At 61.4% G+C, this 114,665-nt stretch carries 98 protein-coding genes and 1 tRNA gene (2 of these 99 cut by a window edge); 48 read left to right on the forward strand and 51 right to left on the reverse strand.

All coding sequences use genetic code 11. From position 1 onward, the window contains the following. Positions 1-33, reverse strand: partial view of a LysR family transcriptional regulator gene (locus tag AB7933_RS02585; RefSeq protein WP_024072756.1) — the 5' portion only. The gene continues 912 nt to the left of window position 1, outside the view; the window shows 33 of its 945 coding nt (coding positions 1-33); its start codon is at positions 31-33; its stop codon lies beyond the left edge, outside the window. Between the two features lie 155 nt (positions 34-188). Between AB7933_RS02585 and AB7933_RS02590 the strand changes: the two genes are divergently transcribed. Continuing rightward, complete coding sequence (locus AB7933_RS02590) at positions 189-2,537, forward strand: TonB-dependent receptor (protein WP_024072757.1); 2,349 nt, start codon at positions 189-191, stop codon at positions 2,535-2,537. On the opposite strand, the gene AB7933_RS02595 is transcribed toward AB7933_RS02590, so the two are convergent. Then, positions 2,534-3,718 (reverse strand): CynX/NimT family MFS transporter, encoded by a 1,185-nt coding sequence (locus AB7933_RS02595; RefSeq protein WP_024072758.1) that lies wholly within the window; start codon positions 3,716-3,718, stop codon positions 2,534-2,536. The two genes, AB7933_RS02590 and AB7933_RS02595, sit on opposite strands and share 4 nt — an antisense overlap. Before the next feature lie 110 nt (positions 3,719-3,828). Between AB7933_RS02595 and AB7933_RS02600 the strand changes: the two genes are divergently transcribed. From AB7933_RS02600 to AB7933_RS02615, 4 genes are all read left to right on the forward strand, one after another. Continuing rightward, entirely contained in the window at positions 3,829-4,680 is an 852-nt protein-coding gene (locus AB7933_RS02600) for a LysR family transcriptional regulator (protein ID WP_024072759.1), read from the forward strand. A gap of 240 nt (positions 4,681-4,920) precedes the next feature. Continuing rightward, a complete protein-coding gene (locus AB7933_RS02605) occupies positions 4,921-5,736 on the forward strand; it encodes an energy transducer TonB (protein ID WP_024072761.1) in 816 nt (271 codons plus the stop codon). 52 nt (positions 5,737-5,788) lie between these two features. Continuing rightward, a complete protein-coding gene (locus AB7933_RS02610) occupies positions 5,789-6,511 on the forward strand; it encodes a MotA/TolQ/ExbB proton channel family protein (RefSeq protein ID WP_093235410.1) in 723 nt (240 codons plus the stop codon). A 1-nt stretch (position 6,512) separates the two neighbouring features. After that, on the forward strand, positions 6,513-6,914 hold the full coding sequence (locus tag AB7933_RS02615; RefSeq protein ID WP_010565408.1) for an ExbD/TolR family protein: 402 nt from the start codon (positions 6,513-6,515) through the stop codon (positions 6,912-6,914). Here the strand turns inward: AB7933_RS02615 and AB7933_RS02620 are convergent. Together AB7933_RS02620 and AB7933_RS02625 are read right to left on the reverse strand one after the other, a co-directional pair. After that, positions 6,901-7,938, reverse strand: a complete 1,038-nt coding sequence (locus AB7933_RS02620) for a LysR substrate-binding domain-containing protein (protein ID WP_024072763.1) — start codon at positions 7,936-7,938, stop codon at positions 6,901-6,903. The genes AB7933_RS02615 and AB7933_RS02620 overlap by 14 nt on opposite strands. After that, on the reverse strand, positions 7,938-8,786 hold the full coding sequence (locus tag AB7933_RS02625; RefSeq protein WP_024072764.1) for an EamA family transporter: 849 nt from the start codon (positions 8,784-8,786) through the stop codon (positions 7,938-7,940). The genes AB7933_RS02620 and AB7933_RS02625 overlap by 1 nt, the downstream gene beginning before the upstream one ends. A 404-nt stretch (positions 8,787-9,190) precedes the next feature. Between AB7933_RS02625 and AB7933_RS02630 the strand changes: the two genes are divergently transcribed. The 12 genes from AB7933_RS02630 to AB7933_RS02685 all read left to right on the forward strand — a co-directional run bounded on the left by AB7933_RS02630 (position 9,191) and on the right by AB7933_RS02685 (position 23,733). Then, positions 9,191-9,439, forward strand: a complete 249-nt coding sequence (locus AB7933_RS02630; RefSeq protein ID WP_024072765.1) for a hypothetical protein — start codon at positions 9,191-9,193, stop codon at positions 9,437-9,439. A 241-nt stretch (positions 9,440-9,680) separates the two neighbouring features. Next, on the forward strand, positions 9,681-10,262 hold the full coding sequence (locus AB7933_RS02635) for an alpha/beta hydrolase (RefSeq protein ID WP_024072766.1): 582 nt from the start codon (positions 9,681-9,683) through the stop codon (positions 10,260-10,262). A gap of 49 nt (positions 10,263-10,311) precedes the next feature. Further along, positions 10,312-11,238: a sigma 54-interacting transcriptional regulator gene (locus AB7933_RS02640; RefSeq protein ID WP_024072767.1), complete on the forward strand. Its 927-nt coding sequence runs from the start codon at positions 10,312-10,314 to the stop codon at positions 11,236-11,238. Between the two features lie 126 nt (positions 11,239-11,364). After that, positions 11,365-12,147, forward strand: coding sequence for a MetQ/NlpA family ABC transporter substrate-binding protein (locus AB7933_RS02645; protein WP_024072768.1), 783 nt, complete (start codon positions 11,365-11,367; stop codon positions 12,145-12,147). A 492-nt stretch (positions 12,148-12,639) separates the two neighbouring features. Beyond that, positions 12,640-13,305: an amino acid ABC transporter permease gene (locus AB7933_RS02650; RefSeq protein WP_024072769.1), complete on the forward strand. Its 666-nt coding sequence runs from the start codon at positions 12,640-12,642 to the stop codon at positions 13,303-13,305. Then, positions 13,286-13,945 (forward strand): amino acid ABC transporter permease, encoded by a 660-nt coding sequence (locus tag AB7933_RS02655; protein ID WP_024072770.1) that lies wholly within the window; start codon positions 13,286-13,288, stop codon positions 13,943-13,945. Before AB7933_RS02650 ends, AB7933_RS02655 begins: the two co-directional genes overlap by 20 nt. Beyond that, on the forward strand, positions 13,942-14,718 hold the full coding sequence (locus tag AB7933_RS02660; RefSeq protein WP_024072771.1) for an amino acid ABC transporter ATP-binding protein: 777 nt from the start codon (positions 13,942-13,944) through the stop codon (positions 14,716-14,718). Before AB7933_RS02655 ends, AB7933_RS02660 begins: the two co-directional genes overlap by 4 nt. Then, positions 14,715-15,566 carry a transporter substrate-binding domain-containing protein gene (locus AB7933_RS02665; RefSeq protein WP_024072772.1) on the forward strand — a complete coding sequence of 284 codons (852 nt, stop codon included), beginning with the start codon at positions 14,715-14,717 and terminating at the stop codon, positions 15,564-15,566. The genes AB7933_RS02660 and AB7933_RS02665 overlap by 4 nt, the downstream gene beginning before the upstream one ends. Positions 15,567-15,916: 350 nt before the next feature. Beyond that, a complete protein-coding gene (locus tag AB7933_RS02670) occupies positions 15,917-17,020 on the forward strand; it encodes an efflux RND transporter periplasmic adaptor subunit (RefSeq protein WP_024072773.1) in 1,104 nt (367 codons plus the stop codon). Beyond that, on the forward strand, positions 17,017-18,087 hold the full coding sequence (locus AB7933_RS02675; RefSeq protein WP_024072774.1) for an efflux RND transporter periplasmic adaptor subunit: 1,071 nt from the start codon (positions 17,017-17,019) through the stop codon (positions 18,085-18,087). The genes AB7933_RS02670 and AB7933_RS02675 overlap by 4 nt, the downstream gene beginning before the upstream one ends. Then, on the forward strand, positions 18,084-21,128 hold the full coding sequence (locus tag AB7933_RS02680; protein ID WP_024072775.1) for an efflux RND transporter permease subunit: 3,045 nt from the start codon (positions 18,084-18,086) through the stop codon (positions 21,126-21,128). Before AB7933_RS02675 ends, AB7933_RS02680 begins: the two co-directional genes overlap by 4 nt. A 430-nt stretch (positions 21,129-21,558) precedes the next feature. Continuing rightward, positions 21,559-23,733 (forward strand): glycoside hydrolase, encoded by a 2,175-nt coding sequence (locus tag AB7933_RS02685; protein ID WP_024072776.1) that lies wholly within the window; start codon positions 21,559-21,561, stop codon positions 23,731-23,733. A gap of 106 nt (positions 23,734-23,839) precedes the next feature. On the opposite strand, the gene AB7933_RS02690 is transcribed toward AB7933_RS02685, so the two are convergent. From AB7933_RS02690 to AB7933_RS02745, 12 genes are all read right to left on the reverse strand, one after another. Then, positions 23,840-24,466 carry a class I SAM-dependent methyltransferase gene (locus AB7933_RS02690; RefSeq protein WP_024072777.1) on the reverse strand — a complete coding sequence of 209 codons (627 nt, stop codon included), beginning with the start codon at positions 24,464-24,466 and terminating at the stop codon, positions 23,840-23,842. 276 nt (positions 24,467-24,742) lie between these two features. Beyond that, on the reverse strand, positions 24,743-25,387 hold the full coding sequence (locus tag AB7933_RS02695; protein WP_024072778.1) for a methionine ABC transporter permease: 645 nt from the start codon (positions 25,385-25,387) through the stop codon (positions 24,743-24,745). Next, the gene (locus AB7933_RS02700) at positions 25,377-26,492 is read right to left on the reverse strand and encodes a methionine ABC transporter ATP-binding protein (protein WP_024072779.1); all 1,116 of its coding nucleotides are present in this window, start codon (positions 26,490-26,492) and stop codon (positions 25,377-25,379) included. Before AB7933_RS02700 ends, AB7933_RS02695 begins: the two co-directional genes overlap by 11 nt. After that, the gene (locus AB7933_RS02705; RefSeq protein WP_024072780.1) at positions 26,489-27,304 is read right to left on the reverse strand and encodes a MetQ/NlpA family ABC transporter substrate-binding protein; all 816 of its coding nucleotides are present in this window, start codon (positions 27,302-27,304) and stop codon (positions 26,489-26,491) included. The genes AB7933_RS02700 and AB7933_RS02705 overlap by 4 nt, the downstream gene beginning before the upstream one ends. 109 nt (positions 27,305-27,413) lie before the next feature. Next, entirely contained in the window at positions 27,414-28,775 is a 1,362-nt protein-coding gene (locus tag AB7933_RS02710) for an LLM class flavin-dependent oxidoreductase (RefSeq protein WP_024072781.1), read from the reverse strand. Further along, positions 28,775-29,968 carry an SfnB family sulfur acquisition oxidoreductase gene (locus tag AB7933_RS02715; protein ID WP_024072782.1) on the reverse strand — a complete coding sequence of 398 codons (1,194 nt, stop codon included), beginning with the start codon at positions 29,966-29,968 and terminating at the stop codon, positions 28,775-28,777. The genes AB7933_RS02710 and AB7933_RS02715 overlap by 1 nt, the downstream gene beginning before the upstream one ends. Before the next feature lie 24 nt (positions 29,969-29,992). Further along, positions 29,993-31,234 (reverse strand): SfnB family sulfur acquisition oxidoreductase, encoded by a 1,242-nt coding sequence (locus AB7933_RS02720; protein WP_024072783.1) that lies wholly within the window; start codon positions 31,232-31,234, stop codon positions 29,993-29,995. Positions 31,235-31,421: 187 nt separating this feature from the next. Further along, positions 31,422-32,207, reverse strand: a complete 786-nt coding sequence (locus AB7933_RS02725) for a hypothetical protein (protein ID WP_024072784.1) — start codon at positions 32,205-32,207, stop codon at positions 31,422-31,424. A 369-nt stretch (positions 32,208-32,576) separates the two neighbouring features. Then, positions 32,577-33,323, reverse strand: coding sequence for an L-cystine ABC transporter ATP-binding protein TcyN (gene tcyN, locus AB7933_RS02730; RefSeq protein WP_024072785.1), 747 nt, complete (start codon positions 33,321-33,323; stop codon positions 32,577-32,579). A 3-nt stretch (positions 33,324-33,326) separates the two neighbouring features. After that, positions 33,327-33,992 carry a cystine ABC transporter permease gene (tcyL, locus tag AB7933_RS02735; RefSeq protein WP_024072786.1) on the reverse strand — a complete coding sequence of 222 codons (666 nt, stop codon included), beginning with the start codon at positions 33,990-33,992 and terminating at the stop codon, positions 33,327-33,329. Next, positions 33,992-34,786: a cystine ABC transporter substrate-binding protein gene (gene tcyJ / locus AB7933_RS02740; RefSeq protein WP_024072787.1), complete on the reverse strand. Its 795-nt coding sequence runs from the start codon at positions 34,784-34,786 to the stop codon at positions 33,992-33,994. The genes tcyL and tcyJ overlap by 1 nt, the downstream gene beginning before the upstream one ends. Positions 34,787-35,232: 446 nt before the next feature. Beyond that, positions 35,233-36,228: a D-cysteine desulfhydrase gene (locus AB7933_RS02745; protein ID WP_024072788.1), complete on the reverse strand. Its 996-nt coding sequence runs from the start codon at positions 36,226-36,228 to the stop codon at positions 35,233-35,235. A gap of 166 nt (positions 36,229-36,394) precedes the next feature. On the opposite strand from AB7933_RS02745, the gene epsC reads away from it, so the two are divergent. The 4 genes from epsC to mgrA all read left to right on the forward strand — a co-directional run bounded on the left by epsC (position 36,395) and on the right by mgrA (position 42,390). Continuing rightward, a complete protein-coding gene (gene epsC / locus AB7933_RS02750) occupies positions 36,395-37,321 on the forward strand; it encodes a serine O-acetyltransferase EpsC (protein ID WP_041160815.1) in 927 nt (308 codons plus the stop codon). 424 nt (positions 37,322-37,745) lie between these two features. After that, positions 37,746-39,707, forward strand: a complete 1,962-nt coding sequence (gene betT / locus AB7933_RS02755) for a choline transporter BetT (protein WP_172831369.1) — start codon at positions 37,746-37,748, stop codon at positions 39,705-39,707. A gap of 187 nt (positions 39,708-39,894) precedes the next feature. Then, complete coding sequence (locus AB7933_RS02760; RefSeq protein WP_024072791.1) at positions 39,895-41,244, forward strand: OprD family outer membrane porin; 1,350 nt, start codon at positions 39,895-39,897, stop codon at positions 41,242-41,244. A gap of 108 nt (positions 41,245-41,352) precedes the next feature. Beyond that, entirely contained in the window at positions 41,353-42,390 is a 1,038-nt protein-coding gene (gene mgrA, locus AB7933_RS02765; protein ID WP_024072792.1) for an L-glyceraldehyde 3-phosphate reductase, read from the forward strand. Between the two features lie 67 nt (positions 42,391-42,457). On the opposite strand, the gene tauD is transcribed toward mgrA, so the two are convergent. From tauD to AB7933_RS02800, 7 genes are all read right to left on the reverse strand, one after another. Further along, positions 42,458-43,294, reverse strand: a complete 837-nt coding sequence (gene tauD, locus AB7933_RS02770; RefSeq protein WP_024072793.1) for a taurine dioxygenase — start codon at positions 43,292-43,294, stop codon at positions 42,458-42,460. A gap of 11 nt (positions 43,295-43,305) precedes the next feature. After that, the gene (gene tauC / locus AB7933_RS02775; RefSeq protein WP_024072794.1) at positions 43,306-44,142 is read right to left on the reverse strand and encodes a taurine ABC transporter permease TauC; all 837 of its coding nucleotides are present in this window, start codon (positions 44,140-44,142) and stop codon (positions 43,306-43,308) included. Next, positions 44,139-44,918, reverse strand: coding sequence for a taurine ABC transporter ATP-binding subunit (tauB, locus tag AB7933_RS02780; protein ID WP_024072795.1), 780 nt, complete (start codon positions 44,916-44,918; stop codon positions 44,139-44,141). Before tauB ends, tauC begins: the two co-directional genes overlap by 4 nt. Positions 44,919-44,936: 18 nt before the next feature. Continuing rightward, positions 44,937-45,914, reverse strand: coding sequence for a taurine ABC transporter substrate-binding protein (gene tauA, locus AB7933_RS02785; protein WP_024072796.1), 978 nt, complete (start codon positions 45,912-45,914; stop codon positions 44,937-44,939). A gap of 245 nt (positions 45,915-46,159) precedes the next feature. Beyond that, positions 46,160-47,743: a glutamate--cysteine ligase gene (gshA, locus tag AB7933_RS02790; RefSeq protein WP_024072797.1), complete on the reverse strand. Its 1,584-nt coding sequence runs from the start codon at positions 47,741-47,743 to the stop codon at positions 46,160-46,162. A gap of 214 nt (positions 47,744-47,957) precedes the next feature. Beyond that, the gene (locus AB7933_RS02795; protein ID WP_024072798.1) at positions 47,958-48,341 is read right to left on the reverse strand and encodes a PaaI family thioesterase; all 384 of its coding nucleotides are present in this window, start codon (positions 48,339-48,341) and stop codon (positions 47,958-47,960) included. Then, a complete protein-coding gene (locus AB7933_RS02800; protein ID WP_024072799.1) occupies positions 48,341-50,665 on the reverse strand; it encodes a Tex family protein in 2,325 nt (774 codons plus the stop codon). The genes AB7933_RS02795 and AB7933_RS02800 overlap by 1 nt, the downstream gene beginning before the upstream one ends. Positions 50,666-51,023: 358 nt before the next feature. Between AB7933_RS02800 and ompR the strand changes: the two genes are divergently transcribed. Both ompR and AB7933_RS02810 read left to right on the forward strand, forming a co-directional pair. After that, positions 51,024-51,764 carry a two-component system response regulator OmpR gene (gene ompR, locus AB7933_RS02805; protein ID WP_024072800.1) on the forward strand — a complete coding sequence of 247 codons (741 nt, stop codon included), beginning with the start codon at positions 51,024-51,026 and terminating at the stop codon, positions 51,762-51,764. Positions 51,765-51,881: 117 nt separating this feature from the next. Beyond that, the gene (locus tag AB7933_RS02810) at positions 51,882-53,195 is read left to right on the forward strand and encodes an ATP-binding protein (RefSeq protein ID WP_024072801.1); all 1,314 of its coding nucleotides are present in this window, start codon (positions 51,882-51,884) and stop codon (positions 53,193-53,195) included. Positions 53,196-53,271: 76 nt separating this feature from the next. Here the strand turns inward: AB7933_RS02810 and rimK are convergent, their stop codons facing one another. Genes rimK through AB7933_RS02825 form a run of 3 tightly spaced genes read right to left on the reverse strand, consistent with a single transcriptional unit; the run spans position 53,272 to position 55,449 of the window. Beyond that, complete coding sequence (gene rimK / locus AB7933_RS02815; protein WP_024072802.1) at positions 53,272-54,177, reverse strand: 30S ribosomal protein S6--L-glutamate ligase; 906 nt, start codon at positions 54,175-54,177, stop codon at positions 53,272-53,274. Further along, positions 54,174-54,638: an ATP-dependent zinc protease gene (locus tag AB7933_RS02820; protein WP_172831368.1), complete on the reverse strand. Its 465-nt coding sequence runs from the start codon at positions 54,636-54,638 to the stop codon at positions 54,174-54,176. The genes rimK and AB7933_RS02820 overlap by 4 nt, the downstream gene beginning before the upstream one ends. Before the next feature lie 31 nt (positions 54,639-54,669). Then, positions 54,670-55,449, reverse strand: a complete 780-nt coding sequence (locus tag AB7933_RS02825; protein WP_024072804.1) for an EAL domain-containing protein — start codon at positions 55,447-55,449, stop codon at positions 54,670-54,672. Between the two features lie 116 nt (positions 55,450-55,565). On the opposite strand from AB7933_RS02825, the gene AB7933_RS02830 reads away from it, so the two are divergent. Continuing rightward, positions 55,566-55,973, forward strand: a complete 408-nt coding sequence (locus tag AB7933_RS02830; protein ID WP_024072805.1) for an RNA-binding S4 domain-containing protein — start codon at positions 55,566-55,568, stop codon at positions 55,971-55,973. Between the two features lie 49 nt (positions 55,974-56,022). Here the strand turns inward: AB7933_RS02830 and AB7933_RS02835 are convergent, their stop codons facing one another. After that, the gene (locus AB7933_RS02835; protein WP_024072806.1) at positions 56,023-56,826 is read right to left on the reverse strand and encodes a phosphatase PAP2 family protein; all 804 of its coding nucleotides are present in this window, start codon (positions 56,824-56,826) and stop codon (positions 56,023-56,025) included. 126 nt (positions 56,827-56,952) lie between these two features. Between AB7933_RS02835 and hslO the strand changes: the two genes are divergently transcribed. Both hslO and AB7933_RS02845 read left to right on the forward strand, forming a co-directional pair. Next, positions 56,953-57,855, forward strand: a complete 903-nt coding sequence (hslO, locus tag AB7933_RS02840; protein ID WP_024072807.1) for an Hsp33 family molecular chaperone HslO — start codon at positions 56,953-56,955, stop codon at positions 57,853-57,855. 179 nt (positions 57,856-58,034) lie between these two features. Further along, positions 58,035-59,576, forward strand: a complete 1,542-nt coding sequence (locus AB7933_RS02845; RefSeq protein ID WP_024072808.1) for a phosphoenolpyruvate carboxykinase — start codon at positions 58,035-58,037, stop codon at positions 59,574-59,576. A 56-nt stretch (positions 59,577-59,632) separates the two neighbouring features. On the opposite strand, the gene AB7933_RS02850 is transcribed toward AB7933_RS02845, so the two are convergent. From AB7933_RS02850 to AB7933_RS02865, 4 genes are all read right to left on the reverse strand, one after another. Then, positions 59,633-60,484 (reverse strand): DMT family transporter, encoded by an 852-nt coding sequence (locus AB7933_RS02850; protein ID WP_024072809.1) that lies wholly within the window; start codon positions 60,482-60,484, stop codon positions 59,633-59,635. Between the two features lie 88 nt (positions 60,485-60,572). Next, the gene (locus AB7933_RS02855) at positions 60,573-60,929 is read right to left on the reverse strand and encodes a DUF1493 family protein (RefSeq protein WP_017848567.1); all 357 of its coding nucleotides are present in this window, start codon (positions 60,927-60,929) and stop codon (positions 60,573-60,575) included. 806 nt (positions 60,930-61,735) lie between these two features. Then, positions 61,736-62,335: a putative adenosine monophosphate-protein transferase Fic gene (locus tag AB7933_RS02860; protein ID WP_024072811.1), complete on the reverse strand. Its 600-nt coding sequence runs from the start codon at positions 62,333-62,335 to the stop codon at positions 61,736-61,738. Beyond that, positions 62,335-62,505: a YhfG family protein gene (locus AB7933_RS02865; RefSeq protein ID WP_003236014.1), complete on the reverse strand. Its 171-nt coding sequence runs from the start codon at positions 62,503-62,505 to the stop codon at positions 62,335-62,337. Before AB7933_RS02865 ends, AB7933_RS02860 begins: the two co-directional genes overlap by 1 nt. A 175-nt stretch (positions 62,506-62,680) precedes the next feature. Between AB7933_RS02865 and AB7933_RS02870 the strand changes: the two genes are divergently transcribed. The 3 genes from AB7933_RS02870 (at position 62,681) to AB7933_RS02880 (ending at position 66,534) form a co-directional block, all read left to right on the forward strand. Continuing rightward, complete coding sequence (locus tag AB7933_RS02870) at positions 62,681-63,856, forward strand: tetratricopeptide repeat protein (protein ID WP_024072812.1); 1,176 nt, start codon at positions 62,681-62,683, stop codon at positions 63,854-63,856. Between the two features lie 285 nt (positions 63,857-64,141). Continuing rightward, a complete protein-coding gene (locus AB7933_RS02875) occupies positions 64,142-66,079 on the forward strand; it encodes a RecQ family ATP-dependent DNA helicase (protein ID WP_024072813.1) in 1,938 nt (645 codons plus the stop codon). 23 nt (positions 66,080-66,102) lie between these two features. After that, positions 66,103-66,534 (forward strand): acyl-CoA thioesterase, encoded by a 432-nt coding sequence (locus tag AB7933_RS02880; RefSeq protein WP_024072814.1) that lies wholly within the window; start codon positions 66,103-66,105, stop codon positions 66,532-66,534. A gap of 73 nt (positions 66,535-66,607) precedes the next feature. Here the strand turns inward: AB7933_RS02880 and AB7933_RS02885 are convergent, their stop codons facing one another. The 4 genes from AB7933_RS02885 to AB7933_RS02900 all read right to left on the reverse strand — a co-directional run bounded on the left by AB7933_RS02885 (position 66,608) and on the right by AB7933_RS02900 (position 71,457). Beyond that, entirely contained in the window at positions 66,608-67,084 is a 477-nt protein-coding gene (locus AB7933_RS02885; protein WP_017848563.1) for a glycine zipper domain-containing protein, read from the reverse strand. 203 nt (positions 67,085-67,287) lie between these two features. Then, positions 67,288-69,636 (reverse strand): FdhF/YdeP family oxidoreductase, encoded by a 2,349-nt coding sequence (locus AB7933_RS02890; protein WP_024072815.1) that lies wholly within the window; start codon positions 69,634-69,636, stop codon positions 67,288-67,290. After that, the gene (fdhD, locus tag AB7933_RS02895; protein ID WP_024072816.1) at positions 69,633-70,472 is read right to left on the reverse strand and encodes a formate dehydrogenase accessory sulfurtransferase FdhD; all 840 of its coding nucleotides are present in this window, start codon (positions 70,470-70,472) and stop codon (positions 69,633-69,635) included. Before fdhD ends, AB7933_RS02890 begins: the two co-directional genes overlap by 4 nt. A 97-nt stretch (positions 70,473-70,569) precedes the next feature. Next, on the reverse strand, positions 70,570-71,457 hold the full coding sequence (locus AB7933_RS02900; RefSeq protein WP_024072817.1) for a LysR family transcriptional regulator: 888 nt from the start codon (positions 71,455-71,457) through the stop codon (positions 70,570-70,572). 132 nt (positions 71,458-71,589) lie between these two features. Here AB7933_RS02900 and lysM point away from each other — a divergent pair, with 132 nt between their 5' ends. Continuing rightward, entirely contained in the window at positions 71,590-72,030 is a 441-nt protein-coding gene (gene lysM, locus AB7933_RS02905) for a peptidoglycan-binding protein LysM (RefSeq protein WP_024072818.1), read from the forward strand. Between the two features lie 48 nt (positions 72,031-72,078). Here the strand turns inward: lysM and yrfG are convergent, their stop codons facing one another. Then, positions 72,079-72,741 (reverse strand): GMP/IMP nucleotidase, encoded by a 663-nt coding sequence (gene yrfG / locus AB7933_RS02910; protein ID WP_024072819.1) that lies wholly within the window; start codon positions 72,739-72,741, stop codon positions 72,079-72,081. An 87-nt stretch (positions 72,742-72,828) separates the two neighbouring features. Between yrfG and nudE the strand changes: the two genes are divergently transcribed. Next, positions 72,829-73,395 carry an ADP compounds hydrolase NudE gene (nudE, locus tag AB7933_RS02915; RefSeq protein ID WP_024072820.1) on the forward strand — a complete coding sequence of 189 codons (567 nt, stop codon included), beginning with the start codon at positions 72,829-72,831 and terminating at the stop codon, positions 73,393-73,395. After that, the gene (cysQ, locus tag AB7933_RS02920; protein ID WP_024072821.1) at positions 73,392-74,228 is read left to right on the forward strand and encodes a 3'(2'),5'-bisphosphate nucleotidase CysQ; all 837 of its coding nucleotides are present in this window, start codon (positions 73,392-73,394) and stop codon (positions 74,226-74,228) included. Before nudE ends, cysQ begins: the two co-directional genes overlap by 4 nt. An 81-nt stretch (positions 74,229-74,309) precedes the next feature. On the opposite strand, the gene AB7933_RS02925 is transcribed toward cysQ, so the two are convergent. The 7 genes from AB7933_RS02925 to rfbB are packed head-to-tail and all read right to left on the reverse strand — an operon-like array spanning position 74,310 to position 81,396. Then, the gene (locus tag AB7933_RS02925) at positions 74,310-74,765 is read right to left on the reverse strand and encodes a YiiD C-terminal domain-containing protein (RefSeq protein WP_041161075.1); all 456 of its coding nucleotides are present in this window, start codon (positions 74,763-74,765) and stop codon (positions 74,310-74,312) included. Positions 74,766-74,791: 26 nt separating this feature from the next. Then, positions 74,792-76,177: a sigma-54-dependent transcriptional regulator gene (locus tag AB7933_RS02930; RefSeq protein ID WP_024072823.1), complete on the reverse strand. Its 1,386-nt coding sequence runs from the start codon at positions 76,175-76,177 to the stop codon at positions 74,792-74,794. Continuing rightward, positions 76,174-77,982, reverse strand: a complete 1,809-nt coding sequence (locus AB7933_RS02935) for a sensor histidine kinase (RefSeq protein ID WP_024072824.1) — start codon at positions 77,980-77,982, stop codon at positions 76,174-76,176. The genes AB7933_RS02930 and AB7933_RS02935 overlap by 4 nt, the downstream gene beginning before the upstream one ends. A 36-nt stretch (positions 77,983-78,018) precedes the next feature. Beyond that, entirely contained in the window at positions 78,019-78,900 is an 882-nt protein-coding gene (rfbD, locus tag AB7933_RS02940; protein WP_024072825.1) for a dTDP-4-dehydrorhamnose reductase, read from the reverse strand. Then, entirely contained in the window at positions 78,897-79,445 is a 549-nt protein-coding gene (rfbC, locus tag AB7933_RS02945; protein WP_024072826.1) for a dTDP-4-dehydrorhamnose 3,5-epimerase, read from the reverse strand. The genes rfbD and rfbC overlap by 4 nt, the downstream gene beginning before the upstream one ends. Next, positions 79,442-80,317, reverse strand: a complete 876-nt coding sequence (rfbA, locus tag AB7933_RS02950; protein ID WP_024072827.1) for a glucose-1-phosphate thymidylyltransferase RfbA — start codon at positions 80,315-80,317, stop codon at positions 79,442-79,444. The genes rfbC and rfbA overlap by 4 nt, the downstream gene beginning before the upstream one ends. Further along, positions 80,314-81,396 (reverse strand): dTDP-glucose 4,6-dehydratase, encoded by a 1,083-nt coding sequence (gene rfbB / locus AB7933_RS02955; RefSeq protein WP_024072828.1) that lies wholly within the window; start codon positions 81,394-81,396, stop codon positions 80,314-80,316. The genes rfbA and rfbB overlap by 4 nt, the downstream gene beginning before the upstream one ends. A 151-nt stretch (positions 81,397-81,547) precedes the next feature. On the opposite strand from rfbB, the gene AB7933_RS02960 reads away from it, so the two are divergent. The 4 genes from AB7933_RS02960 to AB7933_RS02975 all read left to right on the forward strand — a co-directional run bounded on the left by AB7933_RS02960 (position 81,548) and on the right by AB7933_RS02975 (position 88,324). Further along, positions 81,548-84,457 carry an aminotransferase gene (locus AB7933_RS02960; protein WP_024072829.1) on the forward strand — a complete coding sequence of 970 codons (2,910 nt, stop codon included), beginning with the start codon at positions 81,548-81,550 and terminating at the stop codon, positions 84,455-84,457. A 122-nt stretch (positions 84,458-84,579) separates the two neighbouring features. Continuing rightward, positions 84,580-85,686 (forward strand): agmatine deiminase, encoded by a 1,107-nt coding sequence (aguA, locus tag AB7933_RS02965; protein ID WP_024072830.1) that lies wholly within the window; start codon positions 84,580-84,582, stop codon positions 85,684-85,686. A 234-nt stretch (positions 85,687-85,920) separates the two neighbouring features. Continuing rightward, entirely contained in the window at positions 85,921-86,136 is a 216-nt protein-coding gene (locus AB7933_RS02970) for a hypothetical protein (RefSeq protein WP_024072831.1), read from the forward strand. Between the two features lie 901 nt (positions 86,137-87,037). Next, the gene (locus tag AB7933_RS02975) at positions 87,038-88,324 is read left to right on the forward strand and encodes an OprD family porin (RefSeq protein ID WP_024072832.1); all 1,287 of its coding nucleotides are present in this window, start codon (positions 87,038-87,040) and stop codon (positions 88,322-88,324) included. 73 nt (positions 88,325-88,397) lie between these two features. Here AB7933_RS02975 and AB7933_RS02980 read toward each other — a convergent pair whose 3' ends face one another. Both AB7933_RS02980 and AB7933_RS02985 read right to left on the reverse strand, forming a co-directional pair. Next, positions 88,398-90,527, reverse strand: coding sequence for a M48 family metalloprotease (locus tag AB7933_RS02980; RefSeq protein WP_024072833.1), 2,130 nt, complete (start codon positions 90,525-90,527; stop codon positions 88,398-88,400). 451 nt (positions 90,528-90,978) lie between these two features. Further along, positions 90,979-91,054, reverse strand: a tRNA-Thr gene (locus AB7933_RS02985). A 165-nt stretch (positions 91,055-91,219) separates the two neighbouring features. Between AB7933_RS02985 and AB7933_RS02990 the strand changes: the two genes are divergently transcribed. The 11 genes from AB7933_RS02990 (at position 91,220) to bcsQ (AB7933_RS03040) (ending at position 107,802) form a co-directional block, all read left to right on the forward strand. Continuing rightward, the gene (locus tag AB7933_RS02990; protein WP_024072834.1) at positions 91,220-91,621 is read left to right on the forward strand and encodes a hypothetical protein; all 402 of its coding nucleotides are present in this window, start codon (positions 91,220-91,222) and stop codon (positions 91,619-91,621) included. 636 nt (positions 91,622-92,257) lie between these two features. After that, positions 92,258-93,280 carry a cellulose biosynthesis protein BcsQ gene (gene bcsQ / locus AB7933_RS02995; protein WP_024072835.1) on the forward strand — a complete coding sequence of 341 codons (1,023 nt, stop codon included), beginning with the start codon at positions 92,258-92,260 and terminating at the stop codon, positions 93,278-93,280. Continuing rightward, on the forward strand, positions 93,277-95,496 hold the full coding sequence (gene bcsA / locus AB7933_RS03000; protein ID WP_024072836.1) for a UDP-forming cellulose synthase catalytic subunit: 2,220 nt from the start codon (positions 93,277-93,279) through the stop codon (positions 95,494-95,496). The genes bcsQ (AB7933_RS02995) and bcsA overlap by 4 nt, the downstream gene beginning before the upstream one ends. Beyond that, positions 95,493-97,760 carry a cellulose biosynthesis cyclic di-GMP-binding regulatory protein BcsB gene (bcsB, locus tag AB7933_RS03005; RefSeq protein WP_024072837.1) on the forward strand — a complete coding sequence of 756 codons (2,268 nt, stop codon included), beginning with the start codon at positions 95,493-95,495 and terminating at the stop codon, positions 97,758-97,760. The genes bcsA and bcsB overlap by 4 nt, the downstream gene beginning before the upstream one ends. After that, positions 97,757-98,953 (forward strand): cellulose synthase complex periplasmic endoglucanase BcsZ, encoded by a 1,197-nt coding sequence (gene bcsZ, locus AB7933_RS03010; RefSeq protein ID WP_024072838.1) that lies wholly within the window; start codon positions 97,757-97,759, stop codon positions 98,951-98,953. Before bcsB ends, bcsZ begins: the two co-directional genes overlap by 4 nt. Further along, positions 98,935-102,774: a cellulose biosynthesis protein BcsC gene (locus AB7933_RS03015; RefSeq protein ID WP_024072839.1), complete on the forward strand. Its 3,840-nt coding sequence runs from the start codon at positions 98,935-98,937 to the stop codon at positions 102,772-102,774. The genes bcsZ and AB7933_RS03015 overlap by 19 nt, the downstream gene beginning before the upstream one ends. A 17-nt stretch (positions 102,775-102,791) precedes the next feature. Continuing rightward, entirely contained in the window at positions 102,792-103,457 is a 666-nt protein-coding gene (locus AB7933_RS03020) for an SGNH/GDSL hydrolase family protein (RefSeq protein WP_024072840.1), read from the forward strand. Then, entirely contained in the window at positions 103,457-104,122 is a 666-nt protein-coding gene (locus AB7933_RS03025) for a cell division protein FtsQ (protein ID WP_024072841.1), read from the forward strand. Before AB7933_RS03020 ends, AB7933_RS03025 begins: the two co-directional genes overlap by 1 nt. 17 nt (positions 104,123-104,139) lie before the next feature. After that, complete coding sequence (locus AB7933_RS03030) at positions 104,140-105,555, forward strand: MBOAT family O-acyltransferase (protein WP_024072842.1); 1,416 nt, start codon at positions 104,140-104,142, stop codon at positions 105,553-105,555. A gap of 12 nt (positions 105,556-105,567) precedes the next feature. Continuing rightward, a complete protein-coding gene (locus AB7933_RS03035; protein WP_024072843.1) occupies positions 105,568-106,692 on the forward strand; it encodes an alginate O-acetyltransferase AlgX-related protein in 1,125 nt (374 codons plus the stop codon). Positions 106,693-106,869: 177 nt separating this feature from the next. After that, entirely contained in the window at positions 106,870-107,802 is a 933-nt protein-coding gene (bcsQ, locus tag AB7933_RS03040) for a cellulose biosynthesis protein BcsQ (RefSeq protein WP_024072844.1), read from the forward strand. A 241-nt stretch (positions 107,803-108,043) separates the two neighbouring features. Here bcsQ (AB7933_RS03040) and AB7933_RS03045 read toward each other — a convergent pair whose 3' ends face one another. The 5 genes from AB7933_RS03045 to AB7933_RS03065 all read right to left on the reverse strand — a co-directional run bounded on the left by AB7933_RS03045 (position 108,044) and on the right by AB7933_RS03065 (position 112,249). Then, positions 108,044-109,231, reverse strand: coding sequence for a methyltransferase (locus AB7933_RS03045; protein ID WP_024072845.1), 1,188 nt, complete (start codon positions 109,229-109,231; stop codon positions 108,044-108,046). Then, a complete protein-coding gene (locus AB7933_RS03050; protein ID WP_041161076.1) occupies positions 109,212-109,901 on the reverse strand; it encodes an ABC transporter permease in 690 nt (229 codons plus the stop codon). Before AB7933_RS03050 ends, AB7933_RS03045 begins: the two co-directional genes overlap by 20 nt. Before the next feature lie 38 nt (positions 109,902-109,939). After that, positions 109,940-110,635: an ABC transporter permease gene (locus AB7933_RS03055; RefSeq protein WP_024072847.1), complete on the reverse strand. Its 696-nt coding sequence runs from the start codon at positions 110,633-110,635 to the stop codon at positions 109,940-109,942. 74 nt (positions 110,636-110,709) lie between these two features. Further along, entirely contained in the window at positions 110,710-111,462 is a 753-nt protein-coding gene (locus tag AB7933_RS03060; RefSeq protein WP_024072848.1) for an ABC transporter substrate-binding protein, read from the reverse strand. A 13-nt stretch (positions 111,463-111,475) separates the two neighbouring features. Next, positions 111,476-112,249: an ABC transporter ATP-binding protein gene (locus tag AB7933_RS03065; protein WP_024072849.1), complete on the reverse strand. Its 774-nt coding sequence runs from the start codon at positions 112,247-112,249 to the stop codon at positions 111,476-111,478. A 554-nt stretch (positions 112,250-112,803) separates the two neighbouring features. On the opposite strand from AB7933_RS03065, the gene gabP reads away from it, so the two are divergent. Beyond that, positions 112,804-114,195, forward strand: a complete 1,392-nt coding sequence (gene gabP / locus AB7933_RS03070; RefSeq protein ID WP_024072850.1) for a GABA permease — start codon at positions 112,804-112,806, stop codon at positions 114,193-114,195. A gap of 220 nt (positions 114,196-114,415) precedes the next feature. On the opposite strand, the gene AB7933_RS03075 is transcribed toward gabP, so the two are convergent. Continuing rightward, positions 114,416-114,665, reverse strand: partial view of a hypothetical protein gene (locus AB7933_RS03075; protein WP_024072851.1) — the 3' portion only. Its footprint extends 164 nt past the window's final position; the window shows 250 of its 414 coding nt (coding positions 165-414); the start codon falls outside the window, past its right edge; the stop codon is at positions 114,416-114,418.

Below are 114,665 nucleotides of genomic sequence, written 5' to 3' on the forward strand. Positions count from 1 at the left end.
GAAGTGACGAAGCTGGCGCAAATCGATATGCATTTTTCACATCAAAAATATCCGGGAAATGCATTGGCTATGCATTAGGTCGACTCTTTATAAAGGCTATCTCTTATGCAGTAAATGTTAGTTAAAACATAAATAAATAACCTAAAGGAATATCTCTCGATGGATATTTCCGGGTTCCGGAGCCGCTTATGAGTCTGTTGAAGTCCGCTGTCCCTTCCTCTCCCTGGCGGCTCAAGCGTTTGCCGCTGGCGCTGTTGCTGGCCGGCAGTGCCAGCTGGACGCCCAGCCACGCGGCCGACGCAAACAAGCCTGCGCCCGAAGGCGAGAACGCCACTGGCCAACTGGAAACCGTCACGGTCACCGCTCGGCGCCGCACCGAAAGTGCCCAGGATGTGCCGACGCCCATGAGCGTGATCGGTGGCCAGGCCCTGGAGAGCCAGCGGGTGTATCGGATTCAGGATTTGCAGCAACTGGTGCCCAGCGTCAACGTCGCCTACATGCATGCGCGCCAGTCCAGCGTGTCGATTCGCGGCCTGGGCAACAACCCGGCGAGTGACGGCCTTGAGGGCAGCGTGGGGCTGTATATCGACAACGTTTACCTCGGGCGGCCGGGCATGGCGGTGTTCGACCTGATGGACATCGAGCAGCTTGAAGTCTTGCGCGGCCCGCAAGGGACGTTGTTCGGCAAAAACACCACGGCCGGGGTGATAAACATCAGCACGCGCGCGCCGAGTTTCACCCCGGAGCGCAGCATTGAAACCTCGTTGGGCGAGGACGGCTACTTCCAGACCAAGGGCACGATTTCCGGCCCGCTCACCGATGAGCTGGCGGGGCGTTTCTCGGCGTATCGCACCCGCAGCGACGGCGACATCAAGAACGAATACAACGGCCATGACCTCAACGGTGGCTCGCGCCAAGGCTTTCGCGGGCAACTGCTGTACAAGCCCAGCGAGGCGTTCAACCTGCGCTGGATCGGCGATTACAACGAAGAGGATTCCAGCGCCGGCACCCGTGTGCTGTACAGCACCGGGCCGACCATCAACGGCACCAACCTCTACCAGTCGCGGGCCAACGCGGCAGGCGCGACCCTGGTCGATGGCACCCATCGCAAGGTCAACCTGGACAGCGACCAGCAGGTCACGGTGTTCCAGGGCGGCACGTCGCTGGAAGCCAACTGGACGTTGCCAAGTGACTTCACCCTGACCTCGGTCAGTTCCTATCGCTTCTGGAACTTCACCCCACGCAACGACGACGGCCTTAACGTGCCGGCGTCGTATAACGCCGGGGTGTCGGTGGAAGATAAGCAGTGGTCCCAGGAATTCCGGCTGGCTTCGCCCACCGGCGGTTTCTTCGATTACGTGCTCGGTGCCTACTACTTCGGCAATTCGCTGGACAACAAATCCTTCGCCTATTACGGGCCCCAGGCCGACATTTGGAACGGCACGCCAGCCGGCGCACTGGCCAACGTCAGCAGCGTCGGCAACGGGCACATTCGCACCGACAGTTTTGCACTGTTTGCCCAAGGCACCTGGCACCTCACCGAACGCCTGGATTTCACCGCCGGCCTGCGCGGCACCTATGAAGAAAAAAGTGCCTGGGTCACGCGTAACAATCCCCTCGGCGGTGCGGCGGTCAGCGGTGCTGCCGCTACGGCTCGACGTGGCCGCGCGGGGGCGTACGATTCCGGTGACCTCACGCAATACAGCACCAGCCCCTCGGGTTTGCTCAACCTGAGCTACCGCTTCAACGAAAACCTGTTGGGCTACGCGACGCTGTCCCATGGCGAAAAGTCCGGCGGGGTCAACCTGGCGGTAGGCTCGGCACCGACGGCCGGTGCCGACTCACTGCTGATCGGCACCGAGCGCGCCAACAACGCCGAACTGGGTTTCAAAAGCACGCTGTGGGACCGGCGGCTGCAGTTCAATGCCAACCTGTTCTGGACCCAGGTCAACGGTTACCAGACCAATGCCTATGACCAGGACAACCGTGTGCAGTACCTGACCAACGCCGGTTCGGTGCGCTCGCGGGGCGTCGAGGTGGAAAGCACCCTGGTGCCGATCAAGGGCCTGACGTTGAACGTCAACGGCTCGTTCAACGATGTGAGCTACCTGTCTTACAAGGATGCACCGTGCCCGCCGGAAGTCAGTCTGCGCCCCGGTGCGCCGGCCTCCTGCGACCTGAGCGGGCATCAAGTGGTGGGGGCGTCGAAATGGATCGCCAACGCCAACGGCGAATACAAGTGGAACCTGGATAACGGCTTCGAACCCTACGTCACCGCCAGCTATGCCTTCCGCTCCAAGGCCGTGGGCACGGTGGAGGACTCTGACTATGGACAGATTCCCGCCTACGCCGTGGTCAACCTGTCCACCGGCCTGCGCGGCAACTATGAGCAGGGGCAGTGGGACGTGTCGTTATGGCTGAAGAACGCCTTCGACAAGACCTACTACACCACCCTGTGGACCGGCGGTAACGGCGGTTATGAAGGGCTGCTGGGCACGCCGCGTACGCTGGGGCTGACCGGGCGCTACGACTTCTAGCCGGCTACGGCGGCGGTGCGGTAGGTGGCTGGGCTGAACACTCGCGTCACCATGAGCATCGCCACTGCCGTGACCGTCAACACCCACCAGGCGCTGGTGAAATGGCCGGTAAGTTCGCGCAGCCAGCCGGTCATCCATGGCGAGACCGCGTTGATCAAAAAGCCGATGCCTTGCACAAAGGCCGCCAGTTGCCCGGCTTGCCGAGGGTCGCGGTGGTGGTCGAGGGTCAGCAGCAGACTCAGGGCGAAACACGCGCCCAGGCCGAAGCCGCACAGGGCGACCCACAGGTGGGTCAATTCCAGCGGCGCCAGCAACAGGCCAAGATAACCCACGGTCTGGGCGAGCAAGGCAATGCCCAGCAGCGGCCGCCGATCGATACCGCGTTGCGCAAGCACGGGCATCAGCAGCGCGGCGATCACCTGGAAGATGGTCATGAACGCCAGCAACGAACCGCTGGGCAGCACGCCCCAGCCCAATTGCTGATAGTAGGCCGGCAACCACGCCACCAGGCTCATGTAGCCGCAATTGACCAGGCCGAAGTACAGCGCCAGCAACCAGGCGCGACGATTGCGCAGGCCCTTGAACGTGGGCATCACCTTGGAGCTTCTGGCCGCCCCCAGCGGTAAGAACACCCACAGCAGCCACGCGGCCAGCGCCGGTAGCAACCAGATTCCCAGCCCCGCCTGCCATTGCTGGAAATGGCTGGCCACCAGCGGGCTGAGCAGCGCTGCCAGTCCGCCGCCGGCCATCAGCGAAGCCGAATACACTCCCATCGCCACCGGCACGCGCTGCTGGAATTCGCGCTTGATCATCGCCGGCACCAACGCCTGGATCAGCGCGACACCGGCACCACCGAGCAGGGCAGTGGCCAGCAATGCCGAGCCCTGGCCCATCAGCCAGCGCGCCAGGCATGCCAGCAGGATCATCATCAAGCCCAGGGCAATGCCGCGCCGTTCACCCAAGCGCGCTTCCACCCGCACACCCACCAGCGCCACCAGGCCCATGCACACCACCGGCAGGCTGGTCAGCAGGGCGCTGCTCTGGAAACTCAGGCCGGTGGCCTGGCGAATCTCGCCGAGCAACGGGCTGATCGAGCTGAGGATCGGCCGCAGGTTGAGGCCCAGTACCACCAGCAGGCCCCAGCCCGCGAGTTTGCTCACGAATGAAGAGTTAAACGTCATGCGGGGCCTGTTCGAGGTGCCAAAAGAGGCAGGTAGTATCGCCAGCTGGCGAGGTATTCTGAAATTAAATATAACCATGCCAATCAGTGGCAAATGGAATGGTGACGAGCATGTTCGATCCTGTGTTGTTGCGCAGTTTTGTCGCGGTGGTGGATTGCGGCAATTTCACCCGCGCCGCCGAGCGCCTGCACTTGACCCAGTCCACCGTGAGCCAGCAGATCCGGCGGCTGGAAGAAGCGGTGGCGTGCCAGTTGCTGGACCGCGACCAGCGCCGTGTGGTCGCCACTGCCGAAGGCGAGCGGCTGCTGGCCTATGCACGGCGCATCCTGGCACTGCATGAAGAAGCCGCCGATGTGTTGATCAACCAGCAAAGTGATGGCGTGCTGCGCCTTGGCGTACCGGAAGACTTTGCTGCCGAGCGCCTGATGCCGTTGCTGTCGGCGTTCGTGCTGGCGTATCCACGGGTGCGCCTGGAGGTCACCAGCGGTCTCGGCCCCGAGTTGCAGCGACAGTACCGCGGCGGCGAGTTCGATGTGTTGCTGGTCAAGCAGATGGGCGACAGCGCCGACTGCCTGGCCTCATGGCCCGAGCCGTTGTGCTGGGTCGACAGCCGCAGCACACCCTCCCTGGGGCGCGATCCATTGCCGTTGGTGGCGTTTCCGGTGGGCGGCCTGTACCGCAATGAAATGCTCCAGCACCTGGAGGTGGCGGGTTGGCGCTGGCGCATCGGCTATTCCAGCGCGAGTTTGGCCAGTGTGTGCTCGGCGGTGGCGGCGGGGCTGGGGATCAGCCTGTTGCCGCGCCGGGTGGTGCAGGCCGGGCATGCGGTGCTGGGGGCCGAGAGTGGCTTGCCGGCCGTGCAGGGCGTGCGACTGGCGTTGTATGGCCGCAGTGGCCTGGGAGCGGCAGGGCAGAGTTTGCAGCGCCAATTGCTCGATTTGTGCGCAAACAGCCCTGCCTGATCCATGCCTTTGCTGAATATTTTGTATGCCTGAGAAGCATCAAAAAACCGCGCTGGGGCGCCAGGCCACGGATTACGAGGCTTTGGCGCCTGCGGGTATTTTTCTTATTCAGATTAGATCTATCTATAACTTTAAAGATTACTTTAAGAGATAAGCGTCTGGCCCCGATGATTCAGCCCTCGACGGCCGCTTTGGCAGGCCTGTCGGTTTTTTTGTTGCGAAACCGTAGGGAGTGAATCAATGGGCAATGTCCAGACCGCCGCCAGTGCACCCGAGGCGCTATGGCGCCAGGCACCGAGTGGTGAGTTGGTCGACCTTGGCCGGCCGCATCGCGCGCCGTTAGGGCAGTTGCGTTTGCAGAAAACCCCCAAGCGCTTTTCGAGCCGTCGCGAGGGGATTCTGCTCGGGTTGCTGGTGTTGGCCCTGCACGGTGCGGTGATCTATTGGGTGAGCCAGAAGCCCACCCCGGTGCTGCCGATTGTGCCGCCGGAAATCCCGCCAATGACCATCGAATTTTCCCAGCCGGCACCGCCCGTGGTGGAACCGCCACCGCCTGTGCCGCCACCACCGCCGCCGCCCGTGGTCGAGCCACCGCCGCCGGTGGTGGATGAGTTGGCCGCCAAGCCGGCACCGCCCAAGCCGATTCCAAAACCTAAGCCCAAGCCGGTGCCAAAGCCTGAGCCCAAGCCCGCCCCGAAACCGGTCGAGCAGGCGCCCACGCCACCGCAACCGGCGCCACCGGCCCCCGCGCCCGCTCCGCCCGCGCCAGCCCCGGTGACCCCTGCTTCGGCCAACGCCGCGTACCTCAAGAACCCGGCGCCGGAGTACCCGTCACTGGCGCAGCGTCGCGGTTGGGAAGGCACGGTGTTGTTGCGAGTGCATGTGCTGGCCAGCGGTAAGCCGGGCGAAATCCAGGTCCAGAAAAGCAGCGGTCGCCAGCAACTCGACGACGCCGCACTGACCGCCGTGAAGCGTTGGAGCTTCGTGCCGGCCAAGCAAGGCGATGTGGCCCAGGACGGCTGGGTCAGCGTACCGATCGATTTCAAGATTCACTAACTATTCGGCTGCGGTGTGTTGCACACGCCGCGACCCGCACAAGAGGGAAAACATCATGGCATTAGCATCTCCACTTGAATCCATCGAAAGCGCGGTGATCTGGCTGCTGGTGGTCTTTTCGGTCGCCACCTGGGGCCTGGCCCTGCTCAAGGGCGTGCAGTTCGGTCGCCTTAAAGCGCAGGATCGCAAGTTCCACAAACAGTTCTGGGCGGCATCGAGTCTCGACTCGGCCGCCGAGTTGGCCGAGACCCAGCCCGGCGCCGCGGCCCGTGTGGCCCAGGCCGGTTACGCCGCGATCCAGGTAGGGGAAGCGCCGCACGCGGCCGACCTGAGCCAGGCGATCAACCACCAGGACCGCCTCGAGCGTGCCCTGCGCCAGCAGATCGTACGTGAGCGCCGCTCCCTGGAAACCGGCCTGGCCGTGGTCGCCAGTATCGGCAGTACCTCGCCGTTTATCGGTCTGTTCGGCACCGTGTGGGGGATCATGGAAGCGCTGAAGGGGATCAGCGCGGCCGGCTCCGCCAGCCTGGAAACCGTGGCTGGCCCGATCGGTGCGGCGCTGGTCGCTACCGGCGTGGGTATTGCCGTCGCCGTCCCGGCGGTGCTGGTCTACAACTACTTCCTGCGCCGCCTGAAGCTCACGGCGGCCGACCTGGATGACTTTGCCCACGACTTCTACAGCCTGGCGCAGAAGCATTCGTTCCGCGTGCTGCTGCACCCTGCGCTGACCAAAGGCGCGGCCGGCAACCCGCAAAAAGTGAAGGAGGCGTCCTGAGATGGCCTTCTCCACCCAAGACAGCGATGAGGTGCTGAGCGAGATCAACGTCACGCCGTTGGTCGACGTGATGCTGGTACTGCTGGTGGTGTTTATCGTCACCGCCCCGCTTTTGACCAACGCGATCCCGATCAACCTGCCCAAGACCGAGGCGGTCGCCCCGGTGGAGCAGAAGGACCCGCTGGTGGTGAGCATCGACGGTGCCGGCAAACTGTTTATCAACAAGGACGAAATCCAGCCGGACCTGCTGGAATTCAACCTGCAGGCGGCCAAAGCCAAGGACCCCGATGTGCGGGTGCAACTGCAGGCCGATGATGGTGTGAACTACGGCGAAGTGGCGCGAGCCATGGCGTCTATCGAGCGCGCGGGGATTACCAAGCTGTCGGTGATCACGGCACGTTAGTTTCAAAGCCTCGACAATTTTTTGGCCGTTTCCTTGGCAGGGTGCGGCCTTTTTTTTGCCTCAGTTTCAGTAACATCACACGATCAAAGTGCGCTGGGGTTGGCGGATACCGGATTTCAACTTCTTGCTGAAACTTTCTAGCGCTTTCTTTAAGCCAGTCAATCAACCGAGCGATATCAGGTTCCGACTGCCGCCCATTCCTACAAATAACGTAGTACGCCGCCGGCGACATCATCAGCGGGCCGCCTAGTGTGACTAATGCACCTTCTTCCAACTGGTCATACACCAACGCTGTCCTGGCCAGCGCAATCCCGCCACCCTTCACCGCCAGACTGATTGCCAGGCTTGAGTCCGGAAAGCGCGGCCCATGGTGATAAGGCGCAGCTGCCAGGCCCTGGAACGCAAACCAGCTTTCCCACCCTGGACACACTTGATCGTCCACACGGTGAATGAGTGGATACTGCGCGATATCCGTCAGCGAAATATCGCCATTCATGCGTTGAAACTCCGGTGAGCAAACCGGGAACACGGCATCGCGCATCAGAAGCTCGGCATGATGATCCGGGTAGTCGCCGTACCCCATCACAATCGCAACATCGAATTGATGGGCACCGAGATTGGCGCTATTCATATCCGCACTGGTCAATACCAGGTCGAGATTGAATGAAGCGTCTGTGTGGGAACCATGCATTCTGGGGATTAGCCAGGTCGAACACAGGGACGAAGTGCACGAAAGATAAAGGGGCTGAGATTTGCTCGGATTCAGCGAGTGCAACACCGTCTCAAGGGTTTTGAAAAAATCATCGGTCACCGGCAACAAAGCCTGCCCGGCAGTTGTGAGGTTGACGCCCCGCGAATGGCGCTCGAACAACTGAACGCCCCACCACTCTTCCAGACCTGCGATCTGATGACTGATGGCACTGGCGGTGAGGCTCAACTCTGATGCTGCGCGGGCGAAACTGCCTGTTCGTGCAGCACTGACAAAGGCTTGCAGCATGGGTGTAGGTGGCGGACGTTGGCCCATCAGGTGCTCACTTTGATCAGGATGATCCCGCAAACAATGACGAACGCCGAAAGCATCCGCCGCCAGCCGAACCGCTCGTGAAAAAACAGCGCGGCAATAATGGCGCCGATAATAACACTGGTTTCCCGCAACGCTGAGACCTTGGCCACCGCATCCAGCGACAGCGCGAACAGCACCAGGCCGTAGGAAGTGAGGTAAAAAACGCCGCCCATTACGCCGACTTTCCAATGGTTGCGAATGGCCTCTGCGAATTCCAGACGTTTCTTGAAAAACGCCAGCGCCGGAATCGGAATGCTCTGGAATACCGTCAGATAGATGATGTATTGCAGCACCGTCTCACTGGCTCTGACACCTTTGGCATCCACCACTGTGTAGGACGCGATGAAAGCACCTGCGCACACCGCCATCAGGATTGGTTTGAACATACGCGCGGACATCCTGCGCACGAATGTCAGGCTGATAATGCCTACGCAAATCAGCAACACCCCCGTCATGGCATGAAACGATAGCTGCTCGTGCAGCAGGAAATAGGAAAACAGCGCGACTAAAACCGGTGGCACCCCGCGCATGACCGGGTAGACCTGCCCAAAGTCGCCGGTTTCATACGCTTTGATCAGAAACAATCGATAGGCCGTGTTGAGCACCACGGAAACCAGCACGTAGCCCCACACCTGCAGGCTTGGCGTATTCACCAGCGGCAGTGCCGCCAGGCAGATCAGCAACGCCGTACCATCGACCATGGCCAAGGTCATGAAGCGACTGCTCCCCGCCCGGACGACCGCGTTCCAGATGGCGTGCATGAAGGCGGAGATCAAAACAAGGGTGATCGCGATGTTGGAGTTGTCCATGGGGTTCGAGCGGGGGAGGAAATGAAGGCGGCTATTTAACGCAGTCATGTGCCATGGTCAGAAGCGAAAGCTCGTCAGTGCTGCCATTAAAAACCGTCATGGTTTGTAAAGGGCCAGCAAGCCGTGTCCCTTTAAATTGCAGGACGTTTCCGAGACAATCCCCGCCGCCTTGTGACTGTTGGAATGGATGGCTAGTCTTCGGCCCGTCGCTGGTTTTCAGCGATCGGGTTTAGCAGCCTGAGTTCAATAGGCACACGGTTCACATCCGCGTTTATGGTGGCTGTGCGTGGGGCACCCTCGGGTGCGCTGGTGTTCCTATTGGCCAGTCTGCTAACCCGCGTACAGCTGCCACCTATCGTTTAGCAGCGTTAGTGGTCGCTCCCGTGTTCAATAGGAGTTACACCATGACCAAAGCACTTCCCGACCCACCCGTTGACTGCCTTGTCGCCAACGAAAACCTCAGTTTCGAAGACGCCCAACTTTATATCGCTCACCTGATCCGCAGCGCCTCGGCCACCGTATGGGACTGTTGTGAGCACCTGCAGCCGCACGACCGCGCGAAAGTCCATGCGGTGTGGCATTTGCTGGAAATGGCCAAGACCGTGGTGGATCGCACCATCGACTGCATGCCTCGTACCAATCACGTCATCTAAAACCACTGCAAGTTGAATGTGAAATCGAGTCAATGTGGGAGGGGGCTTGCCCCCGATAGCGGTCCGTCAGCTAAAAATAGGTGGCTGACCCACTGCCATCGGGGGCAAGCCCCCTCCCACATTTTGATCTCATGCAGGATTGGTTTTTTGGTTATTAATAAATAGCTTCTTATTCCTTAACGAATATAACCCTCGTCCCTATACTGTCCTACAACGTTAAACGCTGCAGGAGGGCACACCCATGCACAGCGAGTTGATTCGTTATCTGATCGTGCCGGGCTGGCAAGGATCGCCAGAAGATCATTGGCAAAGTCACTGGCAGAACAGCCTGCCCAACAGCGCACGCGTGGAGCAGGCCGATTGGCTCACGCCGCGCCGTGAAGACTGGGTCGCCGCGCTGGCCGAGGCGATTGCCGCCGACAGCACGCCGGTGATTCTGATCGCCCATAGCCTGGGCTGCATCACCGTGGCCCATTGGGCGGCCACTGCCCCGGTGCAGTTCCTGCGGCAGGTGCGCGGTGCCTTGCTGGTAGCTCCGGCGGACGTCGAACGTCCGGCGTGCTCGCCTGCCCTGCGCAACTTTGCGCCGATCCCGACCGACCTGTTGCCGTTTCCCAGCCAGGTGGTCAGTTCCGATAACGACAGCGCCGTCAGCGCCCCCCGGGCCCTGGAATTGGCCCGCAACTGGGGGGCCGAAGCCGGCATTCTCTCGGGGGCCGGGCATATCAATGTGAAGTCCGGTCACCAACGCTGGGAGCAAGGCTTCGCCTACCTGTATCGCTTGCAAAGCCGCCTCGAACATCACGCCCGGCGCACTGCCTGATATTTTTTAAACGCCCCGTCCCTGAGCGGATTTGGGGCGGGAGCCTGCCATGAGCCTGCATGAAACCTTCGGTCAGCCCCTGCTGACCTTCCCCGACGCCGAAAAAAGCCCGCTGAGCATCCGCGCCAAGGCGCTGGTGTTTGTCGACCCGCGTTCGCGGCAACTGCGCGAAGAGCTGGAAAACCTCGCCCCCCGTGCCTTGCCCGTATTGATTCGCGGCGAGACCGGTAGCGGTAAAGAGCTGCTGGCGCGGCATATCCATCGTGGCAGCGATCGCGCCGGGCTGTTTGTCTCGGTCAATTGCGGCGCCATCAGCCCGACCTACGCCGATGCCGAGTTGTTCGGCTACGCTGCCGGCGCCCACAGCGGCGCGGCGAGCAGCCGTGCCGGCTGGTTCGGGTCGGCCAATGGCGGCACCTTGTACCTGGATGAAATCGGCGATTTGCCGCTGCCGATCCAGGTCAAGTTGCTTGCCGCCCTGGAAAACCACGAAGTCACTCGCGTCGGTGCGCATCAGCCAAGCCCGGTGGATGTGCGCCTGGTAGCAGCCACCAGCATCGACCTGGCCCAAGCCGTGGCTGCCGGCAAGTTTCATGAGCGGCTGTTCCATTACCTGAGCGAAGGCCAGCTGGAATTGCCGGCATTGCGCGAGCGGGTCGGCGATATCCTGTCCCTGGCCGAGTACTTCCTCGGTATCTACAGCCAGCGCCTGGACCTGCCGGTGCCGTTGATCAGTGACGCCGCCCAGCGCGTATTGGAACACCACAGCTGGCCGGGCAATACCCGCGAGTTGGAGAACGTCATTCACTTTGCGCTGCTGGTCAGCAGCGGCGATGAGATTCTGCCGGAGCATCTGAATCTGCCCGTGGCCGGTTCGCCCCTTGAACAGGTGCAGCGAATATTCGATAACGCCAGCCCCGCCGAGCAGGAAACCTTGCGCCGCTTTCTACATGAACAAAATGGAATATCAACGTGAATAAAAGATATTGTTCGGGAATAAAAAATCTAGGTATTGTCGCTTGCATGCCGCGATAGCACTTCGCTGGCACTTCTCATCAAAACGGTCGTCAGAGACGCCCCGCAATTCCAATAAGGACACTGCATGAAAAAGGTTCTGTTGTTTACCGCACTGGCGGCTGCCCTGACTGCAAGCTTCGCCCAGGCCAACGAAAAACTGGTGGTGGCTGCCACTCCGATCCCGCACGCGGAGATCCTTGAGCTGGTCAAGCCGACCCTGGCCAAAGAAGGCGTGGACCTGGAAATCAAAGTCTTCACCGACTACGTTCAACCCAACACTCAAGTGGCCGAGAAGCGTCTGGACGCCAACTACTTCCAGACCCTGCCGTACCTGGAAAACTTCAACAAGGGCAAGGGCACCAACCTGGTCACCGTGATCGGTGTGCATGTTGAACCCATCGGTGGCTACTCGAAAAAGATCAAGAATATTTCCGAGCTCAAGGACGGCGCCACCGTTGCCATCCCGAACGAAGGCTCCAACAGCGGTCGTGCCCTGTTGCTGTTGCAAAAGAATGGTCTGATTACGCTCAAAGACCCGACCAACGCGCTGTCCACGCCGAAAGACATCAAGGACAACCCCAAGCACCTGAAATTCAAGGAGCTGGAATCGGCCCTGCTGCCACGTGTGCTGGACCAGGTCGACCTCGATGTGATCAACACCAACTACGCCCTGGAAGCTGGCCTCAACCCAGCGAAAGACGCGCTGATCATCGAAGACGCCAAGTCGCCTTACGTGAACTTCCTGGTGGCTCGCCCGGACAACAAGGACAGCGCCGCTATCCAGAAATTGGCCAAGGCGCTGACCAGCCCGGAAGTCAAAGCTTTCATCGAGAAGAAGTACAACGGCGCAGTCGTGCCAGCGTTCTGATGTAAGCCCAAACCCCTTCAAGGTTTCAACGCCGACGGCTACTACAGCGTCGGCGTTTTTTATGCCTGGAATTTGGAATGCAATAAAAACTGTGGGAGGGGGCTTGCCCCCGATGGCGGTATGTCAGTCACAGATGCATTGACTGAGCCACTGCTATCGGGGGCAAGCCCCCTCCCACATGGGATCTACGGTGTTTTAGAGATCCCGGCTATTGATCGCCCTGCGCAACGCCACCAACCATTTCACCAGCTCCTGCGGATCAATCGGCTTCGCTTTGTTCATTGTTCATTCCTTCGAAACACAGACCCCCCAACCATAGCCGTCACTTGGAAAACCCGCGAATCCGGCGGTTATCTTTTTGGGTGATATCAATATGCTATTTCGGTATTTAAATTTTATTTTTTATACCTTTAGAGTTCGCGCTACCCGGCGTTACCCACGCCGGCCTGGACGGCACTCGCTGCATTACCCCTGCGGCGTCATGGACTCAAGATGACCTTCGATTTCGCTTTTATCCTCAGCACCCTGCCGGCGTTTTTCAAAGCCGTGGGGGTGACGCTGCAAGTGGGCCTGATCGCCATTGCCACCTCGCTGTTGGTGGCGCTGATCAACGCCGCCTTGCTGGTGTTTCGCACGCCTTACCTGTCGCGCCTGGTTGGGCTCTATGTGGAGTTGGCGCGTAACACCCCGCTGCTGATCCAGCTGTTTTTTGTGTACTTCGCCCTGCCGGCCCTGGGCTTCAATATTTCCGGGTTTTGGGCGGCGATCATCACCATGACCTTCCTCGGCGGCGCCTACCTCACCGAAGTGCTGCGCGCGGGCGTGGAAGCGGTGCCGCTGGCGCAGGTCGAATCGGGCAAATCCATCGGTCTGTCCGACTGGCAGTTGCTGCGCCATGTGATCCTGCCCCAGGCCGGCATCCTCAGCCTGCCGGCGCTGTTCGCCAATTTCATCTTCCTGCTCAAGGAGACCACCGTGGTCTCTGCCGTGGCGGTGCCGGAGATTCTCTACACCACCAAGAGCTACATCGCTCTCTACTACAAGACTTACGAAATGCTCGCCGTGCTGACGCTGATTTGCGTGCTGCTGTTCCTGCCGTTGTCGCTGCTGCTCAGCCGCCTGGAAAGGAGGCTCCAGCATGGCCAGTTCGGGTCTTGAATTGTTGTGGGTGTCGCTGCCGCAACTGGGTAAGGGCGCTGCGCAAACCCTGTCGATTTCCTTTCTGAGCATCGCTTTCAGTACGGTCGGCGGGGTGCTGTACGGCGTGTTGCGCACGTTGAATCAAACGGTGATCAATGGGCTGCTGCGCATTTACCTGGAGCTGTTCCGTGCGATCCCGGTGCTGGTGTGGCTGTACCTGCTGTTTTTCGGCCTGCCGATTTTCTTCGGCCTGAGCATTCCGAGTTTCTGGTGTGCGGTGTTGGTGCTGTCGCTGTGGGGCGCCAGCGAGGTGGGCGAAGTGGTGCGCGGCGCTTTGCATTCGCTGCCCCGTGGCCAGCGCGAGGCGGGCTTGTCGATTGGCCTGTCCGCCCCGCAGCTGTACGGCTACGTGCTGCTGCCCCAGGCCCTCAAGCGCATGACGCCGCCGACCATCAACGTCTACACGCGCATCATCAAGACCAGCTCCCTGGCGGTGCTGATCGGTGTGGTGGACGTGATCAAGGTGGGCCAGCAAATCATCGAGCGCACCTATGAGTCGGTGTTGATCTACGGCGCGCTGTTCCTGTTTTTCTTCTTCATCTGCTACCCGTTGTCAGCCGCCTCCAAGCTGCTGGAACGGCGCTGGGGCCAAGCATGAGCGCACTGATCGAGTTCCGGGGTTTCAATAAGTTCTTCGGCGACCAGCAGGTGCTCAAGGGCATCGACCTGAGTGTGCAAAGCGGCGAAGTGGTGGTGATCCTCGGCCCCAGCGGCTGTGGCAAAAGCACGTTGCTGCGCTGCCTCAACGGCTTGGAAGCAGCCCATAGCGGCAGCCTGCGATTTGCCGGCAAGGAGCTGCTGGCTAAACACACGGATTGGCGCCAGGTACGCCAGGATGTGGGCATGGTGTTCCAGAGCTACCACCTGTTCCCCCATATGAGTGTGCTCGACAACCTGCTGCTTGGCCCGCTGAAAGTGCAAAAGCGCGAGCCCCGCGAAGCGCGCGCCCAGGCAGAAAAACTGTTGGACCGCGTCGGCCTGGCCGACAAGCGCGACGCCTACCCGCGCCAGCTTTCCGGCGGCCAGCAGCAACGCATCGCTATCGTCCGTTCGTTGTGCATGAACCCCCAGGTCATGCTGTTTGACGAAGTCACCGCCGCCCTCGACCCGGAGATGGTCAAGGAAGTGCTGGAAGTGATCCAGGGCCTGGCCCGCGACGGCATGACCCTGCTGATCGTCACCCACGAAATGGCCTTCGCCCGCGCCGTGGCCGACCGCGTGGTGTTCATGGAGGCCGGTCGCATCCTCGAACACAACACCCCCGAAGAATTCTTTACGAACCCGCAAACCGCACGCGCGCAGCAGTTCCTGGAGAAGTTCTCCTTTGTTTCAACACTGCCCAAGAAAACCCAGGAACTGGAGCTGATATGAAAAAGTTACTGCTGCCACTGTTTGCCGTTGCCTTACTGGCCGGCTGCGATAAAAAGGCCGAAGAGCCCGCTAAACCTGCCGCCGCCGTGAGTTACATCGACAAGATCAAGGCGCGCGACAAACTCATCGTTGGCGTGTTCACCGACAAACCACCGTTCGGCTTTGTTAACGAAGCCGGGCGCTACGTCGGCTTCGATACCGACATCGGCCGCCGATTCGCCAAGGACTTGCTGGGCGATGAGAACAAAGTCGAATTCGTCGCCGTCGAGCCGGCCAGCCGTATTCCCTTCCTGCAAAGCGACAAGGTCGACCTGATCCTCGCCAACATGACCGTGACCCCGGAGCGTAGGGAAGCGGTGGACTTCACCAACCCCAACCTGAAAGTCGCGGTACAGGCCCTGGTGCCCAACGACAGCCCGGTCAAGAGCCTGGATGACCTGGCTACCCGCACCACCATCGTCACCACCGGCACCACGGCCGATATCTGGCTGACCAAGAACCACCCGGACTGGAAACTGCTCAAGTTCGAGAAAAACTCCGAGTCGTTGCAGGCGCTGTCGGCCGGGCGTGGGGATGCGTACGCGCAAGACAACCTAGTGCTGTTCAGCTGGGCCAAGCAGAACCCGGGCTACCGCGTGTTGGAACAGAAACTCGGCGACGAGGCCCCGATCGCGCCAGCGGTGAAGAAGGGCAATATCGAATTGCGTGACTGGGTGAATGCCGAGTTGGCGAAGCTGGGTGAGGAGAAGTTCTTGCTCAAGTTATATGACCAATATGTGCGCAAAGAACTGAGCGACGACACCCAGCCTGAGAGTGTGATTGTCGAAGGCGGGAAGTGGCAGGGGTGATGCTGCGCTGACTGTTTTACTGCTATCGCAGGCAAGCCCTAATGCCGTTCAGTTAAGGAGGAACACTGTAACTGTAACTGTGGCAAGCGGGCTTGTTGTGGTGATGGGGCTTGTTGTGGCGAGCGGGCTTGCCCCGCGTTGGGCTGCGAAGCGGCCCCAATAAGGCCACTGCGTTTATCCAGGCATATTGAATCTCCAGGTTTTGGGGCTGCTTCGCAGCCCAACGCGGGGCAAGCCCGCTCGCCACAGCAAACCCCCTCAATACGCCTTCCCCATGCAGAAAAGGAACCCTGATCTAAGCTCACAGTCGCATACACACTGGCACATCGCATCGCGCACAAGGAGTCCGCATGGGCGGTCGTATTTCCATCTGTATGGTCGGCATGGGTTTGGCGGTGTTGCTGAGTGGTTGTGGTCAGGAAAAAACCGAACCCAAGCAGCATTCCCGGGTGTTTGTGCAAACCGTGCAACCCGCGGATTTCGCTGCGGCCGTCACGCTGACCGGTGATATCCAGGCCCGTGTGCAAACCGATTTGTCCTTCCGCGTGGGCGGCAAGATCATTCAGCGCATGGTGGACGTGGGCGACCGGGTCAGCGCCAAGCAAGTGCTGGCCAAGCTCGATCCCAAGGACTTGCAGACCAACGTCGATTCCGCCCAGGCCCAGGTCGTGGCCGAGCAGGCGCGGGTCAAGCAAGCCGCCGCGGCCTTCGTGCGCCAGGAAAAGCTCTTGCCCAAGGGCTACACCAGCCGCAGCGAATATGACAGCGCCCAGGCCGCGTTGCGCAGCAGCCAAAGCGCCTTGGCCGCTGCCCAGGCGCAGCTGGCCAACGCTCGCGAGCAATTGGGCTACACCGCCCTGGTCGCCGAAGCGCCTGGGGTGATTACCGCACGCCAGGCGGAAGTGGGCCAGGTGGTGCAGGCCACCGTACCGATCTTCAGCCTGGCCCGCGACGGCGAGCGTGACGCGGTGTTCGACGTGTATGAATCGTTGCTGGTGGAACCGGCCAATGATGACGTGATGACGGTCAAGTTGCTGGATAAGCCGCACGTGCAGGCCACCGGTAGAATCCGCGAGACCACCCCGGCGGTGAACGCTGCCAGCGGTACCTTGCAGGTGAAGATTGCATTGAACACGTTGCCCCAGGGCATGGACCTGGGCGCCGTGGTCAGCACCACTCTCCATGCCCCGGCCAAGGCCAGTATCGAACTGCCATGGGCGGCGCTGACCAAAGACCTCAGCGAACCCGCCGTATGGCTGGTAGACGGCGACGGCAAGGCGCAGTTGCACAAAGTCAGCGTGGCGCGTTACCTCACCGGCAAGGTGATCATCAGCGACGGCCTCAAGGGTGGCGAAAAAATCGTGGTGGCGGGCGGGCAATTGCTGCACCCCGGCATGCAGGTCGAGATCGCCCAGGCGCCGGACACGGCGCAGGCCCAGGGCGTGCAACCATGAAGTACCTGACAGTTGTCCTCATCGCCGGCCTGCTGCTCGCGGGCTGCTCCAAGCAGGAACCGCCGCCCGAGCCGGTGCGCCCGGTGCTGTCCATGGAAGTGAAATCCGAAGACCAGGAAACCTTCGGCCGTTTCGCTGGCACCATCCAGGCGCGCTATGAAAGCAACCTCGGCTTTCGTGTTCCCGGTCGCATCGCCCGGCGCGCCGTGGATGTGGGCGCCGAAGTGGAGAAAGGTGCGGTGCTCGCCGTGCTCGACCCCACCGACCAACAAAACCAACTGCGCGCGGCCCAGGGCGACCTCGCGCGCGTCCAGGCGCAATTTATCAACGCCCAGGCCAATGCCCGGCGCCAGCAAGCGTTGTTCAACCGTGGCGTCGGCGCCCAAGCCCAATTGGATGCGGCCCAGACTGACCTGAAAACTACCCAGGCCAGCCTCGACCAGGCCCAGGCCACGGTCAACCAGGCCAAGGACCAGCTCAACTATGCCGAACTGCGCACCGACCATGGCGGCATTGTCACCGCCTGGAGCGCCGAAGCCGGCCAGGTGGTCAGCGCCGGCCAGCAAGTGGTGACCCTGGCCCGCCCGGATGTCAAGGAAGCGGTGATCGACCTGCCCGCCGGCCTTGCCGAGCGCCTGCCGCCGGACGTGGTGTTCCTCGTCGCCGGGCAGCTCGACCCCAGCATCAACACCACCGCCACCGTGCGCGAGATCGAGCCCCAGGCCCAGAGCGCCACGCGTACCCGTCGGGCGCGGCTGACCCTGGCCGAAACACCGCCCGCGTTCCGCCTTGGCACGGCGATCAGTGTGACCTTGAGTTCGACCATCGCCCCACGTATCGAGTTGCCCCTGAGCGCCTTGCAGGAAGTCGATGGCAAGACCCGCATTTGGCTGCTCGATACCCACAGCCAGACCGTGCAACCGCGCGACATCACCGTGCTTAGCCGTGACGCTGACAGCGCCTTGCTCAACGGCGGCGTCAACCCCGGCGAGCGTATCGTCACCGCCGGCGTGAACAGCCTGAAACCCGGGCAGAAAGTCAAAATCGACGAGGACAGCCCGCGATGAAAGGGAGCTTCAACTTATCCGACTGGGCCCTCAAGCATCAGTCCTTCGTCTGGTACCTGATGTTCGTCGCGCTGCTGATGGGCGTGTTCTCCTACCTGAACCTGGGCCGCGAGGAAGACCCTTCGTTCACCATCAAGACCATGGTGATCCAGACCCGCTGGCCGGGTGCGACCCAGGAAGAAACCCTCAAGCAGGTGACCGACCGCATCGAGAAAAAACTCGAAGAGATCGACTCTCTCGACTACGTGAAAAGCTACACCCGGCCTGGAGAGTCCACGGTGTTCGTGTTCCTCAAGGACACCACCAGCGCCAAGGCGATCCCCGAGATCTGGTACCAGGTGCGCAAGAAGCTCGACGATATTCGCGGCACCTTCCCCCAGGGCCTGCAAGGGCCGTCGTTCAACGATGAATTTGGTGATGTGTTCGGCTCGGTGTATGCGTTTACCGGCGATGGCCTGTCGATGCGCCAACTGCGCGATTACGTGGAGCAGGTGCGCGCCGAGATCCGCTCGGTGCCGGGGTTGGGCAAGGTCGAGATGATCGGCCAGCAGGATGAAGTGATTTACCTGAATTTCTCCACGCGCAAACTGGCGGCCCTGGGCATTGACCAGCGCCAGGTGGTGCAGAGCCTGCAATCGCAGAACGCCGTAACGCCCGCTGGGGTGATCGAGGCTGGGCCGGAGCGGATTTCCGTGCGCACCTCCGGGCAGTTTGCTTCGGAAAAAGACCTGGCCGACGTGAACCTGCGGCTCAATGATCGCTTCTATCGCCTGGCGGATATCGCCGAGATCACCCGCGGTTACGTCGACCCGGCGCGGCCGATGTTTCGCTTCAACGGCAAGCCGGCCATCGGCCTGGCTATCGCCATGCAGAAGGGCGGCAATATCCAATCGTTCGGTGAGGCCCTGCACACGCGCATGGACGAGCTGACCGCCGACTTGCCCGTGGGCGTCGGCGTGCACAAGGTCTCCGACCAGGCCGAAGTGGTGGAAGAGGCCGTCGGCGGCTTTACCAGTGCGCTGTTCGAAGCGGTGATCATTGTCTTGGTGGTGAGCTTTATCAGCCTCGGCCTGCGTGCCGGGCTGGTGGTGGCGTGTTCGATCCCGCTGGTGCTGGCGCTGGTGTTCGTGTTCATGGAATACAGCGGCATCACCATGCAGCGTGTGTCGCTGGGCGCGTTGATCATCGCCCTTGGCTTGTTGGTGGACGACGCGATGATCACCGTGGAAATGATGATCACACGCCTGGAAAAAGGCGAAACCAAGGAACAGGCGGCGACCTACGCGTACACGTCCACGGCATTCCCCATGCTCACCGGCACGCTGGTGACCGTGGCCGGCTTTGTCCCGATTGGCCTCAACGCCAGCTCGGCGGGGGAGTACACCTTCACCCTGTTCGCGGTCATTGCGGTGGCGATGCTGGTGTCGTGGGTGGTGGCGGTGCTGTTTGCGCCGGTGATTGGCGTGCATATCCTCAGTGCCAATGTGAAGCCCCATGGCAACGAACCGGGGCGCATCGGCCGCGCGTTCAATGGCGGTATGCTCTGGGCCATGCGCAACCGTTGGTGGGCGATCGGCATCACCGTGGCCCTGTTTGCCGCGTCGGTGTTTTCCATGCAGTTCGTGCAGAACCAGTTCTTCCCGTCGTCGGACCGCCCGGAAATCCTCGTCGACCTCAACCTGCCGCAAAACGCCTCGATCAATGAAACCCGCAAGGCGGTCGATCGCCTCGAAGCCATCATCAAGGACGACCCGGACATCGCGCGCTGGAGCACCTACATTGGCCAGGGCGCGATCCGTTTCTACCTGCCCCTCGACCAGCAACTGGAGAACCCGTATTACGCGCAGTTGGTGATTGTCAGTAAGGGCCTGGAAGAGCGCGGTGCGTTGATCACGCGTCTGCAAAAACGCCTGCGTGACGATTTTGTCGGTGTCGGCAGCTTTGTGCAGCCGCTGGAAATGGGCCCGCCGGTGGGGCGGCCGATCCAGTACCGCGTTTCCGGTAAAGACACCGACCAGGTGCGCAAGCACGCCATCGAATTGGCGACCTTGCTCGACAAGAACAGCCACCTGGGCGAGATCATTTACGACTGGAACGAGCCGGGCAAAGTGCTGAGGGTCGACATCGCCCAGGACAAGGCGCGGCAGTTGGGTTTGTCATCCGAAGACGTGGCGCAGTTGATGAACAGCGTGGTCAGCGGGGTCTCGGTGACCCAGGTGCATGACGATATCTACCTGATCAACGTGGTCGGCCGCGCCGTAGACGCCGAACGTGGCACGCCGGAAACCTTGCAGAACCTGCAGATCGTGACACCCAACGGCACCTCGATCCCGCTGCTGGCCTTCGCCACCGTGCGCTATGAGTTGGAGCAGCCGCTGGTGTGGCGCCGCGACCGCAAGCCGACCATCACCATCAAGGCGGCGGTGCGCGACGAGATGCAGCCTACTGACCTGGTCAAGCAGCTCAAGCCCGAGATCGACGCGTTCAGCGCCGGCCTGCCGGTGGGCTACACGGTCGCCACGGGCGGCACCGTGGAAGAAAGCGGCAAGGCCCAGGGCCCGATTGCCAGCGTGGTGCCGTTGATGCTGTTTTTGATGGCGACCTTCCTGATGATCCAACTGCACAGTGTGCAGAAGATGTTCCTGGTGGCCAGTGTCGCGCCGCTGGGACTGATCGGCGTGGTGCTGGCGCTGATCCCCACAGGCACGCCCATGGGCTTTGTGGCGATCCTCGGTATTCTCGCGCTGATCGGCATCATCATCCGCAACTCGGTGATCCTGGTGACGCAGATTCACGAATATGAAGTGGCCGGCCATTCGCCGTGGGATGCGGTGGTGCAAGCCACCGAGCACCGGCGCCGGCCGATCCTGCTCACGGCCGCGGCGGCCAGCCTGGGCATGATCCCGATTGCACGGGAAGTGTTCTGGGGGCCGATGGCCTACGCGATGATTGGCGGCATCATCATCGCCACCTTGCTGACGCTGTTATTCCTGCCGGCGCTGTATGTGGCCTGGTACAAGATCCGCGAACCCCAACAGTAACCTGTGGCGAGCGGGCTTGTTGTGATGAACGGGTTTGTTGTGGCGAGCGGGCTTGTTGTGACGAGCGGGCTTGTTGTGGCGAGCGGGCTTGCCCCGCGTTGGGGCGCGTAGCGGCCCTAAAACCAGTCTCCCGGTTCTACCAGAAGAAATGCGGCGGCCTTATTGGGGCTGCTTCGCAGCCCAACGCGGGGCAAGCCCGCTCGCCACAACAAGCCTGCTAGCCACAACAAACCCGCTCATCACAACAAGCCCGCTCGCCACAGTTACAGTGTTGCTCCTTAACTGACTGGCATCCGGGCTTGCCCCCTCCCACAAGTTGATCTCGGCTGGGCATTTGAGCCGTGGGAAATTTCTGGAAGTGACGCTTGTTACCCTGGCCGACCGTTGAGTGATTTAACCTCCGGCCTCCACCTCTCAACGGTCGCCTGCCATGAATCGTATGCGTCATACCATGCTGATGTGTTGCTGCTTGCTGTCGCCCGTGGCCTTTGCCAGCACCGTATTGGAAAACCCGTTGTGGCGAGTCGAACTCGACCCGGCCACCCTCGCCATCCGCGTGACACCCAGCGGCCAGCCAGAGGTCCAGGCCTCCAACGGCGTAGCGGCCCGTGCCGTCAGTCAATTTGCACAACACGATCAACAGGCCAGTTGGCAATGGGATGACGGTGCCTATCGGGTAACTGCCAGCCTGGAGCAGCGCGACCTGGTGCTGTCGATCACGGCGCGGGAAGCCGGTGAGCTGCCGATACTTTTGCAGCCGGCGAGCGCCATGGGCCGAGGGTTGATGTGGCCTCTGGCCGAAGGGCATTACGTGCCGGTCGGCAATACCACGTGGAACACTTTCCTGGTGGCCCAGGGCGATATCAACACCACCCAGGACCTCAGCCTGCCGCTGTGGGGTGTCGATCACGGCGCCTTCACCCTTAACTGGTTGCTGACCAATCCCTATAACAACCGCCTGCGCTGGCGGGGCCAGGCGTTGTCGTTGACCCATGAGTTCACCTCGCTCGCACCTGCCGCCCCCATGACCCTGTTGTTGCACCTGGGCGAAAGCGATCCGCTGGCCGGCGCCAGGCGCTATCGCCAATGGCTGGTTGAGCAGGGCCGCTATGAACCCCTGGCAGACAAGCTGCGACAAACCCCTGGGGCTGAAAAGCTGCTGGGCGCCAGCCATGTTTACCTGTGGGGCAATGACCTGCTGGCGCCGGAGGATGTGCGTGATTGGCCGCTGTTGCTCAAGCGCTTGCGCGCTCATGAGCTCAAAGGCCTGTTGGACAAGGACTCCGCCAAGATCCTGGCGCAGCCCGGCGGGTTGAATCGCTACGAACAAAGCGTGCTGTTGCGCGGCCTCAACGCCGCGATCAACAGGAAGGCCCGGCAGAGTTGGCAGGTGGACGAGCCTGATATGAGCCGTCTTGCCGCCCGCTACGGTGAATTGCGTCGCGAACTGGCCGTGGACTTTGCCGGTGCCCTCGGCGATAGCCCCGACACCTGGGGCAGCCAGGCGGTACAAACCTTGCGCGACGCCGGCTTGCCACGCTTGATGCTGACCCTGGGCGAAGGCTGGGAAGGCGGCCTTTGGCACCCCGAAACCATCCGCGCCGGCGTCGACGCCGGCTACCTGATGGCGCCCTACGATTCCTATCAAACCGCGTTGTCCGCCACCGAAAACCCCGACTGGACCACCGCCCACCTGGGCAACCGGGCCTACCGCGACTGCGCCATCGTGTTGAAGGACGGCAAACTCAAGACCGGCTTCCAGCAGTCCGGCCACTACACTGACCCGCGCTGTGTGCGGCCTCTGCTGGAAGCGCGGGTGAAAGCCGTGCAGGCCAGGGCCGGCTTCAATGCCTGGTTTCTCGATGCGTATGCCACCAGCATGGTGCTCGACAGTTACCGCGACAGCGCTCCGATGACCCAGGCGCAGAACGCTGAAGGCAATATCGATGCGTCCCGTTGGCTGAATACCACGCTGCAAATGCCGACAGGCTCCGAAGACGGCAACGCCATCACCGCCCAGGGCATTCTGTTCGCCCATGGCATGCAAACCCCGGTGCTGGGCTGGGGTGATCGCGACATGACCCAGGACAAGCAGTCGCCCTACTACGTGGGTAACTGGTACCCGCCGGAGCAACCGGCGGTGTTCTTCAAGTCGGTGCCGCTGAACGAGCCGTTTCGTACGCTCTACTTCGACCCGACGCTGCGCCTGCCGCTGTATCAGGCGGTGTTCCACGGCTCGGTGATCACCACCCATCACTGGCTGTTCGACAGCCTCAAACTGAGCAATGTGCGCGCCGAGAACGAGCTGGCCCAACTGCTCTACAACGTGCCGCCGCTGTATCACCTGAGTGCCGCGACGCTCAAGGCGCGGCTGCCGCTGATCCAGCGCCAGGACCGATTTTTTCGACCGTTGCATGAGCGCCTGGCCACCCAGGCGATGACCGGGTTTCGCTGGCTGACGGCGGATCGACAGGTGCAGGAAACCACGTTTGCCGATGGCACGCGGTTGGTGGCGAATTTTTCCACGGCGTCGAGAGAGGGGGTTGCGGCAAGGAGCGTGACAGCGGTGGTGGATGAGAAATCGGTGGTGTATCAGGTGCAGTAGTGGCGTCCATCAGTCCGTCATCGGGGGCAAGCCCCCTCCCACAGGGGCATGCATTTCAAATGTGGGAGGGGGCTACACCCCGATGGCAACCCAGGCAACCCCAGACTCAAGCCTTGCGCCAAACGCTGGCCAGCCAAGGCTGCTGCTCCCGGGGTAATCCCGCCGGGCGGTAGTAATGTTCCAGTTCCACAAACCCGGCGGTGGTGAGCAGTGTTTGCCACGCATCGAGGTCGTGATAAGACCCATACCGCGGCCCATTCCAGCCTTCCTGGTTTTCCCCCCGTGGATTGGAGCTGAACAACACTCCACCTGGTTTCAGCGCCCCATGCAGTTGCCTGAGCACACGCGGCAGTTCCTGCTTGGGGATATGAAACAGCACCGCATTGGCAAAGATGCCGTCAAAGCGTTCAGCGGGCAGTTCCAGCTTGAGGAAATCCTGCTGCAACACCTCACAGCCACTGTCTTCCCGCGCCATCTGCGCAAAGCGTTCCGAACCATCGAGCCCGACGGCGATATGCCCCATGCGCGTAAAGGTCTGCAAATCCCGCCCCGGCCCGCAGCCGAAGTCCAGCACGGTAAAGGGCGCCGTGCCCTGGATATGCCGCAGCAGCGCGTTGATGTTCTGGCTCACATCGTGGTCGCGGGTGCCTTCACGGAAGTCCTCGGCCACCTTGTTGTAGTGGCCGAGGGTGGTGGACGTGATCTGGTCGAGGTCGTCGGGCTTGAGAGGCATGGTGATGAATACCGGGCGCTGAGATGGCCCGACTATACCCCATGTGTCGAGCGGGCTTGCCGTCACACCAGTCAGTTAAGGAGGAGCACTGTAACTGTGGCGAGCGGGCTTGCCCTAATGCCGTTCAGTTAAGCGTACATCGCCTTCTGTAGGAGCGAGGGGGACGCCTAGTTCTTGCTCGCGAAAAACGTCAACGATAACGCGTGTTTCCTGAATGAACGCGGCGCCTGTGAGTTTTTCGCGAGCAAGCTCGCTCCTACAAAAAAGCCCCAGCTTTCAGCGCTTATTCAGCCCCCGCGCCAACCGATCGCCACCCAACTGGATCACCGCCACCAGGATCACCAGCAGCACAATCACCGTGAGCATGATCTGCGTATCGAAACGCTGGTAGCCGTAGCGGTAGGCAATGTCGCCCAAGCCACCGGCGCCGATTGCCCCGGCCATGGCCGACGAGTTGATCATGGTCACCAGGGTGATGGTGAACCCGCCGACAATTCCCGGCAGGGCTTCAGGCAACAGCACGTGCCAGATGATGTGCCAGCGCCGGCAGCCCATGGCCTGTGCGGCTTCGATCAGGCCGTGGTCGACCTCGCGCAGACTCACTTCGGCGATCCGCGCAAAGAACGGTGTAGCGGCGATAGTCAGCGGTACCACCGCCGCCCATACGCCATAGGTGGTGCCGACGATCAACCGCGTGAACGGGATCAGCGCCACCATCAGGATCAGGAACGGAATGGAGCGGAACAGGTTGACGAACGCCCCCAGCACCCGGTTCAACGCAGGCGCCTGGTAGATGCCGCCCTTGTCGCTGGTGACCAGGAACACCGCCAGCGGAATGCCCACCAGCAACGCGATCAGCGATGACACGCCGACCATCAACAAGGTGTCGAGGGCACCCTGTACTAAACGATCAAACCACATAGCCCACCACCTCCACCTGTTGTGCCCAACGCCCGGCGCGATTGCGCAGTGCTTCGGCGTTATGGGGCGAGCCGTTCACTGCCAGCAGCAGTTGCCCCAGGGCATGCCCCTGGATGCGTTCCACGCCGCCCTGCAGCAAGCGCACGCGCCCGCCAAGTGCGCCGAACAGCGCGGCCAGGTCCGGTTCATCGGTAGCGCTGCCGGTGAACTGCAAGCGCAGCACCACGGCCGCGTCTGACGACGCGGGCGTGGCCTGCAAACGGCTTTGCAGTTCGTCCGGCAAACCGTGCTGCAACGGTGCCAGCAGGGTCTTGCTGACCTCATGTTGCGGGTTGCCGAACACTTTCCACACCGGGCCTTGCTCGACGATGCGCCCGTGTTCCAGCACGACCACGCGGTCGCAGATTTCGCGGATCACCGCCATCTCGTGGGTGATCAACACGATGGTCAAACCCAGGCGCCGGTTGATCTCGCGCAACAGGCCGAGGATCGATTGGGTGGTCTCCGGGTCGAGGGCCGAGGTGGCCTCGTCGCATAACAGGATTTGTGGGTCGTGCACCAGCGAGCGGGCAATGCCCACACGCTGTTTCTGCCCGCCTGAGAGCTGCGCCGGGTAGGCCTTGTGCTTGTCCTGCAAACCCACCAGTTCCAGCAGCTCACGGACCTTTTGCTCGCGTTGCGGCTTGGGCACGCCGGCGACTTTGAGCGGCAATTCGACGTTCTGCCACACGGTCTTGGCCGACATCAGGTTGAAGTGCTGGAAGATCATGCCGATACGCCGACGCAGCGCCACCAGGCGGTCTTCGTCGTAGTCGCCGATGTCCACCTGATCGATCAGCACGCGCCCGCTGCTGGGTTGCTCCAGGCGGTTGATGGTGCGGATCAGCGATGACTTGCCGGCGCCGCTGCGGCCGATAATGCCCAACACTTCACCGCGCTGGATCGCCAGGTCGATGCCTTGCAAGGCATGCACGCTGCCGTCGTAGGTCTTGCCCAGGTTGATAAAGCGCACGTGCGCGCGGTTCAGGTCCGGGTGCAGTTCGGTCTGCTCGGCGTCCCTGGGCGGTAAACCCAGGTCGCGCAGTTGAGAGTGGGCGGCGGTCATTTTTTGTCTTCCCAACCGACTTGGTACAACTTGCCAAGGGATTTATCCAACGCCGCGCGCACCACTGGCGAGTGCTGGTAGATGTCGACGAACTTGATCACGCGTGGGTCGGTTTTGCTTTTGGGCTGGATCACGAACTGGATCACGTATTCCGGGTGGTCGAGGCCGTCGAACAGCAGCGCCGACTCGGCATCGAAGGTCTTCGACAGGCGGATATACGCCGGGTAGCCCTGCACCAGGTCCGCATCGTCATACGCGCGCACCAGTTGCACGGCTTCGACTTGCAGGATCTTGATCTTCTTCGGGTTGGTCACGATGTCTTCTTCGGTCGCCTTGTAGCCCACGCCCGGCTTGAGGGTGATCAAACCGGCCTTGGCCAGCAGTTGCAGGCCGCGACCGCTGTTGATCGGGTCGTTGGCAATCGCCACGCTGGCGCCTTGGGGCAGGTCGTTGATGCTTTTGTATTTTTTCGAATACAGCCCGACGTTGTTGATGATGCCCGGCGCGTACGGCACCAGGTCAAAACCAGCGGCGGCCTTGGCGTTTTCCAGGAACGGGATGTGCTGGAAGTAGTTCACGTCGATGTCACCGGCGGCCAGGCTGACGTTGGGCGCGATCCAGTCGGTGAATTCCACCAGCTCGACTTTCAAGCCTTGCTTGCCGGCTTCGGCGACGGCGGCTTCCAGGGGAATGGCGAAGGCGGCGGTGGTGCCGATTTTCAACGGTGCATCGGCGGCGAACACCGCCGCGCTGAACAACCCGAAGGCCAGGGCCAGTGCTTTGACTGGGTGGGAGAGCAGGATCTTTTTCATAATCGAGTTCCAGTTGTAGGAGCGAGCTTGCTCGCGAAAAATTTGAGGGCGCTGCGGGGTATCAGAGGCCACGCGTTATCGTTAACTATCTTCGCGAGCAAGCTCGCTCCTACAGGGGGCAGTGGCGGTAGGTGGAGCCGGTGTGTTGTTTGGGCAAGCGCGCGCTGCGCTGGAATACCTTTTCCCGTAGCGTGCCGTTCTCATACTCGGTCTTGTACGACCCACGCTTCTGCAACTCCGGCACCACCAGGTCGATAAAGTCCACGTAGCTTTCCGGCGTCACAATGCGCGTGAGGTTGAAGCCATCCAGGCCGGTTTCGCTGATCCAGGATTCCAGCTCGTCAGCGACCTGTTCGGGCGAGCCGACCAGGGTGATATAGCGCCCACCGAGGGCGTGCTGCTCGAGCAATTTGCGCCGGGTCCAGTCGTTGTTTTGCAGGTTCTTGGTGGCCGACTGGATTGCGTTGCTTTTCACGTACTGGATCGGTTCGTCGATTTCGTATTGGGAAAAATCAATCGCGGTGGACGCCGAGAAATGCGCCACGCCGGCCTCCGCGCTGGCGTAGCTCAAGTACTCGGCGTGCTTGGCCCACGCCAGTTCTTCGGTGGCGCCGACGATTACGTTGAGGCCCATGAACACCTTGATGTCGTCCGGGTTGCGCCCGGCCTCGACTGCGCTGGCGCGCACCTTGTCCACCTGCACCTTGGTCGCGGCCTTGTTTTGCCCGCTGATGAATACACACTCGGCATGCCGCCCGGCGAACAGCAAGCCACGCTCCGAACTGCCGGCCTGGAACAGCACGGGCGTACGCTGCGGCGACGGTTCGCACAGGTGGTAACCCTCCACCTGGTAGAACTCGCCGTGATGCTCGACCTTGTGCACCTTGCCCGGCTGCGCATACACCCGCGCTTGCGGATCGTTGAGCACCGCGTCGTCTTCCCAGCTGCCTTCCCAGAGCTTGTAGAGCACCTCCAGGTATTCATCGGCCTGGTCGTAGCGCCGGTCATGCTCGACCTGTTCGGACAGGCCCATGGCCTTGGCGGCGCTGTCGAGGTAGCCGGTGACGATGTTCCAGCCGACACGGCCACGGCTCAGGTGATCGAGGGTGGACATGCGCCGGGCGAACAGGTACGGCGGCTCATAAGTGAGGTTGGCGGTGAGGCCGAAGCCGAGGTTTCTGGTCACTGCAGCCATCGCCGAGACCAGCAGCAACGGGTCATTGACCGGCAGTTGGATCGACTCCTTGAGCGGCACATCAATCGAGCGCTGGTACACGTCGTACACGCCGACGATATCGGCGATGAACAAACCGTCGAACAACCCGCGCTCCAGGGTTTGCGCCAGGTCGGTCCAGTACTCGATGCTCTTGTATTGGGTGGACGTGTCCCTTGGATGGGTCCACATACCGTGGTTGATATGCCCGATGCAGTTCATGTTGAAGGCATTGAGCAGGATCTTTTTCTTCGCCATCAGATGGTCCCCCGCAGTGGCGGGTTTTCAGCGTTGAGGTAGTAATTACCTACCGCGTGGTACTTCCAGCGCACCGGGTCGTGCAGGGTGTGCACGCGGGCGTTGCGCCAGTGGCGGTCGAGGCCGTGCTCGGCCAGGGTGGCCTGGCTGCCGGCCAGTTCGAACAGGGTGCTGCCGGCGGCCAGGGAAATCTCGGTGCTCAAGGCGCGCACTTCGGCCACGGCAATCGATGCCGCCGCCACGGTGTCGGCATTGCTGTCGGCCTGGGCGCGGTCGAGGTAAACACCGGCACGTTCCAGCAAGGCTTCGGCAGCGTGCAGGCGGATGCTCAGGTGGCCAAAACTCTTCAGGGTCAGCGGGTCTTCGGTGGCTTTGTCGTTGCCGGAATCGATCCACGGGCGGGTCTTGGTGCGCACAAAGTGCAGCGCGTCCTCGAAGGCGGCGCGGGCGATGCCGGTGTCGATGGCGGCGTGAAGGATCTGCGCCAACGGGCCTACGGTGGTGGGGCGCTCGAAGGCGCTCTGGAACGCAATCACGTCGTGCGCGGCGACCCACACATTGTCGAAGACGACGGAGCCGCTGCCGGTGGTGCGCTGGCCGAAGCCACTCCAGTCGTCGATCACGTTCAGGCCTTCGCTGTCGCGGGGCACGAAGGCCAGTTGCTGGATGCCGTGTTCATCCACCACCGAGGTGGGGATGCGTTGGGCATAGATCGCGCCGGTGGCGTAGAACTTGCGTCCGCTGATACGAAAGCCATCGCCATCGCGGGTGAGGGCGGTCACGCGGTCATGGGCGGTCTTGGTGCCCAGTTCCGCCAGGGCGTTGCCGAAGCGTCGGCCGGCGAGCACTTCGGCGTACAGGCGTTGTTGCTGTTCAGGGCTGCCATTCACGCGCAGCACTTCGAGGGCATAGAAATGGTTTTGCGGAATCTGGCCCAGCGAGGCGTCGGCCTGGGCGATCAGCGCAATGACTTTGGCGAGGGTGACGTTGGATACGCCGGCGCCGCCGTATGCCTTGGGCACGCTGATACCCCACAGGCCGGAGCGCGAAAACACGTCCAGTTCGGGCAGCGGCAGGCGGCGTTCGCGGTCGCGTTGGGCGCTGTCGCGGCGCAAGTCTTCGGCCAGGTCGCTGGCGACAATAAGGGCTTGTTCGTCGCTGGTGATAACCGCGACACGGTGAGAAAGGGTCATGAGTTTCTCCAGAGGTCTGGTCGGTTAAATCCAGGAATGGCGAGCCGGCAATGTGCCGTTCAAGCGATAGGCGCCAACGGCGTGATACTTCCAGCGCACCGGGTCGTGCAGGGTGTGCACCCGCGCGTTGCGCCAGTGACGGTCGAGGTTGAATTCGGCGAGGGTGGCGCGGCTGCCGGCCAGTTCGAAGAGTTTTTCGCTGACCAGCAACGACACTTCAGTGGTGAGCACCTTCGCCTCGGCCACGGCAATCGACGCCCGCGCGGCGGACTGGGCGGTGATCGGCGCGGCGCTGACCTGGTCCAGCACCTGACCGGCTTTGCGCAGCAGCGCCTCGGCGGCGTGCAGTTCGATTTTCAGCTTGCCGATATCGGCGATCACATACAGGTCATCGCTGGCGCGTTCGACCTTGGCGTCGATCCACGGACGCGAACGCTCGCGCACAAAGGCGATGGTGTCATCCAGCGCGCCACGGGCAATGCCGGCGTCGATGGCGGCCTGGATCAATTGCGAGACGGCGCCCTGGATATTCGGGCTTTCGCCGATACGCCAGTTCTCGACCACCAGCTCTGCGTCGACCGGCACCTGGTCCAGCAGCACGGTGCCGCTGGCGGTGGTGCGTTGGCCAAAGCCGGACCAATCGTCGACGATGCGCAGCCCTTCGGTGCCACGGCGCACAAATGCCATGACCTGCTTGCCGTCATCGTTCAACGCTTTGACCGCCACCCAATGGGCAAACAGCGCACCGGTGGAATAAAACTTCTGGCCGCTGATCACATAACCATCGCCCTTGGCAGTGATGCGCGCCTTGAGTTCCAGGGTGTTCCTGGTGCCGCGCTCCGGGCCGCCATTACCAATGCGCCAGCCGTCGAGCACGCTTTGGAACAGCTGCTTTTTCTGGCGCTCGGTGGCGGCACCCTGCAACAGGTGCAGGATGCCGAAATGGTTCTGCGGGATCTGCCCGAGGGCCGGGTCTGCCGCGCTGATGATCGCGAACACATCGGCCAGGGTCACGAACGACACTTGTGGGCCGCCGTACTCACGGGGAATGGAAATACTGCCCAGCCCGCTGCGGGTGAATTGCTCGATCTGTGCCCACGGCAACTTGCGCTGCTGGTCGCGCTTGGCGGCTTGCAGGCGCGCAGCCTGGGCCAGCTCATGGGCCGCGCTCAACGCTTGGGCGTCGTTGCGCAGCACAGTGGCTGGCAACAGCAGGGGAGCTACGTCCAGATCACTCTGGGGGGGTGTTAGAGCCAAGTTAGACATCAGCGCCGCTCCTTGGCTGCACGTAATGCCCTGGCGTTGCGCACCGGGGTAATTCTGACCATACCGACCTCGCATTCAATGAAATGAAAACAAAACAATCAGGAATGTCCGGTGGTCCGGTGCATATACCCTAAGCGTGTTAAATCTTTAAATAAACTAACTTTTAGGAATATGCATAGAAGGTCCGTCACCCAGGTTCCAAGGGGGAACCGAGGCGACGCGGTTGATAGGGCAGCGCGTCCCTGGCCGCACGGGTCGGCGCCTGGGGCGCACAGGCGGCGATGCGCAAAGTGCGGGCGGGCGCCCAGCGTGAATTATTGCCAACCCGATCGAGGATGCAGTACGTCACGTCCAGCCGGCTGTCGTCGCCCGCTTCGAGAATCACCGCTGAAGGTACCCACACCTGGACCGCCAGGCCGACGCTGCGCGTCGTTATTTTCGGCAGGTCCAGGCGCACATCACCCCAGCGCAGGGTGATGGCGTCGCCGCTGGCCATGTTCAGGTAAGGCTCGATTGTCAGCGGAATACCGCGACGTACCTGGCTGCCGTTGACGCCGTAACGGCCGATCATCGCGGGCACCCTGATGGGGGCGAGGTTCTGGTTTTCGTCGCTGTACAGCGGCGAGGGCTGGCCGCCTGGGCCGTTGGTCTTGACGCGTACCTGCGTCACCGCCGAGCGGGCCGGGCTGCGGCCGACTTGCATGACCTGGTAGTGAACCTGTGCCAGGCCATCCTGCACGAAGCTTTCGGGCACCCGCAGGTGGGTGGGGGTGCCGACCTTGCACGCCGTTACCCGACGTGAGGCGGCGAAGCAGTTGTTCCAGAACAGTTCGATCAGGTCGCCTTCATCCATGCCCGGATAGGGGGCGATATCGACCTGCAGTTGGGTGGCGGCCAGGGCGTTGATGCCGTGCGGCAGGGCCTGGGGCAGGGTCGGGGCGGTGAGCATGGCCGGGGTTGCAGTGCGCGTCATAAGTCATCTCCTTGATGCAGCCAGCAGCAATCGTTCCGGACCTTGGGCGCAGGTGCGCAAACGGGACCGAAAGGAACGATTCAGTGAGTAGCCGGGATAGGATCCAATCCTCTGGGTGCTAGATAAGAGGGTTGGCCAGGGAGCGTCAATGGCGGCAAAAGGCTAAACGGCGGGTTCGGGAAGATTCAGAAGGGTCTGACTGGGCGGGGGATTTTAAGAGGGGGTGGTGGGGCGATTTACTGGCTGGAACGAAGCATTCCTGTAGGAGCTGGCTTGCCAGCGAAGACCGTCCAGACGACACGGTTAATCCGGTTAAACGCGTTATCGTTGACGATTTTCGCTGGCAAGCCAGCTCCTACAGGGTGGGTCTCAGTGGGCCAGGAATTTGCTCAGGAACTGCCGGGTCCGTTCTTCCTTGGGGTTGGCGAACAGCGCCTTGGCTTCACCCTGTTCGACGATCACGCCCTTGTCGAAGAAGATCACCCGGTTGGCCACATCACGGGCAAAGCTCATCTCGTGGGTGACGATGACCATGGTGCGGTTTTCTTCGGCCAGGCTGCGAATGGTCGCCAGCACTTCACCCACCAACTCCGGGTCGAGTGCCGAGGTGGGTTCGTCGAACAGGATCACCTCCGGCTCCATGGCCAAGGCGCGGGCAATCGCCACGCGCTGTTGCTGGCCGCCGGACAGGCGCCGTGGGTAGGACGCTTCCTTACCCGCCAGGCCGACCTTGGCCAACAAGCTGCGACCCAGGGTAACCGCCGCTTCGCGGGGCATCTTCTTGACCACGATCGGGCCTTCGATGACGTTTTCCAGTGCGGTGCGGTGGGGGAACAGGTTGAAGTTCTGGAACACAAAGCCCACGTGCTGGCGCAGACGCCGCACCAGGCCCTGTTGCTGGTTGAGCGGTTTGCTGCCGTCGATCTCGATGTCACCCACCTTGATGCGGCCGCTGGTGGGTTCTTCGAGGAAGTTCAGGCAGCGCAGGAAGGTGGTCTTGCCGGAACCGCTGGGGCCGATGATGGCGACGACTTCGCCTTCCTTGACCTCAAGGTCGATACCGTTGAGCACCACCTGGCCGTTGAATTGTTTGGTCAGCTTTTCAACCACGATCATGCTTCAAGACTCCAGGTCATGCCGGTTGACCCGGTCTTCCAGGCGGTTTTGGAAGTGCGCCAGGATGCTTGCCAGCACCCAGTAGATCAGGGCGGCGGACAGATACATGGTGAAAATCTCGAAGGTGCGCGCCGACACCAATTGAGCCTGGCGGAATAGCTCCGGCACCTGGATGGTGGCGGCCAGCGCGGTGTCCTTGACCAGCGAAATAAAGCTGTTGCCCAAAGGTGGCAGGGCGGTGCGCATCGCCTGCGGCAGGATGGCCCGGCGCAGGGTCTGCGCACGGGTCATGCCGATACTGGCGGCGGCTTCCCACTGGCCACGCTCGATGGAAGCGATGGCGGCCCGCAGGATTTCACAGGCGTAGGCGGCCATGTTCAGCGAGAAGCCGATCATCGCCGCCGGGATCGGATCCAGCTCGATGCCCACTTGCGGCAAGCCGTAGTAGATCAGGAACAGCTGTACCAGCAAGGGCGTGCCGCGAAAGAACGACACGTAGACGCGGGCTGTCCAGCTTAGCAGCTTGACGCGCGACAGCCGCATCAAGGCCAGGCCGAAGCCCAGCAGCAAACCGAAAAACATCCCGCCAAGGCTGAGAATCACCGTGTAATACGCGCCCTTGAGCAGAAAGGGCGCGGAGTCCAGCGCGAGTTGGAAACCTGCTTCCATTATTGAGTGACGTCAGCGTTGAAGTACTTCTCGGACAGCTTCTTCAAGGTGCCGTCGGCGCGCAGCTTGTCGAGGGCCTTGTTCACCGCTTCAAGCAACTCGGGCTCGCCTTTGCGTAGGGCGATACCGGCTTCCTGACGGGAGAAGGCGTCGCCGGCAGCGGCGGTGTCCGGGGCTTTCTTGGCGTATTCCAGGGCCGCCAGGCGGTCGATCAGGATGGCGTCGATACGGCCGATGCGCAGGTCCTGGAACTTGGTCGGGTCATCGTTATAGGTCTTGATAATGGCTTTGGGTTGGTTGTCCTTGAGCCATTGTTCGTAGTTGGTGCCCAGGCCTACCCCGACTTTCTTGCCGGCCAGGTCGTTGGCGGTCTTGATGGTGTCGAGGTTCTTTTTCAGCACCAGCGCCTGGATACCGGAAACGGTGTAAGGCGTGGAGAAGTCGTACTTCTTCTTGCGCTCTTCGGAGATGGTGACTTGGTTGACGACGGCATCCAGGCGCTTGGATTCCAGGGCGGCGAGGATGCCGTCCCATGGCGTGGCCTGGAGCTTGACCTTGACGCCCAGCTCTTTGGCCAGGGCTTCGGACAGTTCGACTTCGAAACCGCTGAGCTTGCCGCTTTCATCGACGAAGCTGAACGGCGGGTAGGTGCCTTCCAGGCCGATTTTGATCTCGCCGGCCTTTTTGATATTGCCCAGTTGCTCGCCGGCAACTGCCTGGCCCAGCCAACCAGCCCCGAGAGCCAGCCCCAATGTGCCGACCAGCAAGGTGCGACGGAATACGGAAATAGTCATGAAGAGCCCCTGTGTTTTTTATGTTGAGCGAAGCAGGTGACGCGGTAGTCGTATCCTGCCTTAAAGCGCGAAGCGCGTCTTCGCCTTCGGCGCGATGATAAAGCCGGGTTTTAAGACTTGAAAATAATATAAATCAATTCATTTATGCTTATCTGGAATATGTGGCGACCCTAATGTGGGAGGGGGCTTGCCCCCGATAGCGGTGTATCAGTAACAAGTGAGCTGGCTGACACTCCGCTATCGGGGGTAAGCCCTAATGCCATTCAGTTAAGCGTACATCGCCTTCTGTAGGAGCGAGCTTGCTCGCGAAAAACGTCAACGATAACGCGTGTTTCCTGAATGAACGCGGCGCCTGTAAGTTCTTCGCGAGCAAGCTCGCTCCTACAAAAAAGCCTTAACTGAACGGCATTAGGGCAAGCCCCCTCCCATATTCAGCCCGCGTTTATTCAGCTGAAAACCGAGTCATAGGCAAACAACGCCGGTGCCCCGCCGGTATGCAGGAAAATAATCGGGCCATCTTCAAAGCGCTGGCGCCCGATACCGTCCAGCAAGCCGGCCATGGCCTTGCCAGTGTAGACCGGGTCCAGCAGCAGGCCTTCCTGGCTCGCCAATAGCTTGACCGCCGAAAGGGTGCCGGCGTTCGGTTCGCCATAACGAGGGCCGAAATATTCGTCCCACAGAATCACCTTGAACGCGTCGGGGATGTCCACGCCGAGCAACTCGGCCGTGCGTTCGGCCAGGCCCTGCACTTTCGGCAACTGCGCTTCCTCGGTGCGCGACACCGTAACGCCGATTACCGGCAACTTCGGCAGCACTTCGCTCAAGGCCAGTGCCAGGCCGCTGTGGGTACCGGCGCTGCCGGAGGCCAGCACCACGGCGGCAAACTCGATCCCGCTGGCCTCGATCTGCCCGGCCAGTTCCAGGCCGGCACGCACGTAGCCCAGGGCGCCGAGTGCATTGGAGCCGCCGATGGGGACGAGGTAAGGCTTCTTGCCGTTGCTGCGCAGGCGGTCGGCGAGGGCGTTGAGTTGCTCGTCGACGTTGTCGAGGTTCTCCACCAACTCGACCTTGGCGTCGAACAGCTCCAGCAGCAGGCGGTTGCCGTTGCCCAGGTAGTTGGGGTCTTCGGTGCCGGTGGGATTTTCCAGCAGGGCGACGCAGCCCAGGCCGAGCTTGGCGGCGAGCGCGGCGGTCTGGCGTACGTGGTTGGATTGGATGGCGCCAGCGGTCACCAGGGTGTCGGCCCCCTGGGCGAGGGCATCGGCGGCCAGGTATTCGAGTTTGCGCAGCTTGTTGCCGCCCATGGCCAGCGGCGTGGTGTCATCGCGTTTGACGTAGATATCGCGTCCCAGCCAGGTCGACAGCCGCTCGAGTTTTTCCAGGGCGGTGGCACCGCCCAGCAGTTCCAGACGGTTAAAGCGGTCGAGCTGTTGTTTGATCATGGCTACGCACGGTTGCTAAGTGATGGAGGGACTATAGGCAGGCACTTTTCATCGGGCAACCGTCAATCGCATATGCCGGAAGGTTCTTAGCATCACACCATTGGTTCTTAAGGGCGGCCGGGGTGCATACCGTAAAGTGATGGCCATTTCGTCAGGAGTGAATACCGTGAGTGAGCGTTCCAGTCATTGGCAATTACAGACCATCGTCAGCCAACTGCGCGGCGCCCGTGACCAGTGGCGTGCGCGCAATGGCCGTTTGAGCGGCGAGCACGGCGGGCGTGAGCTGCCCTCGCGCGAAGCGGTGGCGCAGATTCTTGAAGCGCTGTGTGGTGCGCTGTTCCCGATGCGCCTGGGGCCGGTGGACCTGCGTGAAGAGAGTGAAGATTTCTACGTCGGGCATACCCTCGATGTTGCCCTCAACGCCTTGCTCGCTCAGGCGCGCCTGGAACTGCGCTATGCCGCCCGGCAAAGCGGCCAGGACGACAGCGACGTCGACGCCCTTGCCATCCGCCTGATCCAGGACTTCGCCCTGGCCTTGCCGTCCCTGCGCAGCCTGCTCGACACCGACGTGCTGGCCGCTTACCACGGCGACCCTGCCGCGCGCAGCGTGGACGAAGTGCTGCTGTGCTATCCGGGGATCCTCGCGGTGATTCACCATCGCCTGGCGCACCATCTGTACCGGGCCGGCCTGCCGCTTTTGGCGCGGATCAGCGCGGAAATCGCCCACTCGGCCACGGGCATCGACATTCACCCCGGCGCGCAGATTGGCCCAAGCTTCTTTATCGACCATGGGACCGGCGTGGTGATCGGCGAAACCGCGATCATCGGTGAGCGGGTGCGCATCTACCAGGCCGTGACCCTTGGCGCCAAGCGTTTCCCGGCAGATGAAGATGGGCAGTTGCAGAAGGGCCATCCGCGCCATCCGATTGTCGAGGATGACGTGGTGATCTATGCCGGGGCGACGATCCTCGGGCGGATCACCATCGGCAAGGGTTCGACCATTGGCGGTAACGTGTGGCTGACCCGCAGTGTGCCGGCGGGGGCGAATATTACGCAGGCGAATTTGCAGCATGATGATGGGGCGCAGAAATAGCGCCGGTCTTGAAAATCACACACAACCCTGTGGGAGGGGGCTTGCCCCCGATATAGGTGGTTCAGTCAATGCATCTGTGACTGACACACCGCTATCGGGGGCAAGCCCCCTCCCACATTTTGTGAATGCATTGCAAAGTTGAGCCGTATTTCAGTCAGCAAGGGCTGAACGATTTGCCTCTCCCACCCGTCATACCAATCCTTGAGCTGATGTAGGAATCCCCTACCACTCGGCCCTGCGATTAGTCCCAGACTGCCTATCCATGTTTAACTTGAATGCTCGTTCAAGTTAAACCGGTGGTTCGCTGCCCGCTCACAACAGGAGGCTTACCTTTGCTGAGTCCGTTATTCACAGCCACATCCTTCACCCTCGGGGTGCATCGTTCATGAGTGCATCGTCCACCCCAGCCAGCGGCCTGGTGCGCATGAATGCGCCCGTCTTCTACTTTGCCGCGACCTTCATCCTACTGTTCGGCATCACTGTCATCGCTATCCCGCAACAGGCTGGTGCCTGGCTGCTGGCGGCGCAAAACTGGGCGGCCAATACGGTCGGCTGGTACTACATGCTGGCGATGACCCTGTATCTGGTCTTCGTGGTGGTCACCGCGTTATCGGGCTACGGCAAGATAAAACTCGGTGCCGACCACGACGAGCCCGAATTCAGTTACCTGTCCTGGGCCGGCATGCTGTTCGCCGCCGGCATCAGCATCACGCTGTTTTTCTTCTGCGTTTCCGAGCCGCTGACCCACCTGGTGCAACCGCCCCAGGGCGAAGCGATGAATGCCGATGCCGCGCGCCAGGCCATGCAGATTCTCTTCCTGCACTGGGGCCTGCATGGTTGGGGGGTGTTTGCCTTTGTCGGCATGGCCCTGGCGTACTTCGCCTACCGGCATAACCTGCCGCTGGCCCTGCGCTCGGCGCTGTACCCGCTGATCGGCAAACGCATCAATGGCCCTATCGGCTATGCGGTGGACGGCTTCGGCATCATCGCCACGGTGTTTGGCCTGGGTGCCGACATGGGCTTTGGCGTGCTGCACCTCAACTCCGGCCTCGACTACCTGTTCGGGGTTGCCCACACGCAGTGGATCCAGGTCGGCTTGATCACCTTGATGATGGGCGCGGCGATCCTCGTCGCCGTGGCCGGCGTCGACAAGGGTGTGCGGGTGATGTCCGACATCAACATGCTGCTGGCCTGCGCGCTGCTGCTGTTCGTGTTGTTTGCCGGCCCCACCCAGCACTTGCTCAACACCCTGATCCAGAACATCGGTGATTACCTAGGTGCGCTGCCGACCAAGAGTTTCGATGTGTACGCCTACGACAAACCGAGCGACTGGCTGGGCGGCTGGACGGTGTTCTACTGGGCCTGGTGGATCGCATGGTCGCCGTTCGTGGGCCTGTTTATCGCACGGATTTCCCGTGGCCGGACCATCCGCGAATTCGTGTTCGGCGTGCTGCTGATCCCGCTGGGTTTCACCCTGGCGTGGATGTCGATTTTCGGCAACAGCGCTATCGACCAGGTGCTCAACCACGGGATGACCGCGCTCGGTCAGTCGGCCATCGATGACCCCTCGATGAGCCTCTACCTGCTGCTGGAAACCTACCCGTGGAGCAAAACCGTCATCGCGGTCACGGTGTTTATCAGCTTCGTGTTCTTCGTCACGTCGGCCGACTCCGGTACGGTGGTGCTCTCGACCCTGTCGTCCAAAGGCGGCAACGCCGATGAAGACGGGCCGAAATGGCTGCGGGTGTTCTGGGGCGCCATGACCGCGCTGGTCACCAGTGCGTTGTTGTTTGCCGGCAGCATCGACTCGCTGAAGTCGGCCGTGGTGCTGACCTCATTGCCGTTCTCGCTGATCCTCTTGCTGATGATGTGGGGGCTGCACAAGGCCTTCTACCTCGAATCGCAAAAGCGCATCGCCCAGTTGCATTCGCTGGCGCCGGTGTCGGCCTCGCGCAAAGGCAAGGGCGGTTGGCGCCAGCGCCTGAGCCAGGCGGTGCACTTTCCATCGCGGGACGAGGTGTACCGCTTCCTCGAATCGACCGTGCGCCCGGCGATCGAAGAAGTGACAGCGGTGTTTGTCGAGAAGGGGCTCTCGGTCGTGACTCAGCCCGATCCTTCCAACGACAGCGTCAGCCTGGAAATCGGCCACGGCGAGGAGCACCCGTTCATCTACCAGGTGCAGATGCGCGGCTACTTCACGCCGTCGTTTGCCCGTGGCGGCATGGGTTCCAAAGAGATCAACAACCGTCGCTACTACCGCGCGGAAGTGCACTTGAGCGAGGGCAGCCAGGACTACGATCTGGTGGGCTACACCAAGGAGCAGATCATCAACGACATCCTCGACCAGTACGAGCGGCACCTGCAGTTTTTACACTTGGTTCGCTAGCCGTTTGTGGGAGGGGGCTGGCCCCCTCCCACAAAAAACCGCGCAAGGCCCTGAATTCACGGGCTTTCTTAAATTTAATTTCATCCGCCTGCGCGCCGTTTTGACGCGTAACTGTCATCTGGCCACTGCGTAATTGTGTGAAGCGTTTGACGCTTTCATTTCAGAACAGTGACGGAGACCGGTACCCATGAAGACGTTTTTAAGCCCTGTGGTGGGAGCCGCCATGGCGAGCTTTATGCTGTCTGCCCATGCCGATTTTATCGATGACAGCCACGCCGACGTGACCCTGCTCAACCGCTACCTCAACCAGCAGGGGCGTGACGTGGTTGGCAGCAATGCCAAGGCCCACAGCATTCGGGATTGGGGCCAGGGGTTCGAGTTCAACTTCAAATCGGGCTACACCGAGGGGCCGGTTGGCTTTGGCTTGGACCTGCAAGCGTTCTACGGCTTGAAGCTGGATTCCGGCGGCGACCTCAACGACAAGGACCACCAGGGCCGCTACCCTGGCAGCATGTTCCCGCTGGACAACGGCAAGTCCGCCGACCAATTCGGTGTGCTCAGCCCGACCTTCAAGATGCGCTTTGCCAAGGATGAGTTGCGCGTTGGCACGCTGTACGGCAACAACCCGGTGCTGGCCAACACCGACGGGCGTCTGTACCAGCAGACCAACACCGGTGTGCAACTGGTGTCCAAGGACCTCAGTGACTTTACCTTCACCGGCGGCGATATTTTCAAGACCAAGATCCGCAACGAAACCGGCGACCAGGGCATGATCACCGCCGGCGGGACCAAAGAAAGTGACCGCTTCCTGTTCGGCGGTGCGGACTACACCGGCCTACAGAACACCACTGTCAGCTTGTGGTACTCCAACCTTGAGGATTACTACCAGCAGTTCTTCCTCGGCGCCAAGCGCCATGACGCCTTGTCAGTCGGTGCGATCGACACCGATGTACGCGTGTTCCGCAGCCTGGGGGTAGGCGGTAACGCCGATGGCGACAAAGACTTTGCCGGCGCCGGTTTATATGGCGATGGCAGCACCAAGGGGCGCATCAACCAGTCCACCGTCAGCCTGCTGGAAAGCTACAGCCTGGAGGGCCATACCGTCGGCCTGGGCATCCAGAAAAACAGTGGCGACAGCGACTTCCCGTACCTGGATTCCGGCCTGAACAGCGGCGATAACCGGCAAGGGCCTGGCTCGGGTGCCGACACTCCGGCGTTGACCAACATGCAGTTGAACAAATTCCAGCACGCGGGTGAGCGCACCTGGCTGGCGCAATACAAATATGACTTCGGCAAGCTTGGCCTCAACGGCCTGACGTTCTCCGCTGCCTATGCCCACGGCGATGACATCCGCACTGCCCAAGGCACCACCAGCGAATGGGAACGTAACGTGGCCGTGGCCTATCAAGTGCCGACCGGGACCCTCAAGGGCCTTGGTGTCACATGGAAAAACGCGCACGCCAGCCCGGACATTACCGGCGCCACGGTGCAGGACGAAAACCGCTTCTATGTCAGCTATGTCGTTCCCCTCTGGTAGGCAATTGCTGTAAAACGGAAAGGCAGACTTAAGCGATTCAGCTGGTTAAAAGGCCTGGGAATATCGTTATTCCCAGGCCTTATTTGCCTACGTCCAAGAGAGGATTCGATGACTTACATTGCTGCCGAAAACCGCTATGAATCTATCCCGTATCGCCGCGTAGGCCGCAGTGGACTGGTGCTGCCGGCACTGTCCCTGGGCCTGTGGCACAACTTTGGCGACAGCACCCCGATCGACACACAACGCGCCCTGTTGCGCACCGCGTTCGACCTTGGGATCAACCACTTCGACTTGGCCAACAACTACGGCCCGCCCTACGGCAGCGCCGAGATCAACTTCGGCCGTTTGCTGCGCGAAGACTTCAAGCACTACCGCGACGAATTGATCATCTCCAGCAAAGCCGGTTGGGACATGTGGCCGGGCCCTTACGGCCAGGGCGGCGGCTCGCGCAAATATGTGCTGGCAAGCCTGGACCAGAGCCTGCAACGCCTGGGCGTCGACTACGTGGATATTTTCTACTCCCACCGCTTCGACGCCGACACCCCCCTGGAAGAAACCGCCAGCGCCCTCGCCACCGCCGTGCAGCAGGGCAAGGCGCTGTACATCGGTATCTCTTCTTACTCCGGTGTGAAAACCCGCGAAATCGCCGCCCTGCTCAAAGAGTGGAAAGTGCCGCTGCTGATCCACCAACCGGCCTATAACCTGCTTAACCGCTGGGTGGAAAAAGACCTGCTGGACACCACCGAAGAACTCGGCGCCGGGGTGATCGCATTCACGCCGCTGGCCCAGGGCCTGCTCACCGACAAGTACCTCAACGGCGTGCCGGCCGACGCCCGGGTCAACCGTCCGGGTGGCGGTTCGTTGCAGGCCAAGCACCTGTCTGAAACCAACATCGCCCACGTACGTGCACTGAACGAAATCGCCCAGCGCCGTGGCCAAAGCCTGGCGCAACTGGCGCTGGCCTGGACCTTGCGTGACCCTCGGGTGACCAGCGCGCTGATCGGTGCAAGCCGGCCGGAGCAGATCATCGAGAACGTCGGGGCGTTGAAGAACTTGAGCTTCACCGCCGAGGAACTGGCGGAGATCGATCGGTTTGCGCAGGAAGGCGGGATCAACTTGTGGGAAAAGCCATCCAGCGCTGAATAACCCGGCTGCACTGGGTCAATGAGGGAGGGGGCAAACCCCCTCCCTCATTTGATTTTCAGTGTGGCGACTAGAACGGCACATCCCCAAGAATCGTCGCCCGATGCATCACCCGCCGTTGCGGCCGGTAGTCATCCACCGCGTAATGCTGGGTTACGCGGTTATCCCAGAACGCCACGTCATTTTCCTGCCAGCGCCAGCGAATGGTGAACTCCGGGCGGGTCGCATGGGCGAACAACAGCTTGAGGATCGCCTCGCTTTCAGCAGGCTCAAGCTCATTGATCCTGGTGGTGAACCCCTCACTGACGAACAGCGACTTGCGCCCACTCACCGGATGCGTGCGCACCACAGGGTGTGACAGCGGTGGGTTCTTCTTGCGGGTTTCTTCCCAGCGCGCCAGGTCTTCGGCGGTGTTGCCGAAGCGCTCCAGCGGGAAGGACTTGATGAAGTCATGGGTTGCCGTCAGCCCGTTGAGCAGCGCTTTCAACGGCTCCGACAACGCCTCGTACGCGGCAATGCCACTGGCCCACAACGTGTCGCCACCAAACGCGGGCAGCTGCTTGGCACTCAACACCGCGCCGAGGGCAGGGGTGGGCAGGAAGGTCACGTCGGTGTGCCATACGGCATTGTCGCGTACGTCGGTGACGGCGGTGTCGAGGATCAGCACTTCGGGCTGTTCCGGCACGTTGGGGTAGATCGGGTGGATGTGCAGGTCGCCGAAATTCGCCGCAAACCGCGCCTGTTGCTGCGGCGTGATCGGCTGGTCGCGGAAGAACAGCACGGAGTGGGTGAGCAACGCCTGTTCGATGGCGTCGCGTTGTTCGATGTTCAGCGGTTGGGTGATATCCACGCCACTGATCTGGGCGCCCAGGGCGGTGCTTAATGGGGTAACGGTCAGGCTGCTCATGCTGTTCTCACTTAATGTGCCTGGCCGTGCCATGGCACTAATTTACGCTGCAGGGCGCGCAGGCCCATTTCCATGGCGAAGGCGATCAGTGCGATCACCAGAATGCCAAGCACCACCACATCGGTGACCAGGAATTGCGCCGCTGACTGCACCATGAAACCCAGGCCGCTGGTGGCGGCGATCAACTCGGCGGCGACCAGGGTCGACCAGCCCACCCCTAAACCAATGCGCACGCCGGTGAGAATGTCCGGCAGCGCGCTGGGCAGGATCACATGGCGGATCAACTGCGCGCGGGTGGCGCCCAATGATTGCGCGGCGCGCAGCTTGGCCGGGTCGACGGTGCGCACACCGGTCGCGGTGGCGATGGCGATCGGCGCAAAGATCGCCAGGTAAATCAGCAACACCTTGGACAGCTCGCCGATACCGCACCAGATCACGATCAACGGCAGGTAGGCCAGGGGCGGAATCGGCCGGTAGAACTCGATCAGCGGGTCGAGAATGCCGCGGGCAATGCGGTTGGAACCGATGGCAATACCCACGGGCACGGCGGTCAACACCGCAAAGCCCAAGCCCAGGCCGATACGGCTGAGGCTCGCGCCCAGGTGCTGCCACAGAGTGGAATCCATGTAGCCGGACGTCGCCAGCAACCAGGCCTTTTGCAGCACGGCGGATGGCGGCGGCAGGAACAGCGGTTCGATCAAGCCCGTGGCGGTCACCGCCCACCAGATCGCCAGCAAGGCGACCAGGGTCAGCAGGCTGATCCAGCGTGTGCTCAAGCTGCGACGCGCGGGGATAACCACGTGCGCTACCGGCTTTGCAGCGGTGGCGGGGAGTTCGTAGCTGCTCATGCGGACACCTGCCGTTGCGAGAACACTTTGCCCAGCACGTGTTCGCGGGTTTCGATAAAGCGTGGGTCGGACTTGATCGCACGCGCCGCTTCACCGGCCGCGTAGCGCTGGCCGAAGTCCAGGTGCAGGCGCTCGACGATCTGGCCTGGGTTGGGCGCCAGCAGGATCAGGTCGGTGGCAAGGAATACGGCCTCTTCGATGTCATGGGTAATCAGGAAGGTCGGCTTGGCCGTGCGCTTCCAGACTTGCAGCAACAGCTCCTGCATCTGCTCGCGGGTGAAGGCATCGAGGGCGCCGAAGGGTTCGTCCATCAGCAATACGCGAGGATCTGCCGCCAGGGCGCGAGCCAGGCCCACGCGCTGTTTCTGCCCGCCCGACAGTTGCCAGATGCGGCGGCTGTCAAAACCGGCCAGGTCCACCAGCGCGAGCATTTCCCGCGCACGGGCTTCGCGTTGCGCCTTGGGCACGCCGGCCAGCTCAAGGCCGAAACCGACGTTGGCCAGCACGTCCTGCCAGGGCAGCAGGGCGTCGTCCTGGAACACCACGCCGCGTTCGGCGCTGGGGCCTTTGACCGGTATGCCATCGAGGGTGATGCGCCCGGCAGAAGGTTCGACAAAGCCGGCGATCAGGTTCAACAGCGAAGTCTTGCCACTGCCGGACGGGCCGAGGGCCACCAGCAATTGCTGAGGCCCAAGGTTCAGTGAAATGTCAGCCAGTACCGGTTCTGTGGCGCCTGGGTACTGTGCGCTGATGCGCTCCAGTTGTAGCAAGGCCATCGCGATGAACTCCTTGAATCAGTGGGTGATGAACTTGGCGCTGACGTAAGGGGCGTAGTCCGGCAGCACGGCCTCGACCTTGCCTTGTTCCTTGAGGAACGCGGCGGTGTCGGTCACCGCTTTGGTGGTCGGTGCGCCCAGCAAGGTCACCTGGTCAGCGGCCAGCGGGTAGACGTTGCCTTGCAGCAGCAACGGGATGTCGCTGGCCTTGGCGCCGGAGAGTTTCACCAGCTTGTCGACGTTGCCTTTGTCGGCCAGCCAGGCTTGTGGGTCTTTGCGGTACTCGGCGTAGGCATCGAGCGTGACTTTGGCGAACGCGCTGACGATTTCCGGGTGTTTCTCGGCAAAGTCCTTACGCACGATCCACGCATCGAAGGTGGGCGCACCGAACTTGGCCAGTTCGCCGGAGGTGATCAGCACCTTGCCGTTTTCCTTGGCTACGCCCAGGGCTGGGTCCCACACGTAGGTGGCGTCGATATCACCGCGCTTCCAGGCGGCGATGATTGCCGGTGGTGCGAGGTTGAGGATGGTGACTTTCGACGGGTCGATATTCCAATGCTTCAACGCGGCCAACAGGCTGTAGTGGCCGGTGGATACGAACGGTACCGCGACTTTCTTGCCGATCAGGTCCTGGGGGCCGTTGATCCCGGAACCGTTGCGCGCCACCAGGGCTTCGGCACCGCCGATCTGGGTGGCGACGAGGAAGGTTTCCACTGGCACTTTGCGGGTGATCGCAGCGGTCAGTGGGCTGGAACCGAGGTAGCCGATTTGCACATCGCCGGAGGCGATGGCGGCGATGATATCGGCGCCGTTGTCGAATTTGCGCCAGTCGATCTTGGCGTGGGTGGCTTTTTCATAAGCACCGTCGGCCTGGGCGACTTTGGCCGGGTCCACGGTGGTCTGGTAGGCGATTGTCACATCCGCCGCCTGGGCAAACAGGCTGGCACCGGCCAGGGACAACGCCGCCAAGAGGCGCAGAGGGGTAAGCAGTTTCAAGGGGAAGCTCCTCAATCAAGCGGCCGAGGGTCGGCATGTGAGGAGACTAAATGATCTAAGAATCCGAAAATAAATAACATTTTCGAATTAGCTTATGTGGAGAAAAGTTGAGGCTGATCTTGAGATTGAAGAAGGCAAATGTGGGAGGGGGCAAGCCCGAATGCCAGTCAGTTAAGGCTTTTTGGTAGGAGCGATTTACGCTGGCATTAGGGCAAGCCCCCTGCCACAGGGGACCGAGTAGGTTCTTAGTTGCTGATGGCGAGGATGCTCGCCTGGTACGACCCGACAAACACATCGAAGTCGCCCACTTCGTTCTGCTCCAGTTCCGCCTGTTGTGCCAGCGACGTGCGCGCCAGCTCTTCAAAGCGCGCCTGCTCAGCAGCTGGCAGTGGCTCCCGGCGGAAATGCTCGGCATGCACCTCGCTTTGGTGCAGGGAGAACTGCGCGAAGCTTTCCTTGCGTTCGGCCATCGCCGCCAGCACTTGGGCCGAGGGGGTCAGCGACGGGTCGTTGACCTTTGCCAACTGAGCGTCCAGCGCCTGGCTGTGCTCGGTGATGCCGTGGCTTTCATCAAGCAGGGCTGCCAGGGGCGCGATCTGCTCCAGCAACTCGGTGGCCCATTCCTTCATGTCCACGGCCTGGCCCTTGCGCTGCAATTGCAGGCCGGGGCGGCGGCCTTCCTTGACCACGCTGAGGAAGTTGGAGGTGGCGTTGCCGCACTCGTTGTTGGCGAACAACGGGCTGTCGTTCAGCGCGCAATACAACAGGAAGGCGTCGAGGAAGCGCGACTCTGGCAGGTCGATGCCCATCGGCAGGAACGGGTTGATGTCCAGGCAACGCACTTCGATGTACTGGATGCCGCGCGCCATCAGGGCCTGGATCGGCCGCTCGCCGGTGTAGGTCACGCGCTTGGGGCGGATGTTGGAGTAGTACTCGTTTTCGATCTGCAGGATGTTGGTGTTGAGCTGAACCCATTCACCATCCTTGTGGGTGCCGATTTCGACGTAGGGCGCGTAGGGCGTTGCGACTGCCTTGCGCAGGCTGTCGGTGTAGCTGGCGAGGTCGTTGTAGCACGGCGTCAGGCCGGCCTGGGCGTTGCTCTGGTAACCCAGGTCGCTCATGCGCAGGCTGGTGGCGTACGGCAGGTACAGGGTGTCGGCATCCAGCACTTCCAACTGGTGCGAGCGCCCGCGCAGGAAGCCGGCGTCCAGGGCCGGCGAGGCGCCGAACAGGTACATCAGCAGCCAGCTGTAGCGGCGGAAGTTACGTATCAGCGCGATATAGGCGTCGGACTGGTAGTCGCGGTCGGTGCCAACAAAACCTTCGGTTTCCTTGAGCAGTGGCCACAGCTGTTCCGGCAACGAGAAGTTGTAGTGAATTCCGGCGATGCATTGCATGGTCTTGCCGTAACGCAAGGCCAGGCCCTTGCGGTACACATACTTGAGCTGGCCGATATTGGAGGTGCCGTAGTAGGCAATCGGAATATCTTCCTCGGCCGGCAACGGGCACGGCATCGAGGGGCTCCACAGGTATTCGCTGCCGAGCTTGGAATAAGCGAAGCGATGGATCTTGTCCAGGCTGCTCAGGGTATCGGCCGGGTTGGGCAGGGCTGGTGTAATGAACTCCAGCAGCGATTCCGAGTAGTCGGTGGTGATCTGCTCATGGGTCAACGCGGCGCCCAGGGCTTCAGGGTGCGGGGTTTGCGCCAGGCGTCCCTCACTGGTGACACGCAGGCATTCGCGCTCGATGCCATGCAGGCAATGCTCTAGCAGGGAGAGGTGTTCGCGCTTGCCGAGCAGGGCCAGGCGGCGGTTGAGAAGTTCGCTCAAGTTGGATTCCTTCACGCGTCAGTCGCCCCAATATGGGGGTGGGCAGGACGGTCTACAAGGGTGAAGTTAAAACTGGCGTTATCGCCTGGTTTTGAGTCGATTTGACTCGCTTTGAAAAAGCCTACTTCACTCCATGAATTGGGCTATAGCGCAGCAAGAAAATTCCGACGCCGTTATCGCAGCGCCGAAATTAACTCAAATCGAGGGTGGGGAGCTATAGGACAGCGAAGGTGCCTTGCGCTTTTGCGACAAGTCTTTCGTCCTGGTACACGTCAGCCTCGACGACCAGCGTGCGACGGCCTGCGTGGATCACTCGGGAGGTGCACAGCACATCACCGTCTTCCACTGCGCGGATGTAGTTGATCTTGCACTCGATGGTCGCGCTCTGCTGGTCGAACCCATGGGAGCTGGAGCACGCCAGCCCCATGGTGATGTCCACCAGGCTGAAAATCGCCCCGCCATGGAGCTTGCCTGCGCGGTTGCGCAAGTGCGGCTCCAGGGTCAGGGCCACCTCGGCAACGCCTGGCTCCAGGCGTTGCAGGCGGCAGCCGATCAGCTCGCTGAACGCGCTCTGGGTCAAGCCGGCTGGGATCTCCATCAGCGCTTCTTCAACTGCTTGGCATTGGCGAACAGCGAAGCCATGGCGTTGTTGGCCGGGGCGGCGGTCGCGGTTTCCTTGCGCGGCGCGTTGTTCTGCGACGGCCGGGGGGCCGAGCCTGGGCGTGCGCCACGGGCGCCGTCGATTTTCTCGCCGGGGGTGTCGCTCATGCGCATCGACAGGCCGACGCGTTTGCGCGGGATGTCGACTTCCATGACCTTGACCTTGACCACATCACCGGCTTTCACCGCTTCGCGCGGGTCCTTGATGAACTTCTCCGAAAGTGCAGAGATATGCACCAAGCCGTCCTGATGCACGCCGATGTCCACGAAGGCGCCGAAGTTGGTCACGTTGGTCACCACGCCTTCGAGGATCATGCCCAGTTGCAGGTCCTTGAGGTCTTCGACGCCGTCCTGGAACTCGGCGGTCTTGAACTCGGGACGCGGGTCGCGGCCAGGTTTCTCCAACTCTTGCAGGATGTCGGTGATGGTCGGTACGCCGAAGGTTTCATCGGTGTACTTCTTCGGGTCCAGGCGCTTGAGGAATGCGGCATCGCCGATCAGCGAACGGATATCGCGGTCGGTCTCGGCGGCAATGCGCTGGACCAGCGGGTAGGCTTCCGGGTGGACCGCCGAGGCGTCCAGTGGGTTGTCGCCGTTCATGACGCGCAGGAAGCCGGCGGCCTGTTCGAAGGTTTTTTCGCCCAGGCGGGCGACTTTTTTCAGCGCGGCGCGGGTCTTGAACGCACCGTTTTCGTCGCGATGGGTCACGATGTTCTGTGCCAGGGTGGCGTTGAGCCCGGAGATACGCGCCAGCAGTGCGACGGAGGCGGTGTTCACGTCCACGCCCACGGCGTTCACGCAGTCTTCCACGACCGCATCCAGGCCGCGCGCCAGTTTCAGCTGCGACACGTCGTGCTGGTACTGGCCGACGCCGATGGATTTAGGGTCGATCTTCACCAGCTCGGCCAACGGATCCTGCAGGCGACGGGCGATGGACACGGCGCCACGGATCGACACATCGAGGTCCGGGAATTCCTTGGACGCCAGCTCCGACGCCGAATACACCGACGCACCGGCTTCGGAAACCATCACCTTGGTCATCTTCATTGCTGGGTATTTTTTGATCAGTTCGGCGGCCAGCTTGTCGGTTTCACGGCTGGCGGTGCCGTTGCCGATGGCGATCAGGTCCACGGCGTGCTTGGCGCACAGGGCGGCCAGGATCGCGAGGGTCTGGTCCCACTTGTTGTGCGGTACGTGCGGGTACACGGTGGCGTGGTCCAGCAACTTGCCGGTGGCGTCGACCACGGCGACCTTGCAGCCGGTGCGCAGGCCCGGGTCGAGGCCCAGTGTGGCGCGCGGGCCGGCCGGGGCGGCCAGCAGCAGGTCATGCAGGTTGTGGGCGAATACGTTGATCGCCTCGGTTTCGGCACCGTCGCGCAGCTCGCCGAGCAGGTCGGTTTCCAGGTGGGTGTAGAGCTTGACCTTCCAGGTCCAGCGCACCACTTCACCGAGCCACTTGTCGGCAGGACGGTTCTGGTTCTGGATGCCGAATTGCTGGCCGATCATGCCTTCGCACGGGTGCATGGTACCGGGCAGTTCGTCGCCGACTTTCAGCGCGGAGCTGAGAATGCCTTCGTTGCGGCCGCGGAAAATCGCCAGGGCGCGGTGGGACGGCATGCTTTTCAGCGGTTCGTCGTGTTCGAAATAGTCGCGGAACTTGGCGCCTTCTTCCTCTTTGCCGGCGATGACGCGGGCGCTGAGGGTGGCTTCCTGTTTCAGGTAATTGCGCAGTTTTTCCAGCAGGTTGGCGTCTTCGGCGAAACGCTCCATCAGGATGTACTTGGCGCCTTCGAGGGCGGCCTTCACATCGGCGACGCCTTTTTCGGCGTTGATGAAGCGCGCGGCTTCGGTCTCCGGGGTCAGCGACGGGTCGTTGAACAGGCCGTCGGCCAGCTCGCCCAGGCCGGCCTCCAGGGCGATCTGGCCCTTGGTGCGGCGCTTCTGTTTGTAGGGCAGGTAAAGGTCTTCGAGGCGGGTCTTGGTGTCGGCGAGCTTGATGTCGCGTTCCAATTGCGGGGTCAACTTGCCCTGTTCCTCGATGCTGGCGAGGATACTGATGCGCCGTTCGTCGAGTTCTCGCAGGTAGCGCAGGCGTTCTTCCAAGTGTCGCAACTGGATGTCGTCGAGGCTGCCGGTCACTTCTTTTCGGTAACGGGCGATGAAGGGCACCGTGGAGCCTTCATCCAGTAGAGCGACGGCCGCTTCGACCTGTTGTGGGCGTACGCCGAGTTCTTCGGCGATGCGGCTGTTGATGCTGTCCATAAAACCACCTGAAATTCTTAGAAGCAGCTCGCAGGCCCGGAAAACAAGGCCTTGCGAGGCTGGTTGAGCGGCCCGACTGGCGCCGCTGCCTGGGTCAAGAGGCTGCCTATTGACCCTCGAAATCGAAAAAATCACGACAAGCGGGTGAAAAAAGCCCGGCAGTAAGCGGTAACGATCTGACGTTGCCCTGCACGAAGGCGCCGCATTATAACCAGCGTTCTGCCCTTGGGGGGTACTGCGCCAAATGTGAGGCAGGGCACGGGTTCGCTGGCGGTAGAGGAAAAATCTGCTAACAATGCACACGGTGCGTATAACGGCAGCTACGCCATAATGCGCGCCGAGATAAGAGGAGCATCCAATGAGCAGCACTGCACAAACTGCTGAAGGCGAAAAAATTCTCATCGTTGACGACGATCCGGGGCTGAGCAGCCTGCTGGAGCGCTTTTTCAACTCCAAGGGCTATCGTGCCCGCGCGGTACCGAATACCGAGCAGATGGACCGCCTGCTGGGGCGTGAAGTGTTCAACCTGGTCGTACTCGACCTGATGTTGCCTGGCGAAGACGGCCTCACCGCCTGCAAACGCCTGCGCAGCGCAAACAACCAGATTCCCATCATCATGCTGACTGCCAAGGGTGATGAGCTGAGCCGCATCAAGGGCCTGGAACTGGGCGCTGATGACTATCTGGCCAAACCGTTCAACCCTGACGAGTTGATGTTGCGGGTCAAGGCCGTATTGCGTCGCCAGGCACCTTCGGTACCGGGTGCTCCGGGCAGTGAAGACGAAAGCGTCACCTTTGGCGACTACGAGCTGTCCCTGGCCACCCGTGAACTCAAGCGTGGTGACGAAGTTCACATGCTGACTACCGGTGAATTCGCCGTGCTCAAGGCCCTGGTGATGAACGCGCGCCAGCCGCTGACCCGCGACAAGCTGATGAACCTGGCCCGTGGCCGCGAGTGGGATGCCCTGGAACGCTCCATCGACGTGCAGATTTCCCGTCTGCGCCGGATGATCGAGCCGGACCCATCCAAGCCGCGGTATATCCAGACGGTATGGGGTGTGGGTTACGTGTTCGTGCCGGATGGCACCGCAACCAAGTGACCAATGATTTGCAGGGGCGGGTATCCTGGCGATTGGCCCGATGAGGGTCGACGGGATACCCGGCGTCTGCAATTCTGCGAGCGCTGCTCGTTCCTGCAAGGTGTCTAGCTGTCTTCTATGAAAACCCCGCTGTGGTTCCCCCAAAGTTTTTTCTCCCGCACCCTTTGGCTGGTGCTGATCGTCGTTCTGTTCTCCAAGGCACTGACGCTGGTTTATCTATTGATGAACGAGGACGTGCTGGTGGATCGACAATACAGCCACGGCGTTGCACTGACATTGCGTGCCTATTGGGCCGCCGATCCCGAGAACCGCGAGAAGATCGCCAAGGCGGCCACCCTCGTGCGCGTCGCCGGCGCGGGTGTGCCGGAGGGAGAACAGCATTGGCCCTACAGTGAAATCTACCAGCGCCAGATGCAGGCGGAGCTGGGTGAAGACACCGAGGTTCGGTTGCGTATGCACGTTTCTCCAGCGCTGTGGGTGCGCGCGCCGAGCCTGGGTGAAGACTGGTTGAAAGTACCGCTGTACCCGCACCCACTGCGGGGACAGAAGATCTGGAACGTGTTGGGCTGGTTCCTGGCCATCGGCCTGCTCTCGACGGCGTCGGCGTGGATCTTTGTGCGTCAGCTCAACCAGCCTCTCAAACGCCTGGTATTTGCCGCCCGCCAGCTGGGGCAGGGGCGCAGCGTGCGCCTGCCGGTCAGCGATACTCCCAGCGAGATGACCGAGGTGTATGGCGCGTTCAACCAGATGGCGGAGGACGTCGAACAGGCCGGGCGCGAACGCGAGCTCATGCTGGCGGGGGTGTCCCATGACTTGCGTACGCCGTTGACGCGATTGCGCTTGTCCCTGGAACTGATGGGCAACCATACCGACCTGACCGACGACATGGTGCGCGATATCGAGGATATGGACGCGATTCTCGACCAGTTCCTGGCGTTTATCCGCGATGGCCGTGATGAAGTCGTGGAAGAAGTCGACCTCACCGACCTGGTGCGCGAGGTGGTGGCGCCCTACAACCAGAATGGCGAACAGGTGCGTATGCGTCTGGAGCCGATCCAGCCGTTCGCGTTGCGCCGGGTTTCCATGAAGCGTCTGTTGAACAACCTGATCGGAAACGCCTTGCACCACGCCGGTTCCGATGTGGAAGTAGCGGCATATGTGTCCGGCGACAGCGCAGCGCCTTATGTGGTGCTGAGCGTGATGGACCGAGGAGCGGGTATCGACCCTGCGGAGCTGGAAGGCATCTTCAACCCGTTCACCCGTGGCGACCGTGCCCGGGGTGGCAAGGGCACCGGTTTAGGCTTGGCGATTGTGCGGCGGATTGCGTCGATGCATGGCGGTAACGTCGAACTGCGTAACCGTGAGGGCGGCGGTCTGGAGGCGCGGGTGCGCTTGCCGCTGGGGCTGATGTTGCCCAGGGACGCTGTCTAGCAAACAACCCAGATCAAAATAGGGGAGGGGCGGCCCCTCCCGTATTGGGTTATAGATTGCGTCAGGGGCGGTAGTGCTAGCCCTTGCCTTTGGTCCTGGTCATATTCGGCCCGCCACTCTTCTCCAAGTGCTGAATGATGATCCCCGCCACATCCTTGCCGGTGGTGGTCTCGATCCCTTCCAGGCCCGGCGATGAGTTCACCTCCATCACCAGCGGCCCGTGATTGGAGCGCAAGATATCCACGCCCGCCACGCTCAACCCCATGACCTTGGCCGCCCGTAGCGCGGTCATGCGCTCTTCCGGGGTGATCTTGATCAGGCTGGCGCTGCCGCCCCGATGCAGGTTGGAGCGGAACTCACCCGGCTTGGCCTGGCGCTTCATTGCTGCAATCACCTTGTCGCCCACCACGAAGCAGCGGATATCCGCACCGCCGGCTTCCTTGATGTACTCCTGCACCATGATGTTCTGCTTGAGGCCCATGAAGGCTTCGATCACCGACTCGGCCGCCGTCGCGGTTTCGCACAGCACCACACCGATACCCTGGGTACCTTCGAGCACCTTGATCACCAGCGGTGCACCGTTGACCATTTCGATCAGGTCGGGGATATCGTCGGGGGAGTGGGCAAACCCGGTGACCGGCAGGCCGATCCCGCGACGCGAAAGCAGTTGCAGGGAACGCAGCTTGTCCCGCGAGCGCGCGATGGCGACCGATTCATTGAGCGGGTACACCCCCATCATTTCAAACTGGCGCAACACGGCGCAGCCATAGAACGTTACCGAGGCGCCAATACGTGGGATCACCGCATCGAATCCCTCCAGCGGCTTGCCGCGGTAGTGAATCTGCGGCTTGTGGCTGGCAATGTTCATGTAGGCACGCAACGTGTCGATCACCACCATTTCATGGCCACGCTCGGTGCCGGCCTCGACCAGGCGGCGGGTGGAATACAGACGCGGGTTTCGCGACAGCACAGCAATCTTCATGCAGCACCTGGGGTAGAAATTGTAGAGACCGGGAACACCGGCTTGTCTTGAACGTACTTGACGCCGGGATTGACCACCAGGTGGCCGTCAATCAGCGCCTTGGAGCCCAGCAGCAGGCGGTAACGCATGGCCTTGCGGCAGGCCAGGGTGAACTCAACTCGCCACACCCGATCACCCAATGCCAAGGTGGTGCTGATCACGTAGCGCACCTGCGCATGGCCGTTGGAGCTCTTGATGGTTTTCATCGTCACCAGGGGTGCTTCGCAGCGGCGGTGGCGCAGTTGTACAACGCTGCCCAGGTGCGCGGTAAAGCGCACCCACTTCTCACCGTCACGCTCAAAAGGCTCGATGTCGGTGGCGTGCAGGCTTGAGGTGCTGGCACCGGTGTCGATCTTGGCGCGCAGGCCAGCCACTCCCAGGTCGGGAAGTGCTACCCACTCACGCAGACCCACAACGGTCAAATGGTCAAATGTCTTCAATATGGGTAACCGGTCAATTCGCCCAAGCCTTCGGTGTAACCTCGGCCAGGGCTTTGAATGCGGGTTTGGCGAACCAGTATCCCTGCATCAGAAATATTCCGCAGTCGGACAGGAAGTCACGCTCCCCGGCACTTTCGATGCCTTCGGCGATGACAGTAACCCCCAACTGCTCACAGATTGTGACAATCCCCTGGACGATGACCTGCCGGACACGATCCTGGTCGACATCGCGAATCAGCGCCATGTCGAGTTTGATCAGGTCAGGTTGGAAATCAGCCAGCAGATTCAGCCCCGAATAGCCCGCGCCGAAATCGTCGATGGCGGTCATGAAGCCGAATTCGCGGTATTCACGCAGAATATTGGTCAAATGGCGATAGTTATCTACATGCTCGCTTTCCAGTGTCTCGAAAATCAGCTGGTTCAGTGGAAAGTTATGTGCCCGGGCTGCCTCCAGGGTGCTGCGAATGCACAGCTCGGGCCGATAGACGGCATTGGGCATGAAGTTGATGGACAGTCGGGTTTGCATGCCCAGTGCCGCGGCACCGGCAATCGCCAGGGTGCGGCAGCGCTGGTCGAAACGGTAACGGTTGCTATCGTTGATCTGCTCCAGCACTGACAGCGCCCCTTCGCCATGGGTGCCGCGCACCAGGGCCTCGTGGGCAAAGATCGAATGGTCACGCAGGTCTACGATAGGCTGGTAGGCGAAAGCGAAATCAAAGCCCAGGGGTTCGCTTTGCTGGCACCCCACGCAGCGTTGATCAGGCGAGGTGAGTGAAGTCGGGAATTCGGTCACAGGATATCCTCGCGTAAACAAGTTACTACCTGGCGTATCTTAGGTGAGCCTGGGGGTTTATGCGTCGAAGGGTTTCAACGGTAAAGTTGCGACATTTTTCAGAGCGAGGAATTCAAGTGGCTCAAAAGCAGGAAGAGGAAGAAAAAGTCCGTCTGGACAAGTGGTTGTGGGCGGCGCGTTTCTTTAAAACGCGTGCCCTGGCCAAGGCCGCTATTGAGAGCGGCAAGGTGCATCATCGCGGCGAGCGCTGCAAACCGGGCAAGGAGCCGCGGATCGGCGATGAGTTGCAGGTTCGTATAGGTTTTGAAGAAAAGACCGTCGTGGTCCAGGCCCTTTCCACCGTTCGCCGTGGTGCGCCCGAAGCGCAAGCGCTGTATGTCGAAACGGAAGCCAGCATCGCCAAGCGCGAAAATGCGGCGGCCATGCGCAAGGCAGGTGCCACCGGCATGACCACCGATGGCAAGCCGAGCAAGAAGCAGCGCCGCGACCTGTTCAAGTTTCGCGGCAGTGGCAATGATGATTAACCTTGTCGAACGGTGGCGGGCTTGTTGTGGCAAGCCCGCTCGCCGCAGGCTAATGCGTTGCCCTTACGACACTGAGTCGACCGATCAGCGGCACTCGCTGAAACAGGCCGAACAGCGGCGCCGTCACGTGTAGCAAAGCGCCCGACACCTTCGCCGCAAACGGCGTGTAATACCCCCACCCCAGCGCCAGCAACGCCAGCAGCACGCCGCCGATGTAATCGTCCTGGCCCCAGTGCGCCCCCGCCACCAGGCGCGGCATCATGAACAACAGCGCCAGGCCCCAGATCACCAGTACCTGGCCAACCCGCCTGGCGAACACGGTCATGAACATCCCCCAGATCAGCAACACCGAAGCATGGTCCCCCGGGAAGCTCTGGCTCGAACGGTCTTTCAGCTCCCAGGCCTTCTCCAGGCCAGGGAAAAAGTCACTCATTTGAATGGCGCCGCTGATGACCATCGACGGGCTGCTGTGTTGCCAGCCCATCTGTGCCGCGAGTTTGGAAAACAGCATGCGGATGAACAGCAACAGCAGCAGAATGCCGACAAATCCTAACGTCGCCTGGCGCACCTGCGCGGCCTTGAATACCCAGTCACCGCGAATCAGCAACGTCAGCAAGATAACCCCGACCACCGCATCAAACGGCCGCAGACTGGCTACGGCCCACGTGTGCAGCCAGGTCGGGCTGGTCGCCAGCGGGTCATTGAGCAGGTGAAACAGCCACTCGTCGAAAATCACACACAGCATCTGGCCCGTGGGCCACAGCCAAAAAACCAGCAGTCCGATAGCGAGTAGATTGCAAAGAGCCCATCGCCGGAGGTTCCACTTGGCTTGGAACAAACCCGGATTGTTCATAAACTGTCCCTCTTCGCTCTATATAAGCTCTCTGTTGCCAGGAGAAAACCGCACCAATTTGGTGCTAAAGCGTTTAATTTTATAAACCTTGTCATCAATTTGTCATCAATTCAGATACCCAGACCTATGACTGATTTACCGGATACCGACTTCACCCAACGCTTCATCTTCGACGAGATCGACGCCCGCGGCGAACTGGTCTCGCTGGAGCGCAGCTATGCCGAAGTCCTTGCCAAGCACCCCTATCCGGAGCCGGTCGCGCAACTGCTCGGTGAGTTGATGGCGGCGGCTTCGCTGCTGGTAGGCACCATGAAATTCGATGGTTTGCTGATTCTTCAGGCGCGGTCCGAAGGCCCTGTTCCGATGCTGATGATCGAATGTTCCAGCGAGCGGGAAATCCGTGGCCTGGCCCGTTACGACGCCGACTTGATCGCCCCGGACGCGACCCTGTCCGACCTGATGGCCAACGGCGTGCTGGCAATCACCGTTGACCCCACCGAAGGCCAGCGCTACCAGGGCATCGTCGACCTCGACGGCGAAACCCTGTCGGATTGCTTCACCAACTATTTCGTGATGTCCCAGCAAGTCGGCACCAAGTTCTGGCTCAACGCCGACGGCATGTGTGCCCGTGGCCTGTTGTTGCAACAATTGCCGGCCGACCGCATCAAGGACGACGATGAGCGCACCGACAGCTGGCGCAAGCTGACCGCCCTGGCGGGCACCCTCACCGCTGAAGAGCTGCTGGCCCTGGATAACGAAACCATCCTGCATCGCCTCTACCACGAAGAGGCTGTACGCCTGTTCGATGCACAGTCCCTGCGCTTCAATTGCAGCTGTTCGCGCGAGCGTTCGGCCAATGCGCTGGTCAGCCTGGGCCTGGAAGATGCGCAGGCATTGGTGGTGGAGCACGGTGGAAATATCGAGATCGATTGCCAGTTCTGCAACGAGCGCTACCTGTTCGATGCTGCCGATGTGGCTCAATTGTTCGCCGGGGCGGGCATTGATACCCCTTCCGATACCCGCCACTAAAACGTTTAAGTACAGGTAAATCACCTGACAAATGCCGGATTAGCGCTGTTCTGACGGGAGGGCCCTACTTTTTTTGGGCTTTTCTGGCATAATCCGGCCCACTTTTTTCGCGGTAGTAGTGCGCAACTTTCTACTACAAAACGTTTGGAGCACTCGGCCATAGGCCGACGGGGAACCTCATGACGCAAGCCAATAACGCCGTATACACCGATCTGAGTGTTGACGATCTGGTCAAAGAAGCCCTGCAGCGCGGTGAAGGCGTGCTTGCCGATACTGGCGCGCTGGTCGTAGAAACCGGTCACCGTACCGGCCGTTCGCCAGTCGACCGTTTCATCGTTGAAGAGCCTTCCACCCAGGACGCCATTGCCTGGGGCCCGATCAACCGCAAGTTTCCGGCCGACAAGTTCGACGCCCTGTGGGCGCGTGTCGAGGCGTTCAACAACGCGCAAGAGCATTTCGTTTCCCACGTGCATGTAGGGGCTTCCGAAGACCACTACCTGGCCGTGAAGATGACCACCCAGACTGCCTGGCAGAACCTGTTCGGTCGTTGCCTGTTCATCAACCCGGCCAAGTACAACCCGGCCGGCCGTGACGAGTGGCAAGTGCTCAACGTGGCCAACTTCGAATGCGTGCCAGAGCGTGACGGCACCAACTCCGACGGTTGCGTGATCCTCAATTTTGCCCAGAAAAAAGTGCTGATCGCCGGCATGCGCTACGCCGGTGAGATGAAAAAAGCCATGTTCTCGGTACAGAACTTCCTGCTGCCGGCTGCCGACGTTTTGCCGATGCACTGCGCCGCCAACATTGGCGAAGCAGGCGACGTGACCCTGTTCTTCGGCCTGTCCGGCACCGGCAAGACCACCCTGTCCGCCGACGAAAGCCGTTACCTGATCGGTGACGACGAGCACGGCTGGGGCGAAGGCGTGGTGTTCAACATCGAAGGCGGTTGCTATGCCAAGTGCATCGACCTGTCCGAGAAGAACGAGCCGGTTATCTGGAAAGCCATCAAGCATGGCGCCGTGCTGGAAAACGTCGTCATCGACGAGGCCGGGCACGCCGACTACTCCGATGTCAGCCTGACCCAGAACAGCCGCGCGGCCTACCCGCTTGAGCACGTGGCCAAGCGTTCCGAGAAGAACCTGGGTGGCGAGCCTAACGCGGTGATCTTCCTGACCTGCGACCTGACCGGCGTACTGCCGCCAGTGTCCATCCTCAGCGAAGAACAAGCGGCCTACCACTTCCTGTCCGGCTACACCGCACTGGTGGGCTCGACCGAAATGGGTTCCGGCAGCGGCATCAAGTCGACCTTCTCCACCTGCTTTGGCGCGCCGTTCTTCCCACGCCCTGCCGGTGAGTACGCTGAGCTGCTGATCAAACGCATCCGTGGTTTCGGTTCCAAGGTCTACCTGGTCAACACCGGCTGGACCGGCGGCGGCTACGGCGTCGGCAAGCGCTTCAACATCCCGACCACTCGCGGCGTGATCGCAGCGATCCAGAGCGGCGCGCTGATCGGCGTTGAAACCGAGCACCTCGACACCATCAACCTGGACGTGCCGTTGGCGGTACCGGGTGTTGAGACTGGCCTGTTGAACCCACGTAACACCTGGGCTGACAAGGCGGCTTACGACGAGGCAGCGAAGGCGCTGGCCGGCCTGTTCATCGAGAACTTCAAGAAGTTTGAAGTGAGTGATGCGATCAAGGCTGCGGGTCCGAAGTTGTAAGAGTCAGCCGCTGTTAAAAAGCCGCCCCCAGTGGGCGGCTTTTTTGTGGGCGCTGATCATTGCGCAAGGTGCAGGACTACGGCCCCGACCAGTACCAGCACAACCCCCAGCACCTGCACCGCCGACAAGCGTTCCTTGAAAAACACAAACCCCAGGATCGCCGCAATCCCGCCTGATAACGTACTGATGACCGTCACTACTGACACCGACCCTGCCATCGCCCCCCACGAAAACGCCGAGAAACCACCCAGGTTCATCACACTCGCGCCGGTCAGCGCCGCGCAGTTTTTCAACGGCGGGATCTTTAGGCCATCCTTGATCTTCAACACCATCACCACCAGCACGCATAGGCCCACCAGGTAGCCGAGCCAGAGCATGGTGATCGCTCCCAGCGTCGGTAGCGTGTAGCGGCCTTGCAACCAGAAACTGGTGCCGTACAGCATCGCCGCGAGCATGGCGTAGGCGATGGAGCGGTTTGACGTGCTGTGGGGGACGCCGTTGTCCTTGTGAATGCTGGAGAGGATTACACCGATGACGCACAGGACAATGCAGCTGAGCTGGATCAGGCTGATGTGTTCGCCGCTCGCCCAGGACAGCAGGGTAGTGACGACGCCGTAGGACGTCACCAGCGGCGCGACGATGGCGGCTTTGCCCAAGGCGAAAGCCTTGGACAGGGCGAGGGCGCCGGAGACGGTGAACAGCGCGGCAGCAATGCCCAGCAGCCAGGTGCTCAGGGAGGCGTTCAGGGCCTTGAGAAGCAAGGCCGGGAAGATCACCAGCAGCAGGGTCATGATCAGGAAGCCGAGGGCTTGGCCGAAGTACACCGCGCGTTTAACGCCCACGGCCCGGGCGTTAAGGCCCACGAGAAAGTCTGTGCCACCCCAGAGCAGGGCGGCCAGCAGGCCCATTGTTACATCCATGTAAGGTCCTTGTTGTTTTGAGCGCGGCTCGCCAGGTTAGCGCAGATCCAATGGTGTGCCTGGAGTCGACGGTCGCTCAGCTCAGGTTTTCCAGCGTCTGCGTATCCCAGCTGTGGGTTTTGATCGCCAGGTAGAGCATGCCGATGGTCAGCGGGACCTTTTCGCCACGCCCCTTGGCTCGACGCTTGAGGAACACGTCAAAGACCGGTGGGTTGAAGTAACGATAAGTGTCGTAGTCGCCCAGGTCGAGGGCAAATTCCTGCTCCAGTGCTTCCATGAGTTGCTTGGCTTCACTGCCGTCACAGCCCAGGTCGAAATTGAGTGAGGTTTGCAGGCGGATGGTCTTGTGTTTCGGCAGGCCGATTTCTTCGTGCAGCAGTTGCAGGAGCTGCTGCATCACGGGGTCTTCGGGGAAGTTGGGGGCGAGGTTCATGGTGGGGGCACGCAGGAGTGGGTGAGGGGGAGGGTTGCGTTGGAGGCGGTAACTGTTTCGAGTGACCAGCAAGCGAATGCCGTAGCTAAAAGCGAGCACCGGAATGCTGTCGAATTGTAGCTCGGTTACCCAGCGCGTGGCGCCAAACAGAAGTGTTGGGCTTGTCACTATCAGGGCGAACCCAAGCCACGTTCTGAGGGCAGGGCGCTTCATCTTTCTGTCGAGCAATACGGCGAGTAAGACGAGGGTGATGAGGATGATCCAAAAAGAGTATTCGGTCATCGTTTCACCCACCTTGGTATTGTCGGACGAAGGTTGAGAGTGATCGCTCAGGGCTGACCAGGACATGGCTATTGCCAGGCACCACTGCAAAGCGCATCACGGTGAAGATGACCCCGTAGTGGCCGATGTGTTGAGTCCTTTCGATGTTCACGGGTTTCTGCCGAAACAGTTGAGAGGGCGTTATTTTCATTCAGCTACGGGTAACTTCTGTAGAGGGTTGAACGGGTATTTGAAGCAGTTTGGGAAGAGGATGTCGCGGTGTTTGGAGGTTTCCTACAACCGTTTCTGGCACTGGTGACTTAGCAATGCTTCAACAGGCCAAGCTGCTCAATTGTAGGTGCGAGCGGCTCGCGAAGAACTCAACGCTGCCGCGTTTCTTCTGGTTTACCGCGTCATCGTTGATCAGACCGTTCCCGCGCTCCCGCGTGGGAATGCATCCACCCCTGCCGAGGGTTCAAGCCGTGCGCGGATGGCGGGACGCAGAGCGTCACAGGCGGCGCTCCCATGCTGAGTGTGTGGAACGATCATTGCCCTGCAGGCCTGCTGATACACCGCTCGAAAATCGCCTCCAAGCCCCGATAATCACACGCCACCGCGTCAATATTCGCCGGTATCCATGCCGCGTGCTTGACCAGCCACCAGTTCACCGAATATCCCGCGTTCACGATGATCTGTTCAAACAAAATCCGCTGCGCCCGGCCGTTGCCCTCGCGGAAGGGGTGGATGACGTTGAGGTCGCCATAGGCCTCGGCGACCTTGCTCACCAACTCGGTTTGGCTCTCGCCGATAAACCAGTTTGCCTCGGCCATCTGCCGGATGATCTTCGCGGCTTCTGGTGGGATGCGTTCCGGGGTGCAGAACAGGGTGTCGCCTTTCTGGATGTTGACGCTGCGCAGTTCACCGGCCCAGTCGTAGATGTCACCGAACAGGGTGCGATGGATGTGTTGCAGCCGTTCAAGATCATAGGGCGGCGGGAAGAGTGGGAGGCCGCCTACGGCGATTTCGGATAATTCCCGCTCGGCCTGGTGCAGGCGCGCTTCATCGTGCAAATCGAGGCGGTTGCGCAGGACGCTGCTACCGGGGTAGCAGTACGGATCCTGGCCCACCCCGTATTTGTCGAGCATCAGCGTGGGGTGTTGCGGTACTTGGCGAGGACAGCTTCACGGGTCGGCAGGGGTTTGTCGACATCGGCGGGTTGGGTGTCGAACCCTTCCAGGCGCAGGCTGGCCAGGTAATTGGAACGGCGGATCTTGTGGTAGTGATCCTGTTTTTGCTCAAACGTCAGTTCGCTCATCGCAGCGTACTCCTGGGTAGCAAGGTTTGATTGTAGCGCAATGCGTCAGCGGGCAGGCGGGATAAAAACCACGTCACATTTTGTATAAAAAGTCCGCCGGCGTGCTGAATTCAGCGTATGTTTCACCGCAAAATCTTGTAGGACGATCCCGTCCACTACTTAAAGGGAGTTAAGCATGGGTTTGCTTCGTGTCGCTTCGGCGATGTCTTTGTGCGCAGTGGCGTTTTCGATCCAGGCCGAGCAGTTGCCGATCGAGGTGCTCAGCGCAGTGGTCAAGGATCAGAAAATCGCCGACGCCGAAGTGTTGCTGCAACGCAACGGCGCGCAGAACGTGGTAGGCCGTACCAACGCCCAGGGCCAGGTGACCCTCACCAGCGAAGCCGCTGATGATGCCAGCAACCTGTTGATCATCAAGAAGCCCGGCTACTCAAACCTGGTGGTGAAGTGCCCGTGCAAAGGCATGACCTACGCCATCAGCCCAGTGATGGAAAACCTCGACGGCCTGCGTGTGGTGCTGACCTGGGGCAAGACCCCGGAAGACCTCGACTCCCATATGATCTTCCCTGGCAACAATATCTATTTCGAGAATCAGAAAGGTACCGATGCCGAGCTGGACGTGGATGACGTCGACAGCTACGGCCCGGAAACCATCACCCTGCAGAAAAAACACTACGGCGAAAGCTACGTATATGCCGTGCATGACTTCACCAACATCGCCAACCCGGGTTCGCGCCAACTCTCCAACAGCGAAGCCAAGGTGTTCGTGTATATGGGCCAGTCCCTGGTGCGCACCTACTACGTGCCGAAAAACCGCAGTGGCAACCTGTGGACCGTGTTCCGCATGACGGGCAGCGGTGACTTCCAGGACATCAACACCTTCAGCGGTGTGAATGTGGACGCCAAGGATGTGCTCAACGAAGTCAAGCCGTTGCTGGATGACAGCGTCGCGGTCGCGGCCGTGGCTGTCAGCTCTTCCGCACAAACGGATGCGAAGCGTCTGAACCTGCAAGGTGAGGCGGCCTATCAGGCGGGCAAGCTGGATGAAGCCATCGACCTGTTCCGTCAGGCCATCGAGCTGGACAACGGCTTCGGCAAAGCCTACGGCAACCTGGGCCTGGCGTATCAGAAAGCCGGCAACACCGCCGAGTCGATCTGGGCCAACCGCAAGGCCATCGCCCTGGCGAGCGGCGCCAATGCCGCGACCGTGCGGGCCGGTGCCTACTACAACATCGCGCGGATCTACGAAGCGGCGGGGCAGTTCGCGGATGCGTTGCGTCATTACCAGTTGGCCAAGGAGCAGAAGGCCAATCCAGTGTATGACACGGCCATCGAGCGGGTGCAAAACCGCTGATCCAGCCGTAGCGCAGCTCTAAAAATGTGGGAGGGGGCTTGCCCCCGATAGCGGTGGATCGGTTACTCATAACTGACTGATCTACTGCCATCGGGAGCAAGCCCCCTCCCACATTTAGTTTGTGGCGTTCCTACAGACACAGTCGAACTTGTCACATTTGGCCCAAGGCCATGGCTGCACCCTGTGTATCATCCTGTCTCTTTTTTCCTCACGACCTTTCTCGATTCGCTGAATATCCCAGGCTATGTTTTTGAGCCACCTTCAGCGGTCAATGGAGTGACAGCTATGCACGACACCCTCCAGCAGGTCTTTGGTTATCCACAGTTTCGTTCGGGCCAGGAAGAAACCGTCAGCGCCGTACTGGCCGGGCGTTCGGCCGCGGCGATTTTCCCTACCGGGTCGGGAAAGTCCCTGTGTTACCAGCTGTCGGCGGTATTGCTGCCGCACCTGACGTTGGTAGTGTCGCCGTTGCTGGCGCTGATGCAGGACCAATTGGGGTTCCTGCAACGCCATGGCATTTCGGCCGGCAGTATCGATTCGGCCCAGAGCCGCGATGACGCCAACGATGTGATGGCGCGTGCGCGTTCGGGCGAGTTGAAAATCCTGATGATTTCCGTGGAGCGTTTGAAGAACGAGCGCTTTCGCAACTTTCTGCAAAGCGTGCCGATCTCGTTGCTGGTGGTGGACGAAGCGCACTGTATTTCCGAATGGGGTCACAACTTTCGTCCGGACTATCTGAAGCTGCCGGACTACCAGCGCCAGTTCAATATCCCACAAGCGCTGCTGTTGACTGCCACGGCCACGCCCAAGGTGATTGCCGACATGCAGGCCAAGTTCGCCATTGCCCCAGGCGACGTGGTCACCACAGGCTTCTACCGGCCCAACCTCAACCTGCTGGTGGAGCCGGTAGCGGGCGCAGACAAGCGTCGGCGGTTGGTGCAGTGGATGGGCGAACGCGCCAACCAGCCGAGCATCGTCTACGTCACCTTGCAGAAAACCGCCGAGCAGATTGCCGAGCACCTGAACCGCAACGGCATCCAGGCCGAGGCGTATCACGCGGGTTTGCCCCACGATAAGCGCGAGGGCATCCAACAGCGCTTCATGGAGGGGCGCTCCAATTGCATCGTCGCCACTATTGCGTTTGGCATGGGAATCGACAAGAGCGACATTCGCAATGTGGTGCACTTCGACCTGCCCAAGTCCATCGAGAACTACAGCCAGGAAATCGGCCGTGCGGGGCGCGATGGGCAGCCGTCCGATTGCCTGGTACTGGCCAACCGCGACAGCCTCAATGTGCTGGAGAACTTTGTGTATGGCGACACGCCCGAGCAGGAAGGGATTCGCCGTGTACTGGAAGAGTTGCAGGCGGTGCACAGCGATGGGCAGTGGGAGTTCCTGCTGCGTTCGCTGTCGGACCACAGCAACATCCGCGAGCTGCCGCTCAAGACGTTGCTGGTCCAGCTGGAGCTCAAGGGCGTGATCGCCCCGCGCTATGCGTTTTATGCCGAGTACCGCTTCAAGTACCTGATAGAGCCCGACGCCTTGCTGGCGCGTTTTTCCGGCGAGCGCCAGCAGTTTGTCGCGGCGATCGTCCAGGTGTGCAAACGTGCGAAAACCTGGGCGACGGTGGATTTCGACGCGCTGTATCAACAGCACAATGCCGAGCGCAATCGGGTGGTGAAGGCGCTGGATTACTTCCAGGAACAGGGCCTGATCGAGCTGGAAAGCAAGCAGATGACTGAGGTCTATAGCCTGCTCAATACCGACTTTGATCCACAGGCACTGAGTGCTGAGTTATACACAGGCTTCAAGCAGCACGAGGTGGGAGAAGTTGCACGGATTCACGCCATGCTCGACCTGTTTGCCACCGATCATTGCCTGGGGCAACGCCTCGCCCAGTATTTTGGTGATGAGAATGCGCCGCAGCGTTGCGGGCATTGTTCGGTGTGCCACGGTCATGTCGCGCATTTGCCGGCGCCGTCGAGCCTGCCGCCGCTTGTGGATAAAAACTTCATGGGACTGTGCGGTGATTTTATCCACAGGCATCATGAGCACACCGGTCACTTGCCAGGTGCGGAGCGGCTGACGCGCTTCCTGGGCGGTATCAGCGTGCCGTTGTTCACCAAGTTGAAGGCACGGGGCATTCCGGGGTTTGCAGCGCTGGAAGACTACCCCTACGCCGAAGTGCGCGAATGGGCAGCAGCCCATTTGAATGACCTGTAAACCCACTTTCATGAGGTGTGCCCATGCCCGACTCAACGCCCCAACGCGCCGATTACCGTCACTTCCAGCCGATCATCACGCGCTGGCACGACAACGACGTGTATGGCCATGTGAACAACGTGACCTACTACAGCTTCTTTGACACGGCGGTGAATACCTACCTGATCGAGCAGGGCGGGTTGGATATTCACGATGGCGAAGTGGTGGGGTTCGTGGTGAGTTCGGCGTGTGACTACTTTGCGTCGATCGCTTTTCCCGACCGTATAGAAATCGGCCTGCGGGTAGGCAAGTTGGGCAACAGTTCAGTGCAGTATGAGTTGGCGGTGTTCAAGGCGGGCGAAGAGGAGGCCTGTGCGGCGGGACGCTTCGTGCATGTGTTCGTGGATCGTGGGTCGAACCAGCCGGTGACGATTCCGGGGCGATTACGCGAAGCGTTGCAGGGGTTGGTGGCCTGACTTTGCATGGAAACCCATGTGGAAGGGAGCAAGCCCCCTCCCACAGTGTTTCTTCGATGTTCTCTAGATCTGATCAATCACGGTAGTGATGTTTGTTCTTGCGATGCCCATAGGCATGGCCACGGCCAGGATGACCGTCCCGGTAGTAGCGACGGTCGTCACGGCCACGATAACGGCGGTCGTCGTCATCGCTCTTGTTGCCCATGTAGTTGCCCAGTGCGCCACCCGCGCCGCCGCCGGCAGCTGCGCCGATCAGGCTGCCGGTGGTGCCGCCCATGCTGCGGCCTACCACGTTGCCGCCGGCTGCGCCCAGAGCGCCGCCAATAGCGGCTTCGCCGCGGCTGCGTTTGTCGGCGCCCACCGCGCTGCCGCCCGCACCGCCCAGGGCTGCGCCAATGGCCGAACCGGTGTTACCGCCGACCTGCTGGCCCACAACCGAACCGAGTACCCCGCCCAATGCGCCGCCCACACCGGCTTCGGTGGTGCCACCGGCCATGGCTGCGCCACTGACCAGGCCAAGGGACAACAAGAGAATCGAGGAGAACTTCATAGAGAGACCTCAAGAGGATGACGGCGCGATCCTGAGGCTGTATCGACATTGTGACAATAGAAATCCGACCAGTAACACGAGTTGTGCACAATTCCATAAGTTACTGTTTTAGCAGGGGAACTTAAGTAATTTTTGTGGGTCTTTAGCTACTTCGGAACGGCCGCTTTTATGCAAAAGCGGCCTTTTTTGTGTCCGGATTCTCGTCAGGCCGAGCGGGCCATGATCAGCCCACTGTCACTTGCCGCTTCCAAACGAATCGCCACGAACTTCGACGTTGGCGTATGGCTGCCATCCCCCGTGCTTTCCAGCGGCACCAGCGGGTTCACTTCCGGGTAGTAGGCAGCTGCCTGCCCCGCCGGAATATCAAACGCCAGCAAGGTAAAGCCTTTCACCCTGCGCTCCCGACCGTCCTCCCACAACGACACGATGTCAGCCTTCTGCCCCGGCTTGAAACCCAGGCGGATGATGTCGGCTTCGTTGACGAACAGCACGTCACGCTGGCCTTTCACCCCGCGATAGCGGTCATCCAGGCCATATATGGTGGTGTTGTACTGATCGTGGGAACGCATGGATTGCATGATCAGGTCTGGCACGCGACCGGTGGCGTGGGTGCGTTCGTGGATCAGGTCTGCGGGCAGGATATTCGGGCGGAAGTTGGCGCGACCCGACGGTGTGTTCCAGCGACGCGCACCGGCGGAATTACCGAGGTAGAAGCCACCCGGGTGCTTGAGGCGTTCGTTGAAGTCCTTGAAGCCTGGGATGGTGTCGGCGATCAGGTCGCGAATGCGGCTGTAGTCGCCCACCAGCCAGTTCCAGTCCACCGGCTTGCTGCCCAGGGTGGCGGCGGCGATGCCGGCGAGGATGGCCGGCTCGGATTTCATCAGTTTCGACAGCGGCTGCAATTGGCCGTTGGAGTCGTGGACCATGCTGAACGAGTCTTCCACGGTCACGGCCTGCGGGCCTTCGGCCTGGATATCGATGTCGGTACGGCCCAGGCACGGCAGGATCAGTGCGTCTTTGCCGTGGGTCAGGTGGCTGCGGTTGAGCTTGGTGCTGATCTGTACGGTCAGGTCGCAATTGCGCAGTGCTTCGAAGGTGCGCGGGCTGTCCGGCGTGGCTTGGGCGAAGTTGCCGCCCAGGCCGATGAACACCTTGGAGCGACCTTCGAGCATGGCGTGAATCGCTTCCACCACGTTGTGGCCGTTGGTACGTGGCACCTGAAACTGGAAGCGGCGTTCCAGGGCGTCGAGGAACGCCACCGGTGGGCGTTCGTTGATGCCCATGGTGCGGTCGCCCTGCACGTTGCTGTGACCGCGCACCGGGCACAGGCCGGCGCCTGGGCGGCCAATGTTGCCGCGCAACAGCATCAGGTTGGCGATCTCCTGGATGGTTGGCACCGAATGGCGGTGCTGGGTAATGCCCATCGCCCAGCACATGATCACGTTCTTGCCTTTGGCGTACATGCGCGCCGCTTGCTCGATCTCGACCAGGGGCAAGCCGGACTGCGCGACGATTTCATCCCAGGAGGTGTCGTCGATCTGGCCCAGGTAATCGAGCACGTTGGTCGTGTGCTCGTTGAGGAAGTCGTGGTCGAACACCGCTTCCTTGCCTTCAGCCTGGGCCTGGCGCTCCCACAGCAGCAGGAATTTGGCCATGCCGCGCAGGATGGCCATGTCGCCCCCCAGCGCCGGGCGGAAGTAGGCGGTATTGGTTGGCTTGTCGCCGTTGGTGAGCATTTCCAGCGGGTGCTGCGGATGCTGGAAGCGTTCCAGGCCGCGCTCTTTCAGCGGGTTGATGCACACCACCTGGGCGCCGCGTTTCACGGCCTCACGCAGCGGTTCGAGCATGCGTGGGTGGTTGGTGCCGGGGTTCTGGCCCCAGACGAAAATCGCGTCGGCATGTTCAAAGTCGTCAAAGGTCACGGTGCCTTTGCCGACGCCTACACTTTGCGCCAAGGCCACGCCGCTGGCTTCGTGGCACATGTTCGAGCAGTCCGGGAAGTTGTTGGTGCCGTAGGCGCGTACAAACAATTGATACAGGTACGCCGCTTCGTTGCTGGCACGGCCGGAAGTATAAAACTCGGCCATATCAGGGCTGGGCAGTGCGTTGAGGTGCTTGCCGATCAGGTCGAACGCTGCGTCCCAACTGATGGGTTTGTAGCGGTCGGTCTCGGCGTCATAGCGCACCGGTTCGGTCAAGCGGCCCTGATATTCCAGCCAATAGTCGCTTTGTTCCAGCAGCGCGGTGACGCTGTGCTTGGCGAAGAATGCAGCGTCGACACGGCGCTTGGTGGCTTCCCAGTTGACGGCCTTGGCGCCGTTTTCGCAGAACTTGACCATGCCGCTTTCCGGCGAGTCGCCCCAGGCGCAGCCCGGGCAGTCGAAGCCGCCGTTCTGGTTGGTCTTGAGCATCATGCGGATGTTTTTCAGCGCGTTGTCGCTGGTCAGCCACGCCTGCGCCACGCTGATCAACGCGCCCCAGCCACCCGCCGGGCCTTTGTAGGGCTTGTAGCGCGGGGTTGGGGTTTGGTCGGCTTGGTGGTGATTGCTCATGGCTGGTACTCCATCGCAGGGCTGTAGACCCGCGGCGCACTTTTCTGCGGCAGGTGGATGAGGTTGAGGTTGTGCCGGCGCGCCCATTGCAAGGCCAGGCCGGTGGGCGACGACAGGCTGACCAGGGTCTGGATGCCCGCGCGCAGGACTTTCTGGATCAATTCGAGGCTGCAACGGCTGGTGACAATTGCCAGGCCACCCGCTGTCGGGATCTTTTGGCGGATCAGGGCGCCGATCAACTTATCCAGGGCGTTATGCCGGCCAATGTCTTCGCGGCCCAGCAACAGTTCGCCCTGATTGTTCATAAACACGGCCGCGTGCACGGCGCCACTGTATTGGCCCAAAGGCTGGAAGGCGCTGATGCGTTGGCGCAGGCCGTCGAGCCATGCGGCGGGCGGCAAGGGGGCGCCGGGCAGCACTTGGAGGTCTGGCAGTGCCTGTTCCACGGCTTCGACGCCACACAAACCGCAGCCGCTGGTGCCCGCCAATTGGCGACGCTGCTGCTTGAGGTTCCAAAACGCGCGGCTGGAGATTTGGACTTGAGCGTATTGAGTGGCGCCCGAGCCGCTGAGTTTCAGGTCATAAATGTCGCCAACGTCGGTAATAATGCCGCTACCCATGCTGAACCCGACAATAAAGTCTTCCAGGTCAGTGGGCGTCACCAGCATGACTGCCTGGCTGATGTCGTTATAGGCAATTGCCAACGCCACTTCTTCCGCCAATGCCGTGCTGGCGGCCTCTGTGTGTTCGAGGTTGCAGAACTGGTAGCTCTGGCTGGCGGCGGGCGCGGACGTTTCAGGGGCGGGCGCCGCGCAGACTGGGCGCTTGGCGTTCATGGGGCAGTACCACCGGCGGATTGATCAGTGTCTAGACTAGGCGCGACAAAGCGTCGCGTCTAATTGCCAGTACTGATCTGCCGATAGATGACGTCGATCAATGCTCTGCCAGCAATTTCTGGTACAGCGCAAAACAGGCTTCCGCCAGCGCCGAACGGGGCGCGCTGCGACGCATGATCAGCCCCAGGCGCGCGAGGGTGTGGGCGTCTTCGATCGGTTGCAGGCGCAAGTGCTCGGTGAGCGCATCCAGGCCACCGTCCAAGGGCATTACCGCGCAGCACAGCCCGCCATGTACCGCTTGTAACAACTGATGGACGGCATCGGTTTGCAACAGCGGCTGCGGGTGCAGGCCCCGGCTGTGGAAGTTGTGGTCGATGGACTGGCGAAAGTGCATGCCGCTGGTGAGCATGCCCAGGGGCAGTTCGATCAACGCTTCCCAGCTCAGCGGTGTGTCGCCGAAGCTGAAATAGCGCTGGTCGTAGAGCAGGCCCATGCGGGTTTCGCCGAGCGCCAGGGAGTCGAAGCGTTCATTGTCCAGGCGCTCCAGGTAAGACACGCCTAGGTCCAGGCGATTGCTCGCCAGTTGTTCCAGAATCTGTTCGGAGCTGAGGGCCGAAAGCTCAAAGCGCAGGCTCGGGTGTTCCTTGTGCAGTTGCTGCATCAACGCCAACGGATCGAAGCTCGACAGCGGCACCACCCCCAGGCGCAACGTACCGACGAGGTTGCCACGACAGGCCGCCGCTTCGGCCTGCAAGCCGTCATACGCTGCCAGCACCGTGCGCGCCCAGGCCAGTACTCGCTCGCCGGGGGCGGTAAAGCCCTCGAAGCGCTGGCCACGATTGACCAGCGGCAGGTCGAGTTCTTCTTCCAGGCTGCGCAGGCGCATCGACAGGGTCGGCTGGGTGATATGGCAACGCGCTGCTGCCTGGCCGAAGTGACGGGTCTCGTCGAGGGCGATGAGGAATTTCAGCTGCTTGATGTCCATCTTCGCTCCAGGGCTTATTCCAATGGCGGGGGGATTCTAGCGCGTTTGGGTCTTTGGTCGGGCTGGAACCCAAGTCTTCGGGGCTGGTCTAGTCTTGGGCATCTGGAAATCAACTATCAAGGAGAGCGCACTATGAGTCTTTTTAGCTTTGTTAAGGAAGCCGGCGAGAAGTTGGTCAAGCTGTTGACGCCGGGCAACGCCAATGCCAGTGATGATCTGAAAAAGCACATTGAAGAAGTCGGGCTGGGTAATCCGGATGTTCACGCCACTGTCGAGGGTGACAAGGTCACGCTTACAGGGACCGTGGCCAGTCAGGAAGAGAAAGAAAAAATCATTCTGGCGGCCGGCAACATTGCCGGTGTGGCCAGTGTGGATGACCAGATCACCGTAACCGGCCCGGTAGTTGCCGCCGCCCGTTTCGTCGTGGTGAAAAAGGGCGACACCCTCAGCGCGATTTCCCTGGCGGTTTACGGCAAGGCCAGCCGGTACAACGATATCTTCGAGGCCAACAAGCCGCTGTTGTCTCATCCAGACAAGATTTACCCAGGGCAGACGCTGCGTATTCCTGAGTAATTCACAAAGTAAAAATGTGGGAGGGGGCTTGCTCCCTCCCACAAGGGGTCAAAGTCCGACAATAAGGTCCCGGTAATCCTCGACTGCGGCAAATTCCCCGGTGTCCTTGGGCCCTTTTTGGCTGTCCGGCTCTTTCACCGCCAGCAAATGCCCCACGCCAAATTTCTGGGCGCTGCGCAGGATCGGCAACGTGTCGTCGATAAACAGGCTGCGCGCCGGGTCGAACTGGATATCGGCTTGCAAGGCATCCCAGAACTGCGGGTTTTCCTTGGCGAAACCGTAGTCGTGGGAGCTGATCAATCGCTCGAAATACGGCGCCAACTCAATGCGTTCCAACTTCAATGACAGCGAGTCACGATGAGCGTTGGTGATCAGGATCACCCGTTTTCCGGCCTGTTTGATCGCCGCCAGAAAGGTATCGGCACCCGGGCGCAGGGCGATCAGGTGGGCGGTTTCCAGCTTGAGCTCGCGCACCGGAATGTTCAGTTCGGTGCTCCAGAAATCCAGGCAATACCATTGCAACTGTCCGGCGTTACGCTCGAACAGCGGCTGTAACTCCATCTCGGCCATGGCCAGACTCACACCATGCAACTGGGCGTAGCGCTGAGGCAGGTGTTCCATCCAGAAATGGTTGTCGTAATGCAGGTCGAGCAGGGTGCCGTCCATGTCCAGCAGGACAGTGTCGATGGCGTGCCAGGGCAAAGAGGGCATGGGGCGGTCTCATGTAAGTAAAGATATCCGACACAGACAATCGGAAAAGCCACGGTATAGTAACCCGATCACGCCAAGGAGCCGCTTATGCGCCAGAAACCCACCGTCCTCGCCCGCGAAATAGTCGCCAGTAGCCGTTTGTTCCGCGTGGAGGAAGTGCAATTGCGCTTTTCCAATGGCGTTGAACGCACCTACGAGCGCCTGGTGGGACGTGGTGCCGGGTACGGCGCGGTGATGATCGTGGCAATGATCGACGCCGACCATGCGCTGCTGGTGGAAGAGTACTGCGGTGGCACCGACGAATACGAGCTGTCCTTGCCCAAGGGGCTGATCGAGCCCGGCGAGGACGTGCTGGCGGCGGCGGACCGCGAGCTCAAGGAGGAAGCCGGTTATGGCGCCCGCCAGTTGGAGCACCTCACTGAGCTGTCACTGTCCCCCGGCTATATGAGCCAGAAAATCCAGGTGGTGCTGGCCACCGACCTCTATGAAGAACGCCTGGAAGGTGATGAACCTGAACCGATGCGCGTGGACAGGGTCAACCTGCGCGAGCTGTCGCAACTGGCGCAAAATGAGCAGTTCAGCGAAGGCCGCGCGCTGGCTGCGTTGTATCTGGTAAGAGATCTGTTGACCCAGCGAGGAGCGTTTAGCGCATGAGCGAACTGTTTTTAGGCCACCCGTTTATCGCCCCTGTGATCGAACTGGCTCGCCAGGCGGGTGAAGTCATCCTGCCGTACTGGCGCGCCGAAGTGGCGGTGACGTCCAAGGCTGACGATTCGCCGGTGACGGCCGCGGACCTGGCCGCCCATCACCTGATTCTCGCCGGTTTGACAGCCCTGGACCCGAGTATCCCGGTGTTGTCCGAAGAAGACGCCGATATCGACCAGAGCGTACGCGCCGGCTGGCAGCGGTGGTGGCTGGTGGACCCGCTGGATGGCACCAAGGAATTTATCGCCGGCAGTGAAGAATTTACCGTCAACATTGCGTTGATCGAACAGGGCCGTGTGATATTTGGCGTGGTATCCATGCCTACCAACGGCCGGTGCTACTTCGGCGGCGCGGGGCTTGGCGCGTGGCGTTCGGACGTGAATGAAGCGCCCAGGCAGATCCAGGTACGCGAGACTCCGGCGGCGGGTGAAGCCTTCACCGTGGTTGCCAGCCGTCGGCATACCAGCCCAGAGCAGGAGCGTTTGCTCAATGGCTTGAGCGAAGGGGTGGGGGAGTTGAAGCTGGCGAATATCGGCAGTTCGTTGAAATTCTGCCTATTGGCCGAAGGCAGCGCCGATTGCTATCCGCGCCTGGCGCCGACCTCGCAGTGGGATACCGCTGCGGCGCAGGGTGTATTGGAAGGGGCGGGCGGCGAGGTACTGGAGTTGAGTGGCGAGCCGTTCAGCTACCCGGCGCGGGCATCGTTGTTGAACCCCTTCTTCCTGGCGTTACCGGCGAAGGCGGCGTGGCGTGAACGCTTGCTGACTTTGGCAAGATCTTAAAACCAGCGCAGATCAAAATGTGGGAGGGGCGGTGCGACGATTCGACTTGCCCCCTCCCACATTGGTTTTGTGTGATGGCTTTCAGCGGTGCAGGACGTACTGGCCGGTGAAAGTCACTGCCAGCTCTTCACTGCCCTCATTTACGATCCACGTGTCCAACGTCAACCGCGCCCGGCCATAGCGCTTGTAGGTGGCTAAAAAGCGCTTCCACACCTTCTCCTCCGGCGCCGCGCAAATGGCGGTCGCGTCTTGCGTCACGGGCAGCGGATAGCTGATCTGCCCTTCCTGAATCACGATATGCCCGTCTTCAATCCCTTCCTCGCGCAGTTGCAGGTGCAGCCAGCCCCAACCCGCCAGCACCGCGCCGCAATAGAGGCTGCCACCGAACATGGTGCTCTTGTGGTTGATATTGGCTTGCAAGGGCAGGTGCAATCGCAGTTGGCCGTGTTGCCAGTCGAGCACCTTGAGGCCCATTTCACGGGTCAGGGGGATGTCGTGGTGGAGGATGGATTCCAGGTAACGGCTGTCGCGGCTCATGGCGGCCTCTTGGTGAGTGGGCAGGGTCATTCGTCGTCAGCGCCTTGGTTGCTGCTGTCGGCGAAGTTCAGGCCGTGCTTGCGAAGTTTGTCGTGCAAGGTCTTGCGCGGTACGCCCAGGGCTTCGGCGAGGCTGCGCAGGGAACTGTGGGGGCGGGTCAGTTCGGCGGCGATCAGGCTTTTCTCGAACTGCTCGACCTGTTCGCTCAAGCCGCCCGGGGTCGAGGTCAGCACACCGGTTACCGGATTGTCCGGGGTGTTATCCAGCGCCAACTCCAGGCCGAGGGCAAAGCGTTCTGCGGCGTTCTGCAGTTCGCGCACATTGCCCGGCCAGTTGTGGCGCAACAGCAACGCACGTTGGCCTGGTTGCAGCTCGTGCAGTGGCAGGCCGTGGCGGCTGCTGGCTTCGTCGGCAAAGTGCTGGAACAGCATCAGTGCGTCTTCGCCCCGTTCGCGCAGCGGCGGAATGCGCAACGGTGCGACGTTGAGGCGGTAGTACAAGTCGGCACGGAAGCGGCCCTGGTCGGCGGCCTGGCGCAAGTCTTCCTTGGTGGCCGCGATGATGCGGATATCCAGCGGGATCAACTGATTGCCGCCAAGGCGTTCGACCACGCGTTCCTGTAACAGGCGCAGCAGTTTGACCTGCACATCCAGGCTCATGCTTTCGATTTCATCAAGGAACAGCGTGCCGCCATTGGCGAATTCGAACTTGCCGATCCGGCGCTTCTGCGCCCCGGTAAACGCGCCGGGTTCATGGCCAAACAGTTCGCTTTCCACCACCGACTCCGCCAGCGCCCCGGCGTTGATCGCCACGAATGGCCCGCTGCGCCGGTTCGACAGGTCGTGCAGCGCACGGGCCACCACTTCCTTGCCGGCCCCGGTTTCACCCAGGATCAGTACATCGGCGCGGGTCGCTGCCAGTGCGCCGATCTGTTCGCGCAGGCGCAGCATTTGGGGCGAGTGCCCGACCAGGCGTGTGCTCAGTTGCTGGCGATCGCTGAGGGCCAGGCGCAGGCTGCGGTTGTCCAGGACCAGGCGACGCAGGGCCAGGGCGCGGCGCACGCTGTCGAGCAGGGCGTCGCTGGCGAAGGGTTTTTCGAGGAAGTCGTAGGCACCCGCGCGCATGGCTTGCACCGCCAACGGCACGTCGCCGTGGCCGGTGATCAGCAGCACCGGCAGCTCCGGGTCCTGGCCGTGCAGTTCGGCGAGCAGCTCCAGGCCGTCCATGCCGGGCATGCGGATATCGCTGACCACGACCCCCGGCCAATCCCGCGACAAACGCGCGGTGAGGCCGGTGGCTTCGCCCAGGGGCAGGACCTTCAGCCCGGCCAGGTCCAGGGTCTGGCACAGGGCCTGACGTAAGTGTGGATCGTCGTCGATCAACACCACCTGAATCTGGTTATCGATACTCATACACTGCGGTCCTCGGACGGTTGCAGACTGACGCCCGGCGAGCCGGCACGCAATTTCAAGGTTAACAGCGCGCCGCCTTCCTTGTGGTTGGCAAACAGCAGTTCGCCGCCAAAGGCGCGCATCAGCGTGTCACAGATGGCCAGGCCCAACCCCAGGCCCTGGGTGCGGGTCTTGGTGGTGTAGAACGGCTCGCTGGCGCGGCCCAGTGCTTCCATGCAAAAGCCTGGGCCATTATCGCGAATGTACAGGTTGACGCCCTGTTCGGTGGTTTGGGTACTCAGCCAGAGTTTGCGCGGCGGGCCTTTTTCGGTCAGGGCGTCGAGGGCGTTGGCCAGCAGGTTGCCCAGTACCTGGCGCAGGCGCGTTTCGCCGGCTTCTACCCACAAGGTTGCCTCGGGCAAATCGCGGATCAGTTCGACTTCCATCGAGCGCCGTCGCTTGGCCAGCAACGCCAGGGCATCGTCCAGCGCCGGTTGCAGGGCGACGCTTTCCGGCGCATGCCGATCGCGGCGGGCGAACGCACGCAGGTGGGCGATGATCGAGGCCATGCGCCCGGTCAGTTCGCTGATCAGCTTGAGATTGCCGCGCGCATCGTTGGTGCGTTCATGGTCGAGGAGGATTTCGGCGTTTTCGGCATAGCTGCGAATCGCCGCCAGGGGTTGGTTGAGTTCGTGGCTGATACTCGCCGACATGGTGCCCAGTGCCGACAGTTTGCCCGCTTGCACCAAGTCATCCTGGGCGCGCACCAGTTCCTGCTGGGCGTGTTCGCGTTCCAGTACCTCCTGTTTCAGGCGGCGGTTGAGCCCTTCCAGGTCGCTGGTCCTCTCGACCACGCGCATCTCCAGCTCGCGACGGGCCTTGGCTTCAAAGGCGATGCGCTCCAGGTAATGACGGCGGCGCTGCATCATCAGCCCCAGCAGCAACATCAATACCAGCAGCGTGGCGCCACCTACGGCCACTACCGTGCGCACCGGGCGGTTGATCAGTGAGCGTGGCGCGAGGATTTCCACGTTCCAGCCGGTCTCGGCGATCGCAGTGGATTGGCGCAACCATGCCGTGGAACTCAGGGTCAGCGGTTGCGGGTCGCGGGTCGGGTAGGGCTGGATGGCGATGATGGCCTGGCGCTCTTCATCGGTCAGCGGCCGGGTGGCGCGGAATCGCCATTGCGGACGCGACGTGAGGATCACCACGCCGTTATGGTCGGTTACCAATAGTTGTTCGGGGGTGTTGCCCCACAGGCTTTCGGTGTGGTCCAGGTCGACCTTGACCACCAGCACGCCGATGATTTTTTCGCCATTGCGCACGGCGGCGGCGAAGAAGTAACCGCGCTTGGCCGAGGTGGTACCCAGGCCGAAGAACCGTCCCAGCCGCCCGGCCATGGCTTCGCTGAAATACGGGCGGAACGAAAAGTTGCGCCCGACGAAGCTGTCCTGCTTGTCCCAATTGGACGCGGCAAGGGTCTTGCCGGTGGTGTCCATCAGGTACATCACTTCTACCCCGGCCTGGGCGGCGACGTCCTTGAGCAGCAGGTTGGCGTTGACCAGGTTGGTGCTGACGTCCGGTGCCTCCAGCGCGGTGCGCAAGGCCGGCAAGTCACCGAGGATTTGCGGCAGCACCTCGTAGCGGTGCAGCGTGCCCAGCAGGTTGGCGACGTAGAGGTCGAGGGTCTGGCGGTTCTGCCCGGCCAGTTCGCTGCGGTAATAACGCTCGGCCAGGTGCTCCAGCGGCCACAGCAGCGGCGCCAGGCACAGCGCCAGCAGGGCGAGGCTGCGCCAGCGGGGTCTTCGCGGGAGAGGTGGAGTCATGGGTGTCGTGCGCCTGTGGGTACAGGCGCATTATGCCTAGTGCTGCTCGGCAAGACACTCGCGCAATGCGTCTTGCCACTGTGGCTGGCCAACCTGCCACTGCTGGCGCAGGCGGCTGCAATCGAGGCGCGAGTTCAGGGGGCGCTTGGCCGGCGTCGGGTAGGCGCTGGAAGGGATCGCTTCCAGCTCAGCGCAGGGTTTGCCCGCAGCACGCAGATGTTCGCCAATCGCCTGAGCGAAGCCGAACCATGACGTCTCGCCCTGGGCGGTCAGGTGATAGATGCCCCAATCGCCCGCCTGGCCGGCCTGCCAGCGCTCGATCAACGTGCGGGTGCTGTTGGCGATGGTACCGGCCCAGGTCGGAGCGCCGATCTGGTCGGCGACGATGCGCATCTGCGGTTTCTCTTGCAGCAGGCGTTGCATGGTCAGCAGGAAGTTCTTGCCGTGGCTGGAATAGACCCAACTGGTGCGCAGGATCAGGTATTGGCCACCCACGGCGGCGATCGCCTGCTCACCGGCCAGCTTGCTTTGGCCATACACACCCAGTGGGTTCGGCACATCGGCTTCGGTGTAGGGCGCAGGTTTACTGCCGTCGAACACGTAGTCGGTGGAGTAATGGATCAGCGGGATGCCCAGGGCCCTGGCTTCCTCGGCGAGGAGGCCGGGAGCGATGGCATTGATGGCGAAAGCCGCGTCTGGTTCGCTTTCGGCCTGATCGACCGCGGTGTGCGCTGCGGCGTTGATGATCAGGCCCGGGCGATGGGTACGTACCTGCTGACGAATCTGCTCGACGTTGGTCAGGTCAAGCTGGTCGCGGCCCAGCACGATGAGTTCGCCCAGGCCCTGGAGCTTTTGCTGCAGCGCCAGGGAGACCTGGCCGTGTTGGCCGGTGATGAGGATTTTTAAAGGGCGGCTCATGGGAACAGGTCTGCATCTTCCAGACTTTTGCCTTGCTGATCCTTGGCGGACAAGGTCGGAGTGCCGTTCAGTTGCCAATCGATATTGAGCTTCGGATCATCCCAACGAATGCAGCGCTCCGCGGAGGGTGTGTAGTAGTCGGTAGTTTTGTAGAGGAACTCGGCGTAATCGCTCAGTACTACAAAGCCATGGGCGAACCCCTGTGGAATCCACAGTTGGCGATTATTGTCGGCGGATAAATGCACACTGGCCCACTTACCGAAATGAGGTGAGCTACGACGGATATCCACCGCGACATCCAGGACTTCGCCAGCTGTCACACGTACCAACTTCCCCTGGGCGTGCTCAATTTGATAATGCAGGCCCCTTAGCACACCTTTTTGCGAGCGTGAATGATTGTCCTGGACAAACTGTTGCTGCTGCAGGCCCGTGGCCTGGGCAAAATCCCGGGCATTGAAACTTTCGTAGAAGAAGCCGCGTTCGTCGCCAAAAACCTTCGGCTCGATGATCAATACACCGGGCAACTCAGTGGCGGTTACATTCATGGAGCATCCCCAGCCAGCGTGTACAGGTATTGGCCATAGCCGGTCTTGCCGAAATACTGTGCACGCTCCAGCAGGTAATCGCGGTCGATCCAGCCATTTTCGTAGGCGATTTCTTCCAGGCACGCCACTTTCAGCCCCTGGCGATGCTCGATGGTCTGCACATAGGTCGACGCTTCGAGCAGGCTGTCATGGGTCCCTGTGTCGAGCCAGGCAAAGCCACGGCCGAAGCGCTCGACATGCAGGTCGCCGCGCTTGAGGTAAGCGTTGTTGACGTCGGTAATCTCCAGCTCGCCACGGAGTGAAGGCTTGACCGCCTTGGCGATGCTGATCACGTCGTTGTCATAGAAATACAGGCCGGTCACCGCGTACGACGACTTGGGCTTGGCCGGTTTTTCTTCGATGGACAGGGCGCGGCCGTCTTTGTCGAAGTCGATCACCCCGAAACGCTCCGGGTCCTTGACCCAGTAGCCGAATACGGTAGCCCCGGAGGGGCGCTCGGCCGCGGTACGCAGCTGGTCGCCAAAATGCTGGCCGTGGAAGATGTTGTCACCCAGGATCAGGCAGACCGGATCATCGCCGATGAACTCTTCACCGATGATGAACGCTTGGGCCAGGCCATCTGGCGAGGGTTGCTCCGCATAGCTGAAGCGTACGCCAAACTGGCTGCCATCCCCCAGCAGGTTGCGGTATTGCGGCAGGTCGACCGGTGTGGAAATCACCAGGATGTCCTTGATTCCCGCCAGCATCAGCACCGAGATCGGGTAGTAGATCATCGGTTTGTCATACACCGGCAACAGCTGCTTGGACACCCCCAGGGTAATGGGGTGCAAACGGGTGCCGGAGCCCCCGGCCAATACGATTCCCTTCATCATGCAATCAGATCCTTGAAGTCAGTGTTGCCCAATCGTTCGCCCTGATAACTGCCGTCCTGGACCCTGCGGCACCACTCCAGGTTGTCGAGGTACCACTGCACGGTCTTGCGCAGCCCGCTTTCAAAGGTTTCCTGTGGGACCCAGCCCAGCTCGCGTTCGATCTTGCTGGCGTCGATCGCATAGCGCTGGTCGTGGCCGGGGCGATCCTTGACGAAGGTGATCAGGTCGGTGAATTGCTCGACGCCGGCCGGGCGTTGCGGCGCCAGCTCTTCGAGCAGGGCGCAGATGCCGCGCACCACGTCGATGTTTTTCTGCTCGTTATGCCCGCCAATGTTGTAGGTCTCGCCGACCACACCCTCGGTCACCACCTTGAGCAATGCGCGGGCGTGGTCTTCTACGAACAGCCAGTCGCGCACCTGCAAGCCATCGCCATAGACCGGCAACGGCTTGCCCGCCAGGGCATTGAGGATCACCAGGGGGATCAGCTTTTCCGGGAAGTGGAACGGCCCATAGTTGTTCGAACAATTGGTCAGCAACACCGGCAGCCCATAGGTTCGCTGCCAGGCGCGCACCAGGTGGTCGGACGCAGCCTTGCTGGCCGAGTAGGGCGAGCTGGGCGCGTAGGGCGTGGTTTCGGTGAACAGGTCGTCCACGCCATGCAGGTCGCCATACACTTCGTCGGTGGAGATGTGATGGAAGCGGAACGCGCGCTTGGCGGGTTCGTCGAGCTTTTGCCAATAGGCGCGGGCGGCCTCCAGCAGGCTGTAGGTGCCGACGATATTGGTCTGGATAAAATCCGACGGGCCATCGATGGAGCGGTCGACATGGGACTCGGCCGCCAGGTGCATGATCGCCTGCGGCTCGAAGCGCGCGAGCACGGCGCTGACGGTGGCCTGGTCGACGATATCGGCCTGTACGAACTCATAGCGGCTGTTGGACGCGATGCTGGTCAGCGACTCCAGGTTGCCGGCGTAGGTGAGTTTGTCCAGGTTAAGCACTTCGTGCTCGGTGTGCTGGATCACGTGGCGGATCAGGGCGGAGCCGATAAAACCAGCGCCGCCGGTGATGAGAATGCGCATGTCGGGGGGCCTTTTCCTTAGACGGACATTAAGCAAATGGAGCATAGCTTGAGTGGTGGAGCAGGTCGGCGCAAGCGTGCCGTGTGCTGGGGGTTGCGTTAGCCCCTTAACAATGGCGATATAGACGCCTAAAAAAACCGAGGTCGTCACAATGTTGCTTGCCACGTTGATCCATCGCGCCAGCCTACCTTGCCCGCAAGTGGACCCCGATCAGGCGGCACACCTGCTTGAGCAGCATTACGGCCTCACCGGCACCCTGCAGGCGCTGGGCAGCCAGCAAGACCTCAATTACAAGGTCGACAGCGACCGTGGCCGCTTTGTTCTGAAAATCTGCCGGGGTGACTACGCTGCCGTTGAGTTGCAGGCCCAGCACGCGGCCCTCAACAACCTGCAGGCCCATGTGCAGATGCAGGTACCTCAGGTCATCAAGGCGCACACAGGTGAAGAGTTGCTCACCGTCGCGGTGGATGGACAAAACCTGCACCTGCGGTTGCTGGACTACATCGACGGGCAGCCCCTGACCCATCTCCCCCATCTGGGCCGCGATGTCATTGCAGGCTTCGGCGCATTGTGCGGGCGAATGAGCCTGGCCCTGGCCGATTTCCAGCACCCGGGCCTGGACCGCACCTTGCAATGGGACCCGCGCCACGCCCAGGAGCTGATCACCCACCTGTTGGCAACCCTGCAAAACCTGCCCCATCGCGCCCTCTTGGAGCAGGTGGCCGAACAGGTTGACGCGCGCCTGCGCGACCTGGCCGATCACCTGCCCTGGCAAGCGGTGCACATGGACATCACCGATGACAACGTCATGTGGCAACGGGATGCCCAGCGGCACTGGCAGATCCAGGGGGTGATTGATTTCGGCGACCTGGTGCACACCTGGCGCATCGCCGATTTGTCGGTGACGTGTGCCGCGCTGCTGCACCATGCTGAAAGCGATCCCTTTGCCATCCTCCCGGCCATCCGTGCGTTCCATGCGGTCAACCCCTTACAGCGCGAAGAACTGCAGGCCCTGTGGCCACTGATCGTCGCCCGCGCGGCGGTGCTGGTGCTGAGCAGCGAACAGCAGCAACGCCTGGATCCGAATAACAGCTACCTGCTGAAAAACGCCGAACATGAGTGGGAAATCTTCCATGTGGCAATGTCGGTGCCCTTTGAACTAATGGAAGCGGCGATTCTGAGCAGTGTCGGGGAGACGCCGGCGCCGTTGGCCGACCAGAACTTCGCCCCTTTGTTGCCAGGGTTGGTGGGCCAGGAATTCGCGCTGATTGACCTGGGTGTGCTCAGCCCGCATTTCGAAGCGGGCAATTGGGAACAGCCCGGCATCGATCGCCGATTACTGGATGAAGCGGCCACCGTGCACGGTTTGGCCGCCAGTCGCTATGGGCAATATCGGCTGTCGCGCACCCGTCCCGACAGCGCCGTTGAGCCTGAGACGTTCCCGCTGCATGTTGAACTGCACTTGCCCCATGGCACCGTGTTGGAGGCGCCCTTTGGCGGCACGTTGCGCAAGGGCGCCGACGGTCTGCTGAGCCTGCATGACGGTCCGCTGAGCCTGCGTCTGTGGGGGGTGAAAACCGCATTGAACCCCGGCGCGGTGCTGGTGGAAGGGCAGATAATCGGCGAAGTCCATGCCCCGCTGATGGTGCAGGTATGCCGCGCGGACATCGAACCGCCGCTGTTCTGCGCGCCCTCCCGGGTACCGGCGTGGCAAGCGCTTTGCCCGTCACCGGCGACGCTGCTTGGCCTGGCCTGTGACGCTGAGCCGGAACTGGACCCCGAGGCCCTGCTGGCCCGGCGCGACGCCAGTTTCGCCCGTTCGCAGAAGCATTATTACGTCGACCCGCCGCGCATCGAACGCGGCTGGCGCAACCATCTGATCGACATGCAGGGCCGTTCCTACCTCGACATGCTCAACAACGTGGCCGTGCTCGGCCACGGCCACCCACGTATGGCGGCCGTGGCGGCTCGGCAATGGTCATTGCTCAACACCAACTCGCGCTTCCACTACGCGGCGATTGCCGAGTTTTCCGAGCGCCTGCTGGCGCTGGCGCCGGAGGGTATGGACCGGGTGTTCCTGGTCAACAGCGGCACCGAGGCCAATGACCTGGCCATTCGCCTGGCCTGGGCCTACAGCGGCGGGCGCGACATGCTCAGCGTGCTGGAGGCTTACCACGGGTGGTCGGTGGCGGCGGATGCGGTGTCCACCTCGATCGCTGACAACCCCAAGGCCCTGAGCAGCCGCCCGGATTGGGTACACCCGGTGACTGCGCCGAATACCTATCGCGGTGAGTTCCGCGGACCAGACAGTGCGCCGGATTATGTCCGCAGTGTGGAGCACAACCTGGCGAAAATCGCCGCGAGCCAGCGCCAACTGGCTGGCTTCATTTGTGAGCCGGTGTACGGCAATGCCGGCGGTATTTCCCTGCCTCCGGGCTATCTGCAGCAGGTGTATGCGCGGGTGCGTGCCCAGGGCGGCGTATGCATTGCCGATGAAGTGCAGGTGGGCTATGGGCGCATGGGGCATTTCTTCTGGGGCTTTGAAGAGCAGGGTGTTGTGCCGGACATCATCACCATGGCCAAGGGCATGGGGAACGGCCAGCCCTTGGGGGCGGTGATCACTCGGCGCGAGATTGCCGAAGCACTGGAAGCCGAGGGGTATTTCTTTTCGTCCTCGGGGGGCAGCCCGGTCAGTTGCCGGATCGGCATGGCGGTGCTGGATGTGATGGAAGAAGAAAAGCTGTGGGAAAACGCCCAGGTCGTGGGCGGGCATTTCAAGGCGCGGCTGCAAGCACTGATCGACCGTCATCCGTTGGTCGGCGCCGTGCATGGCTCCGGTTTCTACTTGGGGCTGGAGCTGGTGCGGGATCGACACACCCTGGAGCCCGCCACCGAAGAGACCGCGCTGTTGTGCGAGCGTCTGCGGGAACTTGGGATTTTCATGCAGCCGACCGGTGACTACCTGAACATCCTCAAGATCAAGCCGCCGATGGTCACCTCCAAACGCAGCGTGGACTTCTTTGTCGACATGCTGTCGAAGGCGTTGAATGAACAAGCGTAAATAATCGATTGTTATCGGTTATTTGCTGTCATATTTATCGCCTATGATTGCAGGCCGCTGTTAAAGCCGATTTTTATCCGTTATAAAGTCGGCCTTCACCCCCATTCGGAGCCCTGATTGCCATGACCACCCTGCACAGCACACCTCGCGCCGATGGCTTTTATATGCCCGCCGAATGGGCGCCCCAGACCCAAACCTGGATGATCTGGCCCGAACGCCCGGACAACTGGCGCCTGGGTGGTAAACCGGCGCAGGCCGCTCACGTGGCGGTGGCCAAGGCTATCGCGCGGTTTGAACCGGTGACGGTCGCGGTGTCTGCCGGCCAGTACGAAAACGCCCGCGCCCGCCTGGACGTGCCGAATATCCGCGTGGTGGAAATGTCCAGTGACGACGCCTGGGTGCGCGACACCGGCCCGACGTTTGTGATCAACAACACCGGCGAAGTGCGTGGCGTGAACTGGGATTTCAACGCCTGGGGTGGTTTTGATGGTGGCCTGTATGCGCCGTGGAACCGTGACTCGCAGGTGGGCGGCAAGATCCTCGAGATCGAACGCGCGCCGCGTTACCGCACCGAAGGGTTCGTGCTGGAAGGCGGTTCGATCCACGTCGACGGCGAAGGCACCCTGATCACCACCGAAGAATGCCTGCTCAACCGCAATCGCAACCCGCACCTCGACCGTGCGGCTATCGAAGCGGTGCTCAGTGCCAACCTAGCGGTGGATAAGATCATCTGGTTGCCGGATGGCCTGTTCAATGACGAAACCGACGGCCATGTGGATAACTTCTGTTGCTATGTGCGCCCGGGCGAAGTGTTGCTGGCCTGGACCGACGACCCGCAAGACCCGAACTACGCCCGTTGCCACGCAGCCATGGACGTCCTGCAAAGCAGCACTGACGCCCAGGGCCGCTCGTTCACAGTGCACAAAATGCCGATTCCGGGCCCGCTGTATGCCACCGAGGAAGAGTGTGCCGGCGTGGACCCGGTGGATGGCACCCAGGAGCGTAATCCGAGCGTGCGGTTGGCCGGTTCCTACGTCAACTTCCTGATCGTCAACGGCGGCATCATCGCCCCGAGCTTTGACGACCCGTTGGACAGCCAGGCCAAGGCCATCCTGCAGAGCCTGTTCCCGCAGCACGAAGTGGTGATGGTGCCGGGCCGCGAACTGTTACTGGGTGGCGGTAATATCCATTGCCTGACCCAACAACAGCCGGCCCCGCACAAAAACTGAGTGCAGTTGTAACAGCGCCTCGACGGCGACCGGGCACTACTCGGTTCCAGCGCTCGCAGCAAGCCCGCGGCCCCGCAAGGCCGTGGGCTTTTTTGTGTCTGAATACCTATAGATCCGGGACATTGGCATAGCTCTTGTATTGGTGTTGTCACAGTAACCAAGGCTGATGACTGCGCAGTTCTGTCATAAACCTTGAGTAAGTTAGCCGCTCACGCAGTAGGAGAGAGCGCTGAAATGAATGCCAACATCAACCCAATGAATACGCGCACGTTTCACCCCTTGCGGGTCAACGGTGACGCCATCCATGCGCTGGCGCTCTGGTTGAAGGCAAACGGTTCGCGACAGCTCAGGCAGCAGCCGGATTTGCACAGTGTGATGAGTGAACGCTACCCGGCGGGGTTGTTCAGTGACGATGAGATGCAGGTGTTGTGTGAGTTGCTGAATAACTGACGTGTACGCCTTCAACATGTGGACGCGGGCTGTTGTGGCGAGCGGGCCTGTTGTGGCGAGCGGGCTTGTTGTGGCGAGCGGGCTTGCCCGCGTTGGGCTGCGCAGCAGCCCCAAAACCCCCCCCCCCCGGAACTGACTGACACACTGCAGCGTTCTCATTAGGGCTCCTGCGCAGCCCAACGCGGGGCAAGCCCTAATGCCGTTCAGTTAAGAGTACATCGCCTTCTGTAGGAGCGAGCTTGCTCGCGAAAAACTCACAGGCGCCGCGTTGATTCAGGAAACACGCGTTATCGTTGACGTTTTTCGCGAGCAAGCTCGCTCCTACAAAAAAGCCTTAACTGAACGGCATTAGGGCAAGCCCGCTCGCCACAGCGGCTCCAGTTTGCTGCGCGACAGCGCCAAGTCAGAGATTTAGTGGAACCCCACATTTAAAGCCTGTTCAGCCCTATAAAGGGTGGGTGCCTGTAAGCACCACGATGGCTCAGTGCCGCGCACCTATCCCAGGCCTTCTGCCGAAAACCGCAATCCATCCCCACCACCCTGGCCCGGCGCCATCACGTCAGGTATCAGCACACGTACCGCTTCCCAAATATATTACGAAATGTGTTTTTGACGTCGTAAGAGAAGGAATTGGGTCGTTTTTAGAACCGATGTAGGGCGTTGCTTAGAATTATTTCGCCTAAATACAGACGATTCGCGAAATTGACACATAGTTCAACGCGGGACTAGGATTGCGCCCAACGCCTGTGGCTAACCGCCATGACTCATCCAATAAAAAAAGGCCTGCGGCAGTTCAGTCGTCCGCGGGCCTTCTTTTTTCCGGGAAAAGTCGACGCCAGAAAAAGCAGAACGGAGCCTGGTGTCACAGCGCGTACTCAACCAGTAATAAGGAATACAAAAAATGTTGAAGCAACGGATGGGTCTGATTGCTCTGGGGATTTTGAGCGCCACTCAGGCCATGGCAAACGACCAGGAGCAATCCAAGGGTTTCGTAGACGACAGCCACCTGAACATCGCGGCACGCAACGCCTATATCAGCCGTGACTACAAGAATGGCAAGCAAGACAAAGCCGAATGGGGCCAAGGCTTTATCGGCAAGTTCGAGTCCGGCTTCACCCAAGGCACCGTCGGTGTAGGTGTGGACGTGATCGGCCAATACGCTATCCGTCTGGACGGTGGTAAAGGTCGCAGCGGCGCGGGCGGTATCGACTTCTTCAAACAAGGCGACAGCGGCGAAGCCGCCAACGACCTGGCCAAGGGCGGCGCAGCCGTCAAGGCGCGCATCTCCAACACCGTGATCAAATACGGTCAGCAGATGCCAGCCGTGCCGGTTCTGGAATACGACAACTCGCGCCTGCTGTCGGAAACCTACGAAGGCACCTCGATCGTTTCCAAAGAGATCGCCGGTCTGCAACTGGACGCCGGTCACTTCACCAAAGAAGCCCGCAAGAGCGCCGAAGGCAGCGACAGCGGCCGCCTGAAAAGCATCGACTACATCGGTGGTAGCTACAAATTCACCGAAAGCCTGTCCGCTGCGCTGTACGCTTCCGACATGCAAGACGTGCTGAAAAAGCAATACGTCAACGTCAACTACGTGCTGGCCCTGCCAGAGCAACAGTCGCTGACCTTTGACTTCAATGGCTACAAAACCAAGCTGGACCGCAGCTTCGCCCTGGAGAACCAAGGTGACGCCGACGCCCGCGACAACAAAATCTGGAGCCTGGGCGCCACGTGGGCCGTTGGCCCGCACAGCTTCACCGTCGCTCACCAGCGCAGCACCGGCGACACTGGCTACCTGTATGGCGGCTACCGCAACGCCGGCGGCATCGGCGATGGCGGCAACACCATCCTGCTGGCCAACTCCTACTGGTCCGACTTCAACGGCAAGGACGAGCGCTCCTGGCAAGTCGGCTACGGCCTGGACTTCAGCACCTTCGGTGTGCCTGGCCTGACTTACAACGTGGCCTACGTGCGTGGTACCAACATTGACGACGGTTCCAACCGTGGCAATGGCACCGAGCGCGAAATCTTCAACCAGTTCAAGTACGTCGTCCAGAGCGGCCCGGCCAAAGACCTGAGCCTGCGTGCTCGTGCGTCCTGGTTGCGTGTTTCCAACAACGCCGACCAGTACAACGTCGGCGGTAACGAAGTCCGTCTGTTCGCCGACTACCCGATCAACGTTTTCTAATTGATCTGGCGTCGCGCCTGATTCCAGGCGATAAAAAACCCCGACTGGTTCGGGGTTTTTTTATGCGGGCCGATCAGTCCTCGCGGTGCTGCAAAATCTTGCGGGCGAGGGAGGCATTTACGTAGTCGAGCATCAGTGACAAGCCCTCATAGGGTTCGAGCTTCTGGTTGTCGATGCACAACTGCGCCATCTGTAACAGCACCTGGCGTTTCTTCTTGTTGATGCGCGCGCCCGGCACGCCGAATGCGGTTTTGCGCCGTTCAGGCAAGGGCGCTTCCGGCGTCAGCTCCACGGTCACCCAGATACCCTGCATAAATTGCAGGGTGACACCGGCGATGTGCTCAATCGGCAACGGCTGCGCCAGGTTGGCGAACACAAAATGCTCCGGCGTCAGGCGCAACGCGACCTGCGGTGCGCGCTTGAAACGGCGCACACCCAGCCACAAAAAGATCAACGCGATAACGGCGATTGCCGCCCCGGCGCCGATCGCCGACAACGTGTTGCTTTTCAAACGTTCCGGGGCCAGCCAGGGCTGGCTCATGATGGCCAAGCCGAGCCCCACAAAAGGCACGGCGCACACCGCCATCAGCACGCCACGCCAGCGCCCTCCCTCATGCAGTTCACGTTCGCCGTCGGTCGATGTGGCCAGGGTTTCCAGCAACGCCGTGTGCGCGGTGTTTTCGGTGACCGCCACGTCGATCAGGTCGCGCGATAACTGCTCACGCAGCGTGCGCGGCGCACTGAAATAAGCGTCGATTTGCCCATTTGCAACGTGGGCATCCACTAACCGTGTGGCGCTGTGCAGGGCGTCATCCGGCGACACGGCAAGCGCCTGCAGGCGTTCGCCATTCGACGGGTGCGAGTCGGTCGGGTGAGGCTGATGAATCTCCAACGCTTGTGGCGGCACCTGCAGTTCACGGCCTTGCAGTGCGGCCAGGGCGGCGGCGGGCAGATCCTCTTCCGAGGCTGAGTCACACAAGGCCAACAGCGCGTCCTCGATAAGCGGTTGCAACACCGACACGCGCAACAGCGCTGAAGCCGCCGCGCCATTGCCGACCAGGCGCGCACCTGCGGCATCCGCCAGCAACTCGCGCTCGCGGCTCCAATGGTTGACCGCGTGATCAAAGCGCTGCATGAAAAACACGCCGAACAGGAATGACGGCCGCATCAGCCACTCCTGGATCAGGTCACTGGCCAGCAGGGTATCCAGCAGCACCGCCAGGCTGCGATTGACCCCATCGTAGATCGGCAAGAAGCGCAGGCTGTATTCGGTGTCTTCCCCTGCAAAGTGTGCGAGCTCATGGCCGATCACCGCGCCGATTTCGTCGCGGCTCAGCAGGCCGAGGTACAGCAGCGGCACATGCAAGGTGCGCCCATGCAGCGTGGTATGCGCCGGTTGCACGTGGGCCTCGCTGGAGGTCACGTAAAACCCTTGGGTCAGGCTCACCACGATATGGTCCGGTGACAGCGCGCCGAGCTTGCCGGCCAACGTATTCACGTCGCGCCACAGCGCCGGCGCCTGCGCGGGCGTCACCACCGCCCCGAACATCTCCAGCGGCTCGGGTTTGAACATACCCAGCATGTGTCGCGATTGTTTGAGCAGCAGCCAGATCGAATACAGGCAGAACGCCGCAATCACCGCCAGCACGGCCATCAGCTTGAATTCGCCGCGACCCAATCGACCGATGTGCCACATCGCCAAGCCTTCGAAACTCAAGGCCAGCGCCACCGTCGTCGCCATCGCCACCACATGGCTCACCAGCACGTAGGGCAACAAGCGGCTGCCGAGGGCGAACGCCTGCAACAGTTTTTCCCGCGACTGCCGCGCACGCCGCCCCGCCCACAGTGTGCCGGCCAGCGCCGCCACACCGATCAACGCCGCCAGCAGGCCCAGCCCCATCACCCACGGCGCCAGGGTGCGCATGCCGCTATTGATACGTTGGGCGGTGGGCAGTTCGGCCGTGATTTTATCCAGCCGCTCGAGCGCCGGCTGGATGCCGATTTTTTCCTCGCCCAGGTCGATAAGGGCCGTAGGGTTTTGCGTCGCCAAGGTCTGCAGGGTTTGCCGAGTGGCGCTGACGTCGGCCTGGTAGTTGATCAACCACGCGGCAGCCTCACCTGCCCGCTCACGCTCCCAGCCGCCCAGAGCGGCGAGCAGCAGCGGGACAATCACCAGCAGGCAGATCAGTTTCAGGGCGTTCATGGGCATCCGTTCGCAACGCTTAGTCTTGACGGCGTTATACAGAAAAACCTCCCAGCAGGGCACCAAAAAGCCCCGGCCTGACCAGGCTGGGGATCGGTCAAACTCCTCTATCGAGTGAGAGCTGTCACGTTCGTAATCACTGCGAATGGGGGCGTGGTTAGCGCCTGCATCAAGTCGGGTTCTCAGGCTCGGCCGCTGGGTTTGCAGCCGGGGGAGTGGGGAGCGATTGGGAAGATAGCTGGGTTGGTGGGATTAGGTGTTTTTATGGGTTAGCCATAATTATTGCCAGTTCATAATTCAGCATAAAGCTTGGAAATTGAATCTTGGGTATAGAGGTGGGGGATTTTCGAGGGGGTGTAGAGGTGTGGAGAAAGGCGGGCGGGCATCAGCTAAATACAAACACCCCAGAAACAACAAAGCCCCTGCATTTCTGCAGGGGCTTTGTTTTGTATGGTGCCGGCACCAGGAGTCGAACCCGGGACCTACTGATTACAAGTCAGTTGCTCTACCAACTGAGCTATACCGGCGTGTTAGGGCGACGATTATAGCGATTGGCAAGCATCTGTAAACCCCTGAATTCTGACTATTTTTACAAACCTTGCCGCGATCCCTTTTTCTTCCCCATGTCAGTAGGATTCATCCTCCACTGCCAGGCGCAGTCGCAAGCCTTTCCACCTAAAAGGAAGCTCCACATGAAACGGACTCTCTCCCTCATCCTCCTCACCATCGCCCTCGGCGCCTGTTCAACTCAGAAGCCCGCCAATGACCCGGCCCTGGTTGGTACTTGGAAGGGCTTGCGCACGCAAACCGATAAATGCCAGTTCCTGTCGTGGACCACCCACCTCAAGCCTGATGGGCGTTTCACCATTACTTTCTTCCGCGATGTACAGCAGACGCAGGCGATTCAGACAGAGCAGGGCACGTGGTCGGCGGTGAATGGCAAGAATGAGTTGCGCACGGATGGGGTGCGTATGCCGGATGTGTACACCTATCAGCTGGTGGACGCGGATACGGTGCGTTACGTGAGTGTGGCGGCGGGGCCTTCCGGGGATTGTCAGGAGGATTACGCGTTTACGGAGCGGCGGCTGCGTTAACCGCTGCGGCTTGCGCTAAAGGCGGGCGCGCCGTTATCGCGGTTGCACTGGGGTGGGCCGTTTTTGGCGTGCTGCTCGGGGTGAATAAAGGCAGGGCTGATTGACGGCCCGGCCGATGGCGGTTGTGGGTCTGGCGGCGCGGGTTTTGCTTCGCTGTGTGTCGGCGCTGGGGGCATCTGTGCAGGGGTACGGCGGCTGCGACTTTGCCAGCGACCGCCCGGCGGGTTTTGCCTTGAATCCGGCAGGGGTTTGAGTATTCTGTCGCGCGATATGAACGGTGGGTTTAATTACTTAACCGTGTAGGCAAATTTTCGAGACAGTGTGAGGCAACTGATTAATTGTTGAAGGCTATGTCAGATTTGTGCCGTTCTTGACCGGTCGGACAACAAGAAACCGGATAAATCAGTGCAAGTTCATGTTCTTACAGATAATACGTTTTTATCCGGTAAATCGTCATAAAAATGGCGCCACGCCGTTCGTCGGATAATTAAGAGCAAAAAGCATCAAAATACTGACACCATCAATGTGATATCACAGAATGCGCCTCACACCACATAACTAGAAAAATACAAGGTCAGCTCTTTGCTGACCTTTTTATCGCCTTTAAAGCGCAAATCAGGTGGGGAGGGGCAGTGAGTGAGTCGAGCAGATGACATTTCAAAACTATTCAACAAGCTGGGTGCCAACCCAAATGGCTACCGCGAAATCGAATTTGTCCATGAGTTCATTGAGGACGATGTAGAGGTCCTGGAAAGCCCGGCGCTTGTTAAGCCCCTGCCTGTCGCTGCGGCGCTTGTGGATGAAGCCCCGTCGGCGCCGCTGCTGCGCCTGCTGGAAGAGCTGAACCACGGCGAAGCCGACCATCTGCGCCCTGAAGTGTCTTCGGCGCAGCCCACACCGAAAGTCGTGGTGGTGGTCTCGGTCAAAGGCGGTGTCGGCCGTAGCACCTTGGCCGCGGCGCTTGCCAGCAGTTTGCAGCGCCAGGGGCGGCCGGCGCTGGCCCTGGACCTGGACCCGCAAAACGCCCTGCGTCATCACCTGTGCCTGGGTCTCGACATGCCTGGCGTGGGCGCCACCAGCCTGCATAACCAAAGCTGGGAAGCCTTGCCGGAATTCGGTTTTGCCGGTTGCCGCCTGGTGGCGTTCGGGGGCACTGACTACGAACAACAGCAGAGCCTGAATCGCTGGCTGGGCCAGGATGAGCAGTGGCTGAGCCAACGCTTGGCCGGTCTTAAGTTGAGCGGCCAGGACATCGTGGTTATCGACGTCCCTGCCGGCAACACGGTGTACTTCAGCCAGGCCCTGTCGGTCGCCGACGCGGTGCTGGTGGTGGTGCAGCCGGATGTGGCGTCGTTCAGCACCCTGGCGCAGATGGACGCGATGCTCGCGCCCTACCTCCAGCGCGAGAAGCCGCCACAGTCCTTTTATGTGATCAACCAGTTGGACGCTGCCCACCGTTTCAGCGTGGACATGGTCGAGGTGTTCAAGACGCGCCTGGGCAATGCCCTGCTGGGCACGGTGCATCGTGATCTGTCGTTCAGCGAAGCCCAGGCCTACGGGCGTGATCCCCTCGACCCAACCGTCAACAGTATCGGCAGCCAGGACGTCCACGCTCTGTGCCGCGCCTTGCTCGAACGCATCGACTCGGACCTTCCATGACCGACAATACGCTCTCCACGCCCTTCGTCGAAGGGCGCGCTGAACAGCGCCTAAATGGCGCCATCGCGCGCTTCAATCGCTGGCCTGCGGCGCTGCGCACGGTACTGGTCGTTACCAGTTGCGTGCTCGGCGCCTTGTTGTTGCTGAGCATTATCAGCGCGCCGCTGGACCTCTACAGCCAATGCCTGTTCGCCGCCGTGTGCTTCGTCGTGGTGCTGGTGCTGCGCAAGATCCCGGGGCGCCTGGCGATCCTGGCTTTGGTGGTGCTGTCGTTGGTGGCGTCGCTGCGCTACATGTTCTGGCGCCTGACCTCCACCCTGGGTTTTGAAACCTGGCTCGACATGTTCTTCGGCTACGGCCTGGTCGCGGCCGAGTTCTACGCGCTGATCGTGCTGATCTTCGGCTACGTGCAAACCGCCTGGCCGCTGCGCCGCACGCCGGTATGGTTGACCACCGAGCCGGAAGAGTGGCCGACGGTCGACGTGTTTATCCCCACCTATAATGAAGCCCTGAGCATCGTCAAGCTGACTATCTTCGCCGCCCAGGCGATGGACTGGCCCAAGGACAAGCTGCGCGTCCACGTGCTCGATGACGGCCGCCGTGATGAGTTCCGCGACTTCTGCCGCAAGGTCGGTGTGAACTACATCCGCCGCGACAATAACTTCCACGCCAAGGCCGGTAACCTCAACGAAGCGCTGAAGGTCACCGACGGCGAATACGTCGCTCTGTTCGACGCCGACCACGTGCCGACACGTTCCTTCCTGCAAGTGAGCCTGGGCTGGTTCCTTAAAGATCCGAAGCTGGCGATGCTGCAAACGCCGCACTTCTTCTTCTCGCCGGACCCGTTCGAAAAGAACCTCGACACCTTCCGCGCCGTGCCTAACGAGGGTGAGCTGTTCTACGGCCTGGTGCAGGACGGCAACGACCTGTGGAACGCCACCTTTTTCTGCGGCTCGTGTGCGGTGATTCGCCGTAAGCCGCTGCTGGAAATCGGCGGCGTGGCGGTCGAGACCGTGACCGAAGACGCCCACACCGCGCTCAAGCTCAACCGCCTGGGCTACAACACCGCTTACCTGGCGATCCCGCAGGCCGCGGGCCTGGCCACCGAAAGCCTGTCGCGCCACATCAACCAGCGGATCCGCTGGGCGCGGGGCATGGCGCAGATTTTCCGCACCGACAACCCGCTGCTGGGCAAGGGCCTCAAGTGGGGCCAGCGCATCTGCTACGCCAACGCCATGCTGCACTTCTTTTATGGCCTGCCGCGCCTGGTGTTCCTCACCGCGCCGCTGGCCTATTTGATTTTCGGCGCGGAAATCTTCCACGCCTCGGCGCTGATGATCGTCGCCTACGTGTTGCCGCACTTGGTGCATTCCAGCCTGACCAACTCACGCATCCAGGGGCGTTTCCGTCACTCGTTCTGGAACGAGGTGTACGAGACCGTACTGGCCTGGTACATCCTGCCGCCGGTGCTGGTGGCGCTGGTCAACCCCAAGGCCGGTGGTTTCAACGTCACCGACAAGGGCGGCATCATCGACAAGCAGTTCTTCGACTGGAAACTCGCCCGGCCCTACCTGGTGCTGTTGGCGGTGAACCTGATCGGCCTGGGCTTCGGTATCCATCAGTTGGTCTGGGGCGATGCGTCCACGGCCGTGACGGTGGCGATCAACCTGACTTGGACCCTCTACAACCTGATCATCACCAGCGCCGCCGTGGCTGTAGCGTCCGAGGCGCGCCAAGTGCGTTCCGAGCCGCGCGTCAGCGCCAAGCTGCCGGTGAGCATCATTTGCGCCGATGGCCGCGTGCTCGATGGCGTCACCCAGGACTTTTCGCAAAATGGCTTCGGCCTGATGCTCAGCGACGGCCACTCGATCACCCAGGGTGAGCGCGTGCAACTGGTGTTGTCGCGCAACGGCCAAGACAGCCTGTTTGAAGCGCGGGTGGTGTTCAGCAAGGGCGCGCAGATCGGTGCCCAGTTCGAACCCCTCAGCCTGCGCCAGCAAAGCGAACTGGTGCGCCTGACATTCTCGCGTGCCGACACCTGGGCCGCCAGTTGGGGAGCCGGCCAGCCCGACACCCCGCTGGCAGCCCTGCGCGAAGTCGGCGCCATTGGCATCGGCGGCCTGTTCACCCTCGGCCGCGCCACCCTGCACGAATTGCGTCTGGCCTTGCGCCGCACCCCTACACAACCGCTCGATACGCTGATGGACAAGCCATGACCTCGAATATGTTCTCTCGTCCTCATCCGCGCCGTGCACTCGCGCTGATGATCGCCTCGCTGATGGGCCTGAATTCGCTGGCGCAAGCTGCCGAGCAAGCCGTCACCACGGTACCGGTACAAAGCACCGACACCGGCTACAGCCTGACGCTCAAGCAACTGGGCCGTCGCGACACCATGAACCTGCAAGGCGTGGAGTCGTCCGACAGCGTCAACTTCGACATCCGTGCCGATGAAGTGGTGAAGGGCGCGCAGTTGTTGCTCAAGTACAGCTACTCGCCGGCACTGTTGGCGGACCTGTCGCAGATCAACGTGCTGGTCAACGGCGAAGTCGCCGCCAGCCTGCCGTTGCCTAAAGAAGGCGCGGGCACCCAGCAAGAACAATTGGTGCAGATCCCGCCGAAGTTGATCACCGAGTTCAACCGTCTGAGCCTGCAGTTCATCGGCCACTACACGATGTCCTGCGAAGACCCCTTGCACAGCAGCCTGTGGGCAAAAATCAGCAACAGCAGTGAGTTGAAGGTGCAGGTCGAGCCGATCGTGCTCAAGGACGACCTGGCTGTATTGCCGCTGCCGTTCTTCGACAAACGTGATGCGCGCCAGGTCAGCCTGCCGTTCGTGTTCGCGACCACCCCGGACAGCGCCGCGCTGGAAGCTGCCGGCACCTTGTCCTCGTGGATTGGCGGCCTCGCCAGCTACCGTGGCGCGACCTTCCCCACCACCCTCGGCGACCTGCCGGCTAAGGGCAACGCGATCGTGCTGGTGCAAACCACCGATGCAATGGATGTACACGGTATCGCCGTGGCCAAGCCGACCGGCCCGACCCTGACCCTGCTCGCCAACCCCAACGATGCCAACGGCAAGCTGCTGATCGTGACCGGTCGCGATGGCGCAGAGCTCAAGCGCGCCGCCACGGCGGTCGCCTTGGGCAACCCGGTATTGGCCGGTAACAGCGTGGTCATCACCAAGCTCGACAGCCTCGCGCCACGCCGTCCGTACGACGCGCCGAACTGGCTGCCGAGCAACCGCCCGGTGCGCTTGGGCGAGTTGGTCGAGCAGCAGAAACTCAGCGTGTCGGGCTACAACCCCGGCGCCATCAGCGTCGACCTGCGCCTGCCGCCCGACCTGTTCAACTGGCGTGAAGAGGGCGTGCCGCTCAAAGTCAAATACCGCTACACGCCGCAGCAGGTGTCGACCAATTCGTCGCTGCTGATCGGCCTGAATGACCAGTTCATGAAGTCCGTGGCCTTGCCGTCGGTGAGCAACCTCGGCGGTGGTCAAACCCTGCTCGACCAGCTGAAGAAAGACGAAAGCCTGCCGCGTGAAGTGACGACCCTGTTGCCGATCAGCTCGGCGTCGCCCAAGTCCAAGCTGCAATTGCGCTTTATGTACGACTACATCAAAGAAGGCGAATGCCGCGACATCATCGTCGACAACATGCGCGGTTCCATCGACCCGGATTCCACCCTCGATGTCACCGGCTACCAGCACTTTATCGCCATGCCGAACCTGGGCGTGTTCAACGACTCCGGCTTCCCGTTCACCCGCCTGGCTGACTTGTCGGAATCGGCTGTGGTCATGCCCGACAACTACGGCACCGACGAACTCACCGCGTACCTGACCGTGCTCGGCCGCTTCGGCGAAGCCACCGGTTACCCGGCGACCGCCGTCAAAGTGGTGCAGGCCAAGGACGTGCAAAGCGTTGCCGACAAAGACTTGCTGGTACTCGCCACCGCAGGCAACCAACCTTTGCTCAAGCAGTGGCAGCAATACCTGCCGGCAACCAGCGATGGCGAGCAACACCAGTTCCTGCTGTCTGACCTGCCGCGTTATGTGCGCAGCTGGGTCAGCCCGGACCCTGCGGCTAACACCCACACCGCCAATACCGGGATCACCTTCAACAGCTTGAGCAGCAGCACCTGGCTGGCGGGTTTCCAATCGCCGCTCAAGGCTGGCCGCAGCGTGGTGCTGATCGCCAGCAACCAGCCTCAGGGCCTGCTGGAAGCCACCTCCGCGTTGATCGGCGGTGACAACTACAAAGACTCGATCCAGGGCAGCCTGGCGGTGGTACAAGGCACGCAAATCAGCTCGCTGGTGGCGGACGAGCAGTACTACGTCGGCAAGCTCAACTACTTCAAGTTCATGCAGTGGCAACTCTCGCAGAACCTGGGCTGGATGCTGTTGATCACCTTCCTCGGCCTCGCCGTGGTGACCAGCCTGATCTACCTGTCGCTGCGTGCCCGTGCAAAACGGCGGTTGGCATGAGCCCGCTGCGTAGCATGGCCCTGATAGCGCTGGGCTCGGTGATGTTTGCAGGCGCTGCGCAAGCGCAGACCTGCGACTGGCCGCTGTGGCAGAACTACGCCAAACGCTTCGTGCAGGATGACGGTCGCGTGCTGAACTCGTCGATGAAACCCACCGAGAGCAGTTCGGAAGGGCAGTCGTACGCGATGTTCTTCGCCCTCGTCGGTAACGACCGCGCAGGCTTTGACAAGCTCTGGACCTGGACCAAGGCCAACATGTCGGGGGCCGATATCGGCCAGAACCTGCCGGGTTGGTTATGGGGCAAAAAGCCTGATAGCACCTGGGGCATCATCGACCCTAACTCCGCCAGCGACGCTGACCTGTGGATGGCCTACTCGCTGCTCGAAGCGGCCCGCGTATGGAATGCCCCGCAGTACCGCGCAGACGCGCAATTGTTGCTGGCCAACGTCGAACGCAACCTGATCGTGCGCGTGCCGGGCCTGGGCAAGATGCTGTTGCCAGGGCCGGTCGGCTACGTGCATGGCGGTGGCTTGTGGCGTTTCAACCCGAGCTACCAGGTGTTGGCGCAACTGCGTCGCTTCCATAAGGAGCGCCCGAACGCCGGCTGGAACGAAGTGGCCGAAAGCAACGCGCGGATGCTCGCCGATACCGCCAGCAACCCCCATGGCCTGGCGGCCAACTGGGTCGGCTACCGCGCCACCAGCGCCAACACCGGGCTGTTTGTGGTCGACCCGTTCTCCGATGACCTGGGCAGCTACGATGCGATCCGCACCTACATGTGGGCCGGCATGACCGCCAAGAGCGATCCACTGGCGGCGGGCATGCTCAAGTCCCTGGGCGGTATGTCCCGGGCGACGGCTGCGGCGGCCACCGGCTTCCCGCCGGAGAAAATCCACGTCACCACCGGCGAAGTGGAGAAGAACAACGGCTACTCGCCGCTCAGCTTCTCGGCATCGACCATTGCCTTCTTCCAGGCCCGTGGCGAAACCGCCCTGGCACAACTGCAAAAGGCCAAGGTCGACGACGCGCTCAACAAAGCCCTGGCCCCGTCGGCACCTGACAGCGCGCAGCCAATCTACTACGACTACATGCTCAGCCTGTTCAGCCAGGGCTTTGCCGATCAGAAGTACCGTTTTGAACAAGACGGTACGGTCAAACTATCCTGGGAGGCAGCATGCGCCGTCACACGCTAGCCATTGCGATTCTCGCCGCCCTGGCCTCCAGTGCCAGCCTGGCCGAAACCAGCGACCCCCAGTCCCTGCTGATCGAGCAGGGCTACTACTGGCAGTCGAAGAAAAACCCTGAGCGCGCCCTTGAGACGTGGCAAAAACTGCTGAGCCTGAGCCCGGACCAGCCGGATGCGCTGTACGGCATCGGCCTGATCCAGGTGCAACAGAACCGCCCGGCCGAGGCGCAGAAATACCTGGCCCGCTTGCAAGCGCTGAGCCCGGTCCCGCGCCAGGCATTGCAGTTAGAGCAAGACATCACCGTCAACAAGCCCGACAACGCCAAGTTGCTGGAGCAGGCCCGTGAACTGGGTGAGCCCGATGACGAGCGCGAAAAGGCCGTGGCCTTGTACCGCCAGATTTTCCAGGGCCGCCAGCCCCAGGGCCTGATTGCCCGCGAGTACTACAACACCCTGGGCTTCACCGCCAAGGGCACCAATGAAGCGATCGCCGGCCTGCAGCGCTTGTCCCGTGAGCGGCCGAACGACCCGATCGTCGCGCTGTTCCTGGCCAAGCACCTGGCGCGTAACCCGGCCACCCGTGCCGACGGTATTCGCGCGCTGGCCAAGCTGGCACCGAACAACGACGTGGGCGGTAACGCCGATGAAACCTGGCGCTTCGCGCTGATCTGGCTCGGCCCGCCCAAGCCCGACCAGGTGGCGTTGTTCCAGCAGTTCCTCACTGCGCACCCGGATGACACCGAGATCCGCGCGCTGATGAACAAAGGCATTGCCCAAGGCAAAAATGGCGGTACCTGGCAGCGCGATCCGCAGATGACCAAGGCGTTCAAGGCCCTGGACGCTGGCGACCTGAAAACCGCCGAGCCGCTGCTGGCCGCGCGCTTGGCCGAGAAGTCCAATGACGTCGATGCCCTCGGTGGCATGGGCGTGTTGCGTCAACAGCAAGAGCGTTACAGCGAAGCGGAAAACTACCTGGTACAGGCCACCCGTTTACCGGGTGGTGCGGCGTGGCAAACGGCGCTCAATGACGTGCGTTACTGGAACCTGATCAGCCAGAGCCGCGACGCCCAGCGCGCCGGCCGTGGCGCCCAGGCCCGTGACCTGGTGGCCCAGGCCGAACGCCTGAACCCCGGTCAACCCGGCGCCGCCGTCGCCCTGGCGGGTTTCCAGGCCCAGGACAATCAGTTCGACGCCGCCGAAGCCGGCTACCGCAAGGTGCTGGCCCGTCACCCTGGCGACCCGGATGCACTGAGTGGCTTGATCAACGTACTGTCCCAATCGGGCCAGCCGGACGAAGCCTTGAAGCTGATCGACTCGGTGTCGCCCGCCCAGCGTGCCAAGTTCGCGCCAAGCGTGAAAATCAACGCACTGCGCGCCACCCAGGTCGGCAAGCTGGCCGAACAACGCGGCGATGTGAAGGCCGCGCAGGCTGCCTACCGCCAGGCCCTCGATGCCGACCCGGAAAACCCCTGGACCCGCTTTGCCCTGGCCCGCATGTACCTGCGCGACGGCCAGATCCGCAACGCCCGTGCCTTGATCGACGGTCTGCTCAAGACCCAGCCCAACCAGCCGGACGCGCTGTACACCAGCACCTTGTTGTCGGCCGAGTTGAGCGAGTGGAAGCAAGCCGAGACTACCTTGGGTCGTATCCCAACCGCCCAACGTACCGCTGACATGAACGAGCTGGCGATCGATATCGCGCTGCACCAGCAGACCGACATCGCCATCGAAACCGCTCGCCGTGGCCAGCGCCCCGAAGCCCTGGCGCTGCTCGGTCGCTCCGAACCGCTGACGCGGCAAAAGCCTGAGCGCGTGGCCGTGCTGGCCGCCGCCTATGTGGAAGTCGGTGCCGCGCAGTACGGCCTGGACATGATGCAGAAGGTGGTGGAGAACAACCCCAACCCGACGGTCGACCAGAAACTGCTGTACGCCAACGTGCTGCTCAAGGCCAACAAGTACAGCGAGGCGGGCGAGATCCTGCGCGAAGTGCAAGGCCAGCCATTGACCGAGATCGGTCGCCAGCGCTACGACGATTTGATCTACCTGTACCGGGTCAAGCAGGCCGATGCCCTGCGCGAGAAGAACGACCTGGTGGCGGCCTACGACATGCTCTCGCCGGCCCTGGCCCAGCGTCCCAACGACGCCTTGGGCGTCGGCGCCCTGGCGCGCATGTATGCCGCCAGCGGCAACGGCAAGAAGGCCATGGAGCTGTACGCGCCGCTGATCCAGCAGAACCCGAACAATGCACGCCTGCAAATGGGCCTGGCGGATATTGCCTTGAAAGGCAACGACCGTGACTTGGCGCAATCGGCCAGCAACAAGGCCCTGGCGTTGGAACCGGCCAACCCGGAGATCCTCACCTCCGCCGCGCGTATCTACCAGGGCCTGGGCAAGAACAGCGAAGCCGCTGAACTGCTGCGCAAGGCCCTGGCGATTGAAAACGCCATGAAGGCCAAGACCCAGGTGGCCCAGGCCGACACTCAAAGCAAGTCGTATAACCCCTTCGTGGGCCTGCCGGGCCAGCGTCGCCAGGTCACCGACCTGACTGTCGCCGGCGCTGTACCGCCGCCGATCGATGCGCCGACCAAGACCGTGACGTCCAGCGCGTTTGCCAGCGCGACGTCCAACGACTTGAGCGAACCGTTTGTGCCGCCTTCGAATATCGCCTCCATCGACAGCCCTGAGCTGAGCCCGGCGCGGCGCGCGTTGGATACGATCCTGCGTGACCGTACCGGTTATGTGGTGCAGGGCTTGAGCGTGCGCAGCAACAACGGTGAGAAAGGCTTGAGCAAGATCACCGACGTGGAAGCGCCGTTTGAGGCGCGGATGCCGGTGGGTGACAACACCGTGGCGTTGCGCGTGACGCCGGTGCACGTGAGTGCGGGTAGCGTCGGTAGCGATGCGTTGTCGCGCTTCGGCAAAGGCTCCACGACCCCGGCGGGTTCCCAGAGCGACAGCGGTGTAGGCCTGGCCGTGGCATTTGAAAACCCGGATGAAGGCGTTAAGGCTGATGTCGGTGTGAGCCCGTTGGGCTTCCTCTACAACACCCTCGTGGGTGGCGTGAGTGTGTCGCGTCCGTTTGAAGCCAATCCGAACTTCCGCTATGGCGCGAACATTTCGCGGCGTCCGGTCACTGACAGTGTCACCTCGTTTGCCGGTTCCGAAGACGGCGAGGGCAACAAGTGGGGCGGCGTCACCGCCAACGGCGGCCGTGGCGAGTTGAGCTACGACAACCAGAAGCTGGGCGTCTACGGTTACGCGTCGCTGCATGAACTGCTGGGCAATAACGTCGAAGACAACACCCGCCTGGAACTGGGCAGCGGTATCTACTGGTACCTGCGCAACAACCCGCGGGACACGTTGACCCTGGGGATCAGCGGCTCGGCGATGACCTTCAAGGAAAACCAGGACTTCTACACCTACGGCAACGGCGGTTACTTCAGCCCGCAGCGTTTCTTTTCCCTGGGTGTGCCGATTCGCTGGGCACAAAGCTTTGACCGCTTCAGCTACCAGGTAAAAAGTTCGGTGGGCTTGCAGCATATCGCGCAAGATGGCACGGATTATTTCCCTGGCGACAGCACACTTCAGGCGTCCAGGGGTAATCCCAAGTACGAAAGCTCCAGCAAAACCGGCGTCGGCTACAGCTTCAACGCTGCTGCCGAATATCGTCTGAGCTCGCGGTTCTACCTGGGTGGCGAAATCGGTCTCGATAACGCCCAGGACTACCGCCAGTACGCCGGTAATGCTTACTTGCGCTACTTGTTCGAGGACCTGAGCGGGCCGATGCCATTGCCGGTCAGCCCGTACCGTTCCCCCTATTCCAACTGATTAAATCGGAGTCATTCATGCCTGTTTCTGCGATTGCCGGCCTAACCATGCTGGTACTGGGCGAAAGTCATATGAGCTTTCCCGATTCGTTGCTCAACCCGCTGCAAGACAACCTGACCAAGCAAGGCGCGGTGGTTCACTCCATCGGCGCCTGTGGCGCGGGTGCGGCGGATTGGGTCGTGCCGAAAAAAGTCGAGTGCGGCGGCGAACGCATGCCCACCGGCAAAGCGGTGATCTACGGCAAGAACGCCATGAGCACCACGCCGATCAAAGACCTGATCGCCAAGGACAAACCCGATGTGGTGGTGCTGATCATCGGCGACACCATGGGTTCCTACACCAACCCGGTGTTCCCCAAAGCCTGGGCCTGGAAAAGCGTGACCTCGCTGACCAAGGCGATCACCGAGACTGGCACCAAGTGCGTGTGGGTCGGCCCGCCATGGGGCAAGGTCGGTTCCCAGTACAAGAAGGACGACACCCGCACCAAGCTGATGTCGTCGTTCCTGGCCAGTAACGTGGCGCCGTGCACCTACATCGACTCGTTGACCTTCTCCAAGCCGGGCGAGTGGATCACCACCGACGGCCAGCACTTCACCATCGACGGTTACCAGAAGTGGGCCAAGGCTATTGGTACTGCGTTGGGTGACCTGCCGCCATCGGCCTACGGTAAAGGAAGCAAATAATGAAACGGATGACCCTGGGTCTGGCGGCCTTGCTCGCCAGCGTCAGCGCCTACAGCGCCGACATCCCGTTGTATCCCACCGGCCCGGAGCAAGACGCAGCGTTCCTGCGGTTTGCCAACGGCACCGGCAGCGAACTGAAGCTGGTGGCCGCCGGCTCCAAGGCCAGCCTGGTGTTGAATGGCGACAAGTTGGTCTCGTCCTTCCTGCCGGTGGTGGGCGGTGACAAGCCGATCAAGGGCGTGTTGAGCCGCGATGGCAAGGACGCCGACCTGTCGGTGACCGTCGCCCCAGGCGAATTCGCCACCGTGGTGGCGCTGGTCGACGCCAAGGGCGCCACGCGCCAATTGGTGGTGCGCGAACAGCCGGACGACTTCAACGCGCTCAAGGCCTCCCTGGCCTTTATCAACGCCGACGCCACGTGCGTCGATGCGAGCCTGGAAGCCGTGGCGCAAAAAGCCGAGCTGTTCAAGCAGGTTGCCGAAGGTTCGTTGCAGCGGCGCATGATCAACCCGGTGGAACTGTCGGTGCAGCTCAAATGCGCCGGCGCGCCGGTTGGCCAGCCGTTGTCGTTCACCCTCAAGGCTGGCGAGCGCTATAGCGTGCTGGCTGTTCCTTCGGCTGCAGGTTCGAAGTTGCTGTTCGCCTCTGACGCACTCGCTAACTGATCGGGCCCGACACCACCATGGTCTTTGCCTCACTCGAATTCCTCACGCTGTTCCTGCCGGCCTTCCTGTTGATTTATGCCCTGGCTCGTCCGAGCTGGCGCAACGTCATCCTGTTGATCGGCAGCTGGCTGTTCTACGGCTGGTTGAGCCCACTGTTCCTGTTCCTGCACATGGTCTTGACCGTGGTGGCATGGGTCGGCGGCTTGCTGGTGGACCGCTCCCGCGAGGATGGCAAAGGCCGGGTGCGCCTGTTGATCGCGTTGATCGTGTTCAACACGGCGGTGCTGTGTTGGTACAAGTACGCCAACATCGTGGCGGGCACCGTGAGTGAGGTGATCACCTGGTACGGCGCCATGCCACTGGACTGGCAGCGCGTGGCGTTGCCCGCCGGCTTGTCGTTCATCGTATTGCAGGCGATTTCATACCTGGTGGACGTACACCGGCATACGGTGCCGGTGGAGCGCAGCTTCATCAATTACGCCACCTATATCTCGATGTTCGGCCACTCGATTGCCGGCCCGATCATTCGTTACGACTGGGTCCGTCGCGAGCTGAACCAGCGGTATTTCAACTGGCCGAATTTCTCCCTCGGCGCGCGGCGCTTCATGATCGGCATGGGCATGAAAGTGCTGGTGGCCGACACCTTGTCGCCGTTGGTGGACATTGCCTTCCACCTGGAAAACCCGAGCCTGGTGGATGCGTGGATCGGTTGCCTGGCCTATTCGCTGCAACTGTTCTTCGACTTCGCCGGCTACAGCGCCATGGCCATCGGCCTGGGCCTGATGCTGGGTTTCCACTTCCCGGAAAACTTTAACCGGCCGTATCTGGCCAGCAGCATCCAGGACTTCTGGCGCCGTTGGCACCTGTCGTTGTCCAGCTGGTTGCGCGACTACCTGTACATCGCCCTGGGCGGTAACCGTGACGGTGTGTGGCGTACTTATCGCAACCTGTTCCTGACCATGGCGATTGCCGGTTTGTGGCACGGCGGCGATAGCTGGAACTACCTGTTGTGGGGTTCGGCCCACGGGGTGGCGCTGTGCGTGGACCGCGCCTGGTCGCGTTCGAGCTTGCCGAGTATTCCGCCGGTGTTGTCCCACGTCCTGACGTTGCTGTTTGTGTGCCTGGCCTGGACCTTGTTCCGCGCGCCGGACTTCCATTCGGCACTGACCATGTATGCCGGCCAGTTCGGCATGCACGGCATGGCCCTGGGTGACGCAATGGCGGTCGCGCTGCGCCCGGCCCATGGCATGGCGGCCTTGCTGGGCCTGGTATGCATCATTGCACCGATCTGGCAGGTTCGTTGCGAGCAACGCTTTGGTACTCAGCCGTGGTTTTTGGTGGCGGCTTCGCTGTGGCCGGTGGCCGGGTTTGTGTTGTCGTTCGCGCTGATTGCCAGCCGCGACGCCGTACCGTTTCTGTACTTTCAGTTCTAAGGAAGCCCGACCATGCCCGCTCCTACCGCACCGACTCCACCGAGCGAATTGGCCGTTCGTACCAGCCCCCTGGCGGCCTGGGTGCTGGTGCCCTTCCTGGCGGCGGGGCTTCTGTCTTGCGCCTGGCTGATGGTGAAGGGCCCGATCAGCTTCGTGCCGGCCAAGGTGGACACCGACATGCTGCTGCATGGCGACGTGACCCACCGTTTCGCCAAGGAACTGGCCAAGGCACCGATGGCGATCCAGGCCGCCAACCTGGAGCGTGGCTCCAGCTGGCTGGCCTTCGGCGATACCGGGCCGCGCGTGCGCCAGGGATGCCCGGGCTGGTTGTTTATCAGCGATGAGCTGCGCATCAACCGCCATGCCGACGCCAATGCACAGACCAAGGCCCAGGCCGTGATCGACCTGCAACAGCAACTGGGCAAAAAAGGGATCGACCTGCAAGTGGTGGTGGTGCCGGACAAGAGCCGCATCGCGGCCGCACAGCGTTGCGGGCTGTATCGCCCAGCCGTGCTTGATGGCCGTGTCCAGGCCTGGACTGCCGCGTTGCAGGCTGCCGGCGTCTCCGCGCTGGACCTGACTGACACGCTCAAGCCCCTGGGCCCGCAGGCGTACCTGCGCACCGATACCCACTGGAGCGAAATCGGCGCCAACGCAGGGGCCCAGGCCCTGGCCCAGCGCATTCAGCAGCGCGGTATCAAGGCCACGCCGGAACAAACCTTCACGATCACCCAGGCACCGCTCGCCGTGCGCCCGGGCGACCTGGTGCGCCTGGCCGGCCTCGACTGGCTGCCGCCGAAATTGCAGCCACCGGGCGAGTCGGTCGCGGCCAGTTCCGCCCATGAAAGCGGTGGTGCAACCAGCAATGCCGACGACCTGTTCGGCGATGCCAGCCTGCCGAATGTGGCGCTGATCGGCACCTCGTTCTCGCGCAACTCCAACTTTGTGGGCTTCCTGCAAAAGGCCCTGAATGCGCCGGTAGGCAACTTCAGCAAGGACGGTGGCGAATTCTCCGGTGCGGCCAAGGCGTATTTCGACAGCCCGGCGTTTAAGCAAACCCCGCCCAAGTTGCTGATTTGGGAGATCCCGGAGCGCGACCTGCAGACGCCGTACGACCCGGTGACGATAAGTCAGTAAATTGACTTTTTGCCACTTGTCTAAAAAATAGCCAGCTCCTACAGCAAAATAATGACACTGTTGCTGGCTTGAAGCAGACTGCGGGCACTAAGGCGACGACAAAAAGACCTGCGGTAAGCAGTCGTATCAGCTGACCTTTTTCACGTCTTTAAGCTTCGCCGTGAGGAGGAATGTGCGATGAGCTTCACCGACAGTCTTCTCGTTCTTCTCGGCCAGGACGTGAGCCGAGACCCCCAAGGGCAGCATGCGCGGCTACACTTTTTCGGCAGCATCCCGGTCGATGACGGCACACCGTTCTCCGGCCAGTCTACCCGCGCCAATGAACAAACCCAGGCGGTAGCCGGCGCGGCGCCGCGCCCGAGCGTGGTGGCGCTGGTATCGGTGAATGGGGGTGTGGGCCGCAGCACCCTGGCCACCGCCTTGAGCAGTGGCCTGCAGCGCCACGGCGAACCGGTGGTCGCGCTGGACCTGGACCCGCAAAACGCCCTGCGGCTTCACTTCGGGGTCAGCCCGACTGCGCCGGGCATCGGTGTGGCCAGCCTGCAACATGCGCAGTGGGAGACTCTCCAGCAGCCGGGTTTTGCCGGTAGTCGAGTCATTCCCTTTGGCGACAGCGATACACAGCAACAGGAAAAGCTGCAGCGCTGGCTCAAGGATGAACCCGACTGGCTGGCGCAACACCTCGCCCCCCTGGACCTGAGCGCACGCCATACGGTGGTCATCGATACCCCTGCCGGAAATAACGTGTACTTGCACCAGGCGCTGAACGTGGCCGATGTGGTGTTGGTCATCGCCCAGGCTGACGCGGCATCTTTGGGAACACTGGATCAATTGCAGGCGCTGTTGGCGCCGCACCTGGAGCGTGAGCGCCCGCCGCAGGTGCACTTCGTGATCAACCAGCTCGATGAAGACAACGCGTTCAGCCTGGACATGGTCGAGGCGTTCAAGCAACGGTTGAACAAGGCGCCGTGGGAGGTGCATCGCGACATGGCGATCAGCGAAGCCCTGGCCTTCGGCGCAGACCCGTTGGACAGCCTGGCGGCGGGCCTGGCGAGCGACGATATCAACGACCTTTGCCGGTGGTTGATCGCCTGCAGAAAGCTGCGGTAAAGCGCGGTTTATACGCCTATCACCAGATGCTTATGCACAATTGGGCAGTGGCCGCTGTCACCCAATACACGTTTTGTGGAGCCGTTCTCATCACGCTGCAACTGCCTGTTTTGCGGGTGGTTTATGCCGTGGGTAAAAAATGAGCAGCATGGCTTTTTGCCGGTAGCGTTGTTGGCTACAGCTTCTGTAAAGATTCCATCAACAGAGTTATCCACAGGCTGGGGTGCGACAATTTTGCCCTTTAATCGCGCTCGGCAAGCACCATCAGGTTGCGCGGCGTCAGTGTCGATTCGCAGAAGCTGCCTACCTCGACCCTGTAGCCTTTCTCGGCCAGAAACAATGCCCGATCCAGTACCAGCCAGAGCTCCAGCGGGCGCCGAAACAGACCACGCAGCAATTCCAGGTTCCTGACCTCGGCCAGGCGACGCCAACCGCTGGCCTCCAGTGCGGGCCAATCCTGCTCGCCTGTGGATAACCCTTTGAGACTCGCCAGCTCCCGGCAGTAGTCGGCGAAGGGTTGGTCGAGCCAGCTGGAGGGCAGCGAGGGCGTGGGCAAATACTCGTCGCAGCCGCGTAATTGACGTTGCAACTGATCGAACCCCAGGCGCCGGGCCATCGACGTATCCCGTTGCACGCGCACGCGGGCACCGGCGGTGACGGTTTCGCTCAGCGGCAGGCCAAGGTCCTCGACCGACAGTTGCAGCCGCGACGCACGACCGGCGCCGGACAGCGCCTGGTAGCGCTCGGCATTGATGCGGTTATAACAACACGGTGCCAGCGCCAGTTGCTTGCAGCCGGCGGCGCTGGCCGCGTGCAGCAGGCGCACATGCAGGTCGCCACAGGCGTGCAGGGCGACGGGGGTGTGGTCGGGGTTGATCGCTACGGTTGCCATTACGTCTTGCAGGCGATGGGTGACCGGCAACCGATGGCGATCGCTCAAGGCTTGGCCGGAGGCGATCAACGCCGGATCGTATTCCAGGCAGGTCAGCTGTTGGCCAGGTTGCAGCAGGCGGCGCCCGAGATGGCCTTTGCCGGCGCACCAGTCCAGCCAATGCGTCGGCGTCTGCGCAAAGTGCAGCGCGGCGCCGAACGCTTCGATCTGCTGCCATTTACGCCCGGGGACGTCGACATTCAAGCGATGGCGCGCGGCTGCCAGGGGCTGGGTCGGTAACTTATCCACAGCACTGAGGCGCAGGGCTTGCGCGGCCAGCTGTGGAAAAGGTGCGGGGGCGGGCAGGTCGTGGGGCTGGTTATGGCTGCTTTCGGCATCGGCCAACGAGCGCTGGCGCAACCATTGGGCGAGTTGCGGATGCTGGGTTTCCCAGGGTAGCCGGGAGTGCGTGAAGGGCCGTGGTCGCCACAGCCCTTGGTGCTCGACCAGGAACGCATCCAGCACCTGGAAGCGTGTCTCAACGTCCCTGGCAGGCATCGACGCGCAGCCAGCGTTCCAGCAGTTTGAAGCCGCGTACCAGGAGGTAGGCCATCAACAGGTAGAACAGTCCGGCCGCGAAGAAGATCTCAACCGGCAGGTAGGTGCGCGCGATGATGGTACGCGCCATGCCGGTCAGTTCCAGCAAGGTGACGGTACTGGCCAGGGCGCTGGCCTTGAGCATCAGGATCACTTCGTTGCTGTAGGCCGGCAGGCCGATGCGCGAGGCGCGGGGCAGGATGATGTAGAACAGCGTCTTGGGCTTGGACATGCCCAGGGCGCGCGCGGCTTCGATCTCGCCTGGCGGGATGGCCTGGATCGCACCGCGCAGGATCTCGGCGATATAGGCGGCGGTGTGCAGGGTCATGGTGGCGGTGGCACACCAGAACGGATCGCGCAGGTAAGGCCACATGAAGCTGTTGCGCACGGCATCGAACTGCGCCAGGCCGTAGTAGACCAGGAACAATTGCACCAGCAGCGGCGTACCGCGGAAGAAGAAAATGTAGCAATAGGGCAGGGTGCGTACGTACCAGCGCCGCGAGGAACGGGCAATGCCCAAAGGGATCGCCAGCAGCAGGCCGGCGATCACCGCGATGGCCACCAGCTCCAGGGTCAGGGTCGCGCCCTGGGCCAGTTTGGGCAGCCATTTGATGATCACGGCCCAGTTCAGGCCCAGGTCGAAATGGGACAGCCAGCTGTAGTCGCCGCTCATTGGGTGCTCCTTGTAAAGCCACGGCTGGCGCGTTTTTCCAGGAAGTGCATGCCGGTCATGGCCAGTACGGTGAGGCCCAGGTACATGAAGGCGGCGACCATGAAGAAGGTGAACGGCTGCTTGGTGACGGTCACGCCGATCTGCGCGTGGCGCATGATTTCTTCAAGGCCGATGACCGAGACCAACGCAGTGTCTTTCATCAGGATCATGAACAGGTTGCCCAGGCCCGGCAGGGCGATGCGCCACATTTGCGGCATGATCAGGCGGGTGAAGATGCGAAATTTCGACAGCCCCAGGGCGACACCGGCTTCACGATGGCCCTTGGGAATGGCGAGGATTGCGCCGCGGAACACTTCCGTGGCATACGCGCCAAAGCACAGGCCCAGGGCGATGACCCCGGCGGCAAAGGCGCTGAGGGACAGGTCGGGGTTACCCAGCATCTCCCCGAGGGCGCGCATCAGGTTGACTGTGCCGAAATAAATCAGCAGTACCCACAGCAGTTCGGGAATACCGCGGACGATGGTTGAGTACGCACCGCCCAGCCATTGCAGCGACTTGTAGGGGGAGGTCTTGGCCAAGGCACCGGCCAGGCCGAGCACCAACCCCAGGCACAGGGCCGTGAGCGCCAACTTGACGGTCATCAGCGCCCCGGCGGCGAGGGCGGGGCCGAATCCGTAGAGATCGAAATTCATGGTGTTTTCATATCGCGGCAGGCAAAGCTGAAAGCCGGCGCGCTCAAAGGCGCGCGCCGGGCAGGCCGATCAGATCATTCGATGCTGAACGGGAAGTACTTGTCGTTGATCTTCTTGTAGGTGCCGTCTGCCTTGATCTCTGCCAGGGCTTTGTTCAGGCGTTCGCGCAGTGGGTCACCCTTGCGTACGGCGATACCGATCTTGTCGCTTTCTACAACCGGGTCGCCCTTGAACTCATAGGCCGAACCGTCTTTGCTCTTGAGCCATTCGTACTGCACGTACTTGTCGGCGAGGATCCCGTCCAGGCGGCCGGAGGTCAGGTCGAGGTAGGCGTTTTCCTGGGTGTCGTAGAGCTTGGCGGTGGTGTCAGGCAGCTTGTCTTCCAGGTAGCTACCGGCCAACGTCGCGCGTTGTGCGCCGATGATCTTGCCTTTGAGGTAGGCCGCGTCGGTCTTGAAGTCTGCCGTGGCTTTAGGAGCAATGAACTGCAGCTTGTTGGAGTAGTACGGGTCGGTGAAGTCGACGGCCTGCTTGCGTTCATCGGTGATCGACAGCGAGGACACCAGGAAGTCGAATTTCTTGGCGTTCAGGGCCGGGATGATGCCGTCCCAGTCGGAGACATACACTTCGCACTTCTCGACTTTCATCTTGGCGCACAGGGCATCGCCGATGTCTTTGTCGAAGCCCACGACGTTGCCGCTGGCGTCTTTATTGTTGAACGGCGGGTAGGCCGCTTCGATCCCCATTTTCAAGGTTTCTGCCATGGCCGTGGCGCTGAACGCCATCGAAACGGCCGCGGCCAGAAGGAATTTTTTATAGTTCTGCATGCAGGTTGCTCCGTTAACGGTTGCTGGACATGAATTGTTTGCAGCGCGCCGAAAGCGGGTTATCAAACACCTGCTGTGGCGATCCTTGCTCTTCGACCAGGCCCTGGTGCAGGAATACCACTTCACTGGACACCTGGCGGGCAAAGCCCATTTCATGGGTGACCAGCAGCATGGTGCGGCCCTCTTCGGCCAGCGCGCGGATCACATTAAGTACTTCCTGGACCATTTCCGGGTCAAGGGCCGACGTGGGCTCATCGAACAGGATGACCTTGGGCTGCATGGCCAGGGTGCGGGCGATGGCCGCCCGTTGTTGCTGGCCGCCGGACAGTTGCGCGGGGTAGGCGTGGCGTTTGTCACCGATGCCGACCTTGGCCAGCAGGGCTTCGGCGACTTCGATGGCTTCGGCCTTGCTCTGGCCGAGCACACGGCGAGGGGCCTCGATGATGTTGTCGAGGATGCTCATGTGTGGCCACAGGTTAAAGTTTTGAAACACAAAACCGATTTCGCTGCGCAGGCGGTTGATCTGCTTGCCGTCGGCGGCCATCAGCTCGCCGTTTTTCGCGGCCTTGAGCTTGAGCTCTTCGCCAGCCACCAGGATCTGCCCCTGGTGCGGGTTCTCCAGCAGGTTGATGCAGCGCAGGAACGTGGACTTGCCGGAACCGGAGGAACCCAGGATCGAGATCACATCGCCGTCGCGAGCGGTCAGCGAGATACCTTTGAGTACCTCCAGCTCACCATAGCGTTTATGCAAGTTGCGGATTTCAAGCGCGGGCGTGGCCTCAGCCATGTGCGGTCCTCATTGTGTTCATTGCGTTCGACGCTGTTGGGCCGCCTTCCTGGCGAGGCGCCAAGCTAGCATAGCGTCTGGATGACAGCCAACAGCGCTGCGGACGGTTAACCGGGGCTCTGCGGCAGGGTGTCGCATCGGCACAGCAGCGTGTCGCGCCATCAACAACCGAACAACCGTTTGATCCCGAAAATCCACAGGCTTTACGTAAAAAGGGCGCGATGGTGCCAGCTTTGGCCGGGTGTTGGAAGGGTTAACCGGGTAAACGGCGCCTGATGGCACTTTTATGGAGCGTCGCGGACTTTACGTGTGTGTTTGTGGTGCACGCTCTGCTCTGGAAAGTGGGTCGCTCGGTAACGCTGTAGCGGAATGCCAGCATTCTCAATGACTTGCAACGGTTAATGAATTGTCCTACAGCCCGCGTCAATTGCGGCTTTGTAACATTTTGGCGCAAATCTTGCGTAAAAAATAAAGAACGCCTTGTTGGTTTCTTTTCACAAGAAAGACTGCAGACCGGGCGAACCGTTTTCGCAATTCCTCGCAAAGGTGTGTCAATGAGTAGTACGCAAAGCTCCAATGACCTCGAACAGGGGCTCAAACCGCGTCACGTCACGATGTTGTCGATTGCCGGCGTTATTGGCGCCGGTTTGTTTGTCGGCTCCGGCCACGCGATAGCTGCCGCCGGCCCTGCGGTGCTGCTGGCCTACGCCGCTGCCGGTACGCTGGTGGTGCTGGTCATGCGCATGCTGGCCGAGATGGCCGTGGCGTCACCGGACACCGGTTCGTTCTCCACCTACGCCGACCGGGCAATCGGTCATTGGGCCGGTTTCACCATTGGCTGGCTGTACTGGTGGTTCTGGGTCTTGGTGATTCCTTTGGAAGCCAACGCCGCCGCCACCATTCTCAACGCCTGGTTCCCTAACGTGGCCATCTGGGCGTTTACCCTGATCATTACCTTGCTGCTGACGGCGACCAACCTGTTCAGCGTGAAGCACTACGGCGAGTTCGAGTTCTGGTTCGCGTTGATCAAAGTCGTGGCGATCGTGGGCTTTGTGATTCTCGGCCTGGCCGCGATCTTCGGCTTTTTGCCGACCAGCCAGGTCAGCGGCGTGTCCCACCTGTTCGATACCCAGGGCTTCATGCCCAATGGCATGGGCGCGGTATTGGCGGCGATCCTGACCACCATGTTCTCCTTCATGGGCACCGAGATCGTCACCATTGCGGCGGCTGAATCGAAGAACCCAGGCCAGCAAATCACCAAGGCCACCAACTCGGTGATCTGGCGGATTGGTTTGTTCTACCTGCTGTCGATCTTCATCGTGGTTTCCCTGGTGCCTTGGAATGATCCGAGCCTGGCGGCCGTAGGTTCCTACCAGACCGTGCTGGAGCGCATGGGCATCCCGAATGCCAAGCTGATCGTCGACCTGGTGGTATTGGTCGCCGTGACCAGCTGCCTGAACTCGGCGTTGTACACCGCCTCGCGCATGCTGTTCTCCCTGGGGCGTCGTGGTGATGCACCGGCTGTGTCCAAGCGCACCAACAAAAGCGGTACGCCTTACTGGGCGGTGATGCTGTCCACGGGCGCAGCGTTCCTGGCGGTGTTCGCCAACTACGTGGCCCCAGCGGCAGTGTTCGAATTCCTGCTGGCCAGTTCCGGCGCCATCGCGCTGCTGGTGTACCTGGTGATCGCGGTGTCGCAACTGCGCATGCGCCAGAAGCGCACGGCGGCGGGCGAGAAGATCGTCTTCAAGATGTGGCTGTTCCCGGGCCTGACCTACGCGGTGATGGTGTTCATCGTGGGCACGCTGACCATCATGCTGTTCCAAGAGGCCCATCGCGTGGAAATCATTGCGACTGGGGTCTTGAGCTTGCTGGTAGTGGCGGCGGGGTTGTTGGTGTCGAGCCGTCGCAAGGCGCAGAGAGTCGGCGCGGTGGTGTTGAATTGATGTGATGGAATGCGGTGCTTGATTGCGCCGCAGTTCAGATGTGGGAGGGGGCTTGCCCGAATGCCAGCCAGTTAAGGCTTTTTTGTAGGAGCGAGCTTGCTCGCGAAAAACCTCAACGATAACGCGTGTTTCCTGAATCAACGCGGCGCCTGTGAGTTTTTCGCGAGCAAGCTCGCTCCTACAGAAGGCGAGCAAGCCCCCTCCCACATGTTGTTTGGCGTCAGTCTTGGGCGTTGGTGAGGGCCTGGGAGGCGGCCACATAGTCGGCCTGGAACTGCGGCGACTCGATCCACGCCAGGGCGGCAGCTTCATCCTCGCTGTCCGTGGCCCACTGCCGATACTCGATCAGTGCCGCCAGGATAAAGTCGGTGGCTTCTTCTTCGCCTTCCTGTTCCAGCACCAGTGCGAGCAGTGGGTGGGCCAGGAACACCGCACACAGTGCCTGCTGGCTGGTCTCGCCGGCGGTACGC

It is taken from the genome of Pseudomonas gorinensis (assembly GCF_042015035.1).
In the GTDB taxonomy this organism is placed as follows: domain Bacteria; phylum Pseudomonadota; class Gammaproteobacteria; order Pseudomonadales; family Pseudomonadaceae; genus Aquipseudomonas; species Aquipseudomonas gorinensis.

What these genes read in the sequence shown, in the direction of transcription:
- AB7933_RS02970 (WP_024072831.1), top strand. Translation starts at nt 85,921, where the DNA reads ATGAATGCCAACATCAACCCAATGAATACGCGCACGTTTCACCCCTTG.
- AB7933_RS02600 (WP_024072759.1), top strand. Translation starts at nt 3,829, where the DNA reads ATGTTCGATCCTGTGTTGTTGCGCAGTTTTGTCGCGGTGGTGGATTGC.
- AB7933_RS02990 (WP_024072834.1), top strand. Translation starts at nt 91,220, where the DNA reads ATGAAACGGACTCTCTCCCTCATCCTCCTCACCATCGCCCTCGGCGCC.
- AB7933_RS02650 (WP_024072769.1), top strand. Translation starts at nt 12,640, where the DNA reads ATGACCTTCGATTTCGCTTTTATCCTCAGCACCCTGCCGGCGTTTTTC.
- AB7933_RS02925 (WP_041161075.1), bottom strand. Translation starts at nt 74,765, where the DNA reads ATGAGCCGCGACAGCCGTTACCTGGAATCCATCCTCCACCACGACATC.
- AB7933_RS02630 (WP_024072765.1), top strand. Translation starts at nt 9,191, where the DNA reads ATGACCAAAGCACTTCCCGACCCACCCGTTGACTGCCTTGTCGCCAAC.
- bcsZ (WP_024072838.1), top strand. Translation starts at nt 97,757, where the DNA reads ATGAGCCCGCTGCGTAGCATGGCCCTGATAGCGCTGGGCTCGGTGATG.
- AB7933_RS02685 (WP_024072776.1), top strand. Translation starts at nt 21,559, where the DNA reads ATGAATCGTATGCGTCATACCATGCTGATGTGTTGCTGCTTGCTGTCG.
- AB7933_RS02935 (WP_024072824.1), bottom strand. Translation starts at nt 77,982, where the DNA reads ATGACTCCACCTCTCCCGCGAAGACCCCGCTGGCGCAGCCTCGCCCTG.
- AB7933_RS02880 (WP_024072814.1), top strand. Translation starts at nt 66,103, where the DNA reads ATGCCCGACTCAACGCCCCAACGCGCCGATTACCGTCACTTCCAGCCG.
- AB7933_RS03065 (WP_024072849.1), bottom strand. Translation starts at nt 112,249, where the DNA reads ATGGCTGAGGCCACGCCCGCGCTTGAAATCCGCAACTTGCATAAACGC.
- mgrA (WP_024072792.1), top strand. Translation starts at nt 41,353, where the DNA reads ATGACTTACATTGCTGCCGAAAACCGCTATGAATCTATCCCGTATCGC.
- AB7933_RS03025 (WP_024072841.1), top strand. Translation starts at nt 103,457, where the DNA reads ATGAAACGGATGACCCTGGGTCTGGCGGCCTTGCTCGCCAGCGTCAGC.
- rfbD (WP_024072825.1), bottom strand. Translation starts at nt 78,900, where the DNA reads ATGAGCCGCCCTTTAAAAATCCTCATCACCGGCCAACACGGCCAGGTC.
- fdhD (WP_024072816.1), bottom strand. Translation starts at nt 70,472, where the DNA reads ATGAACGCCAAGCGCCCAGTCTGCGCGGCGCCCGCCCCTGAAACGTCC.
- tcyL (WP_024072786.1), bottom strand. Translation starts at nt 33,992, where the DNA reads ATGGAAGCAGGTTTCCAACTCGCGCTGGACTCCGCGCCCTTTCTGCTC.
- AB7933_RS02690 (WP_024072777.1), bottom strand. Translation starts at nt 24,466, where the DNA reads ATGCCTCTCAAGCCCGACGACCTCGACCAGATCACGTCCACCACCCTC.
- yrfG (WP_024072819.1), bottom strand. Translation starts at nt 72,741, where the DNA reads ATGCCCTCTTTGCCCTGGCACGCCATCGACACTGTCCTGCTGGACATG.
- AB7933_RS02890 (WP_024072815.1), bottom strand. Translation starts at nt 69,636, where the DNA reads ATGAGCAATCACCACCAAGCCGACCAAACCCCAACCCCGCGCTACAAG.
- rimK (WP_024072802.1), bottom strand. Translation starts at nt 54,177, where the DNA reads ATGAAGATTGCTGTGCTGTCGCGAAACCCGCGTCTGTATTCCACCCGC.
- AB7933_RS02745 (WP_024072788.1), bottom strand. Translation starts at nt 36,228, where the DNA reads ATGATCAAACAACAGCTCGACCGCTTTAACCGTCTGGAACTGCTGGGC.
- AB7933_RS02720 (WP_024072783.1), bottom strand. Translation starts at nt 31,234, where the DNA reads ATGTCTAACTTGGCTCTAACACCCCCCCAGAGTGATCTGGACGTAGCT.
- AB7933_RS02640 (WP_024072767.1), top strand. Translation starts at nt 10,312, where the DNA reads ATGAGCCTGCATGAAACCTTCGGTCAGCCCCTGCTGACCTTCCCCGAC.
- rfbA (WP_024072827.1), bottom strand. Translation starts at nt 80,317, where the DNA reads ATGATGAAGGGAATCGTATTGGCCGGGGGCTCCGGCACCCGTTTGCAC.
- AB7933_RS02795 (WP_024072798.1), bottom strand. Translation starts at nt 48,341, where the DNA reads ATGGAGATCCCAGCCGGCTTGACCCAGAGCGCGTTCAGCGAGCTGATC.
- AB7933_RS02665 (WP_024072772.1), top strand. Translation starts at nt 14,715, where the DNA reads ATGAAAAAGTTACTGCTGCCACTGTTTGCCGTTGCCTTACTGGCCGGC.
- AB7933_RS02715 (WP_024072782.1), bottom strand. Translation starts at nt 29,968, where the DNA reads ATGACCCTTTCTCACCGTGTCGCGGTTATCACCAGCGACGAACAAGCC.
- AB7933_RS02975 (WP_024072832.1), top strand. Translation starts at nt 87,038, where the DNA reads ATGTTGAAGCAACGGATGGGTCTGATTGCTCTGGGGATTTTGAGCGCC.
- AB7933_RS02855 (WP_017848567.1), bottom strand. Translation starts at nt 60,929, where the DNA reads ATGAACCTCGCCCCCAACTTCCCCGAAGACCCCGTGATGCAGCAGCTC.
- bcsQ (WP_024072844.1), top strand. Translation starts at nt 106,870, where the DNA reads ATGAGCTTCACCGACAGTCTTCTCGTTCTTCTCGGCCAGGACGTGAGC.
- AB7933_RS02605 (WP_024072761.1), top strand. Translation starts at nt 4,921, where the DNA reads ATGGGCAATGTCCAGACCGCCGCCAGTGCACCCGAGGCGCTATGGCGC.
- AB7933_RS02655 (WP_024072770.1), top strand. Translation starts at nt 13,286, where the DNA reads ATGGCCAGTTCGGGTCTTGAATTGTTGTGGGTGTCGCTGCCGCAACTG.
- tauD (WP_024072793.1), bottom strand. Translation starts at nt 43,294, where the DNA reads ATGAGCAGCCTGACCGTTACCCCATTAAGCACCGCCCTGGGCGCCCAG.
- AB7933_RS03030 (WP_024072842.1), top strand. Translation starts at nt 104,140, where the DNA reads ATGGTCTTTGCCTCACTCGAATTCCTCACGCTGTTCCTGCCGGCCTTC.
- AB7933_RS02810 (WP_024072801.1), top strand. Translation starts at nt 51,882, where the DNA reads ATGAAAACCCCGCTGTGGTTCCCCCAAAGTTTTTTCTCCCGCACCCTT.
- AB7933_RS02865 (WP_003236014.1), bottom strand. Translation starts at nt 62,505, where the DNA reads ATGAGCGAACTGACGTTTGAGCAAAAACAGGATCACTACCACAAGATC.
- AB7933_RS02625 (WP_024072764.1), bottom strand. Translation starts at nt 8,786, where the DNA reads ATGGACAACTCCAACATCGCGATCACCCTTGTTTTGATCTCCGCCTTC.
- hslO (WP_024072807.1), top strand. Translation starts at nt 56,953, where the DNA reads ATGACTGATTTACCGGATACCGACTTCACCCAACGCTTCATCTTCGAC.
- AB7933_RS03015 (WP_024072839.1), top strand. Translation starts at nt 98,935, where the DNA reads ATGCGCCGTCACACGCTAGCCATTGCGATTCTCGCCGCCCTGGCCTCC.
- AB7933_RS02850 (WP_024072809.1), bottom strand. Translation starts at nt 60,484, where the DNA reads ATGGGCCTGCTGGCCGCCCTGCTCTGGGGTGGCACAGACTTTCTCGTG.
- AB7933_RS02760 (WP_024072791.1), top strand. Translation starts at nt 39,895, where the DNA reads ATGAAGACGTTTTTAAGCCCTGTGGTGGGAGCCGCCATGGCGAGCTTT.
- AB7933_RS02635 (WP_024072766.1), top strand. Translation starts at nt 9,681, where the DNA reads ATGCACAGCGAGTTGATTCGTTATCTGATCGTGCCGGGCTGGCAAGGA.
- AB7933_RS02960 (WP_024072829.1), top strand. Translation starts at nt 81,548, where the DNA reads ATGTTGCTTGCCACGTTGATCCATCGCGCCAGCCTACCTTGCCCGCAA.
- AB7933_RS02695 (WP_024072778.1), bottom strand. Translation starts at nt 25,387, where the DNA reads ATGTGGTTTGATCGTTTAGTACAGGGTGCCCTCGACACCTTGTTGATG.
- ompR (WP_024072800.1), top strand. Translation starts at nt 51,024, where the DNA reads ATGAGCAGCACTGCACAAACTGCTGAAGGCGAAAAAATTCTCATCGTT.
- aguA (WP_024072830.1), top strand. Translation starts at nt 84,580, where the DNA reads ATGACCACCCTGCACAGCACACCTCGCGCCGATGGCTTTTATATGCCC.
- rfbB (WP_024072828.1), bottom strand. Translation starts at nt 81,396, where the DNA reads ATGCGCATTCTCATCACCGGCGGCGCTGGTTTTATCGGCTCCGCCCTG.
- betT (WP_172831369.1), top strand. Translation starts at nt 37,746, where the DNA reads ATGAATGCGCCCGTCTTCTACTTTGCCGCGACCTTCATCCTACTGTTC.
- AB7933_RS02675 (WP_024072774.1), top strand. Translation starts at nt 17,017, where the DNA reads ATGAAGTACCTGACAGTTGTCCTCATCGCCGGCCTGCTGCTCGCGGGC.
- lysM (WP_024072818.1), top strand. Translation starts at nt 71,590, where the DNA reads ATGAGTCTTTTTAGCTTTGTTAAGGAAGCCGGCGAGAAGTTGGTCAAG.
- AB7933_RS02980 (WP_024072833.1), bottom strand. Translation starts at nt 90,527, where the DNA reads ATGAACGCCCTGAAACTGATCTGCCTGCTGGTGATTGTCCCGCTGCTG.
- AB7933_RS02835 (WP_024072806.1), bottom strand. Translation starts at nt 56,826, where the DNA reads ATGAACAATCCGGGTTTGTTCCAAGCCAAGTGGAACCTCCGGCGATGG.
- tcyJ (WP_024072787.1), bottom strand. Translation starts at nt 34,786, where the DNA reads ATGACTATTTCCGTATTCCGTCGCACCTTGCTGGTCGGCACATTGGGG.
- tauB (WP_024072795.1), bottom strand. Translation starts at nt 44,918, where the DNA reads ATGGCCTTGCTACAACTGGAGCGCATCAGCGCACAGTACCCAGGCGCC.
- AB7933_RS02680 (WP_024072775.1), top strand. Translation starts at nt 18,084, where the DNA reads ATGAAAGGGAGCTTCAACTTATCCGACTGGGCCCTCAAGCATCAGTCC.
- AB7933_RS02725 (WP_024072784.1), bottom strand. Translation starts at nt 32,207, where the DNA reads ATGACGCGCACTGCAACCCCGGCCATGCTCACCGCCCCGACCCTGCCC.
- bcsA (WP_024072836.1), top strand. Translation starts at nt 93,277, where the DNA reads ATGACCGACAATACGCTCTCCACGCCCTTCGTCGAAGGGCGCGCTGAA.
- AB7933_RS02845 (WP_024072808.1), top strand. Translation starts at nt 58,035, where the DNA reads ATGACGCAAGCCAATAACGCCGTATACACCGATCTGAGTGTTGACGAT.
- AB7933_RS02900 (WP_024072817.1), bottom strand. Translation starts at nt 71,457, where the DNA reads ATGGACATCAAGCAGCTGAAATTCCTCATCGCCCTCGACGAGACCCGT.
- nudE (WP_024072820.1), top strand. Translation starts at nt 72,829, where the DNA reads ATGCGCCAGAAACCCACCGTCCTCGCCCGCGAAATAGTCGCCAGTAGC.
- AB7933_RS02870 (WP_024072812.1), top strand. Translation starts at nt 62,681, where the DNA reads ATGGGTTTGCTTCGTGTCGCTTCGGCGATGTCTTTGTGCGCAGTGGCG.
- AB7933_RS02645 (WP_024072768.1), top strand. Translation starts at nt 11,365, where the DNA reads ATGAAAAAGGTTCTGTTGTTTACCGCACTGGCGGCTGCCCTGACTGCA.
- AB7933_RS02705 (WP_024072780.1), bottom strand. Translation starts at nt 27,304, where the DNA reads ATGAAAAAGATCCTGCTCTCCCACCCAGTCAAAGCACTGGCCCTGGCC.
- AB7933_RS02860 (WP_024072811.1), bottom strand. Translation starts at nt 62,335, where the DNA reads ATGCTCGACAAATACGGGGTGGGCCAGGATCCGTACTGCTACCCCGGT.
- AB7933_RS03035 (WP_024072843.1), top strand. Translation starts at nt 105,568, where the DNA reads ATGCCCGCTCCTACCGCACCGACTCCACCGAGCGAATTGGCCGTTCGT.
- AB7933_RS02930 (WP_024072823.1), bottom strand. Translation starts at nt 76,177, where the DNA reads ATGAGTATCGATAACCAGATTCAGGTGGTGTTGATCGACGACGATCCA.
- AB7933_RS03045 (WP_024072845.1), bottom strand. Translation starts at nt 109,231, where the DNA reads ATGCCTGCCAGGGACGTTGAGACACGCTTCCAGGTGCTGGATGCGTTC.
- tauC (WP_024072794.1), bottom strand. Translation starts at nt 44,142, where the DNA reads ATGAGCAGCTACGAACTCCCCGCCACCGCTGCAAAGCCGGTAGCGCAC.
- AB7933_RS03060 (WP_024072848.1), bottom strand. Translation starts at nt 111,462, where the DNA reads ATGCAGAACTATAAAAAATTCCTTCTGGCCGCGGCCGTTTCGATGGCG.
- AB7933_RS02620 (WP_024072763.1), bottom strand. Translation starts at nt 7,938, where the DNA reads ATGGGCCAACGTCCGCCACCTACACCCATGCTGCAAGCCTTTGTCAGT.
- AB7933_RS02595 (WP_024072758.1), bottom strand. Translation starts at nt 3,718, where the DNA reads ATGACGTTTAACTCTTCATTCGTGAGCAAACTCGCGGGCTGGGGCCTG.
- AB7933_RS02710 (WP_024072781.1), bottom strand. Translation starts at nt 28,775, where the DNA reads ATGGCGAAGAAAAAGATCCTGCTCAATGCCTTCAACATGAACTGCATC.
- AB7933_RS02700 (WP_024072779.1), bottom strand. Translation starts at nt 26,492, where the DNA reads ATGACCGCCGCCCACTCTCAACTGCGCGACCTGGGTTTACCGCCCAGG.
- AB7933_RS02615 (WP_010565408.1), top strand. Translation starts at nt 6,513, where the DNA reads ATGGCCTTCTCCACCCAAGACAGCGATGAGGTGCTGAGCGAGATCAAC.
- AB7933_RS03055 (WP_024072847.1), bottom strand. Translation starts at nt 110,635, where the DNA reads ATGAATTTCGATCTCTACGGATTCGGCCCCGCCCTCGCCGCCGGGGCG.
- tcyN (WP_024072785.1), bottom strand. Translation starts at nt 33,323, where the DNA reads ATGATCGTGGTTGAAAAGCTGACCAAACAATTCAACGGCCAGGTGGTG.
- AB7933_RS02590 (WP_024072757.1), top strand. Translation starts at nt 189, where the DNA reads ATGAGTCTGTTGAAGTCCGCTGTCCCTTCCTCTCCCTGGCGGCTCAAG.
- cysQ (WP_024072821.1), top strand. Translation starts at nt 73,392, where the DNA reads ATGAGCGAACTGTTTTTAGGCCACCCGTTTATCGCCCCTGTGATCGAA.
- AB7933_RS02660 (WP_024072771.1), top strand. Translation starts at nt 13,942, where the DNA reads ATGAGCGCACTGATCGAGTTCCGGGGTTTCAATAAGTTCTTCGGCGAC.
- AB7933_RS02800 (WP_024072799.1), bottom strand. Translation starts at nt 50,665, where the DNA reads ATGGACAGCATCAACAGCCGCATCGCCGAAGAACTCGGCGTACGCCCA.
- gabP (WP_024072850.1), top strand. Translation starts at nt 112,804, where the DNA reads ATGAGTAGTACGCAAAGCTCCAATGACCTCGAACAGGGGCTCAAACCG.
- AB7933_RS02670 (WP_024072773.1), top strand. Translation starts at nt 15,917, where the DNA reads ATGGGCGGTCGTATTTCCATCTGTATGGTCGGCATGGGTTTGGCGGTG.
- AB7933_RS03020 (WP_024072840.1), top strand. Translation starts at nt 102,792, where the DNA reads ATGCCTGTTTCTGCGATTGCCGGCCTAACCATGCTGGTACTGGGCGAA.
- bcsB (WP_024072837.1), top strand. Translation starts at nt 95,493, where the DNA reads ATGACCTCGAATATGTTCTCTCGTCCTCATCCGCGCCGTGCACTCGCG.
- AB7933_RS02885 (WP_017848563.1), bottom strand. Translation starts at nt 67,084, where the DNA reads ATGAAGTTCTCCTCGATTCTCTTGTTGTCCCTTGGCCTGGTCAGTGGC.
- AB7933_RS02875 (WP_024072813.1), top strand. Translation starts at nt 64,142, where the DNA reads ATGCACGACACCCTCCAGCAGGTCTTTGGTTATCCACAGTTTCGTTCG.
- rfbC (WP_024072826.1), bottom strand. Translation starts at nt 79,445, where the DNA reads ATGAATGTAACCGCCACTGAGTTGCCCGGTGTATTGATCATCGAGCCG.